A 105044-nucleotide genomic window follows, 5' to 3' on the forward strand; every position below is an offset into this window, starting at 1 on the left:
CCGTCGTCGATGCCGTCGGCCACGATCTGCGGTCGCTGGCGTCCGCGGTTGCGCAGCTGGCCTCCGACAGCGACCAGCGGGTGATCTCCCAGACGCTGGTGCAGCGTTACTTCGGCGGCCGCGCCGAGGTGACCAGTTTCGCGGTCGCCGACGCCGCATTGGCCGGCCGGGCCGGTCAGGCGATGGAGCAGTTGCGCTGGGCGCTGTCGACCGGGGTGGCACCGGTGTTGGTCACCAGTGCCCTGGCCTCGGGGCTGCGGGGACTCGGCAAATATGTGTCGGCGGCCGGCGGTGGGATGCGCGAGGCCGATCTGGCCCGGGAGATCGGTGTGCCGCCGTGGAAGCTGAAGACGATGCGATCACAGGCCCGGGGCTGGGACGAGCGCGGGCTGGCACACGCCCTGCGCGCGGTCGCGGTGGCCGACGCCGAGATCAAGGGCGCCTCCGATGACGCCGAGTACGCCCTCGAGCGGGTCGTGCTGACGATTACCCGCTCGCGGAGCAGATGAGAGTCCGGGCACGCAAAAATCCCGGCACCACGGGTACCGGGATCTCGTACGAGCGACCGCGTCGGTCAGCTGAGCTTGGCGGCCTCGGCGGCGATGGCCGACTTGCGGTTGGCAGCCTGGTTCTTGTGGATGACGCCCTTGGACACCGCCTTGTCGAGCTGGCGGGTCGCGTGCTGCGCGGCGACCTGGGCCTTCTCGACCTCGCCGGCGTCAGCAGCCTCGCGGAACCGGCGCACGGCGGTGCGCAGGGACGACTTGACGGCCTTGTTGCGCTGGCGCGCGACCTCGTTCGTCTTGATCCGCTTCAGCTGGGACTTGATGTTCGCCACGGGGCAAGCCTCTAACATCTGTGAAAGGTGGTTGGTCTGTCTGCGCCGGCCAACACCGGACGCGACGAATCACTTTAACAGCACGCGACAACCGCGGCCAAATCATCCGGTCCTGCCCCGACCGGTCGAATTCACGGACCACTTACCCGCCGCTGCATGCACTTGATATGCATACCTGGTGCATGCAAAATGCGTGCATGGCGTACCTTCAGATCCGCGACATCCCTGACGCCGCGCGGGACGTCCTGGCACAACGGGCACGAGATCGCGGGCAGTCCCTCAATTCTTACCTGCGTGACGTCGTACTCCGGGAGGTGTCGTTCGCCAACAACCGGGCGCTCATCAACGATGTAGTTGCCGCGCGCGGTGACTCCAGTTTCACGGTGGAGGATGTGCTCGAGGTCCTCGCGGACGCCCGGGGTGAGCGTTCCGAGGGTGCTGCGTGATCGTTCCCGACGCGTCGGTCGTTGCCCTGATCTTCTCAGAGCCCGAGGCCGATCCACGTGTGGAACAGGCGACGCAGATCCTGACGGATGACCCGGAATGGGTGGTGCCGGAGGTCTGGCGGACTGAGGTGTTGAGCGTCTTCCGTGGACTGCGGCGCGGTGCCAAGCTCACTGCGGACGATGCGGAGCGTAGCCTGCGCTGGCTCCAGGAGATCACCGTCGTGACGGTGCCGACCGGGCCGTTCCTGGCGCGTATGTGGGAGCTGCGGGACAACCTGTCGGCCTACGACGCCGGCTATGTGGCGGCTGCCGAGGCACATCAGTTGACCCTCGTCACCGCTGATCGGCGGATCGCCCAGGCCGGAGTCGCGCGATGCCCGGTGCGGCTGGTCACGCTCAGCTGACCGGGAGTTCGGCGCGGTTGTCCACCGCCGCCGCGATCCGGTCACCGACCTGAAGCCGCCAGGGCTTGTCCGTCCCCTCTGCGGTCGCGGTCAGCGTGTTCCCAGAGCGCCGAACGACGTAGCTCGCGTCACCGACCCGGACCGCGATCTCCGTTCCGCGATCCACCTCGAAGGCACGCAGCGTCACACCGTCGGCGTGGTCGTATTCCGGCCCGTCGTCCCGTGTACCCCACGGCAGCACGGTCCCGGGCCGGACGAAGAGCGGCAGCGAGCCGAAGTCGTACGTCTCGGTGTACCAATACGGCCCACTCAGCTGCTTGCCGGTCAGCAGGTGGGTCCAGGTGCCATCCGGCACATAGAAGGTGGCCCGACCGTCGGCGCGGAAGATCGGCGCCACCAGCAACCGGTCGCCGAGCAGGAACTGGGTGTCGACGGCCACCGCGGTCCGGTCCTCGGGAAATTCCAGCAGCATCGGACGCATCACCGGGATCCCTTCGGTGTGGGCGATCCGACCGAGCTCGGACAGGTAACCCAGCAGCCGCATCTTGAGCCGGGCGAACGTACGGGTGACCTCGACTGCCTCGTCGTCGAAGGCCCACGGCACCCGGTAGGAGCTCGACCCGTGCAACCGCGAGTGGCTCGACAACAAGCCGAAGGCGACCCAGCGCTTGAAGATCGCCGGATCCGGGGTGCCTTCGAAACCACCGATGTCGTGGCTCCAGTAGCCGAAGCCGGACAGCGCCAGCGACAGGCCGCCGCGCAGTGACTCGGCCATTGCGGTGAAGGTCGATTCGCAGTCGCCGCCCCAGTGCACGGGGAACTGCTGGCCGCCGGCGGTCGCCGAGCGGGCGAACAGCACCGCCTCACCGTCGCCCCGCTCGCGACGTAGCAGGTCGAAGACGCACTGGTTGTAGAGCTGGGCGTAGTAGTTGTGCATCCGCTGCGGGTCGGAGCCGTCGTGCCAGGTCACGCCGTCAGTGGGGATCCGTTCGCCGAAATCGGTCTTGAAGCAGTCCACACCCTGGTCCAGCACAGCCTTCAGCTTGCCGGCGTACCAGGCGTACGCGTCCGGGTTGGTGAAGTCCACCAGTCCCATCCCCGCCTGCCAGAGATCGGTCTGCCACACGCCGCCGTCGGTGGTGCGGACGAGATAGCCGAGTTGCTCGCCTTCGGCGAAGAGCGCCGACCGCTGGGCGATGTAGGGATTGATCCAGACGCAGATCCGCACCCCTTTGGCCTTCAGTCGGTCGAGCATCGCCTCCGGGTCCGGAAACATCGCCGGATCCCAGACGAAATCGCACCAGTGGAACTGCCGCATCCAGAAGCAGTCGAAGTGGAAGACGCTCAGCGGGATGTCCCGGCCCGCCATCCCGTCGATGAAGCTGCTGACGGTCTGTTCGTCATAGCCGGTGGTGAACGAGGTCGACAGCCACAGTCCGTACGACCAATCAGGCACCGCCGCCGGCCGGCCGGTCAGTGCGGTGTACTTGCTCAGGATCTGCTTCGGCGTCGGACCGTAGATCAGGTAATAGGTCAGCCGCTGACCCTCGACCGAGAACTGGGTCCGCGAGGTCACCTCGGTGCCGATCTCGAAGCTCACCCGTTCCGGGTGAGCGACAAAGACGCCGTAACCGCCATCGGTGAGATAGAACGGCACATTCTTGTACGCCTGTTCGGTGTTGGTACCACCGTCGGCGTTCCAGATGTCAACAGCCTGACCATTCTTGATGAAGGCGCCGAACCGCTCGCCGAGCCCGTAGACGTGCTCGCCGACCCCGATGGTCAACTGCTCGCGGACGAAGTGCCGGTCCTCATCGTCGGTGATCACGCCGATACTGTCGGCGGTCGAGGAGGTGAGGAGTTGATCATCGCCGATGAAGTCCAGTCGCCACGGACCGGCGGTGGGGATCTCGGCCCGGAGTGCGCCCGACCGGAAGCTGACCCTGTCATCGGCGCGGTCGACCTGCGGCCGGGTTGCGGTAGTGTTGATCATGAAGTCCGGGCCGCGATCCCGGCCGCCGGTGAAGTGTTCGATCGTCACCCCGATCACGTCCGGCGCAGGGCTGGACAGGGTGGTGGCGATCACGGGCCGGTTCAGTGTCGCACCGCGACCGGTGAGTGGCGCGGTGGCGGCGTAGACAGTCAGCCCGTCGGCGTCATCGGTGATCTGCTCGATGTCGCGCGCCTTCAGAATCTCGACACCGGGCAGGGTTTGCCAGTAGCCGTCGGTGAACTTCATTCCTCGCCTCCATCGATCGGCCGGAGCACGGCGACGTCCTCGCCCGGCAACTCGAGTTGATCACCGACCAGCGTGTCGGTGAGCAGGTCACGCCAACGTCCCGGGACCGTGACGACGACGTCCTCGACCTTGTGGTTGATCACGAACACCAACTCGCCGCGCCGGACTGCCTCGACCTGATCGGGCAACTCAGCCAGCACCGGCCGTACCCCGGCTTCGTCGAGCACCGCCGTGATCAACTGTGCGAGCCAAGCGTCCTCCGGCAGCGTCGCCAGATACCAGGCCGTTCCTTGCTGGTAGTCGTTGCGGACCACTGCCGGCAATCCGTCCACCGGCCAGCCGGCGAATGTGGCGATGATCTCGGCGCCCTCGGCCCGGAGTTGTTCGGACCAGACCCGGACCGGACCGTCGCCGAGCAGCTCCGAGGTGACCACGACCTCGTGGGCGTCCGGCAGCGGCAGCCACTGCTCGCCGCTGGCGCCGATCACATCGGTCAGATCGACCGGGAAGCGTCCGCGCCGGACGTGCCCGTTGGAGTCCGCGACACCGGAGAACGGACCCAGCACGAGCGTTCCGCCGGCCGCGACGAAGTTCTGCAGGTTGGCTGTCGCATCGTCGGTGAGCAGGTACGCGGTCGGCGCGAGCACCACCCGGTAGCCCGACAGGTCGGCCGTACTGGCCACGATGTCGGCAGTGACGCCAGCCCTCCACAGCGGTGTGTACCAGGCCTGCAGCTGCTCCAGCGGCTTGAGCCGGTTACTGGGGACTGCGGGCTCCTCGGCCGCCCACCAGCTGTCCCAGTCGAAGATCATCGCCACCTCGGCTGTGACCTCCTCGTCCTGGACAGCCGGTGACAGCGCCTTCAGCTCCTGGCCGTGCGCGAGGTGGGCGCGCCAGCGATCACTGTCCTCACCAGCGTGCGGCACCAGCGCAGCGTGGAAGCGTTCGGTGCCGGCCGTCGAGGCGCGCCACTGGAAGTAGCAGGACCCGCCGGCACCACGACCGATCGCCCGCAACGACTCCAGCCGGGTGCGGCGTACGGATTTGGCCACGTTGTGCCCGCGCCAGTTGACCGCCCCGGCTGCCTGCTCCAGCAGCATCCAGCCGCGTTGCCCGTCGTCAGTGTGCCCGAGTGAGCGCATCAGGTCACTGGTCAGCGACGCCTCGACGATCGACCGCGGGTCGTTCGGATCGGGGTAGACGTCGTCGGCGATCACATCCAGGTGCGGCGCCCAGGTGCGATAGTCCGCACCCCAGTAGAACCGCATCAGGTTGGTGGTGACAGGCACCAGCGGATTGGCATCGATGATCATGGAACGCTGCTCGAGATAGCCCTCCAGCAACAGATCGGAGACGAACCGGTGGAAGTCCAGTTGCTGGCTCGGATTGATCAGATACGGCGCCTGCCGAGGCGGGATGATCTCGGCCCACTCGCTGTAGCGCTGGCTCCAGAAAGCCGTGCCCCAGGCCGCGTTGAGCGCGTCGAGATCCTGATAGCGGGCCTGTAACCAGCCGCGGAACCCCACCGCGCACTGGTCGCAGTAGCAGGGCGTGCCGTACTCGTTCCCGACGTGCCACATCGCGACCGCCGGATGGTCACCGAAGCGACGCAGCAACTCCGCGACGATCAGCCGCGACCGCTCCCGATAGACCGGCGAGCTGGGGCAATAGTGGTTGCGCGAACCCCAGCCCAGCCGTACGCCCTCCGCGGTGACCGGGAGCGTGTCCGGCCACCGGTGGCCAAGCCACGGCGGCGGTGACGCGGTCGGCGTCGCCAGGTCGATCGCCACCCCGTGGTCGGCCAGCAGGTCGATCACCTGCTCCAGCCAGCCGAAGGTGAATCGGCCCGGCTCCGGCTCGAGACTCGCCCAGCTGAAGATCCCTACCGAGGCCAGATTGACCCCCGCGTCCTGCATCAGCCGGGCATCCTCGGCCCAGATCTCCGGTGTCCACTGTTCGGGGTTGTAGTCACCGCCGTACAGGATGCCGAGGCGTTCGGTGAGTTCGGCGAGGCCGGGCCGGACAGTACGAGGGCTGGGCATGGATCGGGTTCCTGATCATCGTCGACGGGTGCTGCTCGATTATCGGGTACGCCACCGGATGTGATTGACGCCGGTCACCGATCTCGCTGGAACCGCGCGTGGAAGAGCAGCACGCCGGCCGACACCGCGACGTTGAGCGAGTCGGCGTGGCCGAGCATCGGGATCCGGACCCGATCGAATCCGCGCCAGGCTTGCGACGGACCGGAATGTTCGTTGCCGAGCACGATCGCGGTCGGCCCGGACCAGTCCGCTGCGGTGTAGGCGACACTCCCGTCGGCGTCGGCGATCTTGATCGCGATCGACCGCGACCGCAGCCACGCGGCTGCTTCGGCCGGAGACTCGATGGTGATGTGCGGCACGGTCAGCGTCCGGCCGCGACTGCCCTTGAACACCGTCCCGGCGCTCGTCCGGGCCCGGGTACCGGTCATGATCAACAGATCCGCACCGCAGGCGTCCATGGTCCGTATCACCGTGCCCAGGTTGCCGGGACTGGCCAGACCGTCGGCCACCACGACCAGCGGTTCGGCTCCCAGAGCGACTTCATCGCGATGCCATTGCGGCATCCTGATCACCGACGCGATCCCGTCGACACTCCGGTGCGAATCGGACAGCCGTCCGATCGTCTTCTCCGAGACCTGGTACGCGACCCCGGACCGGGTTGCTACGACCTCGGCCAGCCCGCGCCCTTCGTCGGAATACAGCAGCTCCGGCGTGCAGAAGAACGACTCGACCGCTATGCCGGCATCCAGGACTGCGCGATGGGCCCACAGCCCGGAGATCAACAGCAGGCCCGGCTCAGCGCCTCGGCCGACCTGCAGCGCGTGACGGACGTCGGGATGAGCTGCGCCGACTGCGCGCAATGCGCGCAGATCCGCCGCCATTGAAGGTCCACCTCATGGCGACCATGGTGGCGCCGGGCGAGCCGGGCTGCAACGGGATTTCAGCGTGCCGCCGTGGCGTGCCGAGTCCGCGCTCCTAGGGAGTGATCGCGGTCGCCAGCGCCTTCTCGACCGCGGAGCGATCGCCGTCGACGCCGACCCCGGCACTCTCCAGCGGGATCCGGCGCCACAACACCAGCAGTAGATCACGCGCGGGCCCGCTCACGACCGCGGCCGGGTCCTGGCGTATCCGTCCGTCCTCGTGCGCGCCGAGCTGGAAGGTCGCGCCCGCGTCGACCGCGTGCAGCGCCACGATCCGGGCCAACGGCTGGATCCGGCCCAGCCGCACCTGACGCGGCTCCATCACCTGGACGACCTCGTCGATCCCGTCGGCCCACAGCGCCGGCGTCAGATCGACCGCACCGTCGAACACCTCCGCCGACCACCGGCCGGAACCAGCGGCGTAGAGATCACCGAGATGGATGAGCGTCTCGTGGACCTGGCGGCGGTGCCAGAAGGACGCCGGCCCGGGGCCGAGGAGAGTCGAACCGGTCCGGTCCGGGCCGAGTTCGGTGAGCGTGTCCGTCAACTCCGCAGCGGTGCTCGCATACAAGCCGGGAAGGTCGTCCGGATCCCGATCCAGGGGCGACGTGTGCTCGGCGCGAGCCTGTGCCGCAGCCCAGTGATGGATCCCGGCAAGATGTACGACAAGATCGCGCACGGTCCAGTTGTCGATGCCGGGAACCGGCCTGGTCGGGTCGGCCGGCGCGATCCCTGCCGCGAATGCTGACTGCAGCCGGGCGAGCTTCGCCAGATGGTCGATGCCGGCCGATCCGTCGCGCGGACGGCCGGAGATCGGATCGATCGCGGACGCAGTCACGGACCGAACGCTACCGGCGGGCACCGACATCCCGCTGTCGACGAATTCGGTCGTACGGCTCCGCGTGGGATGATGGGATGCCTCAGCTCAACGACCAGGAACGGACGCCGCCTCAGTGACCTCCGCAGCCGCTCACCGCATCGGGTCGGCACCGCAACCGGGCCGGACCGACGCGCGTCTGATCCGGAACTTCTGCATCATCGCCCACATCGACCACGGCAAATCGACGCTGGCCGATCGGATGCTGCAACTCACCGGTGTGGTGGACGAACGGGCCATGCGGGCGCAATACCTGGACCGGATGGACATCGAGCGCGAGCGCGGCATCACCATCAAGTCCCAGGCCGTACGGATGCCGTGGACGGTGCGCGCCGACTCGGGCGACACCACGTACGTGCTGAACATGATCGATACGCCCGGCCACGTCGACTTCACCTACGAGGTCTCCCGCTCGCTGGAGGCGTGCGAGGCGGCCGTCCTGTTGGTCGACGCGGCCCAGGGCATCGAGGCGCAGACGTTGGCCAACCTGTATCTGGCCCTGGACGCAGACCTGCAGATCATCCCGGTGTTGAACAAGATCGATCTGCCCGGTGCCGAGCCGGAGAAGTACGCCGCCGAGCTGGCCGGAATCATCGGCTGTGATCCGGGCGAGGTGCTGCGGGTGTCGGCCAAGACCGGCGAGGGCGTACCGGAGCTGCTGGACGAGATCATCGCCCAGACCCCGGCGCCGGTCGGGGTCACTGACGAACGCGCCCGGGCATTGATCTTCGACTCTGTCTATGACACCTACCGCGGCGTGGTCACCTACGTCCGGGTGGTCGACGGCCGGATCAGCCACCGGGATCGGATCCTGATGATGTCGACCAAGGCCACCCACGAGGTGCTCGAGGTCGGGGTGATCTCGCCCGAGCCGACCCGGACCGACTCGTTGTCGGTCGGCGAGGTCGGCTATCTGATCACCGGCGTCAAGGACGTACGCCAGTCCCGGGTCGGCGACACCGTCACCCTGCAGTCCAAACCGGCGACCGATCCGCTGGCCGGCTACCGGCATCCCAATCCGATGGTCTACGCCGGCCTGTATCCGATCGACGGCGCCGACTACCCGGAGTTGCGGGAGGCGCTGGAGAAGCTGCAGCTCAACGACGCGGCGCTGGCCTACGAGCCGGAAACGTCGGGGGCATTGGGATTCGGTTTCCGGATCGGCTTCCTCGGGCTGCTGCACATGGAGATCGTCCGGGAGCGGTTGGAGCGCGAGTTCAACCTCGATCTGATCTCCACCGCTCCGAGCGTGGTCTACCGGATCGTGATGGAGAACGGCTCCGAGCACACCGTCACCAATCCGTCGGAATTCCCCACTGACGGCAAGATCGCCGAGGTCTACGAGCCGGTCGTCCGGGCGACCATCCTCAGCCCGTCCGAATACATCGGAACGATCATGGAGCTATGCCAGGCCCGACGTGGTGTGCAACTCGGCATGGATTACCTGTCGGCCGATCGGGTGGAGATCCGCTACACGCTGCCGCTGGCCGAGATCGTCTTCGATTTCTTCGACGCCCTCAAGTCGCGGACCAAGGGCTTCGCCAGCCTGGACTACGAGCCGTCGGGGGAACAGGAGGCCGACCTGGTCAAGGTCGACATCCTGTTGCACGGCGAGCCGGTCGACGCGTTCTCCGCGATCGTGCACCGGGACAAGGCCTACAGCTACGGCGTGGAGATGGCCGGCAAGCTCAAGGACCTCATCCCGCGGCAGCAGTTCGAGGTGCCGATCCAGGCGGCCATCGGCGCCCGGGTGATCGCGCGCGAGACCATCCGCGCGATGCGCAAGGACGTGCTGTCCAAGTGCTACGGCGGTGACATCACCCGCAAGCGCAAACTGCTCGAGAAGCAGAAAGAGGGCAAGAAGCGGATGAAGATGGTCGGCCGGGTCGAGGTGCCGCAAGAGGCCTTCGTCGCCGCGCTGGCTACGACCGAGCCGGCCAAGGACTCCAAGAAGTAGCGCCGGGACGTAGCGAGTAAGCTCGCCGATGCGCGGGAGCCCGGGGACGAAGCCGGGCTGAGAGGGCGAATCTGCCGACCGTCGAACCTGATCTGGGTCATGCCAGCGAAGGGAGCAGCCGGATGCGGCATCCGCACCGTGACGTCGTGGTGATCGGCTACGGGATTGTCGGGGCGCTCGCGTGCTGGCGCGCCGCGGCCGCAGGGCAGACGGTCACCTGCCTGGATCCCGAGCCCGGCACCGGGGCGACCTACGCCGCCGCAGGGATGCTGGCCGCGGTCACCGAAGCGGATTTCGGTGAGCCGGACCTGCTCCGGCTCAACCTCCACTCCGCCCGGCGGTGGCCGGATTTCGCCGCTGCCATTGAGCGGACCGCGGGCACCGGTATCGGCTATCACCGCTGCGGCGTGCTGACCGTCGGCTACGAACGGGCCGATCATGATCAACTCCAGCGGCTGGCGCAGTTGCAGCAGCATTCCGGCCTGGCCGTGACGCCGGTGACCACCGAGGAGGCCCGGGCCCGTGAGCCGATGCTCGGACCGCGGGGGATCGGCGGCTACTGGGTGCCTGCCGACGGACAGGTCGATCCGCGCCGGCTGATGCAGGCGCTGAAGATCATCACCGATGATCACGGCGTACGAGTCGTCCGCCGATCGGCCGCCCAGCTGATGGATGATCATGACGGCCGGGTCGTCGGTGTCGTCGACGAGATCGGCGACGAGCATCCCGTCGATCGAGTGGTGGTCGCTGCCGGGTACGCGTCCGGTCCGCTGCTGGCCGCACACCCTCGATTCCAGGTCCCGGTCCGGCCGGTGAAGGGTGAGCTGATCCGACTCGACGGCGGGCTGCCGGGCTGGTCGCCGGAATCTCGGATCATCCGCGGCTTCGTCCAGCAGCGCCCCATCTACGTCGTCTTCCGGGCTGCCGACGATCGCACCGGCGGCCAGGAGGTCGTGATCGGCGCGACCTCGCAGGAGTGGGCGGACGACCGGCAGGTCACGGCGGGCGCGGTCTTCGCGTTGTTGCGGGACGCGCGTGCGCTGCTGCCGGGCATCGACGAGTTCGCGATCAAGGAGACCACCACCAGAGCACGCCCGGCGACGCCGGACAATCTGCCGATCCTCGGCCGGTCGGGCATTCCCGGCCTGGTGATCGCGACCGGGCACTACCGCAACGGCATCCTGCTGGCCGCGGCAACCGCGGAGGCCCTGGATCTGATCTTCGCGGGCCGGGAGCTGCCCGACGTCTGGAAACCCGCAGATCCGCGACGATTCCACGATCAGCCGTCTGACCATGATCAATTGGGGAAGTCGGAAGGAGCGCCATGGGTGACGACGAGCCGTTGATCATCAACGGGCAGCCGCGATCGTACGAGACCGGGCTGGGGATACCGGTCCTGATCACCGAGCTGCTGCCCGGATCGATCGGCAGCGGTGATCCGGAGCTGCCCACTGGGATCGCCGTCGCGGTGAACGGCATCGTGGTCCCTCGGGGACAGTGGCCACGGACAGATCTGCACGCAGGGGACAGGATCGAGATCGTGAAGGCGGTGCAAGGTGGCTGACACCGAGACGACTGAAGCAGGCGCGACTGAAACCGAGACAGGATTGACGATCGCCGGGACCGAGCTGGGTTCGCGATTGATCATGGGCACCGGCGGTGCCGCCAGCCTGCTGGGACTGGAGCGTGCGCTGGTCGCGTCGGGGACGGAGTTGACCACGGTCGCCCTGCGCCGGGTCCAGGCGGCCGGTTCCGGGGTCGACGCCGGCATCTGGACCCTGCTCGCCCGGCTGGGGATCCGTGCACTGCCCAACACCGCAGGCTGTTATTCGGCTACCGAGGCCGTCCTGACGGCCCGACTCGGGCGTGAGGCCTGCGGCACCGACTGGGTCAAGCTGGAGGTGATCGCCGACGACCTGACGCTGTTGCCCGATCCGGTGGAGCTGCTGGCCGCGGCCAGGCAGCTGGTCGACGACGGCTTCGTCGTCCTCGCCTACACCAACGACGATCCGATCACCGCACGCAGACTCGAGGACGCCGGCTGCGCAGCTGTGATGCCGCTCGGCTCACCGATCGGGTCCGGGCTCGGCATCCTCAACCCGCACAACATCGAAGCCATCGCCGCGGCAGCTGCGGTTCCGGTGATCCTCGATGCGGGGATCGGTACGGCCTCCGATGCCGCAGCCGCGATGGAGCTCGGCTGCGACGGGGTCCTGGTGGCCTCAGCCGTCACCCGCGCCGCCGATCCTGCCATGATGGCAGCGGCGATCCGCGGAGCCGTCGAGGCAGGCTGGCTGGCACGCCGGGCCGGACGCATCCCGCGGCGCGACCGGGCCCTCGCCTCGTCGCCGGTCGGCGGCCGGATCGACCAGCCCTCCCGCCTCGACCTGGCACTGTGATGATCATGAAGCAGGTTGCGTCCGGTGAAGGACTCCGGCGACAGTTGCACAAGGCCCGCTTGTATCTGTGCGTCGATGCGAGCCTGGGTGAGGCCGGCACCCTTGATCTGATCAGGGAAGCGATCGACGGTGGCGTGGACATCGTCCAGCTCCGGGACAAGACGTTGTCCGCCCGCGACGAGCTGGCGCTGCTGGAGAAGACCCGGCAGATCTGCGTCGACCGCGGCGCGCTGTACGCCGTCAACGACCGCGCCGATCTCGCCCTGCTGACCGGAGCCCAGGTCTTCCACACCGGCCAGGACGATCTGCCGATCCCGGCGATCCGGCAGTTGCTCGGCCCGGAGGTGCTGCTGGGCAGGTCGACCCACTCCCGCCAGCAGGCTGCAGCGGCCGCTGCAGATCCCGAGATCGACTACTTCTGCATCGGGCCGGTGTGGGAGACGCCCACCAAGCCCGGGCGGCCGGCGGTCGGCCTCGACACGGTTGCCGCGGTCGCGGCGATGACCTCGGCCGAACCGACGGCCAGGCCGTGGTTCGCCATCGGCGGCATCGATGCCGAACTGCTGCCGGGTGTGCTCGCCGCCGGCGCGGAACGGATCGTTGTGGTCCGGGCGATCACCCGGTCCGACGATCCGTCCGCAGCGGCTGCCCGGCTCCGCGCTGGGCTCAGCTGAAGTCCAGACCGCCGGTCCGGGTCCGCTTCAGCTCGAAGAAGTGCGGATTGCCGGCCAGCAGCACCGCGCCGTCGAACATGTCCAGCGCCTGCTGCCCGCGGGGGATCGCATTCAGCACCGGGCCGAAGAAGGCAACGCCGTTGACGTGGATGGTCGGAGTGCCGACGTCCTGCCCGACCGGATCCATCCCCTCGTGATGGCTCTTCTTCAGTGCCTCGTCGTAATCGGTGCCGTCGGCGGCCTCGGCCAACTCAGCCGGCAGACCGACCTCCTCGAGTGACTCCTTGATCACCAGGTCGTAGTTCTCGTCGCCCTTCTCCTTGCGGTAACCCAGGTTGTGGATCCGGGTGCCCATCGCGGTGTAGAGGTCACGCAGGATCGGCTCGCCCTTGGCCTCGGCGGCGGCGATGGCGACACGGACCGGACGCCAGGCCGGAACCAGGCCCTTGGCATAACCGGGATCCAGGTCACGCCCGGAGTTGAGGACGGCCAGGCTCATCACGCGGAACCGCAGGTCGATGTCGCGCTGCTTCTCCACCTCGAGGATCCAGCGGGACGAGATCCAGGCGAAGGGGCAGATCGGGTCGAAGTAAAAATCAACTTTGGGCCGCTGGGCCGCGGTTGCAGTCATCCGGAACTCCTGAACGAGACGATCGTGAGAAATCGAGATGGTTGAACGGTACGCCGTGGCCGGACGCCCGCTGCAACATCCCGCCTGCTGAACTCGGGATCGAGGTCCCTCAGCCCGATATCGTCAGCACATGACAACTGCGTCCACCGAAGCCGAGGACCCCCAGGCCGATCCCTCGGGAGGCGTCGCGCGGCGTGGTGCCCTGCTGCCGCTGTGGGGCGTGGTTGTTGCGGCGGCCCTGGTCATCCTCTGCGCCGGCCTGCGCGAGGTCTCCAGCCTGATCGGGCCGGCCTTCCTGGTGCTGACCCTGGTGATCACCGTGCATCCACTGCGACGGGTGCTGGTCCGGCATCGGGTGCCCGGCTGGCTGGCCAGCCTGGTGGTGCTGCTGGTGATCTTCCTGATGATGTTGATGATCCTCGGCGCGGTCGCACTCTCGGTGACCGAGCTGGTGCAGGAGCTGCCGCGCTATGCCAAGGCGTTCGAAGGCATCTACAACTCGGGGCTCGGCATTGCCAAGCGGTTCGGTATCGACACCAACGACTGGCGCAAGCTGCTGAGCCAGATCGACGTCGGACGGGTCACCTCGGCCGCCCAGGGTCTGCTGTCGGGGGTCAGTTCGGGCTTCTCATTGGGCGGCCTGATCGCGTTGACCGCGATCTTCTTCACCTTCGACGCAGCCAGTGCCAGTGCCCGGTTGCAGCGGATCCGCGACGAGCGGCCGCAGATCGCGGCGGCGCTGACCGATTTCAGCGACCGGATCCGCCAGTATTGGGTGGTCACCACGGTGTTCGGCCTGATCGTCGCCGCCGTCGACGTCGGCGCGCTGCTGATCATCGGCGTACCGCTGGCGGTGACCTGGGGCATCCTCGCGTTCGTCAGTAACTACATTCCCAACGTCGGCTTCATCATCGGGTTGATCCCGCCGGCGCTGATCGCGCTGCTCGACGCCGGCCCGTGGCATGCGCTGGCCGTGGTGATCGCCTATGTGGTGATCAACTTCGTGATCCAGACCCTGATCCAGCCGCGGTTCGTCGGTGACGCCGCCGGCATCAGCGCCTCGGTCGCATTCATCTCGCTGATCTTCTGGTCCTCGATCCTGGGCGCCCTCGGTGCGCTGCTGGCCGTGCCCGCGACTTTGTTCGTCAAGTCGGTCCTGGTCGACCACTCCGCAGGCGCGGGCTGGTTCGGCGCCCTGATCAGTTCTTCGGCCGGCAAGCAGCCCGGACCGGACGAAGCGTCCGGGACGGAGCCCCCGGGCCCGGAGTCCTCAAGTTCCGAGCCCCCGAGCCCAGAGCCCCCGAGCCCAGAGACCCCGAGCCCAGAGACCCCGAGCCCAGAGACCCCCAGCCCGACTGAACCGACCCGTCGGACGGAGTGATCGTGACAGCTGCGTCCACCCCGCCAGCCTCGACCCGGCCGGACATCGGCATCATCGGCGGAACCGGCTTCTACTCGTTCCTGTCCGATCCCGAGACCGTCGAGGTCGACACTCCGTTCGGCAGGCCGAGCGCGCCGATCTCGATCGGTGACGTCAACGGCCGCCCGGTCGCGTTCCTGCCGCGGCACGGTGTCCATCACCAATATCCGCCGCACAAGGTCAACTACCGGGCCAACCTCTGGGCGCTGCGGTCCGTGGGCGTACGGCAGGTGCTCGGCCCGTGCGCGGTCGGCTCGCTCAAACCCGAATTCGGGCCCGGCACCTTCGTCGTGCCCGACCAGGTGGTCGACCGCACCTGGGGCCGCGAGCACACCGTGTACGACGCCGAGGGCCCAGTCGTGCATGTCGGCTTCGCCGATCCCTATTGCCCGCGCGGCAGACAGGCTTTCCTATCGAGTTCGACCCACGAGACCGGCGATCTGGTCGACGGCGGGACCCTGGTGGTGATCAACGGCCCGCGCTTCTCCACCCGGGCGGAATCGCAGTGGCACGCGGCCGCCGGCTGGTCGGTGGTCGGGATGACCGGCGTCCCGGAGGCGTCGGTGGCCCGTGAGTTGGCGCTGTGCTACTCGACCGTCTGCCTGGTCACCGATCACGACGCCGGCATCGAGGGCGGTGAGGCGGTCTCGCATGCCGAGGTGCTTCGGCAGTTCGGCGCCAACATCGACCGGCTCAAGACTCTGCTGCTGGACGTGATCGCCGCATTGCCGGAACCGGAGAGCGACGATGCGGCGGTCTGCAGCTGCCGTCGCGGGCTCGACGGCATCGAGCTGCCGATCGCTCTTCCGTGACCACGTAACCTCGTCTGGTGCCTTCCACGCTGCCCGACGGCGAACCCGTCCCGTCCACCGGGCAACTCCCCGAGTCCGCTCTGGCCTCGGTTCCGGGCACGCCGCTGAGCATCTATCTGCACGTGCCGTTCTGTACGACCCGGTGCGGCTACTGCGATTTCAACACCTACACCGCCTCCGAGCTGGGCGATGCGCCCGGCGCCAGCCGGGTCGGCTATCCGGATGCCGTGATCGCAGAACTTGATCTTGCTCGACGGGTGTTGGGTGATCATGCTCCGAAGGTCGGCACCGTCTTCGTCGGTGGCGGCACGCCGACGCTGCTGCAGGCGGATGATCTTGGCCGGATGCTGGCCGGGATCCGTGACCGGTTCGGGTTGGCGCCCGATGCCGAGGTGACGACCGAGTCCAATCCGGAGTCGATCGACGAGGACGGGATGCGGCGACTTGTCGATCATGGATTCACCCGGATCTCATTCGGCATGCAATCCGTCCGGCCACATGTGCTGCAGGTCCTCGACCGCGTACACACCCCAGGCCGGCCGCAGCAGGCGGTGGCCGAGGCCAAACGGGCCGGCTTCGCCCAGACGAGTCTCGATCTGATCTACGGGACGCCGGGGGAGAGCCTGGACGACTGGCGAGCCAGTCTCGAAGCTGCGATCGCCGCCGAACCCGATCATGTCAGCGCGTATTCGTTGATCGTCGAGCCGGGCACCCGGCTGGCTGCCCGGATCCGCCGCGGCGAGCTGCCGATGACCGACGACGATGACTTGGCAGACAAGTACGAGCTGGCCGAGGAGTTGTTGTCGTCCGCGGGCTATGTGAACTACGAGATCAGCAACTGGTCCACCGGCCGCGACACCCAGTGCCGGCACAACCTGGCCTACTGGCACGGCGACAACTGGTGGGGTGCCGGACCCGGCGCGCACAGCCATGTCGGCGACGTCCGCTGGTGGAATGTCAAGCACCCGGCCGCGTACGCCTCGCGAATCGATCAAGGAGTCTCGCCGGCGCACGCCCGGGAGATCCTGACCCAAGATCAACAACGGATCGAGCGGGTGCTGCTGGAACTGCGACTGGATACCGGCCTTGACCCTGCGGTGCTCACCGACCGGGAGCGATCCCGGGTGCCCGACCTGGAGGCCCGCGGGCTGGTCTCCGCCGACCATGATCAACTGATCCTCACTTCGGCCGGCCGGCTGCTGGCCGACGGCGTCGTACGCGACCTGCTCGACTGATCCTGCGGTCTTCCCACCGACCCCGGCCGGCGGATGATGGAGGGAGGGAGGGATGGGTCAGCGTGCATGGTGAGCGCTCGGTCAAGCGCCTGGTCGGCGATCGACTGCGGGACGAGCGTCTGACTCAACCAATCGCTGGTCCGGACTCTGTCGTCCAAGGATCGCGAGCAGTACAGGAATTCCAGCTCAGTCACAGGGCAGATTGCGATCGGTCCGCGTTGTACGGCCCGGTCCCATCGCGCACTCTCTCCTCGGAGAAGTCGCACAGGTGCGCTGGTGTCGATGAGGTACGACGCTGGGCTCACCGGCGGTATCAACTCTTCCGGAAGGTGTATCTCAGTCCTCGGTCACGTGGTCCTGGGTGACGAAGTCGATCAAGAGCTCCACCTGGGTCAGCAGCTCGCGCTCCAGATCGGACCAGCCGTTGACCTTGGCCAGGATCTTCTGCCAGGCCGCAGCGATGTCGGCCTGCTTGTCGTGCGGCCACCCGAGCGCATCGCAGATGCCTGTCTTCCACTCGATCGAGCGGGGGATCTGCGGCCACGCGTCGAGTCCGACCCGCTCCGGCTTCACGGCTTGCCAGATGTCGATGTAGGGATGCCCGGTGACCAGCACGTATTCCCCGGCCTTGCCGGCGAGCACCTCGTCGACGATCCGCGACTCCTTGCTGCCGGGCACCAGATGATCGACGAGGACACCGAGCCGGCGTCCTTGGGTGGGGGCGAATTCCTCGACGATCGCCGGCAGGTCGTCGACACCGCCGAGATACTCCACGACGACGCCCTCGTGCCGGAGATCGTCGCCCCAGACCTTCTCGACCAGTTCTGCGTCGTGCCGGCCCTCGACGTAGATCCGACTCGGCAGCGCGGTCCTCGCCCGCCCGATCGGCGCTGCGATCGAGCCCGAGGCCGTACGTCCCACACCGCTCTCCATCGATCCGGGCTTCTGCGGTCCGCGGGGCGGCAGCTTCAGCGCCACCGGTCGGCCCTCGACCAGGAATCCCGGGCCGATCGGGAAGCTGCGACGTTTGCGACTACGGTCCTCCAGGACGACCAGGCCGTTCTCCCAGCGCACGACGGCTCCGGTGTATCCGGTCGCGGCATCTTCGATCACCGCGCCGACCTCGAGGACCCAGTCCTCGCTCTGGGTGATGTGCGCCTGCCGCCAGCCCGAGGCCAGCACGTCTCCGGAGTAGCGATTCACACCCGTCACTCTAGTTACATCCTTCTGCATCCGACGTCATGTCCGGTCGCGTTGACCCGCACGTCATGGATCTGAGCTGACCGCCCCTGACCGCCCGTGCGCCCTTGACCGACTTTGACCGGATTTGCGGATCTCGCCGGCACGGGGAGCCACCGTGGTCGTGGCGAACGCCACCGATCCGCACCCGAACAACCGGAGGAACTTCCATGAAAACGAGTCTCCTGCTCTCGACCGTCGGCGTGGCCGCGGCCGCAAGCCTGACGGCGCTCGCACCGGCAGCACAGGCGGCCGGTATCGATGCCCGGCCGACCGCGGCCCAGACCTCGGCGGTCGCGGCCAAAGCGGCGAAGGCTGACTGCGTCATCTTCAACGAGACCCGGAAGGTATTCACGGCGTCTTGTCGGCGATCCGCGCCGGGCACGTACTATCGCTCGATCATCCACTGCGCCAACGGCTGGCACGTCGGTCCGTGGCGCAAGGAGACCGCGGCGCTCAAGAACCGGTCTACCGCCAAGTGCGCTGGGCACACAGCGACCGACTGGGGTTTCCAGTTCACGTGATGCGCTGAGCCGTGCCGGGTGCACGCTGACCTCGGCGGCGCCATTTCGTCGTACTGCTGAGAGCAGACGACCAACGGCGAAGGGACCCGGCGATGACAGCCACCCAAGGCGAAACCGACGAGACGGCGATCCGTCGTCAGCTGACCAAGATCATCCATCTGTTGGCCGTCAAGGATCTGCAGGAACTGGGCGAGGTGTACGCGTCCGACGTCGTGTCGTTCGACGTCGAACCGCCGCTGCAGCACGTCGGCCGGGACGCGAAGCTGGCGAACTGGCAGCGGGTCTTCGCGGTTTTCGAGTCCGTGGACTATGAAGTCAGAGACCTGACACTTGTGGTCGCCGGCACGGTCGCGTACGGGCACGGCTTCGGGCGGATCTCCGGAAAACTCAAGAACGGAACGGAAGTCAGCGGCATGTGGGTCCGCGCGACCTTCTGCTTCACCAAGATCGGCAACGCCTGGCTGATCACCCACGACCACGCGTCGGTGCCGTTCGACATCGGCACGGGCCGGGGAGTGACCGACCTCGAGCCCTGAGTTGTCGACAGCTCAGGCCAGCGGAAGGGTCGGCCGGTCCCCGGCACCGGGCTGCCGCTCCGCGGCCTCCCGGAGCTCGGCGTACGCCGCCCCGACCACGCGGGCGATGTGCTCGGCTGGGAACGGCCAGTCACCCCGTTGCAGCGCCTCGGCCTCGGGCACACCTTCGGCGAACAGCCGGCCGAACTCCATCCGTACCGCATCGACCGCATCACGCTGCTCGCGGACGAAGTCGCGGTCAACCGGGTCGCCGTGTCCGGGCACGATGATCGTCCCGGGACGGGCCAGGTTGTAGAGCCGGTCCAAGGTCCAGGACCACTCGTCGACCGAGGAGTCCGGCCCGAAATACGGCGCACCGGCGGATTCGATCAGGTCGCCGGCGAAGATCACCCCGGCGAAACCTTCCGTACCCGGATCGGTGACGGTGGCGATCAGATCGCCGCGAGTGTGCCCGATGCCGATATGGACGATCTCCACCACCCGGCTGCCGCCCAGCTCCTCGACATCGGCCTGGGCGATCAACGTCTCCGGGACCGCCAGGGTGCCGGCATCGAAGCCCAGGTCGCGGGCCTGTTCGGCGACTCCCGGATCCCGGAGGGTCTGCTCCAGCGACTCGTGTCCGATCGTCCGGACATCCCGGATGCCGGCCAGTCCGAAGGCATGGTCGAAGTGGTCGTGGGTGATCACCGCGGCGGTCACCGGCTTGTCGGTCACCTGGCCGGCCGCCGCCCGCAGCGCGGCGCCCTGCTCGGGGCTCGAGCCGGTGTCCACCAGCAGCGCCGCATCGGGGCCGACGACCAGCCCGATGTTCACCGCAGCGGGTTGTGCGACCAACCGGTGGACGCCGTCGGCGACCTGTTGCCAGGCGCCGATCGCCCACTGTCTTTCACCCATACCGCTAGACTGGCACTCACGACCAGAGAGTGCCAATCTGAGGAGGATCGGATGCTTGACGACCGCAAGCTGGATGTTCTCCGGGCGATCGTCACCGATTATGTCTCCAGTCAGGAACCGGTCGGTTCCCGCGCTCTGGTCGAGCGCCACGATCTCGGCGTCTCGCCGGCCACCGTCCGCAACGACATGGCCGTGCTCGAGGAAGAGGGCTACATCACGCAGCCGCACACCAGTGCCGGGCGGATCCCGACCGACAAGGGCTACCGGCTGTTCGTCGACCGGCTCGGCTCGGTCAAACCGCTGTCGGTGGCCGAGCGGCGGGCGATCCAGACCTTCTTGTCCGGGGCGATGGACCTCGATGACGTCCTCAGCCGGACGGTGCGGCTGCTGGCCCAGGTCACCCAGCAGGTGGCGATCGTGCAGTATCCGACCCTGTCGCACGCGACCGTGCGGCACGTCGAGATCGTGTCGCTGTCCACCCAGCGGCTGATGCTGGTGCTGATCAGTTCGACCGGGCGCGTCGAGCAGCGGCTGCTCGAGGTCGCCCAGGTCGACGAGGAGGAGATCGGCTCGCTCCGCGCCCTGCTCAACGAGGCCGTCGTCGGGCAGACGACCGGCGAGGCCGTACGCACTCTCAGTGGCCTGGTCGCCGACGCGACGATGATCGACATCGTCCAGAGCCCGGCCGCGCGGGCGATCGCGGCCAGCACGACGGCCCGGCTGGCTGCCGCGACCCTGCTGGAGATGCTCGGCAGCGACCGCAGCAGCCGGGTGGTGGTCGGCGGCGTGCAGAATCTCGGCCGCTTCTCCGACGAGTTCGAGACCACCGTCAAGCCGGTGCTCGAGGCGCTGGAGGAGCAGGTGGTGCTGCTCAAGCTGCTCGGCGAGGTTTCGGCTCCCGATGTGGTGACCGTACGGATCGGGCAGGAGAATCCGTACGAGCAGCTCCAATCGACCTCCGTGGTGTCGACCGGCTACGGCAGTCCCGCCGATGCCTGGGCGACTCTGGGTATTGTCGGTCCGACCCGGATGGACTATCCGTCGACGATGGCGTCGGTACGGGCCGTTGCACGCTACGTCAGCCGATTCCTGACGCAGGGTTGACCCTGCAGGACCCAACAGCTCCACCCCGCTCCACCCACGACCGCCGCATCCGAAGATCGCCTGATTGAAGACAAGGTACGAACACCCGCTCATGAGCTCTGATTACTACGAGATTCTCGGCGTCTCCCGCGATGCCGGTCCGGACGAGATCAAGAAGGCGTACCGGCGGAAGGCGCGCGAGATGCACCCGGACGTCTCCGACGATCCCGACGCCGCCGCCAAGTTCAAGGACGTCAACAACGCCTACGAGGTGCTGTCCGACCCGCAGAAACGCGACATGTACGACCGCGGCGGGGACCCGTACGGCAACGGGGGTATGGGCGGCAACGGCGGCTTCGGTGGTTTCGGCGGTGGAGCGACGGGCGGCTTCGATTTCACCAATCTGGTGGACGCGATGTTCGGCCAGCAGAGCTCCCGCGGTCCGCGGCCGCGGACCCGGCGTGGCCAGGACGCCCTGGTCCGGATGGGACTGGAGCTCGCCGAAGCGGCGTTCGGCGTCACCAAGCCGATCAGCGTGGACACGGCCGTCGTCTGCCCGCGGTGCAACGGCTCGGGCTCGGAGGACGGCTCCAAGCCGGTCACCTGCAACACCTGTCGCGGCGCCGGCGAGGTGACCCACATCCAGCGGTCCTTCATCGGCGACATCAGGACGACCCAGGCCTGCCCGACCTGCAACGGCTACGGCTCGGTGCTGCCGAATCCGTGCGTCGAATGCTCCGGCGACGGCCGGGTGCGCTCCACCCGGACCATCACGGTCAAGGTTCCGGCCGGCGTGTCCACCGGCAACCGCATCCACCTGGCCAACCACGGCGAGGTCGGGCCGGGCGGAGGTCCGGCCGGTGACCTCTACGTCGAGCTCAACGTGGCACCGCACGAGGTGTTCAAGCGCGATGGCGACAACCTGGAGATGGTGGTCAAGCTGCCGATGACCGCTGCGGCACTGGGCACCGAGCTGGACATCCCGACGCTCGAGGCGGACCTGCCGGACGCCGACGCGGAGTCCAAGACCGTCACCCTGGACGTTCCCGCGGGAACGCAGTCGGGCACCCGGATCGCCATCGACGGTGCCGGGGTGCCCAAGCTGCGGTCGGGCGGTCGCGGCCAGCTCGGCGTCACGCTGCTGGTGCAGACCCCGACCCGGCTCGACGACCGGCAACGTGAGCTGCTGCGGCAGTTGGCCGAGGTGCGGGAGGAGACCCGGCCGGAGGGCACCGTCCAGAAGCACGGCCGGGGAGTCTTCGGCCGGCTGCGGGACGCCTTCGCCAACCAGTGATCGCTCACGAAAGCGTCCACCATCGATGCACATCCGCGACTGCACACAGTCCGACCTCCCCGCGCTGATCGAGCTCACGACCGCGACCTTCCGGCCGCTGTTCATCGGGCCGAGGTCCCGTCGCTGTTCGCACCGGAGAAGGACCGGTTCATCACGCTGGCGGAGGAGGGCAGCGAACTGCTCGGCTACGTGGGCTGGAACATCACGGCCCAGACCTCGGGCAGGCTCGAGATGGTCGCCGTTCACCCCGATGCTCGTCGCCGGGGCGTCGCGCGGGCACTCTGCCAGTCGGTGATCGCGCGACTGAAGGAGCGAGGCGTGGTCGTCGTGCACATCGGAACCGGTGGCGACACGTTCCACGCGCCGGCCCGCGTACTCTACGAGTCGCTGGGATTCATCGGTCATCCCACTGTCGACTACGCTCGAGCGCTCTAGCCGGCGGGTGGGTACTGTCGCTGGTGAAGCGGCAGGTGACTGGGAGCGTGAGCGGCGATTGATCAACATCTCGGACGTGCTCCGCAATCACGCGGTCGCCGCCGGTGCCGGGGGCTGGCTCGAGGACCTTCCCGCGATCGTGGCCCGGCTCGAGCGGCAGTGGGACCTCCGTGTCGGGCGTCCGCTCGCGGGCGCCACGGAGGCGTACGTCACCGAGGCGACGACGGGCACCGGGCGACCGGCCGTGTTGAAGATCCTCGTTCCCCTGAAGGGAAGCAGGGCTCGCGACGAGATCACGGCCCTGCGCCTGGCCGGCGGTCGGGGATGCGTTGCCCTGCTCCGCGACGACCGCGAGGTGGGCGCGCTGCTGCTGGAGCGGTTGGGTCCGTCGCTGTTCGAGTTGGACCTGCCGATCGTGCGGCGACACGAGATTCTGTGTGACACGGCGGCACGGGTGTGGCGGCCGGCCGCGGGCCATGGACTGAAGACGGGTGGCGACCGGGCCCGGCAGCTGGCCGGCTACGTCACCGAGCAGTGGGAGAGCCTGGACCATCCGTGCTCGGAGCCGGCGATCGACTATGCGCTGGCGTGTGCTCGACGGCGCGAAACGGCTCACGACGACGAGAGGGCCGTGCTCGTGCACGGCGACGTGCACCAGCTGAACACGCTCCGGGCCGGCCAGCAATTCAAGCTCATCGATCCGGACGGGCTGCTCGCCGAGCCCGAATGTGATCTCGGGACGGTGATGCGGGGCGATCCGTCGAGCTGCTGCACGGCGATCCGCAGGAGCGGGCCCGGCGGCTCGGCGCCCGCACGGGCCTGGACGCCACCGCCATCTGGGAGTGGGGAGTCATCGAGCGGGTGGCGAGCGGATTGCATTGCACCCAGATCGATCTGCAGCCGCTCGGCCGCCAGACGCTGGCGGCCGCCGACGCCGTGGCCGGTCTCGATCCGGCTTGAGCATCGCTCCCGACGGTCAGAGGTTGCTGCCGATCTCGTACGCCAGGAAGTCGACCACCGCGATCGTTGCGACCGCTGCCAGTGCACCGGCCAGTACGCCGACCGCCGACCTGTTGCGGACAACCAGCACGGTGCCGATGACGACAGCCACCACCGTGACGGCTCCGCTGATCGCAAAGAACGTCCAGCCGGCCTGGCTCCATTCAGAGAAGAAGCAGACCAGCCACCAGGCGAAACAGATCGCCCACGTGATGCCTGTGGTCGCGAGGCGCCGCCCCGAGGCGGGTCGCGGCCTGGCTGCGGGTTGTGGTGTGACCATCAGCCCACCCTAGGAGCGTTGACCTTGGCCAGCAGGTGCCGGAGTCGGTCTCGATCAGCGGACGCCAGTGGCTCGGTGAGCGGCTTCAGTTGCGCGGTCAGGTCCGCGGCAAGTTGACGGGCGAGCAGCCGGCCCTGGTCGGTGAGCAGGACGTCGACCGAGCGCCGGTCGGCAGCGTTGGGGGCGCGCTGCAGCAGCCCTCGGCTCTCCGCCCGGGAGACCAGGCCGGTCAGTGTGGATTTCTCCAGTCCCAGATAGCCGGCCAGATCGCTCATCTGCAACCTGCGGTCGCGCAGGATCGCGAGCACCCGCAGCTGGGTGAGTGACAGGTCGTTGTCGGCAGCGAGCTTGGTCAGCACTCTCATGGTCATGAACGCGGACTGTGCCAACAGGTCGATCAGGTCGTCGCTGTCGTCCGCGGTCCGGGCGTCCGAACTCGCCTGCATCGGGCTCCTTGTGTTAGTTCGTATCACCAACTAGATTTGATTTGCAATACCAACTATACCGAGGAGTCGTCATGAAGGCTGCCGTCGTCACTGCATTCGGTGCGGGACCCCGTTGTCGGGAATTCGCGCTTCCCGGATCGTTCGGCCCCGATGAGCGCGTCGTCGACGTGGTCGCGGCCGGGCTGCATCCTCGGGTGCGCTCGCAGGCCGACGGATCGCACTACACCAGCACCGACGTGCTGCCGATGGTGCCGGGCATCGACGGCGTGGGCCGAACCGCGGACGGAACGCTGCGTTATTTCATCCTCCCCGACACGACGCTCGGTTCGATGGCCGAGCAGACGGTCATCGACATCCGGCGCAGCATCGAGCTTCCCGCCGGTGCGGATCCGGTCCAGGTCGCCGCGGCGATGAATCCAGCCATGTCCTCCTGGATCGCGCTGCGCCGGCGGATCGACCTCCGGCCGGGCCTGAGCGTGTTGGTGATGGGAGCGACCGGCAACGCCGGCCGGCTCGCGATCCAGGTCGCGCGGGTGCTCGGTGCCGGCCGGGTGATCGCTGCCGGTCGCGGGGCCGATCGGCTGGCCGGTCTCGGCGCCGATCAGGTGGTTGCCCTGGACGGCGAGCCACGAGCCGTCCAGGGCGAGTTGGGTGAGGCGGCCAAGGAGGTCGACGTCGTACTCGACTACCTCTGGGGGCAACCGACGCACGACGGATTGTCCGCGATCGTGCCGCGTCGCTCCGACGACAGCCGGCCGCTGACCTGGGTCCAGATCGGATCCGTCGCGGGCCCGGAAGCCGCGATTCCGTCGGCCGCCCTGCGCGCCACCCGGCTGCAACTCGTCGGCAGCGGGCAGGGGTCGGTGTCCACCCGCGAGATCGTGGCGGAGCTCGTGGAACTCGCCACCGCGGTGACCAGTCAGGCCTTCACCATCGGTGCCCGCGCCGTGCCGTTGATCGATGTCGAGCAGGCCTGGGCCGACACAACCTCCGCAGACCGCATCGTGATCACCCCGAACGGCTGAGAGCGCGCGATCAGGCCAGCGGTGAGCGGTTCGACTTCACGGCCCGGAGCAGCACGTCGCGTACGTGGTGGGTGGAGGCGGCGCCCGGCGGCCGGTCCCGGGTGTCGTGGACCTCGATCGTCCAGTCCCCGGCCTCGCCGATCGCGGCCACGATCTCCTCGATGCCGACGTACGCGCCCGGGTCGAACATCCGGGTCTGGGTTGCGACGTCGACCGGCTCCGCCAATGGTGCGAGGTCATGGCTGACGACGAGCAGGGTCCCGCCGGGTGCGACGGCTCCGAGCAGGTTGTGCAGACCGCGCTGGTCGGGCGTGCGCTGGAAAGAGCCGTACTGCAACGACACCAGATCGAAACCCCCGGACGGGAATGCCTCCCGGTCGTTGGCGTCGCGTCGTAGGCGGTCGACGGACAATCCCCGGCGGTCGGCCTCCGCCCGCACCCGGGCCAGGGCGTTGCCCGAGATGTCGGAGGCGGTGACCTGCCAGCCGTGCTCGGACAGCCAGAGGGCATCCGCCCCCTCCCCGGCGCCGACGTCGAGCGCACGTCCCGGCGTCAGCCCGGTGACCTCGCGGGTCAGGGTGCCGTTGGGATTGGCACTCCACATCCGGTCCTCGTCGCTGTAGCGGTGGTCCCAGTCGGCCTCGGCACCGGACGGCCGTACGCCCGCTCGCAGGTCCTCGTCGGCCAGGCTGAAGGCGATCATCGCGCCGACCCGGCTGCCGTGGGCAGCCGAGGGCAGCACCTGCAGGCTCGGATCGGTCAGGTTGCCGGCCGCGTAGATGCCGGGGACCGCCGTCTGGCCGGCGGCGTCAACCTCGACGACATCTCCCATGCCGGTCGGATGCGGGGTCGTCGTCACGCCGGCCGGCGCGAATGCGTCCGCCCGGCCGTGGAAGCGCGAACCGGCGACCACCGCGTCCGCCTCGAGCACCCGCCCGTCAGCGAGCTCGACTCCCGCCACCGACGCATCGGGACCGCTCACGATGCGTACGACTCTCTCCCGGATCACCGGCACGCCGGCCTCGACCAGCCGCGCGACGGCAGCGTCGTCCACGCCTTGCGGCTGGTGCACGACGACGGTCAGCCGGTCGGTCAGCTGCCGGAACAGCGGTGTCGGGTGCAGGGCCATCGGGTGGGTGACGATCTGGACCAGCCGCTGGTCGCGTACCTCGAACCCGTGGCAGAACGGGCAGTTGACGACGTCCTTGCCCCAGCGTGGGGCCAGTCCGTCGATGTCGGGCAGCTCATCGGCGACCCCGGTCGCAGCCAGCACCCGGCGGGCGACCAGGCTGTGGCCACCGGTCAGCTCGACCAGGAACCCATCGTCGTGCTTGCGGACCGCGAGCGCCCGGCCGGTCAGAATCTCGCCACCGTAGCTGCGGACCTCCTCGCGCCCGATCGCGACCAGGTCCGACGGTGCGATGCCCTCCCGGCCGAGATAGCCGTGCATGTGCTCGGCCGGAGCGTTACGCGGAGTGCCGTCGTCGACGGCGATCACGGTCCGGCGCTGCCGGGCGAGTTGCAGGGCGGCGGCCAGGCCGGCGGCGGATCCGCCGATCACCGCCACGTCGCAGTGTCGCTGGATGACGCGTGCGCCGGGATCGGTGTGGTCGTGTGCGGTGTGGTCGTCTGCGGTGTGGTCGTGGGAAGCGTGCTCAGCCATGATGAGAAAGGTAGGCGGAGCCGTACCGAACCGAAAGAGGACTTGCAGAATTCGCAAGACCTGGCAGGATGGCCTGATGGCCACAACCGCCGAATTCGAGACGCTCGCGCGGACCCGGCTGCGCAGCCTGCGTACCACCCTGGGCTATTCGCTCGACGAGTTGGCCGAGCGCACGAAACTCAGCCCGTCCACGATCAGCCGGGTCGAGACCGGCAAGCGGGCGCTCGGGCTGGACGTCCTCGTGCCGCTCGCCAATGCCCTGCAGGTGAGTCTCGACGTGTTGTTCGAGGCGCCCGGGGACGAGGATGTCGTCATCCGTCCGGTGCCGCACAGTTCGGGTGCGCGGACCTCCTGGCCGCTGAGTCGTCCGGATGGGCGGACCCTGGCCATGAAGGTTCGTCTCGAGCCGACGGCCGGGCGACCGGAGCAACGGGTGCACCCGGGGCACGACTGGTTCGCCGTGATCGAGGGTCGCGTACGGCTCTGGCTGGGCGACCGGCAGATCGATGTCGACACCGGTGAGGCGGCAGAGTTCACCACGATGACTCCGCACGCGATGACCGCCCTGGGGCAGCCGGCCGAGTTGATCATGATCTTCGACCGGGAGGGGCAGCGCGCGCACGTGCATCAGTGACGTCTCGGGCTCGTGCGGTATGCGTAGTATTACTAAGTAGATGCTATGGTGTACTAAGCATTAGGGGTGAGGTTGACCGAGGAGATCGAAACCGAGGAGATCGAAGACGTCGGAACAGGCCTGCGGCAGGCGATCACGCGGCTATACAGCAGATTCCGGTCCGAACGGGTCGAGGGCGAGGTGCCGGACGCCGCGCTGCTGGTGCTCCTGGTCCTCGACAAACGGGAGCGGATGAGCCTGACTGATCTTGCCGACGCCGCCAAGGTGACGCTCGGCTCGATGAGCCAGACGATCCGACGGCTGGAGCAGCTCGGCTTCCTGGCGAAGAGTCGGGGCACCGAGGACCGGCGTAAGGTCATGTTCACGCTGACCCATGAGGGCAGGGTGGCGGTGATGGCGTCGCGCCGGCATCGGCGTGACTGGCTCAACGCCCGGCTCGCCGAGCTCACCCCGGCCGAACGTGACGACATCGCCCGCATCACACCTCTGCTGCGGCGCATCGCCGATTCATGAACCAGGAGCACAATGCATCCCGTCGAAGTCCTTCTGACCCCTCTCGGCCGAGCCTTCCGCAACAGGCACGCCGATGAGGCATCGAGCATCGCCAACGCGCCGGAGTTGGTAACCCCGAATCGGATCGAACTGACCTCGCCCAGTTTCGGCGACGGCCAGACCATTCCCGCCAAGCACTGCGGACGGTTCATCGGGCAGGACGTCTCGCCCGCCTTCACCTGTGGCCCGCTTCCCGAAGGGACGCTCGACCTGGTCCTGGTGATGGAGGACCTCAACAGCCCGGGCAGCAGGCCGCGGATCCACACGGTTGCTGCCTTTGCCCCCGACGGTGGCGGTCTGGCCGAGGGAGCACTCTCCGAGGACGGCCCGGGGATCCGCTTCCTTCCCGGTCGGCGTGGGCCCGGTCACTACGCCGGTCCCAGACCGCTGCCCGGTCACGGACCACACCATTACCGCTTCCATCTCTACGCTCTCGATCGACCGGTCGACCTGACGCAGGTCGCCGACGCCGAGCAACTGCCGGCCGCCCTTGCCGGGCATGTGCTCGCTTCCGGGATGCTGACGGGTACGCGGACGTCCTGAGCCCGGTGTCACTGCGGTGTTCCTGCTCTGGAGAGCACCGGATGCGCCAGGATGGACACGGCGGACGCGTGGATGATCAACCGCGCAATGTCGTCTACGTCCCGGATGACTCGGTCGACGACCAGATCGATACGGCCTACTTTGCGAAGTATGGCAATGGATCCTCAAGCGAAGCGATCACAAATCCGACGTCGAGAGCGACGACCCTGCGCGTCGAACCCAGCTGATATCCCAGTGATTTCGTCTCTGCTGGTTGACCTTGCCCAAGGGTCAGGGCCAACGCTGTCGTCATGACCAGAGAACCGGAGATCGTCGAACGCGAAGCCATGCCCTACGTCGCCATCACGACCAAGGTCACCATGGACACCATCGGCGCCGTCGTGCCGCCCCTGAATCAGCAGGTCCAGGCCTGGCTGCGATCACAGGGGATCGCTCCCGCGGACTCACCGTTCTGGAAGTACAACGTCATCGACATGGAGCGTGGCCTGGAGATCGAGGCCGGTGTCACGGTCGCCGAGCCGGTCCAGGCGGAGGGACCCATCCACGCCGGGGTATTGCCCGCAGGTCGTTATGTCAGGTTGCTGCACATCGGCCATCCGGACACCCTGATGGATGCGACCGCTCGGTTGCTGAAGTGGGCCGATGCGCACGGCCTGGAGTGGGATGTGTCGCCGTCGGCCGAAGGCGAACGATGGGGCTGCCGCTTGGAGATCTACCGCGACGAGCCCGGTCAGGACATGAACGACTGGGAGACCGAGCTCAGCTTCCGGCTCGCCGGGTGACAGCGACGCGCCGGACGGTCCACGATGGTGTCGTGGAGGACGAACTGCTGACGATCGGCGTCTTTGCACGGCGGTCGCGGCTGACGCTCCGGGCGCTGCGGTTGTACGAGCGACTCGGCATACTGAGCCCGGCCGTTGTCGATCCGGACAACGGCTATCGGCGCTACCGCGAGGATCAGTTGCTCACCGCAAGGATGATCGTCGGTCTCAGACGTCTCGACATGCCGCTGTCGGAAGTCGCCCGGGTGATCTCCGCGTCTCCCGAGGTCGGCGCCGAGGTCGTAGAGCGATACTGGGCGGGGGTCGAGCGTCGCATCGCTTCCCAGCGTGAGCTGGCCGTACGCCTGCAGGAAGGCCTACGTGGTAACGAATCGCGCCCCTCACCGTTCCGCGTGCAGGAGCGTGATTCGGCCGCGGTGATCGTCCTCAGCGAGACACGGGCGGTGGAGGTGCCCGAGCTGCGGGCGGCGATCTCCGGTGCGATCACCCGGCTGTCGCGGCTGGCTGCCATCCACGGCGGAGCGGTCGGTGGGCCGATGATCTTGTTCCACGGCGAGGTCAACGAAGACAGTGACGGGCCGATCGAGGTGTGTGTACCGGTCCGTACCGCGTCGCCGGCAACGCGATCCGAGCCGGAGCATCACGAGGCGTACGTGACGCTGACCAAGGCGCAGTGGGAGTGGCCGCGGATCCTGTCCGCCTATGATGCGATCGACGAGTGGATCCAACGGACCGGGCGGAGGCCCAGTGGACCGGCCCGCGAGATCTACCCTGCAGGATTCGATCCCACTGGCACCGCGTCCACCGACGAGGTCTGCGACGTCGCCGTCCCGATCGGCTAGCGGCCGCCTAATTTGATCATCGGTAGGCTCGGGCCCGGAGTTCGAGGAACTCAGCAGCCGCCGCCCATGATCAACCTCTGATGTCGGCGGCCTATGACCGAGCGGAAGGAGTCGAGAGTGTGCTACTACGAACGGGAACACTTCGACGCGTACGCGCGGATTCGTCGCGAGGGGCTGGAGCAGTGGAACGATCTCCATGCAGGTGACGGCGGTCGCGGGTATGACGACTTCTCCAACCGTGTCTTCCTTCAACGAGTCCTTCCTGATCATCCAGAAGGTCGGCCGTCGGTTCTCGAATACGGCTGTGGTACGGGCGGCGCGGCATGTTTTCTGGTCTCCCGCGGCTATCGGGTGCGTGGCGTTGATCTTGTCCCGGACGCGATCGAAACCGCACGCCGGTTCGCGGCCGAACGCGGTCTGTCCGTCCGCTTCCAGGTCGAGGACATCTGTCGCTGGGGTGAACCGGGGGAGCAGTACGACTATGTCGTCGACAGCTTCTGCCTGCAGTCGATCGTCCTGGACGAAGATCGCGCAACGGTCCTGGACGGCGTAGGCAGGAGACTGCGGCCCGATGGCCGGTATCTGATCTCGACGGCGATGTATTCACCGGACCGTGTCTATGACGGTCAAGATCATTACGATCCGTCCACCGGAATCGTCTGGACGCAGGATCCTGCGTCGTCGGACGACGAGGCGATCATGATCGACGGCACCCGCTACGCGCCGAACCGGCGTCACCTCACCGCGGCAGCGCTCCGAGCCGAGCTGGAGCGCCACGGCTTCGAGATCATCGAGCAGTCGGGTCCGACCGGAGGCGATGTGGTCTGCGGGGTCTCCTGATCAGAGTGAGGTCACGCCGAGGACGCGATGGCCCACGGCGATCGATTCCGCCGAGACGGCGGACAGTGGCGAGCACAGGAACACCACCAGATCGGCGACCTGCTGAGGCGTCGAGCTTCCCGGTCGGCCCGGCTGGACCTCCTGACCGGTGTCGGTGGTGACCGTGCCCGGGCTGACCGCATTCACCAGGATCCCGGTGTTGGCCAGCTCGTCGGCCAGATTCTCGGCGACCACGATGGTTGCCGCGTTGCGAACGGAGCCGGTGATGCTTCCCGTCAGGAAGGCGTTCTGGCCGCTGATCGCGACGATCCGGCCGTAGCCCGCCTTCTTCATCGTCGGGATCACTGCCGTCGCCGCGCGAAGGAAAACCATCGCCTTCGCCTCGATCGCGCCCATCACCTGGTCCGGATCGGAGCTCCGCGACGGGTCGAGCGTCTGTGCGGCGGGTGCGGCGGTGACGACCAGGGCATCGATCCTTCCGTGACGCCTGATCACCTCGGCGACGCCGTCGGCCAGCGATTGCTCGTCGGCGGCATCGATCATGATGCCGTCGTTGCCGGGATGTCGGGACGCGGCGATTGCCGTCGCGCCTTCGGCGTGCAGCCGTGCGACCACGGCCGAGCCGATCAGCCCGGTTCCCCCGATGACGAGCACCACCTGATCACGCAGTTGAAGGTCCACGATCGGCACGATACGCGGGGCACGGTCCGGTACCGACGGCAATGCCGACCGGGTTCGCTCCGTTGCTGTCAGCGGCGTCTCCCTGACGATCGACCAGCGGGAGGGCCTTGAGCCATATTCGGCATTGACCGACCTGCTGGTCGAGATCGGGACGAGATACAGAAACATCTCTGACGCCAATGTCTTGTCGCAGCTAATGGTCTCGGCCCGACGGGGTGCCAGCTTTGCCCGGAGATTGGCGACCACGACGCTCGGGCCGATTGCCGACGTCTGTCGCGGTGAGCCGTTCCTGTTCCAGTTGGCGGGCGAGCGGGCCTGGTATGCCAGGTACCAGCGAAATGATCAGCGAGGCCGATGTGGTTTCCGGCTGGAAGCCGGCGCGAACGGAGGCGATCGCGCAAGCAGTTGCGCGTGCACGACGGTGCGAAGTTGAGCGCGACCGCACAACGCCTGGACACCGTCCGCGGAATCATCGATCGCGGACGGCCGTACGCCTTTCGGCACCGAACGGTCGAGGCATACCTGACGACCGATTGGCCGCGTAGCTGATCTTCGCAAGGGCGGCGCTGTCCGACCCGCCGGTTACCGTCGGAGCGTGCTGACAACACTGGCCATCGAGGGATACCGGTCGATCAGGAGCCTGCGGGTCGGGCTCGGGCCCGTGACCGTGGTGACCGGACCCAACGGCAGCGGCAAATCCAATCTCTATCGCGGGTTGCGCGTTCTTGCGGCAACCGGCAGGGACGGTGCGATCGCCGCCCTGGCGCGCGAAGGCGGTCTCGACTCGACGCTGTGGGCCGGACCCGAAGTGATCGGCCGGGCCGTCAGGGAGGGCCTGGCGGCGGCTCAGGGGACCGTGCGCTCCGGCCCTGTCGCGCTCCGGCTCGGCTTCGCCAGTGACGGCTTCGGGTATGCGCTGGATCTCGGGCTGCCGATCCCGTCGCGGAGCATGTTCTGCCGCGATCCGGAGATCAAGGTCGAGGCCGTCTGGCACGGACCGGTGCTCAGGCCCTCGGGGCTGCTGGCCGAGCGCAAGGGCAGCCAGGTGAGGCTGCGGGAGGCGTCCGGCTGGCAATCTGCCGATCGCAGGCTGCGGCCGTGGGAGAGCATGCTCGACGAGATCGACAGTCCTGATCTTCGGGGCGTACGGACGATGCTGCGGGGGTGGCGGTTCTACGACCACATCCGGACTGACGCCGAGTCTCCGGTCCGCGCTCCCGCCGTCGGCACCAGGACCCCGGTGCTGTCCGCCGACGGTAATGATCTCGCGGCCGCGCTGCAGACGATCCGAGAGTTGGGCGATGCGGATCAGCTGGCGGCCGCGATCGACCGGGCGTTTCCGGGTAGCCGGCTGGAGATCGGGGACGTCGCCGGACGGATGCAGATGCGACTGCGGCAGTCGAATCTGCTCAGGTCACTGGGGGCCGAGGAGTTGTCCGACGGGACGCTGCGTTACCTGGTCTGGGTCGCGGCTCTGCTGTCAGCTCGTCCCGCCGAGCTCATCGTCCTGAACGAGCCTGAGACCAGCCTGCATCCCGATCTGCTCGGCCCGCTCGTCGGGCAGTTGGAGCGCGGTGGCGCGACGCTGGTCGAGTTGGACAAACCCCATGGGGAGACCGTCGTCGTCGACCAGGGTCTGCTGACCGAGCCGGCCTGGTCCTGGCCGAAGCGCTAGATATGCCGGTGCGCGGATCTGCGCCGGAGGGTACGACCCGGATGGCGGGTCAGCGCAGATCGAGCCGCATCACCCAGCGGAGTTTGTGGTCGGTGTGCGAAGTGGTCGGCAGCACCGTCTGGAATCCGTGTGCGGCGAACAGTCCGGTCGTGCCGACGTAGGCGAACGCCGTGTCCAGTCGCTCGCCCTCGGGCTCGACCGGATAACCCTCGAGAGCCGGGGCGCCCTCGGACCGTGCGTACGCGATCGCGCCGTCGAGCAGCTGGTGGGCCAGCCCCTGCCTGCGGTAGCCGACCCGGACGACGAAGCAGATCACACTCCAGACGTCGACGTCGTCCACCACGGGAATGGTCCGCGAGTGCGTGAGTCGGTGATGCAGGCGCCGCGGCGCGACCGAGCACCATCCCGCCGGCGTCCCGTCGACGTACGCGATCACACCCGGCGGACGGCCCTCGACGGCGTACTGCCGCAGCCGCGCCCCGCGCGCCCGGCCGGCGAGTCCCCTGTTCTCGGCATTCGGCAACCGGTAGGACAGACACCAGCACGCCGGGGCGTCGGGATCCCTTGGCGCCAGCACGGCCTCGACGTCGGGCCAGCGGTCAGCGCTCGCCGGGCGGACCTCGATCACCCCATCCGCGGCCTGGTCAGCCATTGCGTACCTCCTGGCCCAGAATAGGGGAGTGACCGACCCGGTGTTCCTCGGCGACCTTCCCGATCCGCTGCCTGCTGCGGGGACGACGGTGGTCCTCGACGGACCAGAGGGCCGGCATGCGGCGACCGTACGGCGGATCCGGCCCGGGGAGCGGGTGATCATCGCCGACGGCACGGGCCGTGGCATCGCCGGGCCGGTGACCGAAGCCGACAAGTCGAGCGTCACCGTCGAGGTGCAGCAGACCATGTTCACCCCCGAGCCCGAGCTCAGGATCACCGTCGCTCAGGCACTGGCCAAGGGCGACCGCTCCGACATCGCGCTGGAGATGATCACCGAACTCGGCGCCACCAAGATCATCCCGTGGCAGTCCGCGCGATCCATCGTGCGCTGGTCCGGTGATCGCGCCGACAAATCGCTGGCCAGATGGCAGGCGACCGTACGCGAAGCCACCAAGCAGTCCCGCCGGTTGCGGATCCCGGTTGTCGATCATGTCGCGAGTACCAAGCAACTGGCGGCCGCGATCGATGATCATGATCTCACCCTGATCCTGCATGAGGAAGCGACGATCCGGCTGCCGGAGCTGGAGCTGCCCACGGCCGGCCGGATCATGATCATCGTCGGCCCGGAGGGCGGCATCGCCCCCGAGGAGCTCGAGCTGTTGGTGGCGACTGGTGGCAGACCGGCGTTGATCAGCGACGGAGTGCTGCGCACGTCGACGGCCGCGGCCGTGGCAATGGCAGCCATCCTGCTGCGCTAGACGCGGTTGCTGCGCTGATCCCCGGGCCACCCGGGCGTAAAGTCACGATCATGAGCACCCCTGCGTCGCGGACGGCTGACGTACTGGTGGTGGGCGCCGGTCCGACCGGCCTGATGGCGGCCCTGGTGCTGGCCCGCAACGGCGTCGAGGTGGAGATCATCGACCCCAAGCCCGGCCCGACCCGCGAGTCCAGGGCATTGGGCGTCCAGGCCCGTTCCATGGAGTTGTACGCCCAGCTCGGGCTCGTCGACCGGGTGCTGGCCGACTCGTACACGGCTCCGGCGATCCAGCTCGGCTGGCGGGCGCGCACCACCCGGCGGATCGAATTCGGCACCCTGCAACAACCGATCAGCGACTATCCCGGCCTGCACGTTTTCGAGCAGAGCCGTAACGAGCAGCTACTGGCCGACGCGCTTGCCGGACCGCTGGCCGACCAGGGCCGCGAGCTGCGCTGGGGCGAACGCGTGGTCGACCTGGTTCCGGCGTCCGACGGCGTGCACGCGCTGACCGACGGCGACGGGCAGCTGACCCACATCGAGGCCCGCTGGTGCATCGGCGCCGATGGGTCCGGCTCGCTGGTCCGCCGGCTCCTCGACATCCCGTACGAGGGCGTCACCGACCCGGGCCGCTTCTGGGTCGCCGACGCCCGCGGCGTCACCGGCCTGCCCGACGGCGTGATCAACCTGCGTTTCGGCTCCGACGACCTGCTGCTCGGCTTTCCGCTCGGACCCGGAGGCCATCAGCGACTGCTGGGCGTCGTCGCCGACCCGGACACCGACAGCGGCGGCCCGACCGCCCAGACCGTTCTCCCACAGGTCGCCGAACGTTACGGCTTCGACTACGACGAGATCGACTGGTTCGCCCATTACCGGGTGCACCATCGGTCAGCGGCCCGATTCAGAAAGGGGCGCGTCTTCCTGGCCGGCGATGCCGCGCACGTGCACTCACCGGTCGGCGGCCAGGGCATGAACACCGGCTTGCAGGACGCCCACGATCTCGCCCTGGCGATCGCCGACGTGGTCGCCGGCCGCACCAGCCCTGATGATCCCGAGGGCGACACCCGGCTGGACCGGTACCAGGCCGAGCGGCAGCCGGTGGCCCGGCGCCTGGTGTCCGTCACCGACCGGGCCTTCGGCGTCGTCTCCGGCCGTCGCCGCGGGCGGAAGCTGCTCCGCCGGCAGATCGCGACCTGGATCGCGCCACTGGCAGCTACGGTGGCACCCCGGTTGCCGACCGGGGAGCGGCTCGGTGGCTATCTCGGCCAGGTGCGGATCCACTATCCGATGCCGGCCGCCGACGATCAGGCGGTGGGCCGCCGGCTGCCGCCCTCGGGAGCCAACCACGCCCTGCTGCGGGACTTCAGCTGGCAACTGCACCGCTACGCCGGAAATTCGGCACCGGTCGAGGACGTCGCCGGCCTCGGACTGCCGGACTGGGTCACCGGTCCGTACGCACTCCCGGCTGATCCGGCCGGACGGCTCGACCCGGCTCGGTTGTACCTCGTCCGCCCGGACGGATTCGTTGCGGCCGCCGCGCAGGTCGGCGATCCGGCAGCGCTGCAGGAAGCGTTGCGGTTCCACGGCCTGGCCTCTGGCACACTCATGCGGTGACCGCGTTCGGATTCGAGCCCCTGCTGGACCTGGCAACCTCCCAGGGGCGGACCGGGATCATCCACACCCCGCACGGCGACATCGCCACACCGGCGTTCACCCCGGTCGGGACCAAGGCGACCATCAAGGCCGTGCTACCCGAGACCATGGCCGAGCTCGGCGCCCAGGCGCTGCTGGCCAACGCCTATCACCTGTTCCTGCAGCCGGGTTCGGACATCGTCGACGAGGCCGGCGGTCTGTCCTGCTTCATGAACTGGCCGGGACCGACCTTCACCGACAGCGGCGGCTTCCAGGTGATGAGCCTGGGCAGCGGCCACAAGAAGGTGATCTCGATGTCGCTGGCCGACAGCGCCCGGAGCGCGGCCGACGGCGCCCGGCCGCGGGAGATCTACTCGTCGTCCGGCAAATCGTCCGGCAAGAGCGGCAAGCTGGTGCAGGTCGACGACGACGGCGTCACCTTCACCTCCCACCTCGACGGCGGCCGGCGGCGGTTCACGCCGGAGATCTCGATGCGGATTCAGCACGAACTCGGTGCCGACATCATGTTCTGCTTCGACGAACTGACCACGCTGTCCGACCCGCGCGGATACCAGGAGCTCTCCCTGGACCGGACCACCTCCTGGGCCCAGCGCTGCCTGGACGAACACGTCCGGCTCACCGCCGAGCGCACCCACCGGCCGTACCAGGCGCTCTTCGGCGTCGTCCAGGGCGCCCACTATGAGGACCTGCGGCGCAAGGCCGTACGCGATCTGGTGGCCCTGCGCGCCGCCGACGGATCCGGTTTCGACGGCTACGGGATCGGCGGGGCGCTGGAGAAGGAGAATCTCGGCACCATCGTCGGGTGGGTGTGCGAGGAGTTGCCGGTGGACAAGCCGCGGCACCTGCTGGGCATCTCCGAGCCGGACGATTTCTTCGCCGCCATCGAGAACGGCTCGGACACCTTCGACTGCGTGTCCCCGGCCCGGGTCGCCCGTAACGCCGCGCTCTACACCCGGTCGGGGCGATTCAATGTCAACACGGCAGCGAACCGGCGCAACTTCGGCCCGGTGGACGAGGGTTGCGACTGCTACACCTGTACGCACTACACGCGCGCCTACCTGCACCACCTGTTCAAGTCCAAGGAGATCAACGCAAACACCCTGGCGACGATCCACAACGAGCGCTTCATCGTCCGGCTTGTCGACGACATCCGCGCCTCGATCGCCGGCGGCTACTTCGCCGATCTGAAGGCCGATTTCTTGGGCCGCTACTACGCCCGATCCGTCGCACGGTGATTAGCATCGCCGAATGTGGGCATCCGCGATCGTGTGAGTGAGCACCCAGCCGATCAGCAGCGCCTTGCCGACAAGAGCGCTGGCTACCGCAAACTGCCGGGAAGGTCGAGCCGTCTGATGAACAGATTCGTTCCGCTGGCCGTGAAGGCGTTCTTCATGGTCGTGCTGCACACCCCGCTGCACCCGCTGCTGAGCCGCCGCTGGGCGTCGCTGGAATTCACCGGGCGCAAGAGCGGCAAGGTGTTCCATACCCCGATCGGCTACTACCGCGAGGGTGACCGGGTCTGGATCACGACCGGCTCGCCCTGGTGGAAGAACCTGCGGGGCGGGGCCCGGGTGCGGATCCTGATCCGGCTGAAGGCGTGCGAGGGCACCGCGGACGTCGTCTCCGATCCGGTCGAGGCGGCCCGTCGGCTGCGGCAGATCCTGGACGCGGTGCCGACGCTGGCCTACCCCGGCGACGTGCGGATCGTCGACGGGAAGGTGAGCGATGCCGAGTTGGACCGGGTAATAGCCGCCGGACGCAAGGTCATGGAGATCCGGCTGCTGCCGGGAAGCTGACGACCCGACTGACGACCTGACTGACGATTTTGATGGGCGAATCTGACAGAGTGGGAGCTATGAGCGATCGAGACCTGGATCCGGCCGAATACGATGAGATTCCGGATGAGTCCGAGCAGTTGGACCAGGACCCGTACCAGCCCGATTCGGGCCTGGAGGACAGGGGTGTCGACGACGCCCTCGACGAGGGACTGACGACCCCGGAGAACTGGTCGGTGCTGGCCCGTCGCGGCGATCACGAGACGCTGGACGAACGGCTCGCCGAGGAGGAACCGGACAGCGACGACAGCTCGGACGACGACGACTTCATCGACGACGGCGAGGTCGGCCGCGAGCGCGCCGGTCGGCTGATCGATCCCAACGAAGGCATCGGTGATGACGAGGAGTCCGAGCTGATCGGTGAGGACGTCGGTATCGACGGCTCGGCGGCCAGCGCCGAGGAGGCGGCCGTGCACGTCGTCGACTCCCCGGACGAGCGAGGCTGACGCCCCGCTCCGCACGCAATCGGTCGGCGTAATCGTTGGGCGGATGCACTCGGGCTTACTAGACTCGACTCCAACCTGTCGAACCAAGCATGCGAGGAAGTTCTGAGTAGCACATCCCGTTCGGGCGCCGTGACGGTTCCGACTGCCGCGGGCGCCGAACTTGCGCCATCCGCATCATCTGCCCGGGCAGCGTCGGCCCCCGCCCCGGTTTCGAGCCGGGTGACCATCCCCACGTCGATCAACATGGTGAGCGTTCTCGGCCCCGGGGACGCCTTCCTGCGGATCCTCGAGCGGGATCTCGACGCCGATATCCACGTCCGTGGCAACGAGATCACGCTGACCGGTAATCCGACCGCGACCGAGATGGGCGCCGAGGTGCTCGGCGAGATCATCACCATCGTGCGGACCGGCCAGGGGATGACGAGCGACAACGTCGAGCGCCTGGTCACGATGATCGTCGAGCGTGACGAGGCGCGGCCGTCGGACATCCTGACCCACAACATCCTGTCCAGCCGCGGCAAGACGATCCGGCCCAAGACGCTGAACCAGAAGCGGTATGTGGACGCCATCGATAAGCACACCGTGATCTTCGGCATCGGTCCGGCCGGCACCGGCAAGACCTATCTTGCGGTCGCCAAGGCCGTCCAGGCGCTGCAGAACAAAGAGGTCAATCGGATCATCCTCACCCGTCCCGCGGTCGAGGCGGGCGAGCATCTCGGCTACCTACCAGGGACGCTGAGCGACAAGATCGACCCGTACCTGCGGCCGTTGTACGACGCCCTGCACGACATGATCGATCCGGAATCCATTCCCCAGCTACTGACTTCCGGAACTATTGAGGTCGCGCCGCTGGCTTATATGCGCGGCCGCTCGCTTAACGATGCATTTATCATTTTGGATGAGGCACAGAATACGTCGATGGAGCAAATGAAAATGTTCCTGACGCGATTGGGATTCAATTCCAAAATGGTGGTCACCGGTGATGTCACCCAGGTGGACCTGCCTGGCGGGACGCGCAGTGGTCTGCGGGCTGTCCAGGACATCTTGGACCAGGTGGAGGACATCGCGTTCTGTAGGCTGACCAACCACGATGTGGTCCGCAACAAGCTGGTCGGCAAGATCGTTGCCGCCTACGACAAGTTCGAGCAGAACGACAAAACGAACGAGCAGCGTCCGACGACAGGACACCGACGATGACCGTTGAGATCAACAACGAGTCCGGTTCGGAGGCCGACAGTACCGGCCTCGTCCGGCTGGCCGAATTCACGCTCGCGCAGCTGCGGATCCATCCGCAGACGGAGTTGTCCATCCTGCTGGTCGACGAGGACACCATGTCGGCCTATCACGAGAAGTACATGGACGAAGCGGGTCCCACCGACGTCCTGAGCTTTCCGATGGACGAGCTGCGGATCCCCGACGATGACGACGAGCCGCCGCTCGGTCTGCTCGGGGATGTCGTGCTCTGCCCGGCGGTGACCAGTCGGCAGGCGGCCGAACACGGGCGGACACCGGATGCCGAGGCCGAATACCTCCTGGTCCACGGTTTGTTGCACCTGCTCGGATTCGATCATGCCGAGCCTCAGGAGAAGGTCGAGATGTTCGGCCTCAAGGACAGGCTGCTGCAGTTGTGGGATGCCGAACGGGGCATGCAGGTGCACGGCCCGTCCGGTACGACCCCGGCTGGTTGATCATGGACCAAACCGACTGGATCCAGCTCGTCATCGCGTTGATTCTGGTGATCATCGCCGGGGTGCTGGCCGCAGCCGAGTCGGCCCTGCAATCCTTTTCCCGCTCCCGTGCCGAACGGCTGGTCGAGCAGGGCCGGCCGGGCGCTGCCCGGGTGCAGCAGATCATGGAGGATCCGCCGCGCTACCTCAACACCGCACTGCTGGTCCGTACGGTCTTCGAGATCTGCTCGATCGTGCTGGTGGCCCTGGTGGTCTTCGGCGAATTCCGGCACAGCTGGTCCCGGATCCTGCTCGCCTCCGTGATCATGATCGTGATCAGCTACGTCTGGTGGGGTGTCGCACCGCGCACTCTCGGCCGCCAACATGCCGACAAGATCGCCAGCGTGGTCGCCGGCCCGCTGGCCCTGATCACCGCCGTGCTCGGCCCGATCCCGAAGCTGCTCATCCTGATCGGCAATGCGCTGACCCCCGGCAAAGGATTCCGTGAAGGACCGTTCTCGACCGAGGCCGAGTTGCGTGAGCTGGTCGACCTTGCGGAGGCCAGCCAGCTGATCGAGAAGGGTGAGCGGGAGATGATCCACTCGGTCTTCGAGCTCGGCGACACCGTGGTCAAAGAGGTGATGGTGCCGCGTACCGACATGGTCTATGTCGAGGACACCAAGACCCTGCGCCAGGGCATGTCCTTGTGCCTGCGATCGGGATTCAGCCGGATCCCGGTGATCGGCGAAGGCCTGGACGACGTGGTCGGCATCCTCTACCTCAAGGACGTGATCAAACGCGTCTACGACAACCCCAAGGCCGAGAACACCGAGAAGGTCAGCCAGCTGATGCGTAAGCCGGAGTGGTGCCCGGATTCCAAGCCTGTCGACGAGTTGTTGCGGGAGATGCAGCTCAAGCACAGCCATCTGGTGATCGTCATCGACGAATTCGGCGGCACCGCCGGGATGGCGACCATCGAGGACATCCTCGAGGAGATCGTCGGGGAGATCACCGACGAGTACGACGTGGAGAACACCGACATCACCGAGCTCGGTGATGATCGCTACCGGGTCTCGTCCCGGCTGCCCGTCGACGAGCTCGGAGAGCTTTACGGTATGCAACTGGAGGACGAGGATGTCGAAACGGTCGGCGGACTGATGGCCAAGGTGCTGAACAAGGTCCCGATCGCCGGCGCGGTGGTGAAATACGGCGGCCTGGAACTGGTTGCCGAACGGTCCTCTGGCCGGCGCAACAAGGTCGGTACCGTCGTCGTCAGCCGGATCGATGAGGCTGCGCCCGCCGACGACGAGCATGCGATGATCATCCCGGCCACCGAATCCGATTCTGCGAAGGCGTCCTGATGAGCACTGAGCCTGTCGAGCATGCCCTGCCCGTTGAGAACCCGAGGCACCTGGAAGAGCCGACCGACCCCGAGGATCTCAAGATCATCACCTTGGCGCGTTCGGCCCTGGCCCGCACCCAGGCGTCGCAGGGTGCCAGCGTCCGCGACACCGACGGCCGGACGTACGCCGCCGCGACCGTCGACCTTGATCATCTGAAACTCTCCGCAGTGCAGGTGGCGCTGGCGATGGCAGTCTCCTCCGGAGCGCGCGGCCTGGAGGCCGTTGCCGTGTCAGGTGTCGGGCCCAGCGCGGATGATCTTGCTGTGATCGCGGATCTGCCGGGCAGCGGTGTTGTCGTCTGGGTCACCGATCCACGCGGCACGGTGACGGGCAGGATCACCGTCGATGGCTGAATTCCGCTCCGGCTTCGCCTGCTTCGTCGGACGGCCGAACGCCGGCAAGTCGACGCTGACCAACGCACTGGTCGGCACCAAGATCGCGATCGCCTCCAGCAAGCCGCAGACGACCCGGCACGTCGTCCGTGGCATCGTGAACCGCGAGGACGCCCAGCTCGTCGTGATCGACACGCCTGGTCTGCACAAGCCGCGGACCCTGTTGGGGGAGCGGCTGAATGATCTTGTCCGGGACACCTGGTCGGAGGTCGATGTGATCGGCGTCTGCCTGCCCGCCGATCAGCGGATCGGTCCGGGAGACACCTTCTTGGTCTCCGAGATCGCCAAGCTGCCCGAACGGCCCCGGCTGGTTGCGATCGCCACGAAATCCGATCTCGTCGGCGGCGACCGGATGGCCGAGCACCTGCTCAGGATCCAAGCCCTGGAAGCCGAGCTCGGGATCGAATGGGCCGAGATCGTCCCTGTGTCGGCCGTTGCCGGTCAGCAGCTCGCATTGCTCACCGATCTCCTCGTCGGTCTGCTGCCACCGGGCCCGCAGCTTTATCCGGACGGCGAGATCTCCGACGAACCCGAGGAGCAGCTGGTCGCCGAGTTGATCCGCGAAGCGGCCCTGGAAGGCGTACGGGACGAGTTGCCGCACTCGATCGCGGTCGAGATCGACGAGATGGGACTGCGCCCGGACCGTCCGGAGGACAAGCCGCTGCTGGACGTCTACGCGTCCATGATCGTCGAGCGCGAATCGCAGAAGGGTATCGTGATCGGCCGCCGAGGCAGCCGGCTCAAAGAGGTCGGCCAGAGCGCCCGCCACCAGATTCAGGCGATTCTCGGCACACCGGTCTACCTCGACCTGAAGGTCAAGGTGCTCAAGGACTGGCAGCGGGACGCCAAGCACCTGAACCGCCTCGGCTTCTGAATGCTCCCGTCAGACCCCGACCGGCCCGCCGAACCGGCACGGCTCGCCGTCCTTGATCGGTTCCTCGATGATCATCGCGGCCAGCTGCTGGCGCTGGCCGAGGACCTGGTCGCGGTCGACAGCCAGATACCCCCGTATGGCGACGAGGTCGCCATCGTCGGCGTGGTCCGGCAGCGGCTGCGCGACCTCGGCCTTCCGGTCGGCGATATCCTGGCTGCGGACCCGGACCGTCCCAACCTGGTCGCGACGCTGCCCGGCACCGGGTCGGCTGATGATCAACAGAGAGGTGGCCGACGCGGTCGCCGGTTGATGCTGTCCGGACATCTGGACACCAAGCCGGTCGGTCCCGCACGTGACCAGTGGCGTACCGATCCCTTGGTGCCGGAGGTGATGGACGGGATCCTCTACGGGCTGGGGACAGCCGACATGAAGGCCGCATGTGCGGCAATGATCATGGCAACCCATGCGGTCCGCGAAGCCTGGGGTCCGGTCGCCGGTGACGTCACGCTGGCACTGCTCGCCGACGAGGAGGCTGGGTCACGCTTCGGTGCCCGGTACGTTGCGCCGCTGATCGCCGCTCGCGCCGACGCCTGCCTGATCGGTGAGCCGGGCGGCTGGCAACACGACTACCAGGCCCTGCACCTGGTCTCCCGCGGCCTGTTCGCCTTCATGATCGAAGTGCGCGGGACCCAGTTGCACAGCAGCTTGTCCGACCGGATGCCGGCGGTCAACGCGACCGTCAAGCTCGCGGAGTTGATCACCGACCTCGACCGCTGGACCGGGTTGACCTACCAGCCGCACCCGCTCGGCGAGAGCGGTCCCACTCTGAATGTCGGGGTGCTGGTCGAGGGCGGTGTCTCGTACGGCACGATCGCGGGCCGGGCCCGCTTCGGTTGCGATCTGCGCGCACTGCCTGGGATGACGCCGGAGTCGATCCTCGTCGACCTGCGGAAGTGGCTCGACGCCAGGATGGCCGCGGACCCCGACCTCGACGCCGTGATCATTCCGGCACCGGAGCTCGAGTGGATCCCGCCGAGCGAGATCGCCGCCGACCACCCGCTGGTGGCTACCGTGACCGGCGCGTCTGATGCTGTCCTCGGCCGGGTGCCGCCGCTGTCGGTATTCCCCGGCGCCACCGATGCGCCGTGGTTCGACCTGGCCGGGCTGCCCACGATCCCGTCCTTCGGCCCCGGCGTCCTGACCTGGTGCCACGGCCCGAACGAACATGTCGCCGTCACCGCCATCGAGCAGGCAGCGAAGCTGTACGCCCGGTCGATCGTCGGCTTCTGCAGCTGACCCGTGAGCCCCGCTGCTTGTGTGTCGAATCACAATCCGGAAGTCCGTGAAATATATCCTGGCCAGCTGATTATTAGCCGACATATGCATCCATGATTCGCTCGGGCCTCGGTGTGGCGATTATGTGGCATAGGTCATGGGATTTGCCATCGTGTATTGCGCCGCGTACTATTGCGGCCCGTTTCTGCCCGGGATCTGTGGGTATTTCCGAGACGGAAGGTGGGATTCATGTTCGGGCCCCAGAACGTGCGCCGGCGGCTGAAGGTCGACGACATCACGGTTACCGAACCGGATGTCATCAAGCGGGCGATCGGCGCGGCGGCGATAGGCAACATCACCGAGTGGTACGACTTCGGTGTCTACGGCTACCTGGCGACGACGATCGACAAGGTCTTCTTCCCGAACCTGCCCGGCGCCCTCGGTGCGATCCTGACTGCGGCCCTGTTCGCGGTCGCCTTCCTGATCCGGCCGTTCGGCGGGATGTTCTTCGGTCCGCTGTCGGACCGCATCGGCCGTAACAAGGTGCTGGCCACGACCATGGTGATGATGGCCCTGGGCACCTTCGCGATCGGCGTCCTGCCGTCGTACGACGCGATCGGCATCGCAGCCCCCTTCCTGTTGCTGGCCTGCCGCCTGGTGCAGGGCTTCTCGACCGGCGGCGAGTACGGCAACGCCATGACCTTCATCGCCGAATACGCCCCGGATCGCCGACGCGGGTTCCTGAGTAGCCTGCTCGAGGTCGGCACCTTCTCCGGCTACCTGCTGGGCGCCGGCGTCTCGACCGTGATCGGCGCCGTGCTCGGCGATCAGCAGATGCTGTCCTGGGGTTGGCGGCTGCCGTTCTTCCTGGCGCTGCCGCTCGGCCTGATCGGCGTCTACCTGCGGTCGAGGCTCGCCGACACCCCGGCCTATCTGGAGTTGGAGAAGCAGTCGGAGGAACGCGAGAGCCAGAACAAGGTCTCCGGACAGTTCCGCGACATCTTCCGGCTGTGGCCCAACATGCTCGCCTGCATCGGGCTGGTGCTGGCCTGGAACGTCACCAACTACATGCTGACCGCCTACATGCCGAGCTATTTCCCGACCATGGCCAAGCTCCAGGGCAGTGGTGGCGTCTCGGACCTGACGTCGCAGCTGCTGCAGATCATCGTGATGGCGGTCTGTTGGATCGTGATCCCGATCATCGGCCGGCTGTCGGACCGGTTCGGCCGAAAGATCATCGTACGGCTGGGTTCTCTTGCCTTGATCGTCCTGTCGATCCCTTCGCTGCTGCTGATCAGGGCCGACAGCGTCGCCGCGATCCTGGCCGGCCTGCTGATCATGGGCCTGAGCCTGATCTGCTTCAGCGCGACGATGCCGTCGACCCTGCCGTCGCTGTTCCCGACAGTCGTCCGCGCCGGGGCGCTGTCGATCGCCTTCAACATCTCGGTCTCGCTGTTCGGCGGCACGACCTCCACCGTGATGACCGCCCTGGTCGGCACCACCGGCAACCTGATGTGGCCGGCGTACTACCTGATCGCGGCCGGCATCATCGGCATCGTCTCGATCCACCGAGTCCCGGAGTCCAACGGCAAGGCGCTGTGGGGCTCGACACCGGCAGCCGGTTCCCCGGCGGAGGCACGCGACATGGTGCGGGAGGCGGACCGGGTTCAGGTGGCCCGTTGATCATGGTGTCGGCCGCCCTGCGAGGATGGTCGTCATGAGCGATCGGATCTTCGAGTTGCGCACCTACGTCGCCAACCCAGGCAGGCTGACGGCCTTGCAGCGGCGTTTCCGCGAGCACACACTGGCACTCTTCGAGCGGCACAGCATGGAGGTGATCGGCTTCTTCACCCCCACCGAGGGCGAGGCCGCTGATCGGACGCTCGTCTACCTCCTGGCCTTCCCCGACCGAACCTCTGCGGACCGGGCCTGGGAGGAGTTCCGCGCCGATCCCGATTGGATCAAGGCCAAGGCCGACTCGGAGGTCGACGGCGTGCTGACCGAACGTGTCGACTCGGTCTTCATGGACCCGACCGACTACTCACCCCTGCACTGATTCAGCCCTGCTCGTCGAGCTTGAGCTGGTAGGTGTCGAAGAGCCGGGAGAAGGTGTAGCCGATCGCCTCGTTGGCGTTGATCATGTAGCTGTTGTCGGCGTTGTTCCAGGTCTCGATCCGCTCGATCTGCGGTTCGACCTCGGTCAGCCAGCGCATCATCTCCAGCTTGACCAGCATGCCGAGCCGGTGGCCGCGATGATCACGATGGACGGCGGTGTCGTACTGCCAGGCATAGGTCGGCTGCAGCGGATGGGTCATCATCACGGTGTGCCCGCCGATCTCGTCGGTCGCCTTGTGCCGTGCGAAGACCCGGTACATCCGCTCACCCTTGGCCTGGGCTGCGTTCTCGAAGTCCTTGAGCCGCTGGAGGTCGAATTTCTCATTCTCAAAGTCCAGGTCGCCCATCGGCGCGTCGTTGATCGCCTCGGTCACTGCCACGAGCTGTCCCAGCAGCTCGTCGTCGGTGGGCACCATCGTCCGGACCAGCTCGTAGTCGGGCGCTTTGTCCTGCGCCTCGGCGTACAGCCGATCCAGTTGATCTTGGTCAAGCTGGGCCGGGAACTGGTAGCGACGCGCCTCGTGGCTGGCGTAGCGGAAGCCGAACTTCTTCAGCAGGTCTGCCGATTCCTGGTCGTCGTTGGCGCAGCCGGACCAGACGGTGAAGCGGCCACGCTCACGGGCGCGGCGCAACAGTTCGGTGTACATCATCTCGCGATGACCCTGGCCACGATGGTCGGGATGGACGATCGCACCGACGCTGATCATGTGGAGATTGTCCCGCTGGGACGCATTGAGCCGGATCGACCCGACCGGCTCAGTGGCGCCGTCAGGGTAGTAGAGGTAGCGCTCCCCGGGCTCCAGGTCCCAACCGTATTTCAGGTCCCCGGCGACGAGCTCCGGAAGGGTCGGTGGATCGTCGGGATCGTCGACCGCACCGACCGCGTTGAACAGGTCGGTAAGGAGCTTGACGGCCGCTTCGTCGTCCGGGCGGACCTGTACATAAGGCATACCGGAGAGCCTGCACGGGGGCAGGCTCTCCGGTCCACTGGTTTTCGCTCCTCAGGGATTCCGGGTCCGACGGCAATTCCGGCTGTGGCGTCGCTACTGCTGCAGCCAGGCGGTCGCGTACGCCCCCAGCTCACTCGGATCGCCCGAGCTGATGATCAACAATTCGCCCTCGGGCAATGGCACGGCGGTGTCGCCGAAGTTGGTCACCGAGAGCCAGCCGTTCGGCCGCCGGAAGGCGAGCACCTCCGGTTCGCCGAGATCGACCCACTCGATCAGCTCATCGGTCTGCAGCCGGTGCCGCAGCGCCAGCGCGGCCCGGTAGAGCTCCAGTGTCGACGACGGATCGCCGTCCTCGACCGAAACCGCGAAATCGGCGAACCATTCCGGCTGCGGCAGATGCGGCGCTGAGCCCGTCAACTCATGCCCTGAGCCTGTCGAGGAGCTGAAGCCGTACGACGGCCCGTCTGCAGTCCAGGGCAACGGCACCCGGGCGCCGTCACGGCCGATCTGCTCCCCATCGGTGCGGAAGAAGGTCGGATCCTGACGGCGGCCGACAGGGATCTCGGCGACCTCGGGGAGCCCGAGTTCCTCGCCCTGGTACAGATAGGCACTGCCCGGCAGCGCCAGCGTCACCAGTGTTGCCGCCCTGGCCTGCGCCAGTCCGGTGGCCCGATCCTCCTGATCGCTCGGTCCGCCGGCCTTCAACCACTCCTGGCCGACCGACGGCCCGAACATGCCGGTCGCGTCCTCAGGGCCCAGGCCGTAGCGGGTGGTGTGCCGGATCACGTCGTGGTTGGACAGCACCCAGGTGCTGGACGCGCCGGAACGGGCAGCCAGGTCGAGATTCTCGGAGATGATCGCTCGGAACTGTGGCGCATCGAAGTTGGCGCGCAACAAGTCGAAGTTGAATGCCTGGCCCAGGCCCTCCGGGCTGGCGTAGCGGACCCGGCGGTGCGCCGGCACCCACGCCTCGGCGACCGCGGTCAGCGGCGGCGTGTAGCGGTTGAAGATCTTGCGCCATTCGGCATAGATGTCGTGGACGTCGTCGCGGTCCCAGATCGGGTGCGCACCTTCGGCGTACTGGCCCTCCAGCGTCAGGGTCGCGAAGTCCGGAAGCTCGTCGGGGAGCTTTTTGGCCAACATGTTGGCGACGTCGATACGGAAGCCGTCGACGCCGCGATCGCCCCAGAATTCCAACGTCTGCTGGAATTCGGCGTGCACATCCGGGTGATCCCAGTTCCAGTCCGGCTGCTCCGGGGCGAACAGGTGCAGATACCACTGGCCATCGGCAACCTGCGTCCATGCGGGGCCGCCGAAGACCGACTTCCAGTCCGACGGCGGCAGTTCGCCGCTGGCGCCGCGACCGTCGCGGAAGATGTAGCGCCGGCGTGCGGCCGAGCCCCGGCCGGCTTCGAGCGCCTCGAGGAAGTACCGGTGCCGGTTGGAGCTGTGGTTCGGCACGATGTCGATGATCAACTTGATCCGCGCCTCGTGCAGCCGTTTGGCCAGCTCGTCGAAGTCGTCGAGATTGCCGATCCTGGGATCGACGTCGCGGTAGTCGTCCACGTCGTAGCCGCCGTCGGCCAGCGCGGAGGGGTAGAACGGGCTCAGCCAGACGGCGTCGATCCCGAGGGCGACCAGGTAGTCGATGCGGGAGATGATCCCTTGCAGGTCGCCGATTCCGTCGCCGTTCCCATCGGCGAAACTGCGCGGATAGATCTGGTAAACCGCGGCCTGGCGCCACCAGTCAGCAGCGGTGCTGTCTTCAATCATGCGCCGAGCGTAGACCCCGCGGGCGCCTGTCAGGTCGTGAGGGTCCGCGGCCGCTTCCGGAGCTTGGATCCGACCAGGATTCCCGCCGCGACCAGGCTGCTGATCCCGATCAGGATCACGCCGGACAGTGGCAGCAGCCAGCTCGCCAGGGTGGTGCCGAGCGCGCTGGCGTGCTCGGGGAAGGCGTCCGCCGTGGCGCCGAGATCGACCAAGGCCGGCTGGCTGCCGGCGACCGGATCGCGGGCGCTGTCGGCCAGCAGGAAACCATGATCGTTTCCGGCGGTCACCAACCCGGTGACCGCCGTCGGCAACGGGTCTGCCGCCTTGGTGAACCGAGCGATCAGGTCCGGGGGCGATTCGGCCGGGACGGTGTGGGTCAGGCCGTCGTTCCTGGCCGAGCCGCCGTCCGGAATGGTGACCGTGGTGACCTGCTGGGCGGAGGTCAAGTCAGGGGGGCCTTCTGCTCGACCCCGCGCTGTTCGACCAGCGCCAGCCGGTGCTCGTCGACGACGTTGATGCTGCCGACCTCGACCGACCCCGTGTCGGATTCGGGCCGGTAGCCGTACCAGGTCCAGGTCTTGTTGTCGGTGTCGTAACGCCCCATCCGGAAGACACCGTCCGGGTCCCGCCGTAGGGGGCGGGCGAAGCTGACCCAGAGGTACTCGGTGCCGTTGATCGTCGTACCGGAGACTCCGCTGAGGCCGCCGGTGTCGGCCATGCCCTTGGTGACGTCGGCCGGTAGCGTGATCGAAGAGCCGACGTTGCCGTTGCGGTCGGCGATCAGCAGTCGGTTGTCGGCCGCATGGGCGCCGGTGGCGGCGATCACGAACTTGCCGTCCGAACGCTGGTAGAGCCCGGTCGCCTGGACACCGAAGGGCTTGTTGTTGCGCCGCAGGGTGATCGCCGAGTCGATCTTGGCGGGTTGTGTCGAGGTGTTGACGGACAGGATCTGGGTCGGGTTCTGCCCGGTGAGGGTGTAGACCTGCTCGGCGTGGAACTGGTCGGCCGCCAGCCCGACGGTGCCGTCCCAGCCGAGCGGCTTGTTGTCCGCCCAGGACGATTGCAGTGTCGGGAAGTCTGGGGCACCGGGCTTGAGGCCGAAGATGTCGCCGGCGGCGATCACCGCCTTCGCGGTGACGGTGATCGGCGCCGCGGCCTGTGTCGGCAGCAGCTGCCGATAGGACGGATCGGCCGGATGGGCCAGGCTGTAGGCGGCGGTGAAGTTGCCGTGCTTGACGCCGATGAACGCGTACGCGGTCCCGCCCAGCTCGCCGACTGCCACGGTGTCCGGTGAGGTGCCGCCGTGTCCGGAGTCCGCGTCGGCGTACAGGCCGTTCTCCACCGCCCGGTACTCCAGTCCGGTGCCGGAGTCCCACGTCAGCTTGCCCGCCGAGGTGTCGTAGACCGACCAGCTGCGGGTGCCCGGGCTGGTCGAGGCCAGCCGGTTGTTGTCGATCCAGGCGACTCCGGTCGGCCGCCGTTTCCGGCTCCAGAGGTTGTCGACGAGGTTGATGGCGCCGTCGGCGTGGGTGTCGATGCCGGTGACGTTGGCGACGCCCGCGCTGATCGCCCGGATCCGGCCGCCGTCCATGGCCCGGACGATGCTGATGCCATCGTTGTCCGGCAGCGTGATCGCGATCTTCCTGCCATCGGGAGAGTAGGCGATCTGATCGGGCTGGGGATCAGAACGATGCAGCAGACCCGACTTTGCATCGAGCCTGATCGTCGACGTCCGGCTGTGCCACCCCGACGGGGCGCCGGACAGGTGGCTGAGGAGCAGCAGGCTGCCGGTGTTCAGTGCGACCGCTGCCCGACGACCGTCGGAGCTGGTAGCGACGTCGGACGGCGTGCCGTCCAGGGTGATCGTGCCGAGTCTGCGACGGCTGCTCAGTCCGATGACCACGAGCGCATCGGAGCGCGCCACGAGCACCCGGTCCCCGGCGACCGCGACCGCGGTAGGACTGTCGATCGACACCCGCGCCAGGCGCTTCGGCGCCGCCGGGTCGGACAGCGAGCTGAAGGTCAGACCGGACCTGTCGATCGAGACCAGCGTCCGGCCGTCGTGACTGACGGCCGAGTCGGTCACGGTCGCGGCGGCAGCTCCGGAGTCGGTTGTGCTGGTCGGCCCGAGCCGGTGGAACGACTGGCCGGCGGTGCTACCGGGGCCGTCCGCGCGGGCGGCCCCGGTGGGCAGCACGACGGCCGAACCGAGCGTGAGAACGCCGGCACAGATCGCAACGAGGGCACGACGGGCAGGTGTGAAGGGTCGCTTCGTTTGCATTCAGGGACTTTCGGTTGGCAGGGCTGGTCCCGATGGCATCGACGGCGACGTCGACCAACGTCCACGCTACGGCAGGTTTGCGCACCTCCGTGTTGCCGTCCGGTTAAAGGTTGGTGAGGCTGCTACAGTGCTTCTCGTGGCTTTCCGCCTGCTCCTCCTTCGCTGCCGCAGCGAGTCCCGCTAAGGGTCGGCATCCTCGCTGCGGAGTTCGCCGTGCCACCGGCCCGCACCACTCGATGATCAGCGAGGAATGATGAGCAACCCAGACCACACCCCTGACCGGATCGATGCCCGCACCTGGCGGACCGGACCGTCTATCACCACCCAGCAGCCGAGCCCGATGCCGTTCGGCCGCTACAAGGCCTTCACCCCTGTCGATCTGCCCGATCGCACCTGGCCTTCCAAGACCATCACCCAGGCGCCGCGCTGGCTGTCCACCGACCTCCGGGACGGCAACCAGGCGCTGATCGACCCGATGACGCCGGCCCGCAAGATGCGGATGTTCGAGCTCCTGGTCCAGATGGGTTATAAGGAGATCGAGGTCGGCTTCCCGTCGGCCAGCGAGACCGACTTCGCCTTCGTACGGCAGCTGATCGAGCAGGACCGGGTGCCGGAGGATGTCACGATCTCGGTGCTGACCCAGGCCCGCGAGGACCTGATCGAGCGGACCACGGAGTCGTTGATCGGGATCCACCACGGGACGATCCACCTCTACAACGCGCTCGCGCCGCTGTTCCGCCGGGTCGTCTTCCGCGCCAGCAAGGACGAGATCAAGGACATCGCGGTCCGTGGCACCGAACTGGTGATGAAATACTCCGAGGCCAACCTGGCCAAGACTGAGATCGGCTACGAATACAGTCCGGAGATCTTCACCAACACCGAGCTGCCGTTCTCGCTGGAGGTGTGCGAGGCGGTCAGCGACGTCTGGCAGCCGGAGGACGGGCGAGAGATCGTGCTCAACCTGCCGGCCACGGTCGAATCCGCAACACCGAATGTGTACGCCGACCAGATCGAGTGGTTCTGCCGGCAGCTGACCCGACGGTCGGTGACCACCGTCAGTCTGCACCCGCACAACGACCGGGGTACGGCCGTCGCCGCGACCGAGTTGGCCGTGATGGCCGGGGCCGACCGCGTCGAGGGCTGTCTCTTCGGACACGGTGAGCGCACGGGCAATGTCGATCTTGTGACGCTGGGGATGAATCTGTTCAGCCAGGGCATCGATCCCAAGATCGACTTCTCGAATCTGGACGAGATCCGTCGGACGGTCGAATACTGCACCAACCTGCCCGTGGCGCCACGCCATCCCTATGCCGGTGATCTTGTCTACACCGCCTTCTCCGGATCCCACCAGGACGCGATCAAGAAAGGCCTGGAGGATCTGGAGAAGAAGGCCAAGACTACGGGCGTCGGCCTGCACGAGATCGCCTGGGAGGCGCCGTACCTGCCGATCGATCCGTACGACGTCGGCCGCACCTACGAGGCCGTGATCCGGGTCAATTCCCAGTCCGGCAAGGGCGGTGTCGCCTACATCATGAAGAGCGAACACCAGCTCGACCTGCCGCGCCGGCTGCAGATCGAATTCTCCCGGGTGATCCAGAACCAGACCGACGAGGAGGGCGGCGAACTGTCACCGGCCCAGATCGGCGAGGCATTCACCCGCAACTACCTGACACTCACCGATCCACTCGACCTGGTCCGGGTCACCAACCGGTCCGGTGACGACGGCAAGGACCATCTCGAGGCGGTCGTTCGTGATCACGGGCGCGAGGTGACGATCACCGGAGAGGGCAACGGCCCGTTGTCGGCCTTCATCGATGCGATCGCCGGACTCGGATATCGTGTCCGTGTGCTCGACTACCACGAACACGCTCTCAGCCAGGGCGGCGACGCGCTCGCGGCCGCCTACGTCGAGTGCGAGATCGGCGAGGGCGAGGACTCCCAGGTGGTCTGGGGTGTCGGCCGGCACGCCAACATCGTGACCGCCTCGCTCAAGGCCGTTGCAGGAGCCGTGAACCGAGCGTGATCAGGGTCGGGCTGGCCGGCGGGGCCGGCTTCGGACGCGTGCACCGGGCCAATCTGGCCCGGCTGTCCGAGCTGGGTCGTACGCGGCTGGTCGGCATCGCCGATCCCGCCGGGCCGCCCGCTGATCTCGAACCGGGAGTACGTCACTTCCCGACGCTGACCGAGCTGCTGTCCGCCGAGCACCCGGACGTGGTGATCATCGCGACGCCGATCCACACCCATGCACCGCTGGCCGAGGAGGCGTTCCGGGCCGGCGCGCACGTCTACCTGGAGAAGCCGCCGGTCGCCTCGATGGCCGAATACGACCGATTGGCCGCGGTCGCCGCCGAGACCGGCCTCAGCTGCCAGATCGGCTTCCAGGCGCTCGGTTCACTGGCGCTGCCCCGGATCTCGGCGCTGGTCGCCGGCGGGGTGATCGGCGAGCCACAGCTGATCACCGGGCTCGGCGTCTGGTCCCGCGACCGGGCCTACTTCCAGCGGTCGCCGTGGAGCGGCCGGCGGAGGCTGGATGGCCACCAGGTCTCCGACGGCGTGGCCACCAATGCCCTGGCCCATGCGGTCGCTCAGGCACTGCGGATCGCCGGCATCGACACCCTTGATCAGATCCACGCTGTACGGACCGAGCTCTATCGCGCCAACCTGGACAACGAATCCGACGACACCACCTGGATCCGGGTGGACCGTCGCGACGCGCTGCCGGTCAGCGTCGCCCTCACCCTGTGCGGTCCCGGCAACGATCAGCCGCCGGTCGTGTCGGTGATCGGCAGCGAAGGACGCCTCGATCTGCAATACACCGTCGACGTGCTCACTGTTGATCATGACGGGAGCCGGCAGACGGACACCTTCGGGCGTATCGATCTCACCGAGAACCTGCTCGATCACCTGGCCGACGGCACGCCGCTGATCTCCGCGCTGGCCGGGCATGCGCCGTACATGGCCGTGCTGGAAGCGATCCAGGCCAGTGACCCGCTGCCGCTGACCGACGGTGTCGACATCCAGGGTGTCGGGCCGTCGGCGCGCCCCGTGATCAAGGACGTCGAGCACTGGGCACGCCGGGCGGCCGAAGGCGGGGAAGGATTCTTCGCCGCCGGCACGCCGTGGGCGGACCCGGTCGCGCTCGCCACCTGGTTCCCGCACCGGTGACCGACGAGCTCCTCGACCAGCGTGCCGTGGCACGCTGGCGGAACGCGATCATCGTCGCTTTCGCCCTCGGCGGGATCACGATGTCGACCTGGGGACCGCGGCTGCCGAGCCTTCGGGCCGACCTCGGCATCGACAACTCTTTCCTGGGGCTGATCCTCGGCGGGGTGACGATCGGGTCGATCGGCGGCCTGGTCTCGTCGGCGCTGATCGGCCGGCTCGGCGCCCGGATGGCGATCCGCTCGACGTTGTGGCTGGTCTCGGCCGGTGTTGCGACCATCGGTCTGGGCGCGGGGATGGCGCACAGCGTCTGGCTGACCACGCTCGGCTTCGTCGCTGTCGGTTTCGGGATCGGCGCGGTCGACGTGATGATCAACGTCGAGGGCTCGGCCGTCGAACGCGCGGCCGGGCGGACCCTGATGCCGTTGATGCACGCGGCCTGGTCGGCCGGCGTGATCATCGGGTCGGGGATCGGGGCGGCATCGGCCGGGCTGCACATCCCCTTCGACTGGCAGTTCGTCGGCGAGGCCGTCCTGGTGGCGATCGCTGCGACGATCGCGACCGGATTCATCCCGGTCGCAGCGCCCCAGGAGGGCGAGAAGGCTCCGATGGCCGACCGGATCCGGGCCTGGCTGCGCGGCTGGACCGATCTGCGGCTGCTGCTGATCGGACTGGTGATGCTCGGGGTCGAGCTGGGCGAGGGCTCGGCCAACAACTGGCTCACCCTGGGCGTCCGCGACGGTCACGGGCAGCCGGACGCGATCGCGGCGGCGTACTTCACCGTCTTCGCGATCGGCGAGACCGCCGCACGGGTCGGCGGCGGCCCGCTCGTCGACCGGATCGGCCGGGTGGTGGCGATTCGGGTGACCACCGCCGTCGGCGTGGTCGGGCTGCTGTTCTTCATCCTCGGCGGCCCGGCCTGGCTGGTGCTGATCGGCGTGGTGCTGTGGGCGGTCGGGGTGTCGATGGGTTTCCCGCTCGGGATGTCGGCCGCTGCCGACAGCGGGCCGAATCCGGCCGCCCGGGTCAGTGTGGTCGCCTCCATCGGTTATGTCGCCAACCTCGGCGGCCCGCCGGTCGTCGGCGCGCTGTCCGAACACGTCGGCCTGCTGAATGCGCTGTTCGTGATCATCATCCTGTTGATCGTCGGCTTCTTCTGCGCCGGCGCCCTCCGCCCGAGGGGTCACTAAATCCTCAATCTGTGCGGCGTGTCGTCAGCGGCTCGGACCTCGCCGCGACGACACGCCGCACAGATGAGTGATTAAGTGACCCCTCGCGGGGTTAGCGGGAGAGGTCGACGCCGAGGTCGAGGTCCTCCAGGCTGACCGGCTGACCGGTCCGCAGCGACTCGTTGCCCATCAGTCCGACCGAGATCGAGCGGAGACCGTCCTTCCAGTCCGACGGACGTTCCAGCCAGTCGTCGCCCCCTGCCTCAGTGATGTGACCCTGGAAGACGTCGTTGAGCAGCAGGGCGTCGCCGCCGCCGTGGCCGCCGGCGCCTTCGGGGATCGGCACCTCGACAGCGGGTTCCCAGTGGCGTTGCAGGGTGAGCCGCTGGCCGCCGTGCCGGCCGGCGTTCTCGGGCAGCGCGCTCGGGTCGACGATCACGTTTCCTTGATCATCGGTGAGCACCGCTGCGCGTTCGATCACCTCGAGTTCGGCACGGCCTTCGGTGCCGTTGACCGCGACCCGGTAGCCCTCCCACGGGGAGTGCGCGTTGAGGGAGTAGGAGAGTACCGGGCCACCGGCGTAGTCGACGACGAGCGCCAGGTTGTCCTCGGTGGTCACTCCGGCGGAGAAGACGTCCTGGTCGCGGTGGTAGCCGTCATACGACTCGTTGTCCAGGTAGAGCGCCTTGAGCGTGGGGTCGTTGCGGAGATCAAGTTCCCATGGTGTGTGGGGGCCGTCGTGCGTGCCGCGGTCGGGACGTGGCGCCAGGCCGCGGGCGTCGGCGTTCTGGTCGCCGTAGAACTTGACGCCGCCGCGGGCGTAGACCCGTTGGGGTACGTCGGCGATCCACCAATTGACCAGGTCGAAGTGGTGGGAGGCCTTGTGGATCAGCAGGCCGCCGGAGTTGGCCTTGTCGCGGTGCCAGCGGCGGAAGTAGTCGGCGCCGTGAGCGGTGTCCAGCACCCATTCGAAGGTGACCGAGAGGACCGTGCCGATCTTTCCGGACTTGATCAGCTCTTTGAGGGCGCTGTTGCGCGGTGAGTAGCGGTAGTTGTGGGTGACGACGATCTGTTTGCCGGTGCGCTGGACGGTCTCGATGATGCGGCGGGCGTAGTCGGGTCGCATGGTCAGCGGTTTCTCCACGACGACGTCGACGCCGGCCTCCATGGCGCGGACGATGTAGTCGGCGTGGGTGAAGTCCGGGGTGGTGATGATCACCCGGTCGGCGTGCTGGTCGGCGATCACGCGTTCCAGGTCGTCGCCCGAGCCGGTGACCACACCGCTGGTGTCCAAACCGGTCTGCTGTAGTCGGGCCAGGTGGTACTGCACCCGGCCCGGGTTGCGGTCCAACAGGCCCACTAGTTCGGCATCGCCGGCATGATCACCTGAGATTGCCCCCAGGTACATGTGCACCCGATGACCGGTTCCGACAACGACATAACGTCGCTTGGTCACAACATTCCTCTCAGTCGAGGTTCAGCCCTTCGACAAGCTCGGGATCTGTACGCTACTTGATCCCGGTGGTGGAGATGCCCTTGATCAGGTAGCGCTGGCCGAACAAGAACACCAGGAACACCGGCAGCAACGAGACGATCGACATGGCGAACATGGCGCCCCAGTCACTACCGCTGGTCGAGTCCAGGAAGGAGCGTAGCGCGACCGGTGTCGTGTACTTGTCGGGGGAGGTCAGATAGATCAGCGCGGTGAAGAAGTCGCCCCAGGTCCAGATGAAGGTGAAGATCACCGTCGTCGCGATCGCGGGGACCATCAGCGGCAGGACCACCCGGGTGAAGATGCCCCAGTGCCCGCAGCCGTCGATCCGGGCCGCCTCGTCCAGGTCCTTCGGGATGCCGCGGATGAACTGCACCATCAGGAAGACGAAGAAGGCGTCGGTGGCCAGGAACTTGGGCAGGATCAACGGGATGAAGGTGTTCACCCAGTCGAGGTTGTTGAAGATGATGTACTGCGGCACGACCACGACGTGGATCGGCAGCATGATCGACAGCAGCATGATCGCGAACCACAGCGTCCGGCCACGGAATCTCAGCCGCGCGAAGGCGTACGCCGCCAGCGAGCAGGATGCCACGTTGCCGAGGATCGCGCCCAGTACGACGATCCCGGAGTTGATCAGATACTGGCCGAACGGTGAGGTCAGCGCGTGCCAGCCGTGGGTGTAGTTGGCCAGCGTCGGATTGTGCAGCCAGAGTCCCGGCGTCCGGAAGATCGTGTTGGTCGGCCGGAACGAGCTGACCAGCATCCACAACAGCGGATAGATCATCAGCAGGCTGCAGCCGATCAGGATGAGGTGCTTGACCACCGACCAGACGGTCGAGCCCACCCCCCGGCGTCGGCGGCGGCCGATCCGATGGGGGTCGGGACCGGCCGGCCGGTCAGTGGTACGCGGTGTCGCGAGGGTGCTAGTCATCGTAGAAGACCCAGTACTTGGAGGCGAAGAAGTTGATCGCGGTGAAGGCGCCGATGATCACCAGCAGCACCCAGGCCATCGCCGAGGCGTAGCCCATCTGCAGGTTGGCGAAGCCGCGGTTGTAGAGATACAGCGTGTAGAACAGGGTCGAGTCCGACGGGCCGCCGGTCCCGCCGGAGACCACGAACGCCTGGGTGAAGGACTGGAACGCGCCGATGATCTGCAGCACAAGGTTGAAGAACACGATGGGGGAGAGCAGCGGCATCGTGATCTTGGAGAATCGAGCCCAGCGCCGGGCCCCGTCGACCGCCGCGGCCTCGTAGTACATGGTCGGGATCTGCCGCAGGCCGGCCAGGAAGATCACCATCGGTGACCCGAAGGTCCAGATATGCAGGATGATGATCGTGCCCAGGGCATAGCTCGGGTCGGACACCCAACCGGTGTGGGCATTGATGCCGACCAGCCGGAGCGCCTGGTTGATCAGCCCATCGGTGCCGAAGATCTGCCGCCACAGCACCGCGATCGCCACCGATCCGCCGAGCATCGACGGAAGATAGAAGATCGAACGGTAGAAGGACAGCCCCTTCATTCCCTTGTCGAGGGCAAGCGCGATGACCAGGGCCAGCGCCAGTTGCAGCGGGACCCCGACGAACACGTAGATGAAGGTGACCTTCAGCGACTGGTGCAGCCGGGTGTCATGCAGCATCTCGCGGAAGTTGGCCAGTCCCGCCCATTTGGGTGGCTGCAGCAGGTTGTAGTCGGTGAAGGACAAGTAGAGCGACGCGCACATCGGACCGATGGTGATCACCACCAGGCCGACGAGCCAGGGCAGCAGGAAGAGATAGCCCGCCTTGTTGTCACGGCCGTTCTCCTTGCGTTGCTGTTGTCTTTCGGCTGCGGTCTTCGCCCGCGTCCGCCGCAGTGAGGTCAGCTCCGAGATGGCGCTCATCGGCTCAGTGATCCCTTTGGTCAGTGCCTACTGCGCGCTCTTGATCGCAGCCTGCAACTCGCTGACGATCTTGGGCGCGGCAGTGGCGGGCTTGTCCTTGCCGAAGAGGATGTCGTTGGTGTGTCGCTGCATGATGTCGCCGATCTGGCTGCTGCCTGCTGGTGGTGCGGCCGGCGTCTTGCCGAGGCCGGGCTTGATGTCGTCCAGATAGGCGACGGCCGCCTTACCCGCTGCGGTGAGCTTGGACTCGATCGCCGTGACGATCTCGGTGTTGGCGGGTGTGCCGCGTTCGTCGAGGCAGATCTTGGCACAGGCGGTGTTGTTCACCCACCAGTTGATCAACTTGCCGACCGCTTCCGGATCCTTACTGCCCGCGTAGCCGGACCAGAGCATCGACGCCTTGTAGTAGCCGTTGAGCTTGGTCGCGTCACCGGCAACGGTCGGCGGCCGCAACATCTTCATCGTCGTCCCGGACGCCTCGTTCACGGCCTCCAACTGGTTGGACCAGTAGAGCGCAAAGCCCTGCTTGCCGGTGCCGAAGGCGGTCTGGTCGATCGACTTGCCGACCTCCTCGTTGATCGCCGAGGCGGTCGGCATGGCATGCGCGTTCATGAACCGGACCATGATGTCCAGGTATTGGGCCAGATCGTCGGCGGTGAAGGCGAGGCCGTCGGCGGTGTAGAGGTCCTTGCCGTTCTGGCGCAACCAGATCTGCAGCATGTTGTCGGTCGGAAAGGCGCACTGGGTGCCGGTCGTCCCGGTCGGACCCTTGGCCTGCAATTCGGTGGACAGGCTCAGATAGTCGTCCCAGGTCCATTTCGTGTCATCGGGCAGGTCGACCCCGGCCTTCTCGAAGAGTTCCGGGTTGACCAGGATGGTCAGCGAGTTGATGCCGGCGTTGATGCCGACGAGCTTGCCGTCGATCTTGCCGGAATCGACCGTGGCGGGTGCGAATTTCGAGGTGTCGACGCCGTACTGACTGAGGTCGAGCAGGGTGCCGTTCTTGGCGTACTGGCTGATGTAGGCCATGTCCATCTGGATGACGTCCGGTGCGTTCTTCCCCGCCACCTCGGTGGACAACTTGTCCCAGTAACTGTCCCATTCCCCGGGCTGCTGTTTGATCGTGACCTTCGGGTTGGCCTTCATATAGGCCTTGATCGCTTGGTCGGTCTCCCGGTTGCGGACGTCGTTGCCCCACCAGCCGAAGCTAAGGGTTGCCGATCCGTCCGACGAGCCGCCCCCGGAACAGGCGGCGAGACCGATGCTGGAGGCCGAAGCGGCGGCTGCCGCGCCTACCAAGAACTGACGTCTGTTGAACATTCCCATCGCTGCCTTCCACACTGAAAACGGCTTTCCGCAAGAGTATGCGCTTACCCACGAGGTACGTCAACTACCGATTGGAAGGTTTCAACAGGCGTTGCCGAGGCCTGCGCCAGGCGTCAGGGAGCCTAGAACCCGGCTGTAAATCGCTTTCCCAGTGGGATCAGGCGAGACCGTTGGCCTTGGTCTTGGCCGGTGCGGTCGGCCCGTAGATCCACGCTTGGAAGAACCCGGTCAGGTCCTGGTGGCTGATCCGTTCGGCCAGTTTCATCCAGTCCTCGAGGCTGTGTACGCCACCGCGCTGGGCCCACGTCCGCGCCAGTCGGAAGAACGCTTCGTCGCCGATCACCGTGCGCAGTGCCTGCAGCGTCATCGGGCCGCGGAGATAGACGGCATCGAAAAGATGATCACGGCCCGGATCGATCATGCTGATGTGCCAGAGCTCGGGAGTGTTCGCGTACTGATCGTAGGTCCGCTGCAGTTGCGATGCGGCGCTCCGCCCACCGGTCTTCTCGGCGTACCACCACTGGCTGAAGGACGCGTACGCCTCACTGATGAAGATGTCGTTCCACTGCTTGAGGGTGACGTGGTCGCCGAACCACATGTGCGCCAGCTCGTGGGCCAGCAGGCTGGAGGCGTTGCCGTGGGTCATGTCGCGGGCGTCGTAGACCGGCCTGGTCGCTGATTCGAGCCCGTCGTACCAGAGGTCATGTCCGGTCACCAGCCCGCCGATCGCGTCATAGGGATACGGGCCGTAGACGTTCTCCTCGGCGGAGATGATCTTGGGCGTCAGCTCCAGATTGGCGAATGCCTTCTTACGGTCGGCGGCCGAGAGGTTGTCCGAGACAGCGTAGACGTAGGGCCATCTGCCCGCGGTGCCTTGTTCGATCTCGTAGTGGCCGATCGACAGCAGCGACTGATAGGTGTCCAGGGTCTGCGGTGTGACCCAGTGCCAGGTGTCGAAGCTCTTCTCATGACCGGTGTCGCGGGACACCAGCCGCCCGTTGCTGATCACGTCCAGTCCGGCCGGGACGCGTACCGAGACGTCGTAGCTGGCCGGATCGGACGGATGATCATTGGCGGGATACCACCAGGCCGATCCCTCGGGCTCACCGGCCGCGGTGACCTCGTCGCCGGTGACGCTCCACGGCTCGACGTTGTCGATCCGGTGGTTCGCGGGATTGCCGCCGTAGGTGACGGTGACCGAGAACGCCTTGTGGGCACGGATCGCCCGCTGAGGAACGATCCTGACGTCGTAACTACCCTCGCGGTCGAAACGCGCGGGTCGTCCGTTCACGGTGATCTTGGTGACTGGTAGCACCAGGTCGACGTAGAAGGACAGCAGCTCGTGGTCGGAACGGGCATCGATCGTGGTGGTGCCGGACAGCTTCTGGGTCTTGGGCGCCCAGTTCAGGTTGATCGTGTACTTCCTGGCGTCGTACCCGCTGCTGCCGTAGTCCGGATAGTACGGGTCACCCACTCCCGGCCCGCCGCGATCGCTGCTGCCGGTGCTGACCGGTGGTCCCGGGTCGTGCGGCACGCTGTGATCCGGTGGCCGGCGCTGGTCCAGCCAGCGATCGACGACCGGCGTCAGCACCGGGACGATCGCAGTGCCGACGACCATGATCACCACCAGCGCGATGATCACGATCGTGGACGGCTGGATCCGCCTGCCCGGACCTGGAGGGACGACAGGATCGGATGGCGCGGGGGCGCCCGGCCGAGGCGGGCGCCCGAAGGTGCGCTGCGTCGGCTCGGGCGGCTCAGCGTTCGACATGGGCGAGGGACCTGAGATTGCGGTCCAGGTGCCAGACGGCGTACGCGGCCGTCAAGCTGCTGGCCTGCTTGATCACGAACGGTTCGGCGTCCCGGGTGGCCGGCCAGTCACCCTCGAGCAACGCCCCCAGCAGGGCGATCGTCTCGAGCGCGGGGCGCGCCGAGCCGGGCGGCCGGCAGTTCTCGCAGACCACGCCACCCAGTGCGGCGGCGAAGGCCTGATGCGGACCGACCGTTCCGCAGCGGGCGCACGGACCGAACGACGGTGCGTAGCCGGCAACCGCCAGCGAGCGCAGCAGATAGGAGTCCAGGATCATCGACGCCGGCCGCGGGCCGTCGGAGGTGGTGCCGCGCTCGAGCACCCGGAGCGCCCCGACCAGCAGGCGGTAGTGCTGCAGCGCCGGCTCACGCTCCTCGGCGACCAGCCGGTCGGCCATCTCCAGCATCGCCTCGCCCGCGGTGTAGCGGGGGTAGTCCTCGATCAGGCCCTGACCGAAGGCGTCCAGGCTGACCGTTTGGGTGACGACGTCGAGGGTGCGCCCGGTCGCCAGCTGGATGTCCACATGACTGAACGGCTCGAGCCGGGCACCGAATTTCGACGACGTACGCCGGACGCCCTTCGCGACGGCTCGGATCTTCCCGCGCTCCCGGGTGAGCATGGTGATGATCCGATCCGCTTCACCCAACTTGTGGGTCCGCAGCACAACTGCTGCATCGCGATAGGTCGGCACCCAGCCATTGTTCCTCATGGTGCCGAACCCAGCCCGGACCGGCGACCGTATGGTGCCCGTTCGGGTGTCCCGGACAGCTGCTGGGACTCGGAATGTCACCGGGACCCAAGGGGTCGACTAGGGCGTTAAGGGGTCGTCGGAATGTGGATGAACCTCGCACGACTGAACCAGGCCCTGATCGCGAACACACCGGAGGAACAGATGTAGCTCTGCGTTTGGCAGTCACGAAAGACCATCTCGCCGGAACGCTCTCGCGCCCCGTCGGGCGTCGCCGATGACTAATCGACCGGCGATGGTCCTACAAGCTTGTCAACGGTCACGAAATCGTATCCATCGTCACGGAGCCGATCGATGACCATACCGATCGCCTCAACGGTGTTGCCGCGGTATCCGCCACGGTCGTCGAAGCCGTCGTGGAAGATCAGGATGCCGCCGGGCTCGGCCCGCTGGACAGCGCCATCGGCGATCCGGTGGGCAGTTGGCTGCAGCACCTCCAGCGGGTGGCAGAAGCGCCCGGATACAACTTGGAGTCCGTAAGCACGCATGGCTGACAGCAGCATCGGGGTCCGGTACAGCCAGGGAGGCCGACAGTAGCGCGGCGTAGTGCCGGTTACGTCGGCGATGATGCGTTGGGTGCGAACGAGATCAGACAGGAAGCGGTTCGGTCGCAGGTAGTCGGCCGCGTGATGACGGTAGCTGTGGTTTCCGATCAGGTGCCCGGCCGCGGCCAATTCGGCACTGCGGTGGGGATGGCGCTCTATGCAGCGGCCCACCTGGAAGAACGTCGCGCGTACGCCCTTGTCGGCAAGCAGTTCAGCCAGGGCAGCGGTGTGCGGGTCATTGGGTCCGTCGTCGAATGTCAGCGCGACCACGCGTTGCTCGGCAGATCCGCGGTAGGGAAATGGCCCAACAGCCTGTGATGTTTCCGACAGCAACAGGCGGTAGCTCGACCCGAGACCCGCGCCGACGGCTATCGCGCCTGCGGCGACGGCCACGGTCGCCGATCTGCTCATCGACGTACCAGGTGGCGGACCGCGGAGTGGACATGATCGGCGACGCCCTCTGCCGCGGCTCGACTCGTGGGAGAGATGATCATCACGAAGGTCAGGATGGTGATCATCGCCGCTGCTGCCGCCAGGCGCATAGGCAGTTGGCCGGAGGGGGCGGTCGTCGATCGGGAAAGTCGTGTCGTCTGCACCGGGCGAAACTCCGGAGCCATCGGCAGCAGCGGGCGTCCGCTGATGCGGTTGATGAGATAGCCGAGCAGGTAGTAGTAGGCCAACGTGATCACGAGGTTGTACCAGACGCCGCGGTTCAGTCGGCGCGCTGACGTGTCGACGAACAGCGTCGGGTCGAACGCGACCCGGCCGGCCTTTCGCAGCCTGTGGAGCTGGTCGAGTTCGTCCCCGCCCTGCGTCAGATTCACGTCGTAGCCGCTCCAGGCGTCCCGGCGGAACGACAGATTGGCGGCGGACACGTACCAAACGCGACCGGTCAGCCGGTAACACAGGCCGACACCATTGAACAGCAGGAACGGGTACGCTCGCGCCCACCAGGCCGCTCCAGTGAATCTGCAGCCGCCGCCGACCGCCACCAAGCCCGGATCGCCCGCATAGTGTTGATCAATCCGGCGAAGCCAATCGGGCCGATGAACGGTGTCGGCGTCGGTGGACACGATGATCTCGCCGCGAGCCGCGAGAGTCCCGGTCTGGCGTGCCTGACACACACCGCGGCGAGGCTCGGTAACCACCCGAACACCGCCGGCTCGGGCGACCTCGGCCGTCTGATCGGTACTCCCGTTGTCGACCACGATCACTTCGTACGCTCCGGCGAAGTCCTGCTGGTCCAGGCCACGCAATGTCGCAGGAAGCAGAGCGACCTCGTTGCGGGCCGGAATGACAACTGAAAACCGGATCGACAGAGCGGCCCCACCCGGCACGCTCTCGGCATGAGTTGCCACTGATCATTTCCTATCGGCACTCGACTTGCAGGTCGGCGGCCATCACCTCTGCTTACAGAGGTGAAAATAGCGTCCTGGTTTCCGCCGCAGGCGAAGACACGCCCAGATACCGATTGCTGGAGTCGCCCGGAGTCTGCCGTCGTTCTGTGGTGGCAAGGTCGGGGCCGCCGAGGAGATCTGTGACAGAGGAGTCGGGCGCCTGGCCTGTCGTCCACCCGGCGGAGCGGTCGGTGTCGAGAGGGACTCCGGCAATTCGTGCCCATACAGGCCAGCCATCGACCGGCGATCGCGACCAGTTCAGGAGATAGTTGATCATCGGCGTCCGGAACGGCTCTGGTCAGCTTCGGTGGCTCTGGTACGGAGTTTGCATCGATCAACGTGGCGCAATCCTGCTGTCGCGTCACGCTCCACCGGACGGGCGCTGGGTTCTTCCGGGTGGCGGAGTGGAATACGGTGGATCTGGCGTCGATCCGCAGTGTGAACTGTCTGTACTTCGTCGACGTGGTCGGTGCTGAGCTGACGTTCGAGATTGATGGAAGCTTCGACCTGGCGGCCTGGATATCTGTGTCGGATGTGGCCGAACTTCCGCACAGTCGCTCGGCCGCGGCTCCTGGGCCAGCGGGCAGAAAATACCATGAAGCAAAGAGGGGTCAGGACATGAGTGGGGCGGGCATCGACCGTCGTGAGGTCGTGGGGCGCCATCGGGTCGTGCAACGGAGTCTGGATCCGCGGTCTCCGGTATCGGTAGGCAATGGGGAGTTCGCGTTCACGGCAGATCTCACCGGTCTGCAGAGCTTCCCGGAGCTGTATCCGGTGGCGCCGCAGAAGGATCATGATCGGCCGGGCACCTTGCTCGGCACCTATGCGCAGTGGGGCTGGCACGTCGAACCGGCGCATCCGTTGCCGTCACTGGCCGACTCACTCCGCCATTACGACTCACCGCACGGCCCGGTCGACTATGTGGATCTGAGTGCTGCCGTCGAACGTGGAGAGGGCCAGGGCGCCGAGTGGCTGCGGGGTAACCCACATCGGCTGCATCTCGGTCTGCTCGGGTTCGCCGATCATCGGGGATCGACTCCGAGGCCTCTCGAACTTGCCGATCTTCGCTGGGATGTGCAGGAGCTCGACCTGTGGTCGGGCCGCCTGCACAGCAGCTTCACCTGGTGCGGGACACCTGTGCGGGTCGAGACGATCTGCGACCCGGAGCTCGACCGGCTCGCGGTGACCATCGACAGCCAGGCACTGACCTCCGGTCTCGTGCTCCGCCTTCGGTTCCCGTACGGCAGTCAGCAGTGGCACGACGGCGCGGATTGGGCGCGCCCGGATGATCACACCACCATCCTTCGCGAGCGTGGACGGAGCCGCTGGCAGCTCGAGCGACGATTGGACGAGACCCGCTACGGCGTGATCATCGCGTCCGCAGAAGGCACTACCGTCCACGGTGGCGTACGACATGAGGTGATCATCAATGCCGTCGCGCCGCATGCCGAGCTGGTGATCGACTTCTCGCGGGACGCGTCGGCGGACGAGGGCAATCACGACGCAAGACCGGCGACGGAAGAGGTGAGCAGCCGGTCCGCGGCCGCATGGGGCTCCTTCTGGAGCAGCGGTGCCGCTCTTGATCTTGGGGCGGCCGGCGCGGAGCAGGCGGCCGAGGTGGAGCGGCGCGTCGTGCTGTCCCAGTACCTCACCAAGATCAACTGCTCCGGATCGACACCACCGGCCGAGACCGGCCTGGTCTGCAACTCGTGGGCTGGGAAGTTCCATCTGGAGATGACCTGGTGGCATACCTCCCACTTCGCCCTCTGGGGCCGACCCGAACTGCTGCGGCCAACACTGGACTGGTTCGCCGATGCCCTTCCCGCCGCCACGGACATCGCGCTTGCACAAGGTCTGCCGGGCGCGAGATGGCCCAAACACATCGGCCCGGATGCTCGCGAATCACCCAGCAATATCGGACCGTTCCTGATCTGGCAACAACCACATCCCATCTACCTCGCCGAGCTGCTGTATCGCGCGGTCCGTGGTCGCGAGATCCTGGAGCAGTTTGCCGAGATGATCTTCGCCACCGCGGCGTTCATGGCCGGATATGCTGCCGCGGACAACGGCAGCTATCGGCTCGGGCCACCGCTGATACCGGCCCAGGAGACGTACGCCGACCTGAAGGACCGTGTCGTCGATCCGACGTTCGAACTCGCGTACTGGGGGTGGGCACTCACGGCCGCCAACGCCTGGCGCCGACGGCTCGGACTGCCGGATGAGCCGCTCTGGTCCGAGGTGGCGCAAAAGCTGGCTCGACCGACGGTCCGATCGGGAACGTACGCAGCGATCGGGTGTGAACCCTGGACTGTCCGCACGGATCACCCCTCGATGCTGTGTGCATTGGGAATGCTCCCGATGACGCCCCTCGTCGATCGCGGCATCATGTCCGCCACTCTCGACGACGTCCTCTCCGACTGGGACTGGGAGACGACGTGGGGTTGGGACTATCCCGTCCTCGCCATGTGCGCAACGAGGCTCGGGCGTCCGGAGCAGGCAGTCGATGCGCTGCTCGCGCCCAGGGCCAAGAACACCTACCTGACCAACGGGCACAACCGGCAGACTCCGTCACTGCCCCTCTACCTGCCGGGGAATGGTGGCGTCCTCTCGGCTGTGGCCCTGATGGCGGGCGGCTGGGCCGGTGCCCCGGACGTCCCCACGCCGGGATTCCCTCGCCGGTGGGGCGTCCGGGCCGAAGGATTCGTCCCGGCGCCCTGAACTCGCGGGCTACCAGATCGGCAGTTTGGGTGCGGTGAAGTCCGGGTGCACCTTGCGCATTGCGGTCGCGTCGTCGCGACGGTGGAATTCCGGATACTCGGTCCAGCGCTGATGCAGCCGGGCCAGGCTGTCTCGGTCGAGCTCAATGCCCAGGCCCGGGGTGTCGGTGACCGGCAGCCGTCCGTCGGTGAAGGTGTGCGGGCGGGTGATCACGTCCTCGGCCTGCCACGGCCGGTGTGAGTCGCAGGCGTAGCGCAGGGTCGGGATGGTCGCGGCCACCTGGGTCATGGCGGCCAGGCTGATGCCCAGGTGGGTGTTGGAGTGCATCGACAGGTCGACGCCGAAGGTGCGGCAGGTCGCCGCCAGCTCGCGGGTGGCGAGCAGCCCGCCCCAGTAGTGGTGGTCGGACAGCACCACCTGGACCGCGCCGGTCCGGAACGCCTCGGGGATCTCCTCGAAACTGGTCACGCACATGTTGGTCGCCAGCGGCAGCGAGGTCTTCGCGGCCACCGCCGCCATCCCGGGCGTGCCGACGGTCGGGTCCTCGAGATATTCGGCGATCCCTTCCAGCTCGGCCGCGACGGCCAGGCTGGTCGGAACGGTCCAGCCGCCGTTGGGATCCAGCCGCAGCGGTTGCCCGGGGAAGGCCTCCGCCAGCGCCTTGACGGCCGCCACCTCCTGGGCAGGCTCGAACACGCCGCCCTTGAGCTTGAACGAGGTGAAGCCGTAGTCCGCGGCCATTCGCTGCGCCTGCGCGACCACCCCGGCCGGATCGAGCGCCGCGCCCCAGTCGTCGGTGGGGGTCTGGAACGCATAGCCGTCCGCGGGATGTTCGGCCCAGCGGTAGAAGAGATAGGCGCTGTATTCGACCGTGTCGCGGACCTTCCCGCCGAGCAGTGCGTGCACCGGCAGACCGGTCTCGTGCCCGAGGGCGTCGTACATCGCCACCTCGAAAGCCGACGCCACACTGCTGGCGATCTTGCCCAGTGACCGGCTGCCGCGCAGCCCCTCCGCCTGGACCGTGTTGTCGATCCGCGCCAACTCCACACGCTCGGCACAGTCGCGGACGGCCGCCGGCAGCAGATCGGGATTCAGCACGCTGTTGATCAAGGTCGGCGCGAATGCCTCGGCGAGCTTGAGATAATCCGTGTCACCGTAGGTCTCGCCGACCCCGACGACACCGGAGGCGGTCTCGATCTCGACGATCGTGCGCGGCGTGTACGGCTGGTGCACCCCCTGCACATTGAGTAGCGGAGGGTCGGCGATCAAGATCGGAGTGACACGGACGGCGGCTATCGAGAACAACGTTGTCTCCTTTGAAACGAGCAGAATCAGTTCTTGATCTTGGAGATCAGGGTCTCCAGCTCGGCGAATTCCTGGTCGTCGAGATCACGCAGCGGTGGCCGTACGGGTCCGGCCGGGTGACCGACCGCTCGGACGCCCGCCTTGACGATGCTGACCGCATAGCCCTTGCCTCGATTGCGCAACTCGATGTAAGGCAGCACGAAATCGGACAACATCCGGTAGACGGAATCATGATCATCAGCCTGGACCGCGGCGAAGAAGTCCAGCGCGAATTCGGGGACGAAGTTGAAGATCGCCGAGGAGTAGGTGCTCAGCCCGAGCTGTTTGTACGGCAGCGCGAAAACCTCGGCGGTCGGCAGCCCGCCGATGTAGATCAATCGCTCCCGCATCCGGGCATAGATCTGGGTCATCTGTTCAAGATCACCGATGCCGTCCTTGACCCCGATCAGATTGGGGCAGCTGTCGGCGAGCCGCTCGACGGTGCCGGCCGCATAGCGGGCGTTGGCGCGGTTGTAGATGATCACACCCAGCGAGGTCGCCCGGCAGACCTGCTCGACGTGGGCGGCCAGACCGTCCTGTTCCGACTCGGTCAGATACGGCGGAAAGAGCAGGATGCCGTCGGCGCCGGCCTGCTCGGCACCGCGTGCCAACTCGGCCGCGGTACCGGTGTCCCGGCCGGCCGGCGCCAGGATCGGTACGCCGTCGGGCGCGCTCTGCACCGCGGCATCGACGACGGTGAGCACCTCGGCGGGTGTGAGGGAGAAGAATTCGCCGGTCCCGCCGGCCGCGAAGAGTCCGGCCACCGGATGCGCGGCCATCCGCTCGATGTGCGCGCGGTAGGCGTCCGGGGCGACGGCAAGGTCATCGGTGAAATGCGTGACCGGGAAGGACAGCAGCCCGCGCGGGATCGCGGCGGCAAGATCTCGGGGTGCGTAGTCACTCATCCGTCGGCACTCACAATCGTCGTCCTCCTTACACGGTCCTTCACGGAAGCGGAGATAGGGTCGAGGCCGTGAAGAAGCCCGTGCCGCCGAAGCCGCATCCGTCGGGGGTCCGCCCGCCCAAGATCGCCAAGGACAAGGTACCGAACCACGTTGCGATCGTGATGGACGGTAACGGTCGCTGGGCCAAAGCGCGCAACCTGCCGCGTACCGAGGGACACGCGGCTGGCGAGGCGTCCCTGTTCGACGTCATCGAGGGCGCCATCGAGATCGGCGTGAAAAACCTGTCGGCCTATGCGTTCTCCACCGAGAACTGGCGCCGTTCGCCCGACGAGGTGCGCTACCTGATGGGCTTCAATCGCGACGTGATCCACCGCCGACGTGACGAGTTGGATGCGATGGGCGTACGGGTCCGGTGGGCCGGTCGCCGACCGCGGCTGTGGCGGAGCGTGATCAACGAGCTGGAGACCGCCGAGCAGCAATCGGCCGACAACACGGTGCTGACCCTGCAGTTCTGCGTCAACTACGGCGGACGGGCCGAAATCGTCGATGCCGCCCGGCGGATCGCTGAGGAGGCCGCGGCCGGCCGGCTCGACCCGGCCAAACTCACCGAGGCACGGTTCCGCCGCTACCTGGACGAGCCGGACATACCCGACGTCGATCTGTTCGTCCGATCGTCGGGGGAGCAGCGGACCTCGAATTTCCTGGTCTGGCAGTCGGCCTACGCCGAGATGGTCTTCCTGAACCGGCTGTGGCCGGATTTTGATCGCCGCGATCTCTGGCACGCGATCGAGTTGTACGCCGACCGGGACCGCCGCTACGGCGGGGCGGTGCCCAACAAGGTCCGCTGACCACGCGCCTCAGCAGTCGGAGCAGGTGCCGAATATCTCCAACTCGTGGTTGACGTCGCGGAAGCCGTTCTTCTCCGCGATCGACTTGGCCCAGCGTTCCACGGTCGGACCGGTGACCTCGACTGTGCGCCCGCAGCTGCGGCAGACCAGGTGGTGATGGTGGCCGCCGGAGCACCGCCGGTAGCTCATCTCCCCGTCGGCGTTGCGGATCGCGTCCACCTCGCCGCTGTCGGCCATCAGCTGCAGTGCGCGGTAGACCGTGGTCAGCCCGACTCCGGCATCGGCATGCCGCAACTCGTCGTGGATCTGTTGTGCAGTGCGGAAGTCATCGCCCGCGCTGACGATCTCCTCCACCGCCGTACGCTGGCGGGTGCGCCGTTGGGCGGTGTGGTTCCTGGTTGCTGTCATGATCTCTCCCGGTCAGTGTTCGTCGTAGTGATCACGGTGGACGGCGTGCCGATGACCGTCGTGGACGTAGTCGACATGATCTTGGTGGATCACGGCCTGATGATCACAGTCCGGATCGCCGTGGTGATGCGGATGGGTGCCGGTCAGCACATGAGGCGTCGGGATCTCGGAGTGATCTGCCGGCTCGGTGATGATCACCGGTGCCGTTCTTCGTCTGGCCAGCAGCGTGGAGATCGGCCAGCTGACCGCGAACACCGCGATCGCGAAGACCACGATCAACGCGCCCGGTGCGGCGTCGAGGTAGAAGGATCCCGCCGCTCCGCCGACCGAGACCAGCACCCCGATGCCCATCGCAGTGCCGAGTGCGGCGTAGAAACCGGGTACCAGATTCTGTGCAGCAGCGACCGGCACCACCATCAGGGCACTGACCAGCAGTAGCCCGACGGTCCGCATCGACAGCGTCACGGTGATCGCGGCCAGCACGACCACCACGATGTTGTAGAAGCGGGTCGGCAGTCCGAGCACCCGGGCGAAGTCCTCGTCCGCGCTGACGGCGAAGAGTTGCGGAGCCAGGCCGATCGTCGGCACCAGCACCACGACCGCCAGGATCCCGATCAGCACGAGATCACCGGAGGTCACCGACGTCAGCGAGCCGAAGAGGTATTGCGACAGCGCCCCGGTGCCGCCGCCGGCGAAGGCCGACATCAGTACGCCTGCTGCAAGGCCGCCGTAGAAGAGGATCGCCAGCCCGACGTCACCGGTGGCCTTGCCCCGCTGCCGGAGCACCTCGACCAGAACGGCGCCGGCGACACAGACCACGACGGCGACCGGGATCGGCGCTTGCCGGGTCAGCAACGCCAGTCCGACACCGGCGATTGCGACGTGGCCGAGGCCGTCGCCCAGCAGGCTGAGTCGGCGCTGGACGATGTAGCCGCCGATGGCGGGGGCGAGCAGCCCGGTCAACAGCGCGGCCAGCAGGGCTCGCTGCATGAACGGATAGCTGAGGATGCCGATCATGATTCCGCTCCGCTCCTGAGGTCAAGGGGACCGGCGACGTGCGGCCCGGATCCCCGCTGCGGTCCATCGGCCGTCTCGTGTTCGTGGCCACCGTGCTGGGTCCGATGATGATCATGGAGCTCGGCGGCCGAACGGGGCAGCTCCCCGTCATGGACGACGCGGCCCTCGCGGAGCACGATCGCCCGGTCGACCAGCGGGGCGAGTGGGCCGATCTCGTGCAGGACGACCAGGATCGCCATCCCGCGACGCAACAACTCTGCCAGCACGTCGGCCAGGATCTGCTGGTGTTCCAGATCGACGCCCGCGGTCGGCTCGTCGAGCACCAGCAGGTCGGGCCGGGTGGCCAGTGCCCGGGCGATCAGCACCCGCTGCTGCTGGCCGCCGGACAGATGCTGCATCTCCGCCGACGCCCGGTCGGCCAGTCCGACGACCTCGAGCGCCTCCTTTGCTGCCTGTCGGTCGTCGCGGGTCGGCGGCAGGAACGGCGGTCGGTGGCCGAGCCGCCCGGAACCGACGATCTCGCTGACTTTGGCCCGGGTGAGATTGATCGTGGACCGTTGCGGCACGTAGCCGACCCGCGACCAGCGCTTGAAGTCGTCCAGGTCGGTGCCGAAGAGGGTGATCGTGCCGCGTCGCAGCGGCGTCAGACCCAGCAGGGTGCGGACCAGGGTGGACTTGCCGGAGCCGTTGCCACCCAGCAGGGCGACGGTCTCCCCGCTGTGCACGGTCAGCGAGATGCCCCGCAGGATCGGCAGGCCGCCAAGCTCGACGGAGACGTCGTCGGCCCGCAGCACCGGATCGCTGGTCAGTTCCATGACGTGTCCATTCTCAGACTTGTTCCCGTTCTCAGCTGCACTCGTTGGCCCGCTGCAAGGCCGTCAGATTCGACTTCATCACGGCGATGTAGTTGTCGCCGCGGGACTGGCTGGTGATGCCCTCGATCGGGTCAAGGACGTCGGTCCTGAGGCCGAGATCACCGGCGATCGATCGGGCGATGGCGGGGGAGATCAATGTCTCGTAGAAGATCGTGGTGACCCCGTGGGTCTTGGCCAGCTGTTGCACCTGGGCGATCCGGGCCGGCGAGGGCTCGGTGTCCGGGCTGAGTCCGGTGACGCTGATCTGCTGCAGTCCGTAGCGTTCGGCGAGGTAGCCGAAGGCGGCGTGGGTGGTGATGAACTCCGTACGCTTGCAGGTCGCCAATCCGGTCCGGTATTCCGCGTCCAGGGACTTGAGCTGGGTGATCAATCCGGCCGCGTTGCGGTTGTAGTCGGCCCGGTGAGCGGGATCGATCTGGTCCAGCCGGCGATCGACCGCCTGGGTGATGGTGATCATGTGGCTGGGGTCGAGCCAGACGTGCGGATCGAGGTTGGTGGTGCCGGCCCGGTCGTCCGGATCGTCGTTCTCCTCGCCCAACGGGCCGTGGTCCTCCAGCGGGACGAAGTCGGCCGTGTCCAGCAGGTTGTCCTTGCCGTGGGCGTTGCCGTTCTCGGCCACCGCATCGTCGACCGCCGCCTGGAAGTAGCGCTGGTAGATCACCAGGTCCGCGTCGTAGATGCTGGCCACCTGCCGCGGAGTCAACTCCAGATCATGGGGTTCGGCGCCCGGCTTGGTAAGGCTGGTGACGTGCGCGTGCGGCCCGGCGATCCGCTGCGCCACGAACTGGAACGGGTAGAAAGCCGTCACGATCAGCAACTGGCCCGGCTTGGCTCCTGCTGCGGCTGCGCCGGTTGCGCACGCGCTGGTCGCGAGCACCGCCAGCACGGCGATCAACCCAGCGAGCGCGCGCGGGAACCTCCTCATGAAAACCATTTTCATTTCAGGGTGGTCCGAAGTCAAGTCGACGCCGAACCGCGGTGAACCCTCACACCGTTAACCTGCTGAACACGTGGATGGTCGGGTCCATCAGGAGGTTGATATGAAGAAGGCAGTCATCGGGATCGCCATGAGCATCCTCGCCCTGGTCGGCGTCGCGGTCGACGCGCCGGCCGCGTCGGCAGGCACGATCCAGAAACATCTTCCCCCGGGGTGGCAGTGGACGACCCGTGCTGATTGCGAACGCGGCCGGTTGGTCGGATGGCATCGGCTCGCCGGGCCGTACGGCACCTATCAGGGCAGGGACTACTTCTACGTCCGGAACAATCGGCTCTGCGTGTTCACGGTCGATCACCTCGCCGGTGCCCACGTCATCGACCTCAGCTTCCGTACCTCGCACACTGGACCATACGGCTGGGACCTCGGCAATTACAACGAATACGCGGGTGCCGCCCGGGCGCCGAAGAATCGCTGCATCACCGTACAGGGAGAGGTCCAGGTCAAGCACCCTCGCTCGACCTGGGACTACAGCGAGAAGCCCTTCACCCGCTGCATCGGTAGTTGATCGATCCAGCCGTGATCGCCATCAGCCGATTCACCGTTCCCGAGAAGCGGGCTGACGAGTTCGTCGAGCAGGCGGACGCCGCGGTGGCGGTGTTCACGAAGGCAGATGGTTTCCTGAGTGCCGATGTCGCCCGCAATCTCGACGAGCCGACGCTGTGGACCATCACCACACGATGGAAGAACGTCGGCTCCTACCGCCGGGCACTCGGGTCCTACGACGCCAAGATGACCGTCGTACCGCTGCTGTCCCTGGCCATCGACGAGCCGTCGGCGTACGAGTCGCCGGAGAATCTACGGCTGTAGTGGCGGTGCTTGGTGACCAACAGCACCGTGACGATCGGCACGAAGAATTACCGGTACGCCGGCACGTATCACGTGCCCGGCAAGAACTGCTGGGCTCGTGCTCCCTACGGCATGCCCTGGCTGATCACCGCATCCAGGGCTCGCCGGGAGTCGGGGTCTCCGGAGATCTCTGCTGAGCCGGCGCGGCCCCACGCCCACAGGGCGAGGTCGACCACCGGGGCCCTGGCGGTGACCGTGGGCGTTCCGGAGATCGCCGGCACGGCGCGCGGCTCATCGAACTGGTTGCCCGACTCCGGTCCCGTGCCGAACCAGCGTCCCAGCTCGACCAACCATCGCTGGTCGGTGTCGGTGGCGACGAATTCGCCGATCGCCTTCGGCTCGTACGTCGCCCAGTCGGCCATCCAGCCCCACATCACCTCGATCCCGTGGCCGATCGCTCCGGCTGCCACATCGGGTGCGATCGGGCCGGCCGCCAAGCCGGCTGCCAGCTCGGCATCGACCCGGTGCATGGTCGCCTCGTAGGTCTGCATCCGTCGGGTGAAGCCGACCGTCTGGTCCGGATCGAACCAGGACCAGCGCGGCTCTGAGTCGTCGAGTCGGCGCAGCTCGGCCACCAGCGATTCGGTGGCCTGCCGGCGCAGCGCCAGCGAGGCCGCGAGGCCGGTCGGGCGCTCCGGCTTCGAATTCTCGACCGCCTCGACGTCGGCCTCGGTGCGCGCGTCGCGGCCGAGGATGCCGGCCCAGAAGAGCTGGACTTCGGTCAGGTGCCAGAGCAGGTCGCCGGCAGTCCAATCCGGGCAGCTGGGCACCCGGGCATCGGAGGGTGCGTCCGCCAGGACTTCGGCGAACCTTTCGGATTCGGTCTCGATGATCGCTTCTCGGTCCATGTCCCGGACGTTAGTGCCAGGCACCGACACCGGCACGGGCCGTAATCGAATCGGATCAACCGGGCCCGATCAACTAGCCTGGGGCGTTGAGGAGCGGGCGCCAGCCGGGTGTCCGCAACCAGTAGTAAGTGGAGACCATCCGTGGCCAAGAGCAAGCTCGACGACGTCATCAGCCTGTGCAAGCGCAGGGGCTTTGTCTTCCAGTCCGGTGAGATCTACGGCGGCACCCGGTCGGCGTGGGACTACGGACCCTTCGGCGTCGAGCTCAAGGAGAACATCAAGCGCCAGTGGTGGCGCTCGATGGTGCAGAGCCGCGACGATGTCGTCGGCCTCGACTCGGCGATCATCCTGCCCAAGGAGGTCTGGGTCGCATCCGGTCACGTCGGCGTCTTCACCGATCCGTTGGTCGAGTGCCTGAACTGCCATCAACGCTTCCGCGCTGACCACATGCAGGAGGCGTACGCCGCCAAGCACGACGTCGCCGATCCGGAGACGGTGACCTTCGATCTGGTCAACTGCCCGAATTGCGGCACCAAGGGCAAGTGGACCCCGCCGCGGGACTTCAACATGATGCTCAAGACCCATCTCGGGGTCGTCGAGGACGAGTCGGGGCTGGCGTACCTGCGACCCGAGACCGCGCAGGGCATCTTCGTGAACTTCAACAACGTGCTGACCGTTGCCCGCAAGAAGCCGCCGTTCGGCATCGCGCAGACCGGCAAGTCCTTCCGCAACGAGATCACACCCGGCAACTTCATCTTCCGTACTCGTGAATTCGAGCAGATGGAGATGGAGTTCTTCGTCGAGCCCGGCACCGACGAACAATGGCATCAGTACTGGATCGACACCAGGACCGACTGGTATGTCGATCTTGGAATCTCCCGGGACAACCTGCGCCATTACGAGCACCCGAAGGAGAAGTTGTCGCACTACTCCAAACGGACGGTCGACATCGAGTACCGCTTCGAGTTCACCGGCAACGAGTGGGGCGAGCTGGAGGGCATCGCCAACCGGACCGATTTCGATCTTGGCACCCACAGCAAGCATTCGGGAGTCGATCTCTCGTATTTCGACCAGGCCAAGAACGAGCGCTACACGCCGTACGTGATCGAGCCGGCCGGCGGTGTGACCCGTTCGCTGATGGCCTTCCTGGTCGAGGCGTACGCCGAGGACGAGGCGCCCAACACCAAGGGCGGGGTGGACAAGCGCACGGTGCTGCGGCTTGATCATCGGCTCGCTCCGGTCAAGGCGGCGGTGCTGCCGCTGTCCCGCAATGAGCAGTTGTCGCCGAAGGCGCGTGATCTTGCCGCCGAGCTGCGCAAGCACTGGAACGTGGACTTCGACGACGCCCAGGCGATCGGTCGGCGCTACCGCCGCCAGGACGAGATCGGTACGCCGTTCTGCATCACGGTCGACTTCGACACCCTCACCGACGATGCGGTGACGGTTCGCGACCGCGACACCATGTCCCAGGAGCGGGTCAGCCTGGACAAGGTCGTCGAGTACCTCGCCCCCAAGCTCATCGGAGCGTGATCTTGGTTTCCACGATCCCTGAGCTTGCCGAAGGGGTGAAACCCCTGCGCCTTGGGCGTCTCGCCATCGACACGCCGGTCGTGCTGGCGCCGATGGCCGGCATCACCAATGCCGCGTACCGCCAACTCTGCCGGGAGCAGGGCGCCGGGCTGTACGTAGCGGAGATGATCACCTCCCGCGGGATCGTTGAGCGCGATCCCAAGACGCTGTCGATGTTGCAGTTCGATCCGGGCGAGACCGTACGCAGTGTGCAGCTCTACGGCACCGACCCGTACTACATGGCCGAAGCCGCCAAGATCCTCTGCGGTGAGTACGGCGTCGGCCACGTCGACATGAATTTCGGCTGCCCGGTGCCCAAGGTCACCCGCAAAGGCGGCGGTGCCGCGCTTCCGTGGAAGCGGGACCTCCTCGAGGCGATCCTGACGAGCGTGGTCAAGGCAGCCGAGCCGTACGGAGTCCCGGTCACCTGCAAGACCCGCAAGGGCATCGACGATGATCATCTGACCTATCGCGATGCCGGCCGGATCGCTGAGCAGTCAGGGATCGCCGCCATAGCCCTGCACGGCAGGACCGCCATGCAGCACTACTCCGGGCATGCCGACTGGGACGCGATCGCCGACCTCGTCGATCAGGTCAGCATCCCCGTGCTGGGCAACGGCGACATCTGGGAAGCCGCCGATGCGACCCGGATGATCATGCACACGAACGCCGCCGGCGTGGTGGTCGGTCGCGGCTGCCTCGGCCGGCCCTGGCTCTTCCGTGATCTTGCCGATGCCTTCGCCGGTCGTGCCACGCAGACGCTCCCGACCTCGGGCGAGGTCGCCGGAGTCGTACGCCGCCATGCCGAGCTGCTCGCCGGTCTGATGGGGGAGCAGCGCGGGGTGACCGACCTGCGCAAGCACATGGCCTGGTATTTCAAGGGATTCCCGATCGGTGGCGACCTTCGTCATGATCTTGGTACGGTTTCCAGCTTCAGTGAGCTCGATGATCATCTGGGCCGTCTTGATCCCAACCTGGCCTACCCGGTCGAGGAGCTCGGCAGGCCCCGCGGACGCCAGGGATCCCCGCGCGGCAAGGTCGCCCTGCCCGAAGGCTGGCTGGCCGACACCTGTGGACTCGATCTCGAACTCTCCAGCGCGGAGATCGGTGTCTCCGGGGGCTGAGTGATCAGTCCTCCAGGTCAGCCACGATCTGCCGTGATCGACTCCACATCGCCGGGAAGGGCTTGATCCAACGCCCTCCAGACGGTCCGGTAGTCGATGAGTTCGTACTCGTGCGCCATGACCTTGCGCATGCCCATGATCTTCCGCCGTTCGACTTCTGGATGTGCGCTGGTCAGGGCATCGGGCAGACGGGACACAGCCTCTCCGATGCGATGCAGCAGCGCTTCGGCGACCACCGGCACAGCATCCTTGATCCGATCGACCCGGACGCACCATCGGAGATCACATCGACAGGAACTCCAAGCAAGCTCTCCAGTACCTCGGTCAGTCCGATCTGGTCATACACCGTTGCCTCGTCGGAGAAGTGGATGAGCACGTCGAGGTCGGACGCGGTTGTATCCGAGCTGGCTGCGACTGAGCCGAACACCCGAATATCGCTGGCGTGAAACTCTCCGGCGACGGCGACGATCTCTTCCCGTAGCTGTTCCAGCAAGACCGACGGCAGGACCTGGGTTGCATCCACGGTGCGCGAGGGTGGAATCGCTGGGAGTCAGCGCATATACATTCCGCCCAGTGCTCGTCGATCACACGGGAATACTCCCCGCCCGGCTCCGGTTGTGCAGTTTGATCGGTGCGGGACAGTGTCCCCGGGCCCCATCTATTGCCCTCGCGGAATACCGTTCGGCTGGAACCGCGTCGCGCCACTCGCCGAGAGGCGACCGCCGTACCGGTCACAAACGTCGAGGGTCTGCGTTCCCGCGGGGACGCAGACCCTTCTGCGTTGCTGGGAGCCCGGCCGGCAACGATTGCGTCTCCTAGCCGCTCGTACTAATTTTTGACCGTGCGTACAAACCAGGCGGAAGAGGCGTTCCACCTTGACGGGTTGACCAAGCACTTCGGGGATTTCACGGCGGTCGACCAGGTCGGGTTGTCGATCCCGGTCGGATCGTTCTTCGGCCTGGTCGGTCCCAACGGCGCCGGCAAGACCACCCTGCTCTCGATGGCGGTCGGGCTCATCCGACCCGACTCCGGCACCTCGGCAGTCCACGGACATGATCTCTGGCAGGCGCCGAAGGAGGCCAAGGCCGCGCTCGGGGTGCTGCTGGAGGGCGACATGCTGCCGCGCCGGCTGACCGGTGCCGAACTGCTCACCTACGTCGGCCTGCTCCGAGGGATGAAGTCCGCAGAGGTCGCCGACCGCAGTGCCGAGGTGCTGCGTGCGCTGGACCTGGTCAGCGCTGCCGACGTCGTGGTCGCCGACTACTCGACCGGGATGCGGAAGAAGATCGCACTGGCCGCCGCGCTGTTGCACGGGCCGAGCGTCCTGGTGCTCGACGAGCCGTTCGAGGCCGTCGATCCGGTCTCCGCGGCAACCATCCGCTCGATCCTGACCGGCTATGTCGCCCGGGGTGGGACCGTCGTCTTCTCCAGCCACGTGATGGCGCTGGTGGAGCTGCTGTGCGATCGGGTCGCCGTGCTGGACGCCGGCCGGGTCGTCGCCCACGGGACCTTGGACGAGGTCCGCGGCGGCGGTTCGCTCGAAGACGCCTTCGCTCACCTGGTCGGAGCCCAACCCACCGCGGAAACCCTGTCGTGGTTCAGATTCTGATGGGGATGCGGGCCGCCGCCCTGCGCAACGCCCGCCAGTCACGGTTCGGCACCGTCGCGCTGTTGGCTGCCGGCGTCTTCGGTCTGTTGGTCGCCGTGTCGACGCTGCTGTTCGGCATCACCACATCGGCCAGGGGGACCGGCGGTGCCGCCCAGCTGGGGCTGCTCAGCCTGAGCTGGATGGCCGGTCGGATCGGATTCGCGGCCTTCTCCGGTGGCGATCCGGCAGTCCCGCTCGATCTCTTCCGGACCATCCCGGTCGGGCGCCGTATCCTCGCCAGATCGCTGGCGCTGCTCGGGTTCGCCGATGTGGCGACGGTTCTGCTCGGCATCGCACTGGCCGGCACGGTCGCGTACGGCTTCCGGCGGGACCCGGTCGCCGGTCTTGTCGGCATCCTCGGCACGGCGCTGACCTTGATCATGATCGGGCTGCTCGGGACTATCGTCGCTGCGGCGGTCCCGGTCGGTTCGCGTCGCCGCCAGGATCTGGGGACGCTGCTGTCGGCAGCGGTGATCAGCGGGGTCGTCGTGCTGGGCACCCTGATCCAGCCGCTGCTGGCGTTGCTGGCGGACGGACGCCCCCGGGCGCTGGTGATCATGGTCGAGATCCTGCCGAGCGGTTGGTCCGCAGATGCCACGTCGGCCGCAGCCGCCGGCCACCTCGCAGGCACCCTGCTCCCGCTCGCCGCACTGGCTGCCGGCTGCGCCGTGCTCTACCGCTGGTGGCCGTACGTCCTGGACGCGCGACTGCTGTCCCAGGCCACCTCGTCCCGGCACGTACGCTCCCGGTCGCGCCGCCGGGTGCTACCCGCAACTGCCACCGGTGCGGTGATATGCCGCGAACTCCGGCTGTGGATCCGCGATCCCAACCGGGCCGGATTCCTGCTCGTCGCGGTGGTCGTTGGGCTCGGCGTCTGCGTCGTTCCGTTGATCAGCCAGGGCACTCGGGTGCTGCTGCCGTTCGCCGGCTGCGGAACGGCCATCATCGCCGGTGCAGTCGCCGGCAACGGCTACGGTTTCGACGGCGCGGCGATGGCCGTCCTGCTCGACACCGGAGCCGAACGCGCCGACGTCCGCGGCCGTCAGCTGGCCTGGCTGCTGCTGCTCGGTCCCTACGCGCTCGCGCTCACCGTGGTCGGCGGGCTGCTCGGCGGGCAGCCCTGGGCGCTGCCGTGGTCCTATGGCCTGCTCGCGGCGATCCTCGGCGGGGCCGCCGGCGTCATCCCACTCAGCTCGGTGGTCGCCCCTCAACCCTTGGATGCCAACGGTTCGCCCGGCCCGACCTGGGTGGTCAAGACGTACGCGTCGATCGTCCTGATCGCGCTCTCGACCACCCCGACCCTTGCCGTGCTGATCATCGGGCGGGCGGTCGGCAGTTCCCTGATCACTTGGCTGGCTGTCGCGATCGGGGTGATCACCGGGACGGTCGCGATCATGGTCCTCGGTCGCCTGGCGGGCAGCCGTGCCGTGGCCGGCGGACCGGAGATCTACCAGGCGCTCTCCCAAGCAGGTTTCAGGAAATAGCGTTCCTCAGGATTTGATCATCCTCGTCACGAGAGTGATCAACTCCTCTCCGAAGCCGGCCACGTCCAGGTCTGGTTCGGTCTGCAGGCGATTGGTGACGGTATCGATCGACGCACGGATGATCACCGCTACCGTCCGGGGTGAGAACTCGGCGAACTCACCGGCCTGCTGGCCCTGGCCCAACAACTGCTCGAGGCTCGTCAGCGCATCCTGGTGCGAGGCCGCGAAGACCGCGCCCGCCTCGGGTGCGGTCCGGGCGTTCACCAGCACCTCGACCAGCGCCAGCGCCTCGTCGCGGTTCTGGTCCAGGTAGGCGATGTTCGTCGTGATGTAGGTCCGCAGGGCATCGGTGTAGGAGGTCGCATGTCCCATCTGGGCGGTCATGAACGCGGTCGCGTTGTCCAGGATGCGCCGCACGACTTCTTCGAGCACCTCGGACTTGGAGCCGAAGTGGTAGCCGATGACGCCTTTGCTGACCCCGATCTGTGTCGCGATGGAGGCCAGGGACGTCCCGGAGAACCCGTCCCGGGACAGCACCTGGACGGCAGCGTCGGTGATCTGCTCGCGTCGTGCCTGTTCCACGAAGGACCGCTTCTGCCCGTCCGGACGATTTGTTGACCGCATGGGCAAAAACCCTACCGCGCCGGACAACTGGGGGGAGTACCGTTCTGACCATGGGGACAGAAAGTTATCCGGCCGGTCAGATCGAGGGTCACGATAACGGCGGCGCACTCTACGGAGCGACCCCGCCGCAGGCGTGGCGACGTTTCGTCACGAGGTACGTCGTCTTCTCCGGCCGGGCGAGCCGGTCGGAGTTCTGGTGGTGGATGCTCGCGTTCGTCGTCGTGAGCATCGTGCTCTCGTTCGTCAACAAGGCGGTCGTCGGTCCGGCGCCGACCGATCCGGACCAGGTACTGCACTACACGCTGCAGACCTCGGTGCTCACGACGATCTGGTCGCTGATCAACTTCGTCGGTGCGGCATCGCTGACAGTCCGCCGTTTGCATGACATCGGCCGGTCCGGCTGGTGGTGGTTCATCCAGCTGGTCCCTGTCATCGGCTCGATCGTGATGATCATCTTCGTGCTGCTGCCTCCTCGGCAGCCGATCACAACCTCGCCGTCTGGTCCGGATCGCCGATGAAAGTCCGCCACAGCGAGGCGTAGCCGCCGTCCAGCCTCAGCAGGTCCTCGTGTGATCCGTCCTCTGCCACCTTGCCGTGCTCGATGTAGAGGATCCGGTCTGCCCGGGCTGCGGTGGTCAGCCGGTGCGCCACCACGATGGTGGTGCGTTCCTCGGCCAGCTGCTCGGTGGCCCGCGTGACCATCGCCTCGCTCCGCAGGTCGAGAGCCGCAGTGGCCTCGTCCAGCAGCAGGATCGCCGGCTTCACCAGCTCGGCCCGGGCCAGCGCGACCAGCTGTCGCTGACCGGCCGACAGGTTGCGGCCGCGCTCGGCCACCGGTGCCAGGTAGCCGCCGTTGAGATGGCTGATCATCTCGTGCGCACCGACGGCGCGCGCCGCGGCCTCGACCTCGGCGTCGGTCGCGTCCGGACGGCCGTACGCGATCTGCTCGCGGATGTTGCCCGGGAAGAGATAGCTCTCCTGCGGCACCAGCCCGATGTGCTGGCGGTATCGGGACAGTTCAAGATCACGAATGTCGTGATCATCGATCCGCAGATTCCCGTCGGTCAGGTCGTAGAAGCGCTCGACCAGCTTGACGATCGTGGACTTCCCGGCACCCGTCTCGCCGACCAGTGCAATGGTCTGGCCCGGCTCGATCACCAGGTTGACGCCGTCCATGGCCGGACGCTTGGCGCGCTCGTACTGGAACACCGCCTGCTCGAGGGTGATCTTGCCGTGCACCGTCTCCAGTACCACCGGATGCTCCGAGGGCGGGGTGGATGTCGGTGTGCTCAGCAGGTCGCGGATCCGCTGCAGACCGACCATCGCCTGCTGATAGCCGTCGAAGACCTGCGAAAGGTTCTGGATCGGGCTGAAGAGCAGATCGATGTAGAGCAGGTAGGCGATCAGGCCGCCCGCGGTGATCAAGCTGTTGTGGAACTGCGTCGCTGCCAGGCCGAGCACCAGGGCGCCGGCGATGTTGGACAGGAACTGCACGAACGGGAAGAACACCGAAACATAGCGCTGGCCCGTCACCCGGCTGCGCCGGTAGGCGTCGGAGAGGTTGGCGAACCGATCGGCGTTGAATTCTTCGCGGGTGAAGGACTGCGTGATCCGTAGGCCGGCGACGTTCTCCTGGAAGTCGGCGTTGACAATCGAGATCTGCTCGCGAGCGATCCGGTAGACCCGGGCGCTCATCCGCCGGAAGACCACCGTCGAGACCACCAGCAGCGGGACGACCAGCCCGACCACCATCATCAGCTTCAGGTTCAAGATCAACAGCGCGATCAGGATGCCGAAGAAGGACAACAGGCTGACCACCGCGGTGACCAGACCGGTCTGCAGGAAGGACGACAGTGCGTCGACGTCGGTCGTCATCCTGGTCAGGATCCGGCCGCCCATCTCGCGCTCGTAGTAGTCAAGACCGAGGCGCTGCAGGTGGCTGAAGATCTTGACCCGCAACGTGTACAGGAATCGTTCACCGGTACGACCGGTGATCCGCATCGAGCCGATCTGGATGACCCAGTCGATCAGCACCACCATCAGGGCCAGTGCGGAGGCGACCCAGACGGCAGACATCATCTGCCGGTTCACGCCGTCGTCGATACCGTTCCTGATCAGCACCGGGATCACCAGGCCGCACAGCGCATCGACCGCCACCAGCACCAGACCTGCGATGAACGGCAGCCGGAATTTCGCCAACAGGGTGCCGAGCCGGAAATGATCATCACTGGCGCGGGCGAATGCCGGGTCCACCTCCGGCTTGGCGTCGGCCGGCGGCAGCTTCTCCAGTGCGTCCAGCAGCTCCTTGGTCGGCGGCATCGAGGCCATGCCCGACATCAGCCCAGGCCCGCCGCCACGCCCGCCCATGCCGCCGCGACTGCCGACCCGGCTCAACCGGTCGGCCAGCAGCGGATCGTCCGCTCCGCCGGGAACCTTGGACTTGTCCCACAGCTCCGCCGTGACGCCGGTCGGGCCTGTGGGCTGCGGATCGGAGTCGACGAGGTCAGCCGAATCCGGCCCGGCCAGCAGCTCCCGGAACAGGGGCGAGCGCTGCTCGAGCTCGGCGAAGGTGCCGGTGTCGACGATCCGGCCGCCGTCCATCACCGCGATCCGGTCGGCCAGCTGCAGGGTCGACCGGCGGTGCGCCATCACCAGCGTCGTGCGGCCGTGCAACAACTCGTGCAACGTGTCGTGGATCTCCGCCTCGATCCGGGCGTCGATCGCCGACGTGGCATCGTCGAGAACCAGGATCTCGGGATTGGTCAGGATCGCCCGTGCCAGCGCCACCCGCTGGCGCTGGCCGCCGGACAAGGTCAGGCCCTGCTCGCCGACCACGGTGTCGTAGCCCTGGGGAAGCTCGGCGATGAAGTCGTGCGCCCGGGCCGCACGGGCGGCTTGCTCGACCCGCTCCCTGGAGGCGTCGGGACGGCCGTACGCGACATTGGCCGCGACGCTCTGGCTGAAGAGGAAACTCTCCTCCATCGCGGTGCCGATCGATGAGCGCAACGACTTCAGCGTCAGGTGGCTGACATCCTGGCCGTCGATCGTGATCGTGCCCTGCCAGGTGTCGTAGAACCGCGGCAGCAGGTGCGACACCGTGCTCTTGCCGGATCCGGAACTGCCGACGAGCGCCAGCGTCTCGCCCGGCTCGACCGTCAGGCTGAAACCGTCGAGGACCGGCTGGCCGGGCACATAACCGAAAGTGACGTTGTCGAAGTGGATCCGTCCCGGACCCGGCTGCAGCGGTCGCGCGTCCGACGCCTCCTTGATCTCCGGCTTGGTGTCGATCAGATCCAGGACGCGGATCACCGAGGCCCGGGCCTGCTGTCCGGTGGTCAGCAACATGCTCACCAGGCGCACCGGACCGGACATCTGGGTGACATAGGTGGAGAACGCCAGGAAGGTGCCCAGCGTCAGGTGACCGCGGATCGCCAGAAAGCCGCCCAGCGCGAGCACGCCGACGGTTCCCAGCTGCGGCACCGCCGACATCGCCGGGTTGAAGAAGCTGTTGAGCTTGATGGTCCGCACCCGCGCGCCGAAAAGCCGCTGGCTGATCCGGTCGATCCGGTTGAGCTCCTGCTGCTCCTGGCCGAAGCCCTTGACCACGCGCACCCCGGTGGTTGCGGCCTCGACCGCGCCGGCCAGTTCGGCTTCGTACTGCTGGGCGTACCAGCTGGCGGGGAAGAGCTTCGAACGGCTCCGGGTGCCCAGGATCCACAGCGCCGGCACCGTCGCCAACGCGATCAGGGCGAGCACCGGGGACAGCTTGAACATCACGGTGATCGAGACCACGAAGAGCACCAGGTTGCCGGTCATGTTCGGCAGCATCTGCAGCAGCGCCTGCACGATGTTCAGGTCCGAGATCGCCCGGCCGACGACCTGGCCGGTGTCCAGCTCGTCCTGGCGCTTGCCGTCCAGCTCGGTCATCGTGCCGAAGACGTCGGTCCGCATCGCGTGCTGGACGTCGACCGCCAGCTGGCCGCCCTTGAAACGGCGCAGATAGGTCAGGACGAAGACCACCGCCGAAGCGACGATCAACAGCACCAGCCACGGCATCAGCCGTTGGGTGGGTTTGAGAATGACGTGGTCGATGATCTCGCGCTGGATCAGCGGCAACATCACCATGATCGTCTGGCCGACAATCCCGGCGCCGAAGGCGATCAGAACCTGGCTCTTGAACCGCCAGCAATAGCCGGCGACCCGGCGGATCCAACGATCCGCGGCCCGGCCGGTCACGCCGCCCATGGCGGCCGTCGTCGTGGTGGCGGGTTTTTCGGTCGTGAGCGTCTGCGTCACGCGCGGGCAACTCCTTCAAGTCGATCGGTGCTGGGGGGATAGGTGCTGTTCAGTCGTACGACCCGTGCCGCCTCGAGGTCGGCAAGCAGGGTGCGCAACGCATCCGGGTCCGGCGCGTCGTCCAACAGTTCGGTGAATTTGGCGGTGTAGATCCGCTCGGTCTCGGCCAGTGCTTGCTCGCCGGAAGCCGTGAGGTAGAGCCGTACGACCCGGCGGTCGGCCTTGTCGGTCTCCCGGACCAGATAGCCGGCACCGACCAGCCCGTCGGCCAGCGCAGTGAGCGTGGGCTTGCGGACGGCCAATCGCTCGGCCAGCCGGGCGGCGCGCTCGCCGCCCGCTGCGGCTCGGCGCATGATCCGAAATTGCGAGGTCGTCAGCGGGGCCTCCGTCCGCTCCAGCACCCGGGCCAGCCACAAGGTGGCCTCGACCGCAGACAGCAGATCGGGGTCCAGGTCGGGGGTCATGGTTAGACAGTCTAATAGTTAGTGCGCCTTTTGGTTAGTCGGGCTCTGTACGTCTCCTGTGGACGGGTGGCGGCCACGGATACGCTGCGGGTATGGCCCCGCCGACTGACCTGCACAACGAGCAATCGCAGCGGCTGCTCGCCGCGTTCGGAGATCGCGGCAATGCAGCCCTGGTGACGATCGGCAAGTCCGGTCGACCTCACATCACCAACATCTCCTACGCCTTTGCCCCGGACACGGCGACCTTCCGGATCTCGCTCACCGACTCCCGGGTCAAGACCCGCAACCTGCGCCGTGATCCGCGCGCGAGCCTGTATGTCACCGCCGCCGACCGCTGGCCCTACACGGTCGCCGACGGGACGGCCGAGCTGAGCCCGGCCGCCGCTGATCCGCAGGACGCAACAGTCGAGGCGTTGATCGATCTCTACCGGGCCGTGTCCGGCAGCGAGCATCCGGACTGGGACGAATACCGGCAGGCGATGGTCGACGACGGCCGACTGGTGCTGACCGTACGTGTTGATCATGTCTACGGACTGGCCGGATCCTGAGCGCCCGGTGACCCAGCATCACCAGGCGCATCACGAGATCTCGCCCCGGGCCCAGGCCTGGGCGACGACGATGCACGGACACGGCGACGGGACGGTGGTGCGCGCCCACCAGGACTCGTCCGCCGGGCTCGGCCGCGGTGGCCTGCTCGGCCGGGAACAGCGCGAGGAACGCGAGCGTCGACTGCTGCGGCCCGGTGCGACGCTGGCCGAAGGGGCCGGAAACCGTGCCAGGGCAGAGGAACCGGACGACGAGCGGACCTGTTTCGAACGCGACCGGGACCGGATCGTGCACTCGACCGCCTTCCGTCGGCTGGCCGGCAAGACCCAGGTGGTCGTCTATCCCAGTGATCATCAGCGGACCCGGCTCACGCACGCGCTGGAGGTCGCCCAGGTGGCGTGTTCGGTGGCCCGCGGGATCGGCGCCAATGTCAGCCTGACCGAGGCGATCGCGCTCGGTCATGACTGTGGGCACGGCCCCGGTGGTCACGCCAGCGAGGACGCCTTCGACCGCTTCCTGCCCGCCGGATTCGATCATGGCCCCTGGGGTGCCGATGTCACCCTGGTCGACCTCAACCTGTGTGCTGAGACGCTGGACGGGATCCGCAACCACTCCTGGTCCCGGCCCGCGCCGGCGACGATCGAGGGTGAGATCGTCAGTTGGGCCGATCGGATCGCGTACTGCTCCCATGATCTCGAGGACGCGGCACATGCCGGGATCGTCGATCTGGATGATCTTCCCGGCGAGGTGACCGCGGTCGCCGGTCGGACCCGTCGTGATCAGCTGTCGGCTTTCATCAGGGCGATCCTGCACACGGTCGACACCGAGGGCGAGATCGGCATGGGGGCGACCGAGGCCGCGGCTCTGGCGGCCCTGCGGGCCTTCAACTACGAGCGGATCTACACCCGGCAGGAGTCGCTGGCGCAGTCCGATGCCGTGGTCGCCGTGCTGACCACGCTCGTCGACTACTACCTGGAGGATTCCCGGCGGTTGCCGGACGGTGTGGGTGAGGCCACCGACGAGGTGCATGCGGCGGTCGGCTACGTCGCCGGCATGACCGACCGGTACGCCTTCGCCACCGCCGTCGAGCGGCTCGGCTGGGATCCCCGCCGACTTCCGCAGGGCATCGACCGGCAGTTCACCCAATCCCTCTAGTCCACCCCCATCGGAGGCACCATGATCATCGACGATCTGCGGGACCGGCTGCTCGGAGCCGTGGCCGACCGGCTGATCGGCCTGGGCGAGTCCCGGACCACTCGGGTGGTGATCGACCGGGACCTCAAGGTCCCGATGCCCGACGGCGCCACCCTGGTGACCGATCACTATCGCCCGGTCGAGGTGTCCCGCGGCCCCGTCGTGCTGATCAGGACTCCGTACGACAAATCCAACCTGCTCGGCCGGGCGTACGGGCTCGCGCTGGCCCGGCGCGGTCTGCAGGCGGTTGTGCAGGACGTCCGCGGCACCTTCGGCTCCGACGGCGAGTTCGAGCCGTTCCATCACGAGACCGACGACGGCCTGGCGACGCTGGCCTGGATCCGGGAGCAGGACTGGTGTGACGGCCGGGTGGGCACCGCAGGCCTGAGCTACGTCGGCTACACCCAATGGGCGATCGGACCATACGCCGAACCGAGGCTGTCGGCGATGGCCCTGGGCATCACCGCGGCCGATTTCCGGCCGACCTTCTATCCGGGTCGCTCGGTGGGCTGGCAGTTGCTGCTCGACTGGTCCTCCGGGATCGGCATCCAGGACTCCGGCACCCGGCTGGAGAAGCTGGGGCTGAAGCGTCGGGTCGCCGCAGCGATGACAACCCTGCCCGCGTCCCGGGGGACCCGGGCGTCGATCGGGCAGGACATCGGCTTCCTGCATGAGATCCTCGACCACGCCGAGCCCGATGACCAGTTCTGGGATTTCCTCGACCACGGTCGTGATCTTGCGGCCCTGGACACGCCGGTCTCGATGCTCGCCGGCTGGTACGACATCTTCCTCACCGAACAGCTCCGTGACTTCACCGAGTTGCAGCGGGCCGGTGCCGAGGTGCGGCTCACCGTCGGCCCGTGGTGGCACGGCGACCGGCCGTCCGTCGGGCCGATCTTCCGCGATCAGGTCGACTGGCTGGCCGGCCAGCTGCTTGGCGACCGCGCCATCCTGGCGAGGCGACCGGTACGGATCTACCTGCAGCAGGCCGGCCGCTGGCTGGACTTCGACAGCTGGCCGGTGCCGGCCGAGCCGCGGGACTACCACTTGGACGCCGACGGTAGCCTGATCACCGAAATCCCTGCCACCGAAGCGATCCGGGCCTTCAACTACGATCCCGCGGATCCGACGCCGGTCGATGGGGGAGCGCCGCTGGGCATTCCCGGCGGACAGGTCGACAATCGCACTGTTGAACGCCGCGACGACGTACTGACCTATCAGACCGCGACGCTCGCCGATGATCTCGACGTGATCGGTGACGCGTCGGCGACGATCTTCGTGCGGACCGAGCATTCGGATGCCGATGTCTTCGTCCGGGTCTGCGATGTCGGCCCGAACGGCCGCTCCCTGAATGTGATCGAGGGCATCCGCAGGCTGCGAGCAGCCGATGAGCCGATCGATGACATCGGCACCCGGAAGGTCGAGATCGAGCTGTGGCCGACGGCGTACCGGTTCCGCGCCGGACACCGGATCAGGGTGCAGGTCAGCGGTGGCGGATTCCCGAACTACATCCGCAATCACCAGACCGGCGAGTCGATCAGCGATGCCGTCCGGACCGCAGCCGGACGCACCCAGATCCTGCACGGCCCAGAGCACCTGAGCAGGATCGTGTTGCCGATCTTCCGATAGTAGTTGCGACTACTACTACTCTTCGGCTACTCTTGCGGCACGTGATCGAACGACTGACCGCCCTTGGCTTCACGACCCAGGAGGCGCGGGTCTATCTGGCCTTGTTGGAGCATCCGTCGGCGACCGGCTACGAGCTGGCCAAGCACGCCGGTCTGCAGCGCGCGAACGTCTATCAGGTGCTGGCCGTGCTGACCGACCGCAACGTCGTCGAACAGACCTCCGCCGGCAGCCCGGCGCGCTTCGTCGCCCAGCCGCCGGCCGAGGTGCTGGGCCGGATCAAACGGCGCACGGCCGAACAGGCCGACGGACTGATCGCCGATCTCGCCATCCTCGGCGCCCGCCAGGATCCCGCCGGATTCTTCTCCCTCCGCGGCCGTGACGCGGTGATCGAACGCACCGCCTCACTGGTCGGCGAGGCCGGGCAGCGGATCGCGATCTCCTTGTGGGCCGAGGATCTGGACTGGTTGGCCGGTCCGCTGCGGTCCGCATCGACCTCCGGGTGTCAGGTGGTTGTCAACGTCTTCGGTGCCACCGATCTGGAGATCGGCGAGGTCTTCACCCATGAGGAACCCGCCCGTACCGTCGGAGGCCATCTGCTGCATCTGGCCGTCGACCAGACCACGGCCCTGATCGGCTCGCTGGACGAGCCGGTGAGCGCGGTCTTCACCCAACATCCGGCCCTGGTCGGCATCGTCGAGAAGCTGATCAGGGACGAAACCTACCTCGCGGCGATCTATGCGCGGTTCACCGATGATCTCGAGACCGAGTACGGCCGGCACCTCGTCCGGCTCCGATCCCGCTTCCTGCCGCCCGACCAGGCCGAGCAGTTGATCTCCATTGTCGGCTTCGGTGCCGACGACCAGGTCACCGACCTGCTGACCTGAGCTCGAATTCCGAATCCGAACGCCAACCGCCATTCCTAGGGAGAACCATGCCCGCAACTGTGATCGTCGACGCCCTCTGGGGCGATTCCGGCAAAGGCAAGACCTGTGCCTACCTGTCCCGCCGCGATGATGCGGCCCTGGCCGTCCGAGCCGGGATCGGCACCAACGCCGGTGCCAGCGTGACGCTCGATGACGGCACCGAGATCCGTGCCCGGCAGTTGCCGACCGGATGGCTCAATCCGGGCACCCGGGTCGCCGTAGGCTCCGGGGTACTGGTCGACCCGACCGTGTTCGCTGACGAGGTCGCACGCTTCGGCCTGGCCGATCGGGCCATGGTCGACCGCCGCTGCGCTGTGATCACCCCGGAGCACATCGAGCGCGAGAAGGCCGATGATCATCTGATCAAGGTCGTCGGCACGACCGGCACCGGCACCGGGCCCGCACGCTCGGATTTCGTCCTGCGCAAGGCGAAACAGGCTCGTGATCTTGACGAGCTCCGGCCCTACCTCGGTGACGTCGCCGCAGAGGCCAACAGGATCGCCGCCGATCCGGGCCAGTTGGTGATCATCGAAGGATCGCAGGGGACACTGCTCTCGCTCGCGCTCAGCGACGACTACCCGTACACGACCTCGGGCAACTGCACGAGCGCGGCCGCGATCAACGACGTCGGACTCAACTGGCAGCACCTGACCGAGGTGATCATGGTCGTCAAGGCGCTGCCGAGCAGGGTCGGCGAGGGGCCGCTGCCCTACGAGCTGAGTGCCGGCGAGGCAGAGCGCCGCGGCATCGCCGAATACGGAGTCGTCACCGGCCGGCCGCGCCGCAAGGCCGGAGCGATCGACTATGACCTGCTCGAATACTCGGCCTCGCTGAACGGCCCGACCAGCATCGCGCTGACCTTCTGTGATCATCTCGACCCGGCTGTCCGCGGCCGCCGGACGGCGGATGCCGTCAGTGACCGGGTGCGGCGAGTGATCGCCGACGTCGAGCGGGCCACCGGTGCGCCGGTCACGCTGCTCGACACCGGGCCCCGCCTGGACGATGTGATCATCTGGACGATGTGATCATCTGGACGATGTGATCGGTCTGTGAGCCCCCTTGCCAAAACCCATGAATCCGGGAGTATGTTTCACCCCGAAAGAAACTAGCTAGTAGCTGATCGAAGGAGCTCCGTTGCCCGGGACGCCGTTGTCCGACCTGCGTGTTCTGTTGCGGGCCGAAGGCACTGCGGTGCTGGTCGAAATCGCCGGTGGGCTGCCGGCGATCTTGCACTGGGGCTCCGATCTCGGTCCGCTGACCGCGGCCGACGCCGCCGGGATCGCGGCGGCCGTCGAGCCCGGTCGATTCAACAACGCCGTCGACGCCCCGTCCCGATTGGCTGTGCTGCCACAGTTGCACGCCGCTTGGACGGGCCGACCCGGGATCAGCGGGTCGCGGCACGGCCGCGACTGGTCCCCCAAGTTCACCAGCGTCGCCGCAACTCTCGACGGCACACCCCTGGCTATTCGACAGGATCAGGGCCCGGAATTCGTCACCTCGGGTGCGGCATCGCTGGTGGTCGACGCCGTCGACGAGGTCGCCCGCCTCGCGATCCGGATCTGGATCGAGCTGCGTCCCGGCGGCGTCGTCCGGATGCGCGCCGAGCTGACCAACACCGCGACCGGTGACGAAGCCGACTACCAGCTCGACGACCTGGTGCTGGCCTACCCGCTGCCGTCGGTGGCCCGCGAGATCCTCGACTTCGCCGGCCGTTGGGGCAAGGAACGCACGCCCCAGCGCCTCGATCTCGTTGTCGGCACCCATCTGCGTGAGGGGCGGCACGGCCGCACCGGTGCGGACGCGGCGACCGTGCTGCACGTCGGAACGCCCGGCTTCGACTTCGCGACCGGCGAGATCTGGGGCGTGCACACCGGCTGGAGCGGCAACCACATCCATTACGCCGAGCGCAGTTTCAGCGGTGAGCAGGTGATCGGCGGCGGGGAGCTGCTGCTGCCCGGAGAGATCGTCCTCGGCTCCGGAGAGAGCTACACCAGCCCGTGGGTCTACGGCAGCCACGGCATCGGCCTCGATCAGGTCGCCCGCCGCTTCCACCGGATGCTGCGCTCGCGGACCGAGCACGTCCCGGCCGACCGGCCGGTCACGCTGAATGTCTGGGAAGCGGTCTACTTCGACCATTCGCTGCCGAAGCTGCTGCAGCTCGCGGACGCGGCCGCCGCGCTCGGTGTCGAACGGTTCGTCCTCGACGACGGTTGGTTCGGCGCCCGGCGCAATGATCATGCCGGCCTGGGAGACTGGACGGTCTCCAAGGATGTCTGGCCCGACGGCCTGCACCCGCTCGTCGACAGGGTCACCGGGCTCGGCATGCAGTTCGGCCTGTGGTTCGAGCCCGAGATGGTCAACCTGGACTCAGACATCGCCCGCGCCCATCCCGAGTGGGTGATGGCCACCGGCGGCCGGTTGCCGCTGGAGAGCCGGCACCAGCAGGTGCTCAACCTCGGCATCGAGGAGTGCTACGCCTCCATCAAGGGCGCGATGTCGGCGATCCTGGACGAATACGACATCGGCTACATCAAATGGGACCACAACCGTGATCTGATCGAAGCCGGCACCCAGCCCAGCGGCGTGCCCGGCGTTCACGCCCAGACCCTGGCCACCTATCGGCTGATCGACGAGCTGAAGGCGGCCCATCCCGGCCTGGAGATCGAGTCCTGCTCGTCCGGCGGCGCGCGGATCGACCTCGGCATCCTGGAGCGTACGGACAGGGTCTGGGTCAGCGACAACATCGACCCGCTGGACCGCCAGCAGATGAATCGCTGGACCACCCAGCTGATCCCGCCGGAGCTGATGGGCAGTCACATCGCCTCGGGACGCTCGCACACCACCGGCCGCATCCACGACATCGCCTTCCGCGCTGCGACTGCGGTCTTCGGCCATCTCGGCATCGAATGGGACCTGACCCAGGCGACCGAGGATGAGCGGGACCAGCTGCGCGGCTGGATCGAATTCTTCAAGGCCGAGCGCGGACTTCTGCTGCGCGGTGACCTGGTGCGGATCGACTATCCGGACTCCAGCGTCTACGCCAACGGAGTGGTGGCGCCGGACCGCAGCCGGGGCATCTTCTCGATCGCCTCCCTTGCCCGTTCTGAGGTCAACGGCACCGGGCTGGTCCGGCTGCCGGGCCTGGATCCGGACCGCCACTACCGGGTGGGCATCGTCAGTCTCGATCCCAGGCTGGACCGGTTCGCGCCGGCATGGTGGTCGCCCGAGAGGCCGTACGTCGACCTCACCGGGGCGGCGCTCGCCTCGGTCGGCCTGCAACCGCCGAACCTGCCACCGGAGCAGGCGGTGCTGTTGCGGGTGGACCCCCTATCTGTTTGAAAGTGCCGTACTAAAGAGGAGTAGCACTATGGCGTCCAACGTGGTCTCGCCAGCCAGCAAGACGTCCAGCCGCGGTGGCGATTCGCGCAAGCACAGCGACGACACCCGACTGGCCCTGCTGTTCATCACCCCGGCCGCGGTCGGCTTCCTGGTCTTTCTGATCTGGCCGCTGATCCGGGGCATCTACCTGAGCTTCACGTCCTACAACCTGCTGACCGCGGCCACCTGGAACGGGCTGAACAACTACAAGCAGATGGTGTTGGACCCGGTCTTCTGGAACGCACTGAAGGTCACCCTGGAATACGTGGTGATCAACATTGGCGTCCAGACGATCATCGCGCTGGTGATCGCGGTGATGATGCAGCGACTGACCAAGTCGCTGGTCGTCCGGGGCATCATCCTGACGCCGTACCTGGTCTCCAACGTGGTCGCGGCCCTGGTCGGGTTGTGGATCCTCGACACGAACCTCGGCATTTTCAACGAGTTGCTGAAGCTGATCGGCCTCAATCCGGTCGGCTTCTTCACTGACGGGCCGTGGGTCATCCCGACCATCGCGCTGGTCAACGTCTGGCGGTACGTCGGCTACACCTCCTTGCTGATCTTCGCCGGTCTGCAGACCATCCCGCCGGATCTGTACGAGGCCGCCCGGACCGACGGTGCGAGCGAGCCCCAGATGTTCGTCCGGATCACCCTGCCGCTGCTGCGCCCGATCCTGGCTCTGGTCTTGATCATCTCGATCATCGGCTCGTTCCAGGTCTTCGACACCGTGTCGGTGACCACCCAGGGTGGTCCGGTCGACTCCTCGCGAGTGCTGCAGTATTACATCTACGACATGGCCTTCGGCCGCTTCCGCTTCGGCTACGCGTCGGCGTTGTCGGTGGCGCTGCTGATCGTGCTGATGATCGTCACCTTCATCCAGTACCGGCTGACCCGCGCCGGACAGACGGATCTGGCCTGAGAGGGGACTGACTGATGGCAACTCTTGCCCCTGTTGACGTAACGACAGACTCCACGCCGCCCACCATCGCACCTGCGGGCCGCAAACGCGTGAGCGTCGGCCGGGTGATCGCCTGGGTCGTGATGGTCGTGATCATGGTGGTCACGCTGGCGCCCTTCTACTGGATCATCCGGACCGCGCTGTCGTCCAACGGCGATCTGCTGACCCATCCGTCCGACCCGTTCCCGGTCGGCTTCTCACTGGACTCGTTCAAGCGGGTCTTCGGCTGGCAGACCGGCGCTGCGGCGGTGGCCGCCGGCGGCGCCGGGCAGCCGATCAACTTCTGGCTGTATCTGCGCAATTCGGTGATCGTCTCCTGCCTGGTGACCGCCGGTCAGGTGTTCTTCTCGGCAATGGCTGCGTACGCGTTCGCCCGGCTCAAGTGGCGGGCCCGCGGACCGGTGTTCGCGGTCTTCCTGGCCGGGCTGATGGTGCCGGCGATCTTCACCTTCCTGCCGAACTTCGTGCTGATCAAGGAACTGCACATGATCGACACGCTGATCGGCATCGCACTGCCCAGCATGCTGATCTCGCCGTTCGCGATCTTCTTCCTGCGGCAGTTCTTCGCCACCATCCCCAACGAGATCGAGGAAGCGGCACTGATCGACGGCGCCAGCAAGGTCGGAATATTCTTCCGGTTGGTGATCCCGATGTCGGCGGCGCCGATCACCACACTCGCGGTGCTGACCTACATCACCAGCTGGAACGACTACTTCTGGCCGCTGATGGTGTCCTACACCGACAAGTCCCGGGTGCTCACCGTTGCACTCGCGGTCTTCAAGTCCCAGACCCCCAACACCGGTCCGGACTGGGCCGGGCTGATGGCCGCGACCCTGGTTGCCGCCCTGCCTATGCTGGTGTTGTTCCTGGTCTTCGCCCGGCGGATCGTCAATTCCATCGGTTTCTCAGGGATCAAGTGATGAAGAGAATCGGCATGATCAAGCCCAAATTTCCAAAGTTCGCCAAGCCCGGGACAACCCGGATCAAGGCAGTACTGGCGACCGGAGTCACCGCACTCCTGGCGACCGTGCTCTCGGCCTGCAGCGGCGGTGCCGGCGGCACCGCCAGCAACGTCATCAGCTACTGGCTGTGGGACTCCTCCCAGGAGCCCGGCTACCAGCAATGCGCCGACCTGTTCCACAAGGCCAACCCGGGTCTCAGTGTCAAGATCACCCAGTACGGCTGGAACGATTACTGGACCAAGCTGACCGCCGGCTTCATCGCCGGCACGGCACCGGATGTGTTCACCAACCACCTGACGAAGTATCCGCAGTTCGTCGACCTCAACGTGCTGCAGCCGCTCGATGAGTTGCCGGCGACCAAGGGCATCAGCAACGACGAGTTCCAGCCGGGTCTGGGCGAGCTGTGGACCGGTCAGGACGGCCACCGGTACGGATCTCCGAAGGACTGGGACACCGTCGGCCTGTTCTACAACGAGAATCTGCTGCAGAAGGCCGGGGTCGACCCGTCCGAGTTGAACAACCTGGCGTGGAACCCGCAGAACGGCGGGACCTTCGAGAAGCTCATCGCGCACCTGACGATCGACACCCACGGCGTCCGAGGTGATCAGAAGGGCTTCGACAAGAACCACATCGCGGTCTACGGCTTCGGCGGCCTGGGTGCCGGCGACAACATGGCGCAGACGACGTGGTCGGCCTTCGCCTACAGCAACGGCTGGACCTACATGAACAAGAATCCGTGGGGCAACAGCTACAACTACGCCTCCCCGAAGCTGCAGGAGACCCTGAAGTGGTACTTCGGCCTTGCCCAGAAGGGTTACGCGCCGACCTACAACTCCTTCAGCTCCAGCTTCGGCGGATTCAACCAGTTGGCCGCGAACAAGGCGGCCATCGTCCAGGACGGCGCGTGGATGATCGCGACCTACCAGACGATCAAGGGCGTCAAGTGGGGAATCGCGCCGATGCCGGTCGGGCCGACCGGCCATCGAGCCGGGCCGTTGGGCAGCCTCGCCGATTCGATCACCAAGACCGCCAAGAACAAGGATGCCGCTGCCAAGTGGGTCCAGTTCATGAGCACCGCACAGTGCCAGAATGTGATCGCCAAGGCTGGGGTGGTCTTCCCGGCCCGGCCGGCCTCGACCCAGCTGTCGCTGCAGACGCGTAAGGCGGCCGGGATCGACGCCTCGTCGTTCGTGGACATGGTCCAGAACAACGAGACCTTCTTCCTGCCGATCAGCAGCTACGGCGCCGACATCACGGCGATCATGACGCCGGGGCTGCAGGCGATCTACACAGGGCAGAAGCCGGTCTCCTATCTGGAGACCCTGAACGAACAGGTCAACAGGCTGTTCAAGTTGAACTAGGTCATCGGACCCATGGGTACGGGATTCGAGCGCAATGTCGCGGCAGCCGATGCCAGTGCGCGGTCGGTGGCGCTTGCGGTGTTGCGCTCGGGTCCCGTTTCTCGTGCCGATCTTGCCCGCCGGCTCGGGCTCTCGACCGCGAGCCTGACCCGGCTGACCAGGCCGATGATCAGCAGCGGACTGCTGGTCGAGCGGCAGCCCGAGGGCGGCAACCGCACCGGGCGGCCCTCCACACCGCTGGACATCGACGCCGGCCAGGCGCACTTTCTCGGGATCAAGATCACCTGGGATGTGATCTACGCGGTGGTCTGCGATCTCAAGGGCACCGTGATCAGCCGCACCCGTGCGGCGGTCACCGACACGTCCGCGGAAGCCGTGGTGAAGCAGACCGTGGCAATCATCGATGACCATCGGCGTCGCGGGCCCGGTGTCACGGGCGTAGGGATCGGCATCGGAGGAACGGTCGAGGGCCATCGGTGGGTCCGCCGGGTCCCCGCGCTGGGCTGGACCGGAGAATTCGATCTTGCCGACCGGCTGTCGGCGTCGGTCGGACTGCCGGTCAGCGTCGACAACGACGTACGGGCGCTGACCCAAGGGAAGCATTGGTTCGGGGAGGGCCGGGAGTGCTCGTCGTTGGCGGTGATCACCGTCGGCGTCGGTGTCGGCTGTGCGCTGGTGATCGATGACCAGTTGTACGAGGGCCGCCGCGGGCTGGCAGCCAAAGTCGATCACTGGGCCCTCGATCCGGAGGGCCCTGCGTGCCCGCGCGGACACCGCGGGTGCGCCCACCAACTGCTGGCCTCGGGGCAGGTCAGCGCGCGGGCGAGCGAAGGCATGGGCCGACCGGTGAGTTTCGAGGAGTGCATGCGGCTGGCGGCCGACGGTGAGCCGGTCACGTCCCAGATCGTCCAGCATGCCGCGGCCTGCCTGGGGCTGCTGGTCTCCCGCGTCGCCGACATGATCGCGCCCGAGCGGGTCCTGGTGACCGGAGACGGTATCGAGCTGGCGATGCTCGGGGAGGACCGGATGCGTACGGCTCTGGTCGCCAACCGGTCGACGCTGGCCGATGCGGACGACGTGCGGCTGGTGCGATCGGACTTCTACGCCTGGGCGCAGGGTGCGGCCGCCATCGCCATCCGTCGGCACATGCTGACCGAGCTGCCGGTCACCTGAGATCCTGGCGGCGTACTGACGTGCGGTTGAAGATCAGATGGCCGGCGAAGCCGATCACCATCGCAGCCAGGACGCCGAGATTCGCGTACGCCCAGGAGCCCGTCTTCCCACCGATCGGCCCGAGCAGATAACCCTGCCAGCTCAGCCAGCCGGCGTAGGTGTTGGTGACCAGGCCCCAGCCGACGGCCGTGCCGAGCAGCATCAGGATGATCGCGATCCAGTTGATGTCGCCGTACCGTCCGGCGGGATCCTGCAGGTCGTTGGCGTCGTAATCCGAACGCCGCAGCACGATATCGGCGATCATCACTCCGGCCCAGGCTGCGATCGGCACGCCGAGGGTGATCAGGAAACCCTGGAACGGGCCGAGGAAGTCGTTGGCGAAGAAGACGATGTAGACCGAGCCGATGATCATGATCGTGCCGTCGATGCCGGCCGCCAGCCAGCGCGGCACCGGCAGTCCCGCTGTCAGCAGGGCCAGCCCGGAGGAGTAGATGTCCAGCACCGCGCCGCCGACCAGGCCGAGCACGGCGACCACCGCGAACGGCACCAGGAACCAGGTCGGCAACAGGGTCGTCAGAGCCCCGATCGGGTCCGCGGCTACCTTGTCATTGAGCGTCTTGGAGGAGCCGGCCAGCAGGATGCCGAAGACCAGCAGCAGCACCGGAGCCAGGGCGGCGCCGAAGGTGGTCCAGCCGACGACGGCCGCATTGCTCACCGACCGCGGCAGGTAGCGGGAGAAGTCGCCGGCCATGTTGGCCCAGCTCAGGCCGAATGCGGTCATCATGAAGATCAGCGCACCGATCATCGCCGCCACACCGCCGGAGGTCAGGCTGCCGAGGTTGGCGGTATCGATGTGCCCGGCGACCAGGATGCCGTAGACGATCGTCAGCACGCCGGTGATGATCGTGATCCACACCTGCAGCCGCATGATCAGCGTGAAGCCGACGATCCCGCTGCCGACGATCAGTACCGCGACCACGACCAGGGCGACCAGCTTGGTCGGGGTGCCGGCGTCCCAGCCCAGCTCGCTGAAGACGGTCGTGGTGGCCAGCACCGCCAGCGCCGTCAGTGCGGTCTCCCAGCCGACCGTGATCAGCCAGGACACCACCGCCGGCAGCCTGCTGCCGCGGACGCCGAAGGCCGGCCGGGCCAGCACCATGGTGGGCGCCGAGCCACGCTTGCCGACCAGCGAGATCACCCCGCACAGCACGAAGGACAGCACGGTGCCGACGACACCGACGACGATCGCCTGGATCGCGGACAGCCCGAAGCCCAGCACGAAGGAGCCGTAGCTGATGCCCAGCACCGACACATTGGCTGCGAACCACGGCCAGAACAGACTGCGGGGAGCGCCATGACGCTCCTCTTCGGCGATCGTGTTGATGCCGTTGCGTTCGACGCCCACGGGTGCGCGCGATTCCATGACGCTCAGACTAGGGCCCGCAGACCGGTCGGACCGGGGAATGGGCGAGGGTCCGAGCGGCGCATTACACTCACTGCGTGGCCGGCCGGATCAACGATGAGGACATCGCGGCCGTCCGTGAGCGCGCGCGGATCGAGGACGTCGTCGGTTCGTACGTGATGCTGCGGAATGCCGGCGGTGGCTCGATGAAGGGATTGTGTCCCTTCCACGACGAGTCGACGCCCAGTTTCAACGTCACTCCCTCCCGCGGCCTGTGGTATTGCTTCGGCGCCTGCGGTGAGGGCGGCGACGTCATCGCCTTCATGCAGAAGATCGAGAATCTCAGCTTCACCGAGGCAGTGCAGAAACTGGCCGACCGGGTCGGCATCCAGTTGCGGATCTCTGACGACGGCGGCCCGCGGCTGCCGGCCGGTCTGCGGGTGCGGTTGATGGACGCCCACAAGGCCACCGCCGAGTTCTACGCCGAGCAGCTGGCCACTCCTGATGCGCTGGTCGCCCGACAGTTCCTGGCCGAACGCGGTTTCGACCGGGCGGCGGCCGAGGAGTTCGGTGTCGGCTTCGCCCCGCGCGGCGGGCGCCGGCTGGCGGCTCATCTGAAGGCGCGCGGTTTCGACGAGCAGGAGCTGATCACCGGTGGCTTGCTGCGCCGCGGCGGCTACGACTTCTTCTCCGGTCGGCTGCTGTGGCCGATCCGGGATGCCGGCAAGTCGGTGATCGGCTTCGGCGCCCGGCGGATCTTCGACGACGACCGGTTGCCGGCCAAGTACATCAACACCCCGGAAACCCCGCTCTACAAGAAGTCCCAGGTGTTGTACGGCCTGGATCTGGCGCGGACCGAGATCGGCCGCAGCGGCCAGGCGGTGATCGTGGAGGGCTACACCGACGTGATGGCCGCACACCTCTCCGGCGTCCGAACCGCGGTCGCGTCCTGTGGCACCGCATTCGGAAACGATCATGCCCGGGTGCTGCAGCGGCTCGTGGGGGACCAGGGCAACGGCGAGGTGGTCTTCACCTTCGACGGCGACGCCGCCGGCCAGGCCGCGGCGCTGAAGGTCTTCTCGCTGGACTCGGCCTTCATCACCCAGACCTACGTGGCGATCGAGCCGACCGGGCTCGATCCCTGCGACCTGCGGCTGCAGCACGGCGACGCGGCGGTGCGTGAGCTGATCGGACGCCGGGTGCCGCTCTACCGGTTCGTGATGACCAACATCCTGTCCCGGCACGATCTCGACCGGGCCGACGCCCGGGTCGACGCGCTCCGCGAGGCGGCACCGCTGGTGGCCAGCGTCCGGGACGCCGGCAAGGTCAGCGGCTATGTCCGGGAGCTGGCCGGCTGGCTGGGCATGGATCCGGACGAGGTCCGGCACGAGATCAACCGGGTCGCCTCCCGCTCGTCGGCGCGCAAGCCCGAGCCGAAGCGGGCCGGCGCTGCGTCTGAGGCGGCATCCTCCCCGGCATCGCCGCAGCGCAGGCCGGCGGCCGACGTCCTTCCCGATCCCCACGACCGCACGCTGCTGACCGAGCGCGAGACCGCGAAGCTGATCATCCAGGTGCCGCAGTTCCTCGGTGACGAGTTGGCCGGATTGTCGACCGACGACTTCACCCACCCCGCGTACGGGGCAGTGCTGCGCCATGCGCAGAAGGCGATGGCCGACCTGCCCGCCGGGGCCGGGGGTGACCCGTTCCACGACTGGCCGCGCCGGGTGGCCGCGGTCGAGGACAACCCCTGGGTGAACTCTCTGGTGGTCTCGCTGGCCGTCGAGCCGCTGCTCACCGAGAAGCCCTCGGCGGCGTACGTGGTCGCTTACACCGCCAAACTGCGGCTGCTGGCGGTCAGCCGGCAGATCGGGAAGATCAAGTCGCGGTTGCAGCGGACGAATCCGGTCGAGGATCCGGCCACCTACAACAAGACATTCTCCGAGCTGGTGGTTCTCGAGGCGCAACGCAAGCAGTTGCAGAACCGCAGCCTCGGGCTCTGACTCCCGGACAACACGGCCCGGACAACATTGGGGCAATCGGGGCAACATTGGGCCGATCCGGACAACAATCGTTGCGGACGGCCAACACCGACACGTCGATAGCCGGAGCGGTCCGACGCCAGCATTTCCTCCATGGGGAAACGGGTCAGCAGCGGAATCGGATTCGCGCTGCCGATGGAGCTGCTGGAGGCCGCGGAGGAGGCCGAGCTCGCAACCGCGATCGAGGCCGGGGTGCTGGCGGCCGAGGCTCGCCGGGGAGGGCTGCCGGTCGCAGCCGCTGAGGACGAGTTGATCATGCTCGAACGGATCGGCCGACGGGCGGCGAATCGCTTTGTGGAAAGCAATCTGCGGCTGGTCGCGATGGTGGTGCGCAAGGAGGCGACCCGCAGCCGAATGTCTGAGGGCGAGCTGTTCCAGGAGGGTTGTCTGGGCCTGATCGAGGCGGTCCGGCGCTTCGACCATCGCCGCGGCCTGCGGTTCGCGACGTATGCGCTGCACTGGATCCGTGCCTACATCGGGGCGATCACGGCCAATCGCGCTGGAGAGCTCAACCTGCCGGCCGGCACGGCGGGGCGGCGGCGGGAGGTGCACGGCATCCGCAACCGGCTCTCCCAGGAACTGGGTCGTGATGTCACGGTCGAGGAACTCGCCGGCGCGGTAGGACAGCGGGCGGCCTGGGTGACCCGGTTGTTGTCCTCGGGCGCGGTCAGCCCGATGGACCACACCGAACTGGTCAAGCTGGAAGTGGCCGATGAGACTGCGTCGGAGCAGTTCGAGGAGATGTTCCGGGATGCGATCCCGGGTCAGGAGGTGCTCGGCGGACTGGGGGAGCCGTACCGGCAGGTGCTGGAGTTGCGCTACGGGTTCGCCGACGGTCGCCAGCACAGTCTGCGGGAGATCGGCCGCCGGCTGGGGTTGTCGATCTCGGCCGTCCGCAGGGCCGAACTGCGCGCGCTCGAGGAGTTGCGCGCGGTGTATCCGCAGCAGGCGCGTGCCTACCTGTGAGCCTTCCGGACGATAATCTCAACAGATGCCAACGACGAACGGTGCCCGCACGCTACCCATTAGCCTGACCAAGCTGGCCGTGCTCATCTCCGTCGCCGTCTTGTGCATGGCTGCCGGGTTTGTTGCGGCGGTGGGAGTCGTGCACGGTGGTTGGCGCATCGGCGGCGCCATTCTCGGCGTGCTGGGAATTGCCGGGCTTGCCGCCTTGATCGTGGTCTTTCCGGTCGTGATGGTGCGCCGGCTGACCGGACTGCCGGCCAACCCGTTGTCCGCCGAGTCCCGCGCGCTGACCGATTCTCGGCGGGCCGAATGGGCTCCGGGGGAGAATCCGGATCCTGCCGATGTCATCGAGGTCGATCCAAGCTTCAGCGGCCCGGACCCAAAGTCCATCGCGGATGGGCTCGTGGGCATCCGATCGTCGGTAGACGGTCTGACCCGACCCTGGAGAGCGCCACGGACGCTCTTCCTGGATCGGGTGGGCATCCGGCACGTGTCTCACAGCGATGTCAGCTTCGCGATCCGGTGGCAGGAGCTATCCCGGGTGGCGCTGGAGGTGCACCGCTCGACGGTCGCTCCGCTGGTCGCAGTGTGGCTCATCCTGTGGCCGGCCGACGGGGAGACCTTCGCCGCGGGTCATCCGGAGCTCGACATTCTGCGGATGGCGGACTACGACCGGCTTGCCTGGGGCATCGCTGTTGCGGAGCGGATGGCGGATCAGGCCGACTCGAGCGCGATGGACGAAGGAATCGACACGACCATGGCAGCCCTGCGACGCTACGCGGGGGCGCTGTACGACGGCACCGTCGAGAACGTCTGACGTCGATCGGCCGGAAACCAGGAACATGGAAACCAGGAACATGGAAACCAGGAACATGGAAACCAGGAACATGGAAACCAGGAACATGGAAACCAAGAACACCTGGCCGAGCTTGTCAACCAGGTGTAGCTCACTTGTGACCCCAGCGGTGTTCTGGCTCGGGACATCGGAATGGGGTGTCTCAAGTCATCGGTATAGGTGTGTCGCACGTCTTCGGCA

Annotated in this window: 100 protein-coding genes, 1 pseudogene and 1 riboswitch (1 of these 102 only partly in view); of the genes and pseudogenes, 63 read left to right on the top strand and 38 right to left on the bottom strand. The window is 67.1% G+C overall.

Annotated elements, in window-relative coordinates; genetic code table 11:
• Positions 1 to 509 carry the 3' portion of a DNA polymerase III subunit delta gene (gene holA, locus IEY07_RS10610; protein WP_188895263.1) on the top strand. It extends 478 nt beyond the left edge of the window, so the window shows 509 of its 987 coding nt (coding positions 479–987); its start codon lies off the left edge, out of view; its stop codon occupies positions 507 to 509.
• Between the two features lie 65 nt (positions 510 to 574).
• Here the strand turns inward: holA and rpsT are convergent, their stop codons facing one another.
• Positions 575 to 838, bottom strand: a complete 264-nt coding sequence (rpsT, locus tag IEY07_RS10615) for a 30S ribosomal protein S20 (RefSeq protein ID WP_188895265.1) — start codon at positions 836 to 838, stop codon at positions 575 to 577.
• A 197-nt stretch (positions 839 to 1035) separates the two neighbouring features.
• Here rpsT and IEY07_RS10620 point away from each other — a divergent pair, with 197 nt between their 5' ends.
• On the top strand, positions 1036 to 1284 hold the full coding sequence (locus IEY07_RS10620) for a FitA-like ribbon-helix-helix domain-containing protein (protein WP_188895267.1): 249 nt from the start codon (positions 1036 to 1038) through the stop codon (positions 1282 to 1284).
• On the top strand, positions 1281 to 1688 hold the full coding sequence (locus tag IEY07_RS10625; protein WP_188895269.1) for a type II toxin-antitoxin system VapC family toxin: 408 nt from the start codon (positions 1281 to 1283) through the stop codon (positions 1686 to 1688). The genes IEY07_RS10620 and IEY07_RS10625 overlap by 4 nt, the downstream gene beginning before the upstream one ends.
• On the opposite strand, the gene yicI is transcribed toward IEY07_RS10625, so the two are convergent.
• The 4 genes from yicI to IEY07_RS10645 form a co-directional block, all read right to left on the bottom strand.
• Entirely contained in the window at positions 1681 to 3927 is a 2247-nt protein-coding gene (yicI, locus tag IEY07_RS10630) for an alpha-xylosidase (RefSeq protein ID WP_188895271.1), read from the bottom strand. The two genes, IEY07_RS10625 and yicI, sit on opposite strands and share 8 nt — an antisense overlap.
• The gene (locus IEY07_RS10635) at positions 3924 to 5969 is read right to left on the bottom strand and encodes a beta-galactosidase (RefSeq protein WP_188895273.1); all 2046 of its coding nucleotides are present in this window, start codon (positions 5967 to 5969) and stop codon (positions 3924 to 3926) included. Before IEY07_RS10635 ends, yicI begins: the two co-directional genes overlap by 4 nt.
• A 74-nt stretch (positions 5970 to 6043) precedes the next feature.
• Positions 6044 to 6850 (bottom strand): TrmH family RNA methyltransferase, encoded by an 807-nt coding sequence (locus tag IEY07_RS10640; RefSeq protein WP_188895275.1) that lies wholly within the window; start codon positions 6848 to 6850, stop codon positions 6044 to 6046.
• Between the two features lie 94 nt (positions 6851 to 6944).
• Positions 6945 to 7727, bottom strand: a complete 783-nt coding sequence (locus tag IEY07_RS10645; RefSeq protein WP_229669945.1) for a maleylpyruvate isomerase family mycothiol-dependent enzyme — start codon at positions 7725 to 7727, stop codon at positions 6945 to 6947.
• Between the two features lie 115 nt (positions 7728 to 7842).
• On the opposite strand from IEY07_RS10645, the gene lepA reads away from it, so the two are divergent.
• From lepA to thiE, 5 genes are all read left to right on the top strand, one after another.
• On the top strand, positions 7843 to 9723 hold the full coding sequence (gene lepA / locus IEY07_RS10650) for a translation elongation factor 4 (protein WP_229669946.1): 1881 nt from the start codon (positions 7843 to 7845) through the stop codon (positions 9721 to 9723).
• A gap of 22 nt (positions 9724 to 9745) precedes the next feature.
• Positions 9746 to 9854: riboswitch (TPP riboswitch) on the top strand.
• Positions 9846 to 11069, top strand: a complete 1224-nt coding sequence (gene thiO / locus IEY07_RS10655; protein ID WP_188895278.1) for a glycine oxidase ThiO — start codon at positions 9846 to 9848, stop codon at positions 11067 to 11069. It overlaps the preceding riboswitch by 9 nt.
• Complete coding sequence (gene thiS / locus IEY07_RS10660; protein WP_188895279.1) at positions 11048 to 11287, top strand: sulfur carrier protein ThiS; 240 nt, start codon at positions 11048 to 11050, stop codon at positions 11285 to 11287. The genes thiO and thiS overlap by 22 nt, the downstream gene beginning before the upstream one ends.
• Positions 11280 to 12122: a thiazole synthase gene (locus IEY07_RS10665; protein ID WP_308422930.1), complete on the top strand. Its 843-nt coding sequence runs from the start codon at positions 11280 to 11282 to the stop codon at positions 12120 to 12122. The genes thiS and IEY07_RS10665 overlap by 8 nt, the downstream gene beginning before the upstream one ends.
• Before the next feature lie 5 nt (positions 12123 to 12127).
• Positions 12128 to 12796, top strand: a complete 669-nt coding sequence (gene thiE / locus IEY07_RS10670) for a thiamine phosphate synthase (RefSeq protein ID WP_188895282.1) — start codon at positions 12128 to 12130, stop codon at positions 12794 to 12796.
• Here the strand turns inward: thiE and IEY07_RS10675 are convergent.
• The gene (locus tag IEY07_RS10675) at positions 12789 to 13427 is read right to left on the bottom strand and encodes a mycothiol-dependent nitroreductase Rv2466c family protein (RefSeq protein WP_188895284.1); all 639 of its coding nucleotides are present in this window, start codon (positions 13425 to 13427) and stop codon (positions 12789 to 12791) included. The genes thiE and IEY07_RS10675 overlap by 8 nt on opposite strands.
• A gap of 130 nt (positions 13428 to 13557) precedes the next feature.
• On the opposite strand from IEY07_RS10675, the gene IEY07_RS10680 reads away from it, so the two are divergent.
• Genes IEY07_RS10680 through hemW form a run of 3 tightly spaced genes read left to right on the top strand, consistent with a single transcriptional unit; the run spans position 13558 to position 16894 of the window.
• On the top strand, positions 13558 to 14808 hold the full coding sequence (locus IEY07_RS10680; RefSeq protein WP_188895286.1) for an AI-2E family transporter: 1251 nt from the start codon (positions 13558 to 13560) through the stop codon (positions 14806 to 14808).
• 2 nt (positions 14809 to 14810) lie between these two features.
• Positions 14811 to 15659, top strand: coding sequence for an S-methyl-5'-thioadenosine phosphorylase (locus IEY07_RS10685; RefSeq protein WP_229669947.1), 849 nt, complete (start codon positions 14811 to 14813; stop codon positions 15657 to 15659).
• A gap of 17 nt (positions 15660 to 15676) precedes the next feature.
• Complete coding sequence (gene hemW / locus IEY07_RS10690) at positions 15677 to 16894, top strand: radical SAM family heme chaperone HemW (RefSeq protein WP_188895287.1); 1218 nt, start codon at positions 15677 to 15679, stop codon at positions 16892 to 16894.
• Positions 16895 to 17230: 336 nt separating this feature from the next.
• Here hemW and IEY07_RS10695 read toward each other — a convergent pair whose 3' ends face one another.
• Entirely contained in the window at positions 17231 to 18127 is an 897-nt protein-coding gene (locus IEY07_RS10695; protein ID WP_188895289.1) for a DUF3097 domain-containing protein, read from the bottom strand.
• 176 nt (positions 18128 to 18303) lie between these two features.
• Here IEY07_RS10695 and IEY07_RS10700 point away from each other — a divergent pair, with 176 nt between their 5' ends.
• Together IEY07_RS10700 and IEY07_RS10705 are read left to right on the top strand one after the other, a co-directional pair.
• Positions 18304 to 18657, top strand: a complete 354-nt coding sequence (locus tag IEY07_RS10700) for a hypothetical protein (RefSeq protein WP_188895291.1) — start codon at positions 18304 to 18306, stop codon at positions 18655 to 18657.
• Positions 18658 to 18749: 92 nt separating this feature from the next.
• Positions 18750 to 19193, top strand: a complete 444-nt coding sequence (locus IEY07_RS10705) for a YybH family protein (RefSeq protein WP_188895293.1) — start codon at positions 18750 to 18752, stop codon at positions 19191 to 19193.
• A gap of 12 nt (positions 19194 to 19205) precedes the next feature.
• On the opposite strand, the gene IEY07_RS10710 is transcribed toward IEY07_RS10705, so the two are convergent.
• Positions 19206 to 20087 (bottom strand): MBL fold metallo-hydrolase, encoded by an 882-nt coding sequence (locus IEY07_RS10710; RefSeq protein WP_188895295.1) that lies wholly within the window; start codon positions 20085 to 20087, stop codon positions 19206 to 19208.
• Between the two features lie 51 nt (positions 20088 to 20138).
• Here IEY07_RS10710 and hrcA point away from each other — a divergent pair, with 51 nt between their 5' ends.
• The 4 genes and pseudogenes from hrcA to IEY07_RS24700 form a co-directional block, all read left to right on the top strand.
• Entirely contained in the window at positions 20139 to 21191 is a 1053-nt protein-coding gene (gene hrcA / locus IEY07_RS10715; RefSeq protein ID WP_188895297.1) for a heat-inducible transcriptional repressor HrcA, read from the top strand.
• A gap of 91 nt (positions 21192 to 21282) precedes the next feature.
• Positions 21283 to 22464: a molecular chaperone DnaJ gene (gene dnaJ / locus IEY07_RS10720; RefSeq protein WP_188895299.1), complete on the top strand. Its 1182-nt coding sequence runs from the start codon at positions 21283 to 21285 to the stop codon at positions 22462 to 22464.
• A gap of 39 nt (positions 22465 to 22503) precedes the next feature.
• The gene (locus IEY07_RS10725) at positions 22504 to 22899 is read left to right on the top strand and encodes a GNAT family N-acetyltransferase (RefSeq protein WP_268239209.1); all 396 of its coding nucleotides are present in this window, start codon (positions 22504 to 22506) and stop codon (positions 22897 to 22899) included.
• Between the two features lie 139 nt (positions 22900 to 23038).
• Positions 23039 to 23638: pseudogene (locus IEY07_RS24700) on the top strand (aminoglycoside phosphotransferase family protein); the annotation flags it as partial.
• Positions 23639 to 23875: 237 nt separating this feature from the next.
• Here IEY07_RS24700 and IEY07_RS10735 read toward each other — a convergent pair.
• Complete coding sequence (locus tag IEY07_RS10735) at positions 23876 to 24178, bottom strand: hypothetical protein (RefSeq protein WP_188895300.1); 303 nt, start codon at positions 24176 to 24178, stop codon at positions 23876 to 23878.
• Positions 24178 to 24624, bottom strand: a complete 447-nt coding sequence (locus IEY07_RS10740) for a MarR family winged helix-turn-helix transcriptional regulator (RefSeq protein WP_188895302.1) — start codon at positions 24622 to 24624, stop codon at positions 24178 to 24180. Before IEY07_RS10740 ends, IEY07_RS10735 begins: the two co-directional genes overlap by 1 nt.
• Positions 24625 to 24695: 71 nt before the next feature.
• On the opposite strand from IEY07_RS10740, the gene IEY07_RS10745 reads away from it, so the two are divergent.
• On the top strand, positions 24696 to 25649 hold the full coding sequence (locus IEY07_RS10745) for a quinone oxidoreductase family protein (RefSeq protein ID WP_188895304.1): 954 nt from the start codon (positions 24696 to 24698) through the stop codon (positions 25647 to 25649).
• A 10-nt stretch (positions 25650 to 25659) separates the two neighbouring features.
• On the opposite strand, the gene IEY07_RS10750 is transcribed toward IEY07_RS10745, so the two are convergent.
• Positions 25660 to 27312 carry a bifunctional NAD(P)/FAD-dependent oxidoreductase/class I SAM-dependent methyltransferase gene (locus IEY07_RS10750; RefSeq protein ID WP_188895306.1) on the bottom strand — a complete coding sequence of 551 codons (1653 nt, stop codon included), beginning with the start codon at positions 27310 to 27312 and terminating at the stop codon, positions 25660 to 25662.
• Positions 27313 to 27388: 76 nt separating this feature from the next.
• Here IEY07_RS10750 and IEY07_RS10755 point away from each other — a divergent pair, with 76 nt between their 5' ends.
• The 6 genes from IEY07_RS10755 to IEY07_RS10785 all read left to right on the top strand — a co-directional run bounded on the left by IEY07_RS10755 (position 27389) and on the right by IEY07_RS10785 (position 31505).
• Entirely contained in the window at positions 27389 to 27946 is a 558-nt protein-coding gene (locus IEY07_RS10755) for a helix-turn-helix domain-containing protein (RefSeq protein WP_188895308.1), read from the top strand.
• Between the two features lie 66 nt (positions 27947 to 28012).
• Positions 28013 to 28459: a MarR family transcriptional regulator gene (locus IEY07_RS10760; protein ID WP_188895310.1), complete on the top strand. Its 447-nt coding sequence runs from the start codon at positions 28013 to 28015 to the stop codon at positions 28457 to 28459.
• 12 nt (positions 28460 to 28471) lie between these two features.
• Positions 28472 to 29041 carry a YbhB/YbcL family Raf kinase inhibitor-like protein gene (locus IEY07_RS10765; protein WP_188895312.1) on the top strand — a complete coding sequence of 190 codons (570 nt, stop codon included), beginning with the start codon at positions 28472 to 28474 and terminating at the stop codon, positions 29039 to 29041.
• 290 nt (positions 29042 to 29331) lie between these two features.
• Complete coding sequence (locus IEY07_RS10775) at positions 29332 to 29823, top strand: GyrI-like domain-containing protein (RefSeq protein ID WP_188895316.1); 492 nt, start codon at positions 29332 to 29334, stop codon at positions 29821 to 29823.
• 32 nt (positions 29824 to 29855) lie between these two features.
• Positions 29856 to 30665, top strand: coding sequence for a MerR family transcriptional regulator (locus IEY07_RS10780; RefSeq protein ID WP_188895318.1), 810 nt, complete (start codon positions 29856 to 29858; stop codon positions 30663 to 30665).
• A gap of 117 nt (positions 30666 to 30782) precedes the next feature.
• A complete protein-coding gene (locus IEY07_RS10785) occupies positions 30783 to 31505 on the top strand; it encodes a class I SAM-dependent methyltransferase (protein ID WP_188895319.1) in 723 nt (240 codons plus the stop codon).
• On the opposite strand, the gene IEY07_RS10790 is transcribed toward IEY07_RS10785, so the two are convergent.
• Entirely contained in the window at positions 31506 to 32186 is a 681-nt protein-coding gene (locus tag IEY07_RS10790) for an SDR family NAD(P)-dependent oxidoreductase (protein ID WP_188895321.1), read from the bottom strand. It abuts the gene before it with no gap.
• A 595-nt stretch (positions 32187 to 32781) separates the two neighbouring features.
• Here IEY07_RS10790 and IEY07_RS10795 point away from each other — a divergent pair.
• Complete coding sequence (locus IEY07_RS10795) at positions 32782 to 33861, top strand: AAA family ATPase (RefSeq protein WP_188895323.1); 1080 nt, start codon at positions 32782 to 32784, stop codon at positions 33859 to 33861.
• 49 nt (positions 33862 to 33910) lie between these two features.
• Here the strand turns inward: IEY07_RS10795 and IEY07_RS10800 are convergent, their stop codons facing one another.
• The gene (locus IEY07_RS10800) at positions 33911 to 34513 is read right to left on the bottom strand and encodes a GNAT family N-acetyltransferase (protein WP_188895325.1); all 603 of its coding nucleotides are present in this window, start codon (positions 34511 to 34513) and stop codon (positions 33911 to 33913) included.
• Positions 34514 to 34541: 28 nt separating this feature from the next.
• On the opposite strand from IEY07_RS10800, the gene IEY07_RS10805 reads away from it, so the two are divergent.
• The 13 genes from IEY07_RS10805 (at position 34542) to IEY07_RS10865 (ending at position 46867) form a co-directional block, all read left to right on the top strand.
• The gene (locus tag IEY07_RS10805) at positions 34542 to 35270 is read left to right on the top strand and encodes a 16S rRNA (uracil(1498)-N(3))-methyltransferase (RefSeq protein WP_188895327.1); all 729 of its coding nucleotides are present in this window, start codon (positions 34542 to 34544) and stop codon (positions 35268 to 35270) included.
• A gap of 50 nt (positions 35271 to 35320) precedes the next feature.
• Positions 35321 to 36880, top strand: coding sequence for an FAD-dependent monooxygenase (locus tag IEY07_RS10810; protein WP_188895329.1), 1560 nt, complete (start codon positions 35321 to 35323; stop codon positions 36878 to 36880).
• A complete protein-coding gene (gene tgt / locus IEY07_RS10815; protein ID WP_188895331.1) occupies positions 36877 to 38154 on the top strand; it encodes a tRNA guanosine(34) transglycosylase Tgt in 1278 nt (425 codons plus the stop codon). The genes IEY07_RS10810 and tgt overlap by 4 nt, the downstream gene beginning before the upstream one ends.
• Before the next feature lie 117 nt (positions 38155 to 38271).
• Positions 38272 to 38715, top strand: a complete 444-nt coding sequence (locus IEY07_RS10820) for a nitroreductase/quinone reductase family protein (protein WP_188895333.1) — start codon at positions 38272 to 38274, stop codon at positions 38713 to 38715.
• Between the two features lie 59 nt (positions 38716 to 38774).
• On the top strand, positions 38775 to 39200 hold the full coding sequence (locus IEY07_RS10825; RefSeq protein ID WP_188895335.1) for a DUF5709 domain-containing protein: 426 nt from the start codon (positions 38775 to 38777) through the stop codon (positions 39198 to 39200).
• A 243-nt stretch (positions 39201 to 39443) separates the two neighbouring features.
• Positions 39444 to 40397, top strand: a complete 954-nt coding sequence (locus tag IEY07_RS10830; RefSeq protein WP_188895447.1) for a PhoH family protein — start codon at positions 39444 to 39446, stop codon at positions 40395 to 40397.
• Positions 40394 to 40888 (top strand): rRNA maturation RNase YbeY, encoded by a 495-nt coding sequence (gene ybeY, locus IEY07_RS10835; RefSeq protein WP_188895337.1) that lies wholly within the window; start codon positions 40394 to 40396, stop codon positions 40886 to 40888. Before IEY07_RS10830 ends, ybeY begins: the two co-directional genes overlap by 4 nt.
• Positions 40889 to 40890: 2 nt before the next feature.
• The gene (locus IEY07_RS10840) at positions 40891 to 42228 is read left to right on the top strand and encodes a hemolysin family protein (RefSeq protein WP_188895339.1); all 1338 of its coding nucleotides are present in this window, start codon (positions 40891 to 40893) and stop codon (positions 42226 to 42228) included.
• Positions 42228 to 42623 carry a cytidine deaminase-like protein gene (locus tag IEY07_RS10845; RefSeq protein WP_229669949.1) on the top strand — a complete coding sequence of 132 codons (396 nt, stop codon included), beginning with the start codon at positions 42228 to 42230 and terminating at the stop codon, positions 42621 to 42623. Before IEY07_RS10840 ends, IEY07_RS10845 begins: the two co-directional genes overlap by 1 nt.
• On the top strand, positions 42616 to 43536 hold the full coding sequence (gene era / locus IEY07_RS10850; protein ID WP_188895341.1) for a GTPase Era: 921 nt from the start codon (positions 42616 to 42618) through the stop codon (positions 43534 to 43536). Before IEY07_RS10845 ends, era begins: the two co-directional genes overlap by 8 nt.
• Positions 43537 to 44832, top strand: a complete 1296-nt coding sequence (locus IEY07_RS10855) for a M20 family metallopeptidase (RefSeq protein WP_188895343.1) — start codon at positions 43537 to 43539, stop codon at positions 44830 to 44832.
• Positions 44833 to 45060: 228 nt separating this feature from the next.
• Positions 45061 to 46494: an MFS transporter gene (locus IEY07_RS10860; protein ID WP_188895345.1), complete on the top strand. Its 1434-nt coding sequence runs from the start codon at positions 45061 to 45063 to the stop codon at positions 46492 to 46494.
• A gap of 34 nt (positions 46495 to 46528) precedes the next feature.
• Complete coding sequence (locus IEY07_RS10865; protein WP_188895347.1) at positions 46529 to 46867, top strand: NIPSNAP family protein; 339 nt, start codon at positions 46529 to 46531, stop codon at positions 46865 to 46867.
• Between the two features lies 1 nt (position 46868).
• Here IEY07_RS10865 and IEY07_RS10870 read toward each other — a convergent pair whose 3' ends face one another.
• The 4 genes from IEY07_RS10870 to IEY07_RS10885 form a co-directional block, all read right to left on the bottom strand.
• The gene (locus IEY07_RS10870; protein WP_188895349.1) at positions 46869 to 47876 is read right to left on the bottom strand and encodes a GNAT family N-acetyltransferase; all 1008 of its coding nucleotides are present in this window, start codon (positions 47874 to 47876) and stop codon (positions 46869 to 46871) included.
• Positions 47877 to 47969: 93 nt separating this feature from the next.
• Complete coding sequence (locus IEY07_RS10875) at positions 47970 to 49649, bottom strand: glycoside hydrolase family 13 protein (RefSeq protein WP_188895350.1); 1680 nt, start codon at positions 49647 to 49649, stop codon at positions 47970 to 47972.
• A gap of 29 nt (positions 49650 to 49678) precedes the next feature.
• Positions 49679 to 50095 carry a hypothetical protein gene (locus tag IEY07_RS10880; RefSeq protein ID WP_188895351.1) on the bottom strand — a complete coding sequence of 139 codons (417 nt, stop codon included), beginning with the start codon at positions 50093 to 50095 and terminating at the stop codon, positions 49679 to 49681.
• Positions 50092 to 51930: an esterase-like activity of phytase family protein gene (locus tag IEY07_RS10885; protein ID WP_188895353.1), complete on the bottom strand. Its 1839-nt coding sequence runs from the start codon at positions 51928 to 51930 to the stop codon at positions 50092 to 50094. Before IEY07_RS10885 ends, IEY07_RS10880 begins: the two co-directional genes overlap by 4 nt.
• A gap of 340 nt (positions 51931 to 52270) precedes the next feature.
• Here IEY07_RS10885 and leuA point away from each other — a divergent pair, with 340 nt between their 5' ends.
• The 3 genes from leuA to IEY07_RS10900 are packed head-to-tail and all read left to right on the top strand — an operon-like array spanning position 52271 to position 56282.
• On the top strand, positions 52271 to 53953 hold the full coding sequence (gene leuA / locus IEY07_RS10890) for a 2-isopropylmalate synthase (RefSeq protein ID WP_229669974.1): 1683 nt from the start codon (positions 52271 to 52273) through the stop codon (positions 53951 to 53953).
• Positions 53950 to 55095 (top strand): Gfo/Idh/MocA family protein, encoded by a 1146-nt coding sequence (locus IEY07_RS10895; protein WP_188895357.1) that lies wholly within the window; start codon positions 53950 to 53952, stop codon positions 55093 to 55095. The genes leuA and IEY07_RS10895 overlap by 4 nt, the downstream gene beginning before the upstream one ends.
• Positions 55092 to 56282, top strand: a complete 1191-nt coding sequence (locus tag IEY07_RS10900) for an MFS transporter (RefSeq protein ID WP_229669950.1) — start codon at positions 55092 to 55094, stop codon at positions 56280 to 56282. Before IEY07_RS10895 ends, IEY07_RS10900 begins: the two co-directional genes overlap by 4 nt.
• 91 nt (positions 56283 to 56373) lie before the next feature.
• On the opposite strand, the gene IEY07_RS10905 is transcribed toward IEY07_RS10900, so the two are convergent.
• The 8 genes from IEY07_RS10905 to IEY07_RS10940 form a co-directional block, all read right to left on the bottom strand.
• Positions 56374 to 57717 (bottom strand): Gfo/Idh/MocA family oxidoreductase, encoded by a 1344-nt coding sequence (locus IEY07_RS10905; RefSeq protein WP_229669951.1) that lies wholly within the window; start codon positions 57715 to 57717, stop codon positions 56374 to 56376.
• A gap of 52 nt (positions 57718 to 57769) precedes the next feature.
• Positions 57770 to 58579 carry a carbohydrate ABC transporter permease gene (locus tag IEY07_RS10910; protein WP_229669952.1) on the bottom strand — a complete coding sequence of 270 codons (810 nt, stop codon included), beginning with the start codon at positions 58577 to 58579 and terminating at the stop codon, positions 57770 to 57772.
• Between the two features lie 100 nt (positions 58580 to 58679).
• Positions 58680 to 59636 carry a carbohydrate ABC transporter permease gene (locus IEY07_RS10915; RefSeq protein WP_188895359.1) on the bottom strand — a complete coding sequence of 319 codons (957 nt, stop codon included), beginning with the start codon at positions 59634 to 59636 and terminating at the stop codon, positions 58680 to 58682.
• Between the two features lie 27 nt (positions 59637 to 59663).
• Positions 59664 to 60956: an ABC transporter substrate-binding protein gene (locus IEY07_RS10920; RefSeq protein ID WP_188895360.1), complete on the bottom strand. Its 1293-nt coding sequence runs from the start codon at positions 60954 to 60956 to the stop codon at positions 59664 to 59666.
• A 163-nt stretch (positions 60957 to 61119) separates the two neighbouring features.
• Positions 61120 to 62733 carry a M1 family metallopeptidase gene (locus IEY07_RS10925; protein WP_188895361.1) on the bottom strand — a complete coding sequence of 538 codons (1614 nt, stop codon included), beginning with the start codon at positions 62731 to 62733 and terminating at the stop codon, positions 61120 to 61122.
• Entirely contained in the window at positions 62720 to 63463 is a 744-nt protein-coding gene (gene recO, locus IEY07_RS10930; RefSeq protein WP_188895451.1) for a DNA repair protein RecO, read from the bottom strand. The genes IEY07_RS10925 and recO overlap by 14 nt, the downstream gene beginning before the upstream one ends.
• A gap of 278 nt (positions 63464 to 63741) precedes the next feature.
• The gene (locus IEY07_RS10935) at positions 63742 to 64458 is read right to left on the bottom strand and encodes a polysaccharide deacetylase family protein (protein ID WP_229669953.1); all 717 of its coding nucleotides are present in this window, start codon (positions 64456 to 64458) and stop codon (positions 63742 to 63744) included.
• Between the two features lie 14 nt (positions 64459 to 64472).
• Entirely contained in the window at positions 64473 to 65423 is a 951-nt protein-coding gene (locus IEY07_RS10940) for a glycosyltransferase family 2 protein (protein WP_188895362.1), read from the bottom strand.
• 657 nt (positions 65424 to 66080) lie between these two features.
• On the opposite strand from IEY07_RS10940, the gene IEY07_RS10945 reads away from it, so the two are divergent.
• On the top strand, positions 66081 to 68180 hold the full coding sequence (locus tag IEY07_RS10945; RefSeq protein WP_188895363.1) for a hypothetical protein: 2100 nt from the start codon (positions 66081 to 66083) through the stop codon (positions 68178 to 68180).
• Positions 68181 to 68189: 9 nt separating this feature from the next.
• Here IEY07_RS10945 and IEY07_RS10950 read toward each other — a convergent pair whose 3' ends face one another.
• Entirely contained in the window at positions 68190 to 69485 is a 1296-nt protein-coding gene (locus IEY07_RS10950) for an enolase C-terminal domain-like protein (RefSeq protein WP_188895364.1), read from the bottom strand.
• A gap of 26 nt (positions 69486 to 69511) precedes the next feature.
• On the bottom strand, positions 69512 to 70429 hold the full coding sequence (kdgD, locus tag IEY07_RS10955; RefSeq protein ID WP_188895365.1) for a 5-dehydro-4-deoxyglucarate dehydratase: 918 nt from the start codon (positions 70427 to 70429) through the stop codon (positions 69512 to 69514).
• A 68-nt stretch (positions 70430 to 70497) separates the two neighbouring features.
• Between kdgD and IEY07_RS10960 the strand changes: the two genes are divergently transcribed.
• On the top strand, positions 70498 to 71277 hold the full coding sequence (locus IEY07_RS10960; RefSeq protein ID WP_188895366.1) for an isoprenyl transferase: 780 nt from the start codon (positions 70498 to 70500) through the stop codon (positions 71275 to 71277).
• A 9-nt stretch (positions 71278 to 71286) separates the two neighbouring features.
• On the opposite strand, the gene IEY07_RS10965 is transcribed toward IEY07_RS10960, so the two are convergent.
• Genes IEY07_RS10965 through IEY07_RS10980 form a run of 4 tightly spaced genes read right to left on the bottom strand, consistent with a single transcriptional unit; the run spans position 71287 to position 74502 of the window.
• On the bottom strand, positions 71287 to 71685 hold the full coding sequence (locus tag IEY07_RS10965; RefSeq protein WP_188895367.1) for a Fur family transcriptional regulator: 399 nt from the start codon (positions 71683 to 71685) through the stop codon (positions 71287 to 71289).
• Positions 71686 to 71697: 12 nt separating this feature from the next.
• The gene (locus tag IEY07_RS10970) at positions 71698 to 72699 is read right to left on the bottom strand and encodes a metal ABC transporter permease (RefSeq protein WP_373288833.1); all 1002 of its coding nucleotides are present in this window, start codon (positions 72697 to 72699) and stop codon (positions 71698 to 71700) included.
• A complete protein-coding gene (locus IEY07_RS10975) occupies positions 72699 to 73517 on the bottom strand; it encodes a metal ABC transporter ATP-binding protein (RefSeq protein ID WP_188895368.1) in 819 nt (272 codons plus the stop codon). Before IEY07_RS10975 ends, IEY07_RS10970 begins: the two co-directional genes overlap by 1 nt.
• 31 nt (positions 73518 to 73548) lie before the next feature.
• Positions 73549 to 74502, bottom strand: coding sequence for a metal ABC transporter substrate-binding protein (locus IEY07_RS10980; protein ID WP_229669955.1), 954 nt, complete (start codon positions 74500 to 74502; stop codon positions 73549 to 73551).
• A gap of 115 nt (positions 74503 to 74617) precedes the next feature.
• Here IEY07_RS10980 and IEY07_RS10985 point away from each other — a divergent pair, with 115 nt between their 5' ends.
• Together IEY07_RS10985 and IEY07_RS10990 are read left to right on the top strand one after the other, a co-directional pair.
• Positions 74618 to 75079, top strand: coding sequence for a hypothetical protein (locus tag IEY07_RS10985; protein ID WP_188895370.1), 462 nt, complete (start codon positions 74618 to 74620; stop codon positions 75077 to 75079).
• Positions 75076 to 75381: an antibiotic biosynthesis monooxygenase family protein gene (locus tag IEY07_RS10990; protein ID WP_229669956.1), complete on the top strand. Its 306-nt coding sequence runs from the start codon at positions 75076 to 75078 to the stop codon at positions 75379 to 75381. The genes IEY07_RS10985 and IEY07_RS10990 overlap by 4 nt, the downstream gene beginning before the upstream one ends.
• A gap of 104 nt (positions 75382 to 75485) precedes the next feature.
• Here IEY07_RS10990 and IEY07_RS10995 read toward each other — a convergent pair whose 3' ends face one another.
• Entirely contained in the window at positions 75486 to 76268 is a 783-nt protein-coding gene (locus IEY07_RS10995; RefSeq protein WP_188895371.1) for a maleylpyruvate isomerase N-terminal domain-containing protein, read from the bottom strand.
• 141 nt (positions 76269 to 76409) lie between these two features.
• Here IEY07_RS10995 and IEY07_RS11000 point away from each other — a divergent pair, with 141 nt between their 5' ends.
• On the top strand, positions 76410 to 77798 hold the full coding sequence (locus IEY07_RS11000) for a glycine--tRNA ligase (protein ID WP_308422931.1): 1389 nt from the start codon (positions 76410 to 76412) through the stop codon (positions 77796 to 77798).
• Positions 77795 to 78961: a tRNA dihydrouridine synthase DusB gene (gene dusB / locus IEY07_RS11005; RefSeq protein ID WP_373288828.1), complete on the top strand. Its 1167-nt coding sequence runs from the start codon at positions 77795 to 77797 to the stop codon at positions 78959 to 78961. The genes IEY07_RS11000 and dusB overlap by 4 nt, the downstream gene beginning before the upstream one ends.
• 17 nt (positions 78962 to 78978) lie before the next feature.
• On the opposite strand, the gene IEY07_RS11010 is transcribed toward dusB, so the two are convergent.
• Complete coding sequence (locus IEY07_RS11010) at positions 78979 to 79197, bottom strand: HepT-like ribonuclease domain-containing protein (RefSeq protein ID WP_229669957.1); 219 nt, start codon at positions 79195 to 79197, stop codon at positions 78979 to 78981.
• Complete coding sequence (locus IEY07_RS24710; protein ID WP_373288829.1) at positions 79134 to 79484, bottom strand: nucleotidyltransferase family protein; 351 nt, start codon at positions 79482 to 79484, stop codon at positions 79134 to 79136. Before IEY07_RS24710 ends, IEY07_RS11010 begins: the two co-directional genes overlap by 64 nt.
• Before the next feature lie 318 nt (positions 79485 to 79802).
• Between IEY07_RS24710 and IEY07_RS11020 the strand changes: the two genes are divergently transcribed.
• Positions 79803 to 80570, top strand: coding sequence for an ABC transporter ATP-binding protein (locus tag IEY07_RS11020; protein ID WP_188895374.1), 768 nt, complete (start codon positions 79803 to 79805; stop codon positions 80568 to 80570).
• On the top strand, positions 80555 to 82093 hold the full coding sequence (locus tag IEY07_RS11025) for a hypothetical protein (protein WP_188895375.1): 1539 nt from the start codon (positions 80555 to 80557) through the stop codon (positions 82091 to 82093). The genes IEY07_RS11020 and IEY07_RS11025 overlap by 16 nt, the downstream gene beginning before the upstream one ends.
• A gap of 6 nt (positions 82094 to 82099) precedes the next feature.
• Here the strand turns inward: IEY07_RS11025 and IEY07_RS11030 are convergent, their stop codons facing one another.
• Entirely contained in the window at positions 82100 to 82717 is a 618-nt protein-coding gene (locus IEY07_RS11030) for a TetR/AcrR family transcriptional regulator (protein ID WP_188895376.1), read from the bottom strand.
• A 50-nt stretch (positions 82718 to 82767) separates the two neighbouring features.
• Between IEY07_RS11030 and IEY07_RS11035 the strand changes: the two genes are divergently transcribed.
• Complete coding sequence (locus tag IEY07_RS11035; RefSeq protein WP_188895377.1) at positions 82768 to 83235, top strand: DUF805 domain-containing protein; 468 nt, start codon at positions 82768 to 82770, stop codon at positions 83233 to 83235.
• Here the strand turns inward: IEY07_RS11035 and IEY07_RS11040 are convergent.
• Positions 83201 to 87013, bottom strand: coding sequence for an ABC transporter ATP-binding protein (locus tag IEY07_RS11040; RefSeq protein ID WP_229669958.1), 3813 nt, complete (start codon positions 87011 to 87013; stop codon positions 83201 to 83203). The two genes, IEY07_RS11035 and IEY07_RS11040, sit on opposite strands and share 35 nt — an antisense overlap.
• A complete protein-coding gene (locus IEY07_RS11045; protein WP_188895378.1) occupies positions 87010 to 87477 on the bottom strand; it encodes a MarR family winged helix-turn-helix transcriptional regulator in 468 nt (155 codons plus the stop codon). The genes IEY07_RS11040 and IEY07_RS11045 overlap by 4 nt, the downstream gene beginning before the upstream one ends.
• Positions 87478 to 87569: 92 nt before the next feature.
• Here IEY07_RS11045 and IEY07_RS11050 point away from each other — a divergent pair, with 92 nt between their 5' ends.
• The 10 genes from IEY07_RS11050 (at position 87570) to IEY07_RS11095 (ending at position 99601) form a co-directional block, all read left to right on the top strand.
• Positions 87570 to 88025 (top strand): PPOX class F420-dependent oxidoreductase, encoded by a 456-nt coding sequence (locus IEY07_RS11050; RefSeq protein WP_188895379.1) that lies wholly within the window; start codon positions 87570 to 87572, stop codon positions 88023 to 88025.
• Between the two features lie 70 nt (positions 88026 to 88095).
• Entirely contained in the window at positions 88096 to 89178 is a 1083-nt protein-coding gene (locus tag IEY07_RS11055; RefSeq protein ID WP_188895458.1) for an HD domain-containing protein, read from the top strand.
• Positions 89179 to 89199: 21 nt separating this feature from the next.
• Complete coding sequence (locus tag IEY07_RS11060; RefSeq protein WP_229669959.1) at positions 89200 to 90846, top strand: CocE/NonD family hydrolase; 1647 nt, start codon at positions 89200 to 89202, stop codon at positions 90844 to 90846.
• Between the two features lie 41 nt (positions 90847 to 90887).
• A complete protein-coding gene (locus IEY07_RS11065; protein WP_188895380.1) occupies positions 90888 to 91730 on the top strand; it encodes a TrmB family transcriptional regulator in 843 nt (280 codons plus the stop codon).
• A 47-nt stretch (positions 91731 to 91777) separates the two neighbouring features.
• Positions 91778 to 92794 carry an adenylosuccinate synthetase gene (locus IEY07_RS11070; protein WP_188895381.1) on the top strand — a complete coding sequence of 339 codons (1017 nt, stop codon included), beginning with the start codon at positions 91778 to 91780 and terminating at the stop codon, positions 92792 to 92794.
• Between the two features lie 109 nt (positions 92795 to 92903).
• Positions 92904 to 95108 carry an alpha-galactosidase gene (locus IEY07_RS11075; RefSeq protein ID WP_229669960.1) on the top strand — a complete coding sequence of 735 codons (2205 nt, stop codon included), beginning with the start codon at positions 92904 to 92906 and terminating at the stop codon, positions 95106 to 95108.
• A 28-nt stretch (positions 95109 to 95136) separates the two neighbouring features.
• Complete coding sequence (locus IEY07_RS11080; protein WP_188895382.1) at positions 95137 to 96066, top strand: carbohydrate ABC transporter permease; 930 nt, start codon at positions 95137 to 95139, stop codon at positions 96064 to 96066.
• 14 nt (positions 96067 to 96080) lie between these two features.
• Positions 96081 to 97025: a carbohydrate ABC transporter permease gene (locus IEY07_RS11085; protein ID WP_188895383.1), complete on the top strand. Its 945-nt coding sequence runs from the start codon at positions 96081 to 96083 to the stop codon at positions 97023 to 97025.
• The gene (locus IEY07_RS11090; RefSeq protein WP_229669961.1) at positions 97025 to 98428 is read left to right on the top strand and encodes an ABC transporter substrate-binding protein; all 1404 of its coding nucleotides are present in this window, start codon (positions 97025 to 97027) and stop codon (positions 98426 to 98428) included. The genes IEY07_RS11085 and IEY07_RS11090 overlap by 1 nt, the downstream gene beginning before the upstream one ends.
• Before the next feature lie 12 nt (positions 98429 to 98440).
• Positions 98441 to 99601, top strand: coding sequence for an ROK family transcriptional regulator (locus tag IEY07_RS11095; RefSeq protein ID WP_188895384.1), 1161 nt, complete (start codon positions 98441 to 98443; stop codon positions 99599 to 99601).
• Here IEY07_RS11095 and IEY07_RS11100 read toward each other — a convergent pair.
• Complete coding sequence (locus tag IEY07_RS11100) at positions 99594 to 101024, bottom strand: purine-cytosine permease family protein (RefSeq protein WP_188895385.1); 1431 nt, start codon at positions 101022 to 101024, stop codon at positions 99594 to 99596. The two genes, IEY07_RS11095 and IEY07_RS11100, sit on opposite strands and share 8 nt — an antisense overlap.
• A 77-nt stretch (positions 101025 to 101101) precedes the next feature.
• On the opposite strand from IEY07_RS11100, the gene dnaG reads away from it, so the two are divergent.
• The 3 genes from dnaG (at position 101102) to IEY07_RS11115 (ending at position 104825) form a co-directional block, all read left to right on the top strand.
• A complete protein-coding gene (dnaG, locus tag IEY07_RS11105; RefSeq protein ID WP_188895386.1) occupies positions 101102 to 103003 on the top strand; it encodes a DNA primase in 1902 nt (633 codons plus the stop codon).
• A 132-nt stretch (positions 103004 to 103135) separates the two neighbouring features.
• Positions 103136 to 104008 (top strand): sigma-70 family RNA polymerase sigma factor, encoded by an 873-nt coding sequence (locus tag IEY07_RS11110; protein WP_188895387.1) that lies wholly within the window; start codon positions 103136 to 103138, stop codon positions 104006 to 104008.
• Between the two features lie 25 nt (positions 104009 to 104033).
• Entirely contained in the window at positions 104034 to 104825 is a 792-nt protein-coding gene (locus IEY07_RS11115) for a hypothetical protein (RefSeq protein WP_188895388.1), read from the top strand.
• The last annotated feature ends 219 nt before the right edge of the window (positions 104826 to 105044 follow it).

Origin of the sequence: Microlunatus endophyticus, from assembly GCF_014646195.1 — a bacterium.
In the GTDB taxonomy this organism is placed as follows: domain Bacteria; phylum Actinomycetota; class Actinomycetes; order Propionibacteriales; family Propionibacteriaceae; genus Microlunatus; species Microlunatus endophyticus.

Excerpts from the sequence above, each read along its gene's own strand:
- IEY07_RS10620 (WP_188895267.1), top strand. The coding sequence starts at position 1,036 with ATGGCGTACCTTCAGATCCGCGACATCCCTGACGCCGCGCGGGACGTC.
- yicI (WP_188895271.1), bottom strand. The coding sequence starts at position 3,927 with ATGAAGTTCACCGACGGCTACTGGCAAACCCTGCCCGGTGTCGAGATT.
- IEY07_RS10635 (WP_188895273.1), bottom strand. The coding sequence starts at position 5,969 with ATGCCCAGCCCTCGTACTGTCCGGCCCGGCCTCGCCGAACTCACCGAA.
- IEY07_RS10640 (WP_188895275.1), bottom strand. The coding sequence starts at position 6,850 with ATGGCGGCGGATCTGCGCGCATTGCGCGCAGTCGGCGCAGCTCATCCC.
- thiO (WP_188895278.1), top strand. The coding sequence starts at position 9,846 with ATGCGGCATCCGCACCGTGACGTCGTGGTGATCGGCTACGGGATTGTC.
- thiS (WP_188895279.1), top strand. The coding sequence starts at position 11,048 with ATGGGTGACGACGAGCCGTTGATCATCAACGGGCAGCCGCGATCGTAC.
- thiE (WP_188895282.1), top strand. The coding sequence starts at position 12,128 with ATGAAGCAGGTTGCGTCCGGTGAAGGACTCCGGCGACAGTTGCACAAG.
- IEY07_RS10675 (WP_188895284.1), bottom strand. The coding sequence starts at position 13,427 with ATGACTGCAACCGCGGCCCAGCGGCCCAAAGTTGATTTTTACTTCGAC.
- IEY07_RS10680 (WP_188895286.1), top strand. The coding sequence starts at position 13,558 with ATGACAACTGCGTCCACCGAAGCCGAGGACCCCCAGGCCGATCCCTCG.
- IEY07_RS10695 (WP_188895289.1), bottom strand. The coding sequence starts at position 18,127 with ATGCAGAAGGATGTAACTAGAGTGACGGGTGTGAATCGCTACTCCGGA.
- IEY07_RS10700 (WP_188895291.1), top strand. The coding sequence starts at position 18,304 with ATGAAAACGAGTCTCCTGCTCTCGACCGTCGGCGTGGCCGCGGCCGCA.
- IEY07_RS10705 (WP_188895293.1), top strand. The coding sequence starts at position 18,750 with ATGACAGCCACCCAAGGCGAAACCGACGAGACGGCGATCCGTCGTCAG.
- IEY07_RS10710 (WP_188895295.1), bottom strand. The coding sequence starts at position 20,087 with ATGGGTGAAAGACAGTGGGCGATCGGCGCCTGGCAACAGGTCGCCGAC.
- hrcA (WP_188895297.1), top strand. The coding sequence starts at position 20,139 with ATGCTTGACGACCGCAAGCTGGATGTTCTCCGGGCGATCGTCACCGAT.
- dnaJ (WP_188895299.1), top strand. The coding sequence starts at position 21,283 with ATGAGCTCTGATTACTACGAGATTCTCGGCGTCTCCCGCGATGCCGGT.
- IEY07_RS10735 (WP_188895300.1), bottom strand. The coding sequence starts at position 24,178 with ATGGTCACACCACAACCCGCAGCCAGGCCGCGACCCGCCTCGGGGCGG.
- IEY07_RS10740 (WP_188895302.1), bottom strand. The coding sequence starts at position 24,624 with ATGCAGGCGAGTTCGGACGCCCGGACCGCGGACGACAGCGACGACCTG.
- IEY07_RS10745 (WP_188895304.1), top strand. The coding sequence starts at position 24,696 with ATGAAGGCTGCCGTCGTCACTGCATTCGGTGCGGGACCCCGTTGTCGG.
- IEY07_RS10750 (WP_188895306.1), bottom strand. The coding sequence starts at position 27,312 with ATGGCTGAGCACGCTTCCCACGACCACACCGCAGACGACCACACCGCA.
- IEY07_RS10755 (WP_188895308.1), top strand. The coding sequence starts at position 27,389 with ATGGCCACAACCGCCGAATTCGAGACGCTCGCGCGGACCCGGCTGCGC.
- IEY07_RS10765 (WP_188895312.1), top strand. The coding sequence starts at position 28,472 with ATGCATCCCGTCGAAGTCCTTCTGACCCCTCTCGGCCGAGCCTTCCGC.
- IEY07_RS10775 (WP_188895316.1), top strand. The coding sequence starts at position 29,332 with ATGACCAGAGAACCGGAGATCGTCGAACGCGAAGCCATGCCCTACGTC.
- IEY07_RS10800 (WP_188895325.1), bottom strand. The coding sequence starts at position 34,513 with ATGGCTGACCAGGCCGCGGATGGGGTGATCGAGGTCCGCCCGGCGAGC.
- IEY07_RS10810 (WP_188895329.1), top strand. The coding sequence starts at position 35,321 with ATGAGCACCCCTGCGTCGCGGACGGCTGACGTACTGGTGGTGGGCGCC.
- IEY07_RS10820 (WP_188895333.1), top strand. The coding sequence starts at position 38,272 with ATGAACAGATTCGTTCCGCTGGCCGTGAAGGCGTTCTTCATGGTCGTG.
- IEY07_RS10825 (WP_188895335.1), top strand. The coding sequence starts at position 38,775 with ATGAGCGATCGAGACCTGGATCCGGCCGAATACGATGAGATTCCGGAT.
- IEY07_RS10830 (WP_188895447.1), top strand. The coding sequence starts at position 39,444 with ATGGTGAGCGTTCTCGGCCCCGGGGACGCCTTCCTGCGGATCCTCGAG.
- ybeY (WP_188895337.1), top strand. The coding sequence starts at position 40,394 with ATGACCGTTGAGATCAACAACGAGTCCGGTTCGGAGGCCGACAGTACC.
- IEY07_RS10840 (WP_188895339.1), top strand. The coding sequence starts at position 40,891 with ATGGACCAAACCGACTGGATCCAGCTCGTCATCGCGTTGATTCTGGTG.
- IEY07_RS10845 (WP_229669949.1), top strand. The coding sequence starts at position 42,228 with ATGAGCACTGAGCCTGTCGAGCATGCCCTGCCCGTTGAGAACCCGAGG.
- era (WP_188895341.1), top strand. The coding sequence starts at position 42,616 with ATGGCTGAATTCCGCTCCGGCTTCGCCTGCTTCGTCGGACGGCCGAAC.
- IEY07_RS10855 (WP_188895343.1), top strand. The coding sequence starts at position 43,537 with ATGCTCCCGTCAGACCCCGACCGGCCCGCCGAACCGGCACGGCTCGCC.
- IEY07_RS10860 (WP_188895345.1), top strand. The coding sequence starts at position 45,061 with ATGTTCGGGCCCCAGAACGTGCGCCGGCGGCTGAAGGTCGACGACATC.
- IEY07_RS10865 (WP_188895347.1), top strand. The coding sequence starts at position 46,529 with ATGAGCGATCGGATCTTCGAGTTGCGCACCTACGTCGCCAACCCAGGC.
- IEY07_RS10870 (WP_188895349.1), bottom strand. The coding sequence starts at position 47,876 with ATGCCTTATGTACAGGTCCGCCCGGACGACGAAGCGGCCGTCAAGCTC.
- IEY07_RS10875 (WP_188895350.1), bottom strand. The coding sequence starts at position 49,649 with ATGATTGAAGACAGCACCGCTGCTGACTGGTGGCGCCAGGCCGCGGTT.
- IEY07_RS10885 (WP_188895353.1), bottom strand. The coding sequence starts at position 51,930 with ATGCAAACGAAGCGACCCTTCACACCTGCCCGTCGTGCCCTCGTTGCG.
- leuA (WP_229669974.1), top strand. The coding sequence starts at position 52,271 with ATGCCGTTCGGCCGCTACAAGGCCTTCACCCCTGTCGATCTGCCCGAT.
- IEY07_RS10915 (WP_188895359.1), bottom strand. The coding sequence starts at position 59,636 with ATGAGCGCCATCTCGGAGCTGACCTCACTGCGGCGGACGCGGGCGAAG.
- IEY07_RS10920 (WP_188895360.1), bottom strand. The coding sequence starts at position 60,956 with ATGTTCAACAGACGTCAGTTCTTGGTAGGCGCGGCAGCCGCCGCTTCG.
- IEY07_RS10925 (WP_188895361.1), bottom strand. The coding sequence starts at position 62,733 with ATGTCGAACGCTGAGCCGCCCGAGCCGACGCAGCGCACCTTCGGGCGC.
- IEY07_RS10945 (WP_188895363.1), top strand. The coding sequence starts at position 66,081 with ATGAGTGGGGCGGGCATCGACCGTCGTGAGGTCGTGGGGCGCCATCGG.
- kdgD (WP_188895365.1), bottom strand. The coding sequence starts at position 70,429 with ATGAGTGACTACGCACCCCGAGATCTTGCCGCCGCGATCCCGCGCGGG.
- IEY07_RS10965 (WP_188895367.1), bottom strand. The coding sequence starts at position 71,685 with ATGACAGCAACCAGGAACCACACCGCCCAACGGCGCACCCGCCAGCGT.
- IEY07_RS10975 (WP_188895368.1), bottom strand. The coding sequence starts at position 73,517 with ATGGAACTGACCAGCGATCCGGTGCTGCGGGCCGACGACGTCTCCGTC.
- IEY07_RS10980 (WP_229669955.1), bottom strand. The coding sequence starts at position 74,502 with ATGAGGAGGTTCCCGCGCGCGCTCGCTGGGTTGATCGCCGTGCTGGCG.
- IEY07_RS10985 (WP_188895370.1), top strand. The coding sequence starts at position 74,618 with ATGAAGAAGGCAGTCATCGGGATCGCCATGAGCATCCTCGCCCTGGTC.
- IEY07_RS10995 (WP_188895371.1), bottom strand. The coding sequence starts at position 76,268 with ATGGACCGAGAAGCGATCATCGAGACCGAATCCGAAAGGTTCGCCGAA.
- IEY07_RS11030 (WP_188895376.1), bottom strand. The coding sequence starts at position 82,717 with ATGCGGTCAACAAATCGTCCGGACGGGCAGAAGCGGTCCTTCGTGGAA.
- IEY07_RS11035 (WP_188895377.1), top strand. The coding sequence starts at position 82,768 with ATGGGGACAGAAAGTTATCCGGCCGGTCAGATCGAGGGTCACGATAAC.
- IEY07_RS11045 (WP_188895378.1), bottom strand. The coding sequence starts at position 87,477 with ATGACCCCCGACCTGGACCCCGATCTGCTGTCTGCGGTCGAGGCCACC.
- IEY07_RS11050 (WP_188895379.1), top strand. The coding sequence starts at position 87,570 with ATGGCCCCGCCGACTGACCTGCACAACGAGCAATCGCAGCGGCTGCTC.
- IEY07_RS11055 (WP_188895458.1), top strand. The coding sequence starts at position 88,096 with ATGCACGGACACGGCGACGGGACGGTGGTGCGCGCCCACCAGGACTCG.
- IEY07_RS11060 (WP_229669959.1), top strand. The coding sequence starts at position 89,200 with ATGATCATCGACGATCTGCGGGACCGGCTGCTCGGAGCCGTGGCCGAC.
- IEY07_RS11070 (WP_188895381.1), top strand. The coding sequence starts at position 91,778 with ATGCCCGCAACTGTGATCGTCGACGCCCTCTGGGGCGATTCCGGCAAA.
- IEY07_RS11080 (WP_188895382.1), top strand. The coding sequence starts at position 95,137 with ATGGCGTCCAACGTGGTCTCGCCAGCCAGCAAGACGTCCAGCCGCGGT.
- IEY07_RS11085 (WP_188895383.1), top strand. The coding sequence starts at position 96,081 with ATGGCAACTCTTGCCCCTGTTGACGTAACGACAGACTCCACGCCGCCC.
- IEY07_RS11090 (WP_229669961.1), top strand. The coding sequence starts at position 97,025 with ATGAAGAGAATCGGCATGATCAAGCCCAAATTTCCAAAGTTCGCCAAG.
- IEY07_RS11095 (WP_188895384.1), top strand. The coding sequence starts at position 98,441 with ATGGGTACGGGATTCGAGCGCAATGTCGCGGCAGCCGATGCCAGTGCG.
- IEY07_RS11100 (WP_188895385.1), bottom strand. The coding sequence starts at position 101,024 with ATGGAATCGCGCGCACCCGTGGGCGTCGAACGCAACGGCATCAACACG.
- IEY07_RS11110 (WP_188895387.1), top strand. The coding sequence starts at position 103,136 with ATGGGGAAACGGGTCAGCAGCGGAATCGGATTCGCGCTGCCGATGGAG.
- IEY07_RS11115 (WP_188895388.1), top strand. The coding sequence starts at position 104,034 with ATGCCAACGACGAACGGTGCCCGCACGCTACCCATTAGCCTGACCAAG.